We start from the raw sequence: 111,664 nt of genomic DNA on the forward strand, positions 1-111,664 counted from the left end.
GGCTGGTGCTGCCGCCCAGGACACTGCACCTGCGCCGACGCATCGAGCAAGCCGCCATGGAAGCCGCCGTACCCCTGGCCGCAGCCTACGAGCAGCAATCGGCGCCCGGCATCGCCAGCCTGGTGCGCGCCGGCCTGGCGGCGACCATCAGCAACTGGCCGCCGCTGAGCGTACTGCTCGAACCCACGGCGGCGCGGCGCATCGTCGAACCGCGCATCAGCCGCACCATCGCCTTGGCGCACTCCCAGCACAAACCCCTGTCGTTCGCTGCCGGTTGCCTGCGCGACCTGGTGCGCAGCGTGCTGATCGACCTGGTCAGCAGCGGCCGCTGGCGGGGCGAACTGATCGGCAAGGATGCCGAGCCGCTGGAGTCGGGGCTCGGCGCTCAGCTGGCGGTCTGAGCGCGCGCCTGCCCGCCAGTTGCAGCCGACAGGCGCAGGCGCTGCTGGGTACGCTGCGGGTTCAAGGTGGCCAGGCCCACCAGCCCGGCCACCACCAGCACCGCGCCGCACACCAGGAAGCCCTGGGCATACCCCGCCGGGTGTTCGCTACCCGCACCTTGTACCAGCAAACCGGTCACCACCGGCGCTGCCAACCCGGCCAGCGAGGCGATGCCGTTGCCCATGGCGAGGATGCCGCCGCGCTGGGCCGCCGGTGTGAACTCGGCGAGCATCGCCGGGCCCACGGAATACATCACCAGCGCCAGGCCACCACTCAATGTCAGCGCGGCGACCCTTGCGGCCGTGCTCAAGCCAGGCAGCATCAGCGAAGCCGACAACAGCCCGCCCAGTATCAGGCACACCGAAACGAACACGCCGCGAGCCACCCGTGACGGCACGCCGCGACGCATCAGGCGCTGGGAGAACCAGGCCAGCAGCAGGCTCAGCGGCGTGGTCACGACCACGAACATGATGAATATGCGCCCGGTCTGCAGCGGGTCGATACCCAGGCCCACCTGCAGGTAACTGGGCACCCAGGTCAGGGTGAGGGCCAGCGACCAGTTGGCGGCGAAGTGGCACAGGTAGTTGCCCATCACGCTGGGGTCACCCAGCAGCCTGCGATAGGGGATAGCCGGTTCGTCGGCCTTGAGCTGGCTGGCACGCAGGCGCTCGAGGGTGCCCTCCTGGCCCAGCCGCCACCACAGCAGGCACCAGACCAGACCGATCAGCGCAAGGATGATGAAATTGGTGCGCCAGCCGTAATGCAGGCTGACCCAGGGGATCATCGCCCCCGCCACCAGAAGGCCCATGGCACTGCCGGCATGCAGCAGGGCCACCGGCAGGTTGCGCCGGTCGTTGGGGAACCACTTGTACAGTGCATGGGTGGCGACCGGCGATGCCGGCCCCTCCCCGATGCCCAGCAGCACCCGGCAGGCGACAATGGCCCACAGTGAGGTGGCGAACAACATCGGCAGCTGGATCAGCGCCCAGAACAGGCCCATGCCCAGCAGCAAGGTGCGGGTGGGGCGCCGGTTGGCCATGAAGCCACCGACCACGGCGGAGATCGCGAAAAACCAATGCAAGGCGCCGCCGATCAAGCCGAACTCGGTGGCCGTCAGGCCCAGTTCGGCGCTCATCGGCACCGCCACCAGGCCGATCACCACCTTGTCGAGAAAGTTGACCAGCATCAGCAGGGCCAGCAACGCGGCCACCAGCCAGGCGGTACGGGGGTTGGGCAGGGAAGAATCCGCAGTCATGGCGAGTACTCTTGTTATTGTTGTGAGGTGTTGCAAAAAGGCCGCCGCAAGGGCGGCCCGTCGTTCAGGCAGGCATCAGCACGCCTTTGGCGATGGTGTTGCGCTGAATCTCACTGGTGCCGGTCAGGATACGCATCATCCGCGTGGCGCGGAAAATCCACTCCACCGGGTGGCCCTGCATCAGCCCGGCGCCGCCGTGCACCTGCACCGCCTTGTCGGCGATGCGGAAGGCTGCCTCGGAGACGAACAGCTTGCACATCGGCGCCTGGGTGCGGATATCGCCCCCGGCGTCGTTCACCTGGGCCGTGGCGTAGACCATGCTGCGCGCAGCGTGCAGCTCGGTGGCCATGTCGGCGATCATGTGGTTGACCGCCTGGAACATGGCGATTGGCTGGCCGAACTGCTTGCGGCTGCGTGCATGCTCGATAGACAGCTCCAGGGCCAGGCCGGCCATCCCTAGCAGGGTGGGGCAATGCAGCAAGCGGTTGAGGGTAATGCGTCCCATGGCCAGTTTGAACCCCTGCCCCTCCTCCCCGATCAGGTTGGCCGCCGGCACGCGCACCTGATCGAGCACGATGTCGCCATGGGCACCGCCACCGGACATCACCGAGTAATCGCTGTCAATTCGCACACCCAGGGCATTGAGGTCGACGAAGAAGGCCGAAATACCCTGTGCGCCCTTGCCCGGCCCGGTCACCGCCAGCAGCACTGCCAGGTCGGCGTAGGTGGCACCAGAGATGTAACGCTTGGTGCCGCTGAGCACATAGTGGTCGCCGTCGCGGCGGGCCTGGGTAGTAATGGCGGTGGCATCGGAGCCGGCCTCGGCTTCGGTCAGGGCAAAGCACACGGCCTTTTCAGCGCGGCACACCGGCTTGAGGAAGGTCTCGACCTGGTAGGGGCTGGCCACCTTGAACAGGTGGCCGACCCGCGGCGGCCCCGACAGCTCGCCCAACACGTGTGCGGCGAGCATGGAGCCTGTCAGCACCGTGGCCTCCTTGACCGCGCACAGGTCGGCCACGTTCAGGCCGGCCCCACCCATGCTTTCGGGCAGCATGATGGTGTACAGGCCCTGCTCGCTGGAAAGTTTCCACACTTGCCGCAGCACCGGCTGGGGGTGCGGGCGCGCCCAGTCCAGCTGTGCCTGCTGCTCTAGCGGGCGTACCTGATCGCGGACGAAACCCTCGATCGCTTCGATGATCTGCGCAGCCTTTGCACTGGGTTGATACATGGTGATGCTCCCTGGTCAGATACGACGTTCGCTGTGTTGCCAGTAGGTGTCCCGGACCAGGCGGCGCACCACCTTGCCATTGGGGTTTTTCGGCAGTTCGCTGACAAAGTCGACGCCGCGCGGCTTCTTGAAACCGGCCAGCGCACGGCCGCAGCGCTCGATCAGCTCGGCGGCCTCCAGTTGCGCCCCGGGCTTGAGCACGACCACCGCGCGCACCGCTTCGCCCCACTGCGCGTCGGGCACGCCGACCACCGCCACCTCGAACACTTCGGGGAAGCCGTAGATCACCTGCTCCACTTCGCTGGGGTACACGTTGAAACCGCCGGAGATGATCATTTCCTTCTTGCGATCGACGATGAACACATACCCCTGGGCATCCACCGTCGCCAGGTCGCCGGTAAGGTAATAACCGTCGCGCATCACTTCGGCGGTGAGCGCCGGGGCGCGCCAGTAGCCCTGCATCACGTCCGGGCCCTTGACCACGATCTCGCCGACTTCACCCGGAGCCACATCCTCGAACGCCTCGTTGACCACCCGCAGGTCGGTCTCGAAGTAGCACCGCCCGCAGGAGGCCAGGCGTTGATAATCGCCGTCTTCCACCAAGTGGTCCTGCTCGGTCAGGACGGTGACCAGCGAACAGGTTTCACCGGCGCCGTAACCTTGCGCGAGAATCGGCCCGAACAGTTCGATGGCCTTTTTCACCAGGGCCGGTGCCATCGGCGCGGCGCCGTACATGACCAGCTTCAGGCTCGACAGGTCGAAGCGTTCGACGCCGGGGTAATTGACCAGGCGGTTGATCATCGCCGGCACCAGGAACAGCCGCGTCACCCGTTCGCGCTGAATGGTCTCCAGCAACAGGCGGTCGTCATAGCGGTCGAGCAGCAGGTTGCAGGCGCCCACCGCCAGCAGCGGCATGATCTGCATACCGCTGGCATGGGTGATGGGCCCCACGTGGGCCATGACGTCGCCCGGCCCGGAGCGCCGTGTAGGGCTGGCAATGCTCTTGCGCACCAGCGCCTTGCGGTTGCCGAACGACAGCATCGCAGCCTTGAGCACCCCAGAGCTGCCGGAGGTGTAATGCAGCACGGCCAGCGCATCGTCGGCCGGGTCCAGGCCCAGCGGTGCCTCACTGCCGCGCTCAAGCAACGCGGCATAACCCAGGTCACCCCCCTCGCCTTCCAGCACGATCAGCTGGCGCAGCAGCGGCAACTCTCTACGCCGCGCTGCCAGCGCCTGGGCAAAATTGGCATCGGTGATCAGTGCAACGCTGCAGGAGTCTTCCAGCACCCGCACCACTTCATCCACTGACAGCCGCGCATTGATCGGCACCTTGACCATTGCCGCCTTGTACAGCGCCACTTCCGCTTCGACCAGCTCCACGCGGTTGGCGGCGAGAATGGCCACATGCTCGCCGACACCCACGCCCAGCGTACCCAGCGCTGAGGCCAAGCGGTTGCTACGGCGCTCCAGCTGGGCGTATGTGACGCGTGTCTGGCTGTCCGCCACGGCGATGTGGTCCGGCCAGTAGCGGGCACTTCGGGTAATCATCGTTCCAAGGTTCACGTTGTTGTTCTCGTCGACAGGAAGACATCGACGATGCTAATCAGCTGTGCGCGTGCAGATGAAATACAAGATTCAGATGTGGGCCATAACTTTATTGGCTGGCGTAAGGCCCAGACATGCAGGGGCTGGCGATCGGTTGGGGTATGGAAGTCATCATGAAACAAAATAACTGTACAAGATTTTTGACTTGTACAGGTTTCAGCTTAGGCTTCAGGTATACCTGTACAACCACTCCAGGCTGTACAGGCGTGCCAGGAGCCGCCCATGTCAGCCTTTCTGCCGCAGTTCGCCGAGCGCTTTGCCCGCCTTGACGGGAAAAGTCTGGATGGTTTGCAAGCCCTGTACAGCGAAGATGTGTGCTTTCGCGACCCCTTGCACCAGATCGAAGGGCTTCAGGCGCTAAGGGCATACTTTGCCCAGCTTTACGCCAACGCACAGGATATCCACTACACCTTCCTCGATGCGGACGAAGTGGCGCCCGGGCGAGGCTACCTGCGCTGGGTCCTGCAGTTCCGCCACCCGCGCCTTGCCGGGGGCCGCACCGTCAGCCTGCAAGGCTGCAGCTACCTGCAATGGCGTGAGCGTGTATTCCTGCATCAGGACTATTTCGACGCCGGCGCCCTGCTCTACGAGCACATACCGGTGATGGGCAGCGCCATCCGCTGGCTCAAGGGTCGCCTGGCATGAGCCGCTGCTGGCTGACCGGCGCGAGCAGTGGCATCGGCGCTGCTTTGGCGCAATGCCTACTCGAACAGGGTCACCAACTGGCACTGGGCGGGCGCGACGCCGAACGCCTGGCGCCGTTGACCGAGCGCTTCCCCGAGCAGACGCTGCTGGCTGTCGGCGACCTTGACGACCCGGACCAGGTGGCCGCTATCGCGGCGCACATCGGGCAGGCATGGGGCGCACTGGATATGGTCGTGCTCAACGCTGGCACGTGCGAGTACCTGGAACCGGGCCACTTCGACCCGGCCTTGGTCGAACGGGTAATGCGCACCAACGTCCTCGCCCTCAGCCATTGCCTCGCGGCCGCCTTGCCCTTGCTGCGCGCTGGTCGGCAACCACAGCTGGTGGTGATGGGCAGCTCGGTCAGCTGGCTGGCCTTGCCTCGCGCCGGCGCTTATGGCGCGTCCAAGGCTGCCGTGCGCTATCTGGTGGAATCCCTGCGGATCGACCTGGCCCACGAAGGCATCGCCACCACGTTGGTCAGCCCCGGCTTCGTCGACACGCCCCTGACCCGCCGCAACGACTTCCCCATGCCGCAACTGTGGACGGCGCCGCGCGCCGCCAGGTACATCGCACGGCGCCTGCCCCGGCGCCCCCTGGAAATCAACTTTCCCGGCCTTTTCACTTTTGCCTTGCGCCTGCTTGGGGCTTTGCCGGCGCGCCTGCGCCTGGCCCTGGGGCAGCGCCTGGCCCGCCACGAACAGGACTGACTGACCATGCGTATCGCCATCATCGGCAGCGGCATCGCCGGCCTGACCTGCGCCTACCTGCTGTCGCGCAAGCACGCGGTGACGGTGTTCGAAGCCGAGCAGCGGGTTGGCGGCCACACCCACACGGTGGATGTGTCGTGGGGTGGGCAGCAGTATGCCGTCGACACCGGTTTCATCGTTTTCAACGACTGGACCTACCCCAACTTCATCCGCCTGCTGGGCCAACTCGGGGTGGCTTCGCGGCCCACAGAGATGAGTTTTTCGGTGCATGAGCCGCGCAGCGGCCTGGAATACAACGGCCACAGCCTGAATACCTTGTTCGCCCAACGCAGCAACCTGATGTCGCCGGGGTTCTGGGGCATGCTGCGCGACATCCTGCGCTTCAACCGGCAGGCGCCGGCAGACCTTGACGCCCGCCGCATCGACCCTGGCACCACGCTCGGCGCCTATCTCGAAACCCATGGCTACCGGCAACGCTTCATCGAACATTACATCGTGCCGATGGGCTCGGCGATCTGGTCGATGTCCTGCGCCGACATGCTCGCCTTCCCGCTGCGTTTCTTCGTCACGTTCTGCCGCAACCATGGTTTGCTGTCGGTGGATGAGCGCCCGCAGTGGCGGGTTATCGAGGGCGGTTCGCGCAGTTATGTCGGGCCGCTTTGCCAGCCGTTCGCCAGCAGCATTCGCCTTGGCTGCAAGGTACAGCGGGTTAGCCGCGACGAAGCGGGGGTGGCACTGTTCAGCGCCGCTGGCAGCGAACGTTTCGACAAGGTCGTGTTCGCCTGCCACAGCGACCAGGCCCTGAGCCTGCTCGAGGCCCCCAGCGCCGAGGAGCAAGCAGTACTGGGCGCGATCCGCTATGCCGAGAACGACGTCGTGCTGCATACAGACACGCGTCTGCTGCCGCGCCGCCGACAGGCCTGGGCCAGTTGGAACTACCGCCTTGGCGGCAACGCCCAGGCCCCGGCTGCCGTCACCTACAACATGAACATCCTGCAGGGCCTGCAGGCCCCGGCGACCTTCTGCGTCAGCCTGAACCAGACCGCGCTGGTAGACCCGGCACAGATTCTCGCCCGTTTTCGCTACGCCCACCCGCAGTACAGCGTGGCCGCCGCCGAGGCGCAATCGCGGCAGCCCCGCCTGCAGGGGCAGGCGCACAGTTATTTCTGTGGCGCCTACTGGGGCAACGGCTTTCACGAAGACGGCGTGGTCAGCGCCCTGCAGGTGGCCAGCCACTTCGGGGAGCAGCTGTGAACAGCGCCCTGTGCCTGGGCTGGGTCAGCCATCGGCGCCTGACGCCGCGGCCCCACACGTTTCGCTACCGGGTGGGCATGTTCGAGCTGGACCTGGACGAGCAAAGTCATTGGCTGGGCCTGTCACCCTGGCTGCGGCGCTGGCGCCTGGCGCCGCTGAGCTGGCGCGAGACCGACTACCTGCCGAGCCTGACCGGCCAAGGCATGCCACTGGCCCAGGCCGCACGCGTGCTGGTCGGCAGGGCCACTGGCCATATCCCCAGCGGGCCGGTGCGCCTGCTGTCGCAGCTGCGTTGCTGGGGCCTGTCGTTCAACCCGGTGAGCTTCTACTTCTGCCATGACGCCGATGGGCAGTTGGCGGCGATCCTGCTGGAGGTGCGCAACACACCGTGGCGCGAACGCTTTCACTATGTGCTGCCGGTGCACGGCGACCTGACGAGTTCGTTCCACATGGCCAAGGCCTTTCACGTCTCGCCGTTCATGCCGGTGGCGATGGACTATCGCCTGCGATTCCACCTCGATCCGGCACACCTGCGCATCCACATGCAGAACTGGCAGGCCGGCCACAAGGTCTTCGAAGCCGACCTGGCCCTGCGCCGTGCACCGCTCGATCGGCGCGCCGTACAGGGTTACGTCCTGGCCTTCCCGTGGATGAGCCTGCGCACGGTCTCGGCCATCTACTGGCAGGCCCTGCGCCTGCTGCTCAAACGTACCCCCATCCATGAACATGCCAAGCACACGGGCGACCTGGCGCTTGGCCAACCCTGCGAGGAACCTGACCATGTCCGACCCGACCCTGAGCGTTAGCAAGTCCGCAGGCCTGGGGCCCTGGCTCGGCGGGCTCGCGCGCGGCGCCGTGCTGGCCCTGTTGGGCAAGCTGCGCCATGGCCACTTGCGCCTGCTCAGCCACGGCCAGCAATGGAGCTTCGGTGATGCCGACAGCCCCTTGCAGGCCGAGCTGGAGGTGCTCGATGACGCCGCCTGGGGGCTGATTGCCGGCAACGGCTCGATCGGCGCTGGCGAGGCCTACATTCATGGTTACTGGCGCAGCCCGGACCTGGCGCTGGTGACGCGCCTGTTCGTCGCCAACCTGGAGGTCCTCGATGCCCTTGAAGGCGGCTTGGCGCGCCTTGGGCGCCCGGCCCTGCGCCTGCTGCACCGGCTCAACCGCAACAGCCGGCGCGGCGCGCGGCGCAATATCCTGGCCCACTACGACCTGGGCAATGCCCTGTTCGAGCAGCTGCTCGATCGCACCATGATGTATTCCGCCGCGCAGTTCGAGCACCCTGCACAATCCCTGGAGCAGGCGCAGCTGAACAAGCTGCAGCGCGTCTGCGAAAAGCTCGAGCTTGGTCCGGACGACCACCTGCTGGAAATCGGCTGTGGCTGGGGCAGCCTGGCCATCCACGCAGCCACCCAGCACGGTTGCCGGGTCACGACTACCACGCTGTCCGAGGCGCAATACACCTATACCCGGCGGCGGGTGCAGGACTTGGGGCTGGAACGGCGCGTGACAGTGCTGCGCGACGACTATCGCGACCTGCGCGGCAGCTACGACAAGCTGGTGTCCATCGAGATGATCGAGGCCGTGGGCCACCGCTACCTGCCCGCCTACTTCCGCCAATGCGCCGCCTTGCTCAAGCCCGACGGGCTGATGCTGCTGCAGGCGATCACCATTCGTGACCAGCGCTACGCTCAGGCCCGCCGCTCGGTGGACTTCATCCAGCGGTATATCTTCCCTGGCGGCGCGCTGCCTTCGCTGAGCGTGATGCTCGATACCGCCAGCCGGCAGACGTCGCTGAACCTGGTGCACCTCGAGGACTTCGGCGTGGACTACGCGCGCACACTGGGGCACTGGCGCGATAACCTGCGCCAGGCCCGCCCAGCCCTGGCTGACCTGGGTTATGACGATGCGTTCCAGCGGCTATGGGAGTTCTACCTGTGTTACTGCCAGGGCGGCTTCGAGGAGCGTGCCATTGGTGTGGCCCAGTTGCTGTGGGCTGCCCCCCAGGCCCGTCGCGCGCCGTTGCCGGCAGCGTGATCAGCCGGGGCCGCTGGCAGCTGGTCAACGCCTTGTGGTTGCAGGCCGGCTGGTGGTTGTGCGTGCTCGGGGCACAGCACCCATTGCTGTTGTGGCTGGTGCCGCTCGGCATCTTCGTGCACCTGCGCCTGTGCCCCGCCCCTTGGGCCGAGGCCAAGGCGTTGTGCCGGGCCACACTGGCCGGCTGCATGCTGGACAGCCTGCTGGGTGCGTTCGGGGTGTTCACCTACACAGCCTGGCCACTGCCGCTGTGGCTGGCACTGCTGTGGCTGGTGCTGGCCAGCGGCCTGCGTCACAGCCTGGCCTGGGCTGGCCGTCGGTTCTGGTCAGGGGCATTACTGGGCGGGATTGGCGGCCCACTGGCCTACCTGGCCGGCGCGCGGCTGGCCGATGTCGCCCTCCCCCTAGGGCCGCTGGTCACCGCCCTGCTACTGGCCCCGGTCTGGGCCCTCGCCTTCCCGTTGCTGCTGCGACTTGCCGCGCGGCCGTGAGCGGCGGCAGCGTTCGGAGCAGTAACGCACCTGCTCCCAACACCGCGCCCAGCGTTTTCGCCACGTGAACGGGCGGCCACAGCCCACGCACAACTTGCTCGGCAACAGCTGTTTTTTCACGGTGCGAGGGTGCTCAATCGCATGCTGCACCCGCTGGCAGGCGGCGGAAGAACAGCGTTATCTGGCCGACCTCCACGCCCAGCTTGCGCATGCTGGTGCGGTTGATCCGGGTGTCGTCATCCATCAGGTACATCCAGTCGTCCATGTCCACCTGCCAGTGCCGCCCGTCGACCGGGAGGTCCAGCTGGTAGCGCCAGCGCAGCGTGTTGCCCGCCATCTCGCCACGGGCTTCACCGATCACGTCGCCGGCAGTGCCACGCCAGTGCCCGGGCCGCTCCGGTGTCAACGTCCAGACCCGGCGCTGGCGTTCACCGTCGCTGTAGACGAAGCGCTCGTCGAGGATCAGCCGCTCGCCCTCGCGGTGGCTGGCAATGCACACGTGAAAACGCTTTGCCACCTCGCCGGAACGCTTCTGGAACATGCCCCAGGCCTGCACCGGCCGCGAGAAAAAGGCCGCCAGATCAAGCTTTGGTTGCTGGCTGGCGTAGTCCTCGACACTGACGTTGCCGCAGCTGCCCAGCAGCAGGCAGGTCAACAGCAGCACCATCTTGTTCTTCATAGTCAGGCTCCTGGGTCTGCGGCCTGGCCGAGCAGGCGCAGGCGTAGTTGAGGGTCGCGGGCGCGCGGGTCAAGCCAGATAGCGAAAAACGCCTTGCAGAAAACCGGGTCGCGCACCTCCCCCGTGAGCTTTCCATCCACGTAGAAACGGCAACCTGCACGGGGCAGGTACAAGCCGACGATGCGCATGCCGGGGTGCACATCCGGGAACGCCGCTTGCAGTGCCCTGGCCCCGTTGGCAAGTTGCGTTGGCGTCACGCTGCCGTCGTTCAGGCGGCGCATCTCTTTGACGCTGGCCTGTACAAGGTTGTCCCGTGACAATGCGCGGTGGTACAGCAACTCCAGGGCAAATGGCCGCCCCCAGTCCTGCCCATGACCGTCAGTCCACAGCCGCGCGGTGTAAACCCGAAAGCCGAACCAGGTGAAGTCGCCACGGCCCAGCACCTGGGCCGAAGGCAGCGCAGCGCGCCAGTCGCCTGCGAGCAGCGGTGCGGCAGCCAACAGCGCAAACAGGCCGGCCCAGCGGAGCATGCGCGGCATGGGATCCACCCTTCATTGAGAATACTTGTACAAGAATAGACGTTTGTAGAGTTATTCTCGGGCAACTGCACATTATCAAGCAGCGAGGGCGCGCCCGCTCCCACAGGGGTACGCGGAGCGCCCAGCATTAGTTCTCTGCGCGACAGCGCAGCCCAATGGGCTCGGCAATCTCCTACAAGGCTGCTGCGGCCACTGCATAAGCGGGTTTATCCCCTGCCCGCTCAAACCCAGGCAGGGTCTGAAAAGTGTTGGTCGATGGTGGCCAGGCCCAAATCTGACCCTGCGACCTTGGCGCTGCGCCCGTCAGATCAAGCCTTCGGCCTCAAGGGTCTTGTGCACCGCCGGACGGCTGGCGACGCGTTTCTGAAACGCTGCCACCGCTGGCCCCACCAAGACCCGGTTGCACGCAAGCTGCCCGCCGTCGCTGATCCAACAGCGGCGAACAGCTGGAACTCCGCAACGGTGAAAGGGTCGACCTGTACATCCAGGCTGGCAAATGACGGGAACAACCCATGGTCTCCTTCGACTTGCAACGGATGCTGTTGGGCGAACTTCCTCTGACCTTCCTCCTCGAAGTTGCCTGTCGTGTTCTTGCCGCCTTCCTCGCGGTTTTTCTCTTTTTGAAATCCAGCGGCCGTCGGGGCATCAAGCAACTGTCGCGCTTTGAACTCGTGGTCATTCTGACGCTGGGTTCTGCTGCAGGGGATGTAACCTTTTACGAAGATGTGCCGCTGTTGCCGGTGGCGTTGGTGTTCCTCACGCTGCTACTGCTGTATCGGGGCACTGTCTACCTCATGACACGCAGCAAGGCGTGCGAAGCGTGGATCGACGGTTTGCCGATCACGGTGGTCAAGGATGGCATGTACGAAATCCATTCCCTGCGCAACATGAACATCTCGTCGAACGAGTTGTTCATGGAGCTACGCCAGCGAGGCGTCGAGCATCTGGGCCAGGTTCGCCTTGGCCTGCTGGAAACAGATGGCGACCTGAGCCTGTACTTCTACGATGGCCAGGACACCCGAGCGGGGCTGTCAGTGCTTCCGGCCGAGCATCGGCCTGAATACGTCAAACTACCCGCTGCCGGGGTGTATTGCTGCGTAAGCTGTGGCTACCCGGTCTACCTCGATGCAGAGGGTTCTGTCGCGTGTACCCGGTGCGGGCATGACGTGTGGTCTCCGGCGCTGGAAACGCTGCGCGGCCGGTAGCAGGTGCTTCATCTGCTTTGCAGCTGGGCGGCGATATCTGTCGCCAGTTCGATAAAGGCCCGAGCGGCTGATGTCTGGTAGGCCCCCTTGCGCTGCATCAACACCGCAGTACGCTGCAGCCGCTGCGGGCCGAGCTCGAGGGCAAACAGGCCTTCGTGCGCACGTGCGATGGTGGCAGGCAACAACGTCGAGAGCGTCGTCCTGCGGACCACTTCGATGACAGCACCAATCACATTGGCCTCCATGCGCACACGTGGGGTAATGCCGTGCTGGCGGCAGTAGCGGTCGATCTGCTCGCGGGTGGCAAACTCCGCACTGAGCAGGATCAGCGATTCGCCGCTCAGGGCATCGGGGTCGATAGCATGCTGCCCCGCCAGCGGGTGGTTGCCCCCGACCACCAGGGCGAGTGCTTCTACCAGCAGCGGCAGGGTGTCGATGTCCTCCGCGTGCCCGTCATCGAACGCGATGCCCACATCAAGCTCGTCGGCCAGCAGCTGCGCCTGCATCTGTTCCTGGGCGATTTCCCGCAGGTTCAGCGTGATATTCGGATATCGGCTGTAGAACGCCTCGACCACCGGCCCGACCAGGTAGGTGGTGAACGTTGGGGTTATCGCAACCCTGAGTGAACCCCGGCTCAGATCGCCCACGTCATGGATCGCCCGCTTGCCTTCTTCCAGCTCCTGCGAGGCCCGGCGCGCATAGCGCAAATAGACTTCCCCGGCGTCCGTCAGGCGCGTGGTACGCCCCGATCGGTCAAATAGCTGCGCCCCGAGGCTTTCCTCCAGTTGCCGGACCTGCTGCGACAGGGCGGGTTGGGAGACGTGCAGCGCTGCAGCCGCCTTGGTGAAGCTGTGGTGTTGCGCCACCGCGAGGAAGTACTTGATGTGTCGAGCAAGCATGCCACTAACCATAAGATTATCCGATGAGCAGCATCATAATTGAGACTTTTACCTTATGTAAGCAGCGCCGTAACCTCTGCTCCATCGCATCGCGACCCAGAGGAATCACCATGAAAGACATCATCGACGGTTTTCTGAAGTTTCAACGCAACGCCTTTCCGGAACGCGCCAACCTGTTCAAGGGCCTGGCCAACCAGCAAAGCCCACGGGCGCTGTTCATCTCCTGCTCCGACAGCCGGCTGGTGCCGGAACTGGTCACGCAGCGCGAGCCGGGCGACCTGTTCGTCATTCGCAACGCCGGCAACATCGTGCCGCCCTACGGCCCTGAGCCAGGGGGCGTATCAGCCTCGGTCGAGTACGCCGTCGCTGCCCTGCAGGTCTCCGACATCGTGATCTGTGGGCACTCCGATTGCGGCGCCATGACCGCCATTGCCACCTGCAAGTGCCTGGATCACATGCCCGCAGTAGCCGGCTGGTTGCGCTACGCCGACTCGGCTCGGGTAGTGAATGAAGCACGTGAGCACAAGGACCATCACAGCCGTGTCGACGCCATGGTCCGCGAGAACGTGATCGCCCAGCTGGTCAACCTGCGCACCCACCCCTCGGTACGTTTGGCCCTTGAAGAGGGCCGCATCGCCCTGCATGGCTGGGTCTATGACATCGAGAGCGGCCGTATGGATGCGTTCGACATCAACACCGGCAAGTTCGCCCCGCTGGTGGATAACCCCGGTGCACGCGCCGCCCCCTATCAACTGAAGCAATCTGCCTGAACCCGTTTTTTACCCTAGGAGACAACACCATGATCCAGTCGCAAACCAGCCAACATTCGCGCCTTGCCCTGACCGAAGTCATTCTCTTGGCCAAAGCCCGCAAAGACCTGTCGTTCGCCCAGATCACCGAGGGCACCGGCCTCTCCGAAGCGTTCGTCACCGCAGCGCTGCTGGGCCAGCACCCACTGCCCAAGCCTGCCGCCAGCGTGGTGGGCGAAACACTCGGCCTGGATGCGGATGCCGTGGCACTGCTGCAGACCGTGCCGATGCGCGGCAGCATCGAGAACGGCGTGCCGACCGACCCGACCGTTTACCGTTTCTACGAGATGCTGCAAGTGTACGGCACCACGCTGAAGGCGCTGGTCCACGAGAAGTTCGGTGACGGCATCATCAGTGCCATCAACTTCAAGCTGGATATCAAGAAAGTCGAAGATCCGGAAGGCGGATCTCGCGCGGTGATTACCCTGGATGGCAAGTACCTGCCGACCAAGCCGTTCTAACGCCTCAAGTGTCCCGGCGTCTGCATACGGCGCCGGGCCATCAAGCGCCACTGTATCCCTGTCGATGCGAAAAGTGCCTGGCAGGACGAACACGTGAACAGGAATTTGAAAATGAAAGCTTTGTTGTTGGTAGTGCTCAGTAGCCTGTGCGCTGCGGCATCAGGCGCAGAACCGCTGCCCAGCGATGACGTGCAGGTGGAACAGTACAGCTACTCGCAAGCCCTGGATATCGCAAGAGTCATATCGATCAGCCAATTGCCCGAGGTTTGCGAGGTAGTGCCCGCACGCATGACCTACGAAGACTCCAATGGCCGCAGGCATATTCTCGAGTACCGGGCCATGGGCAATGGTTGCTCCAACGGTTGATCGTCAACAGGACTCAAGCTGAGGAGCACATGTAATGGATCTGATCTTTCGCAATGTCCGCATCACCGACGGACAGCCAACCATGGATGTCGCCATAGACAAGGGCAAGATCGCCTGCATTTCCCCAGCCATCACCCTGCCTGCGAAGCAGGAAGTCCAGGGTAACGGAAATGTACTGATGCCGGCCTTCGTCGAAGGGCACCTGCATCTGGAAAAAGCCCATGTCATGCAGCGCAAGGCCAATCGCTCCGGCACCCTGAAGGAAGCGATAGCGGTCACGGCCGAACTCAAGCCCACGCTGACCCAGGAAGATATTTTCGAGCGCTCGACTCAAGTACTGCGGTCACTCGTGCAGGCCGGCACCACCCATGTACGCGCGCACGCCGAATTTGACCCGACGCAAGGCTTTACCGGGTTTGACGTTGTGCTGGAGCTGCGTAAAAAGTTTCGTGAAGTGATTGATATACAGGTCGTGGCCTTTCCCCAGGAAGGGATACTGAAGCTACCGGGCATGCAGCAGATGATGGTCACGGCCATGGAAAAAGGCGCCGATGTCGTCGGCGGCATCCCCTACAACGACAGTTCGCCGCACGAGCACATCGACCATGTGTTCAACCTTGCCAGGCAGTTCGGCAAGGATATTGATTTTCACCAGGATTTTGCCGATTCCGCAGATAACATGAGTATTGAATATCTCGCACGCAAAACCCTCAAGGAAGGCTACCAGGGCCGCGTCTGTGTAGGTCACCTGACCAGCCTGGGCGCCGTGGCACCGGAACGGCGGGCCGACATTATCAGCCTGATCCGCGATGCGGGAATCAGCGTGATGTGCTTGCCGGCCACCGACTTGCACCTCGGCGCCCGGGGCGACAGCCATAACGTGCGCCGCTCGCTTGCGCCGGTGCGTGCGTTGCGTGACGGCGGCGTGAATGTGTGCCTGGCCACGAACAATATACGCAACGCGTTCACCCCGTACGGCACAGGCGACTTGCTGAATATTGCCCAATTGGCGCTACCTGCCTGCCACCTGGGTGGAGCAGATGACCAGGCCACGGTACTCCCCATGCTCACGACCAACCCGGCAAAAGCCCTTGGGCTGAAGAACTATGGGCTGGCACCGGGCAATGACGCAGACCTGATACTCGTGGATACCCGGTCCGTCGCCGATGTCATCCTTGACCTGCCCGCCCGGCTGATGGTGCTCAAGCGGGGGAAAATAGTCGCAAGCTCGACTTGGCACCGTTCGATAGCTTTTTGATGGACGCATAAGAGATCCTGACATCGGAGGCAAGGCCTGTAGCAACCCTACTACCATACAGACGACAACCTCTGAGTGCCCGAGATGCCTGGATAACACGCATTCGGGTGCCCCCGATGGCAAATCGAGCATCGAAACAGGCCGCTTTCAGCGCCAACCGACGGGTATCACCTCAAAGCTTGAAACGCACGTGGATACAGCTTTTGCCTTCATGCCGGTCCACGGTTACCGCTGCACTGCCATACCCCGAATAACTCTTCACCAGGCGCATGCCAAGGCCCGTGCCTGTCGGTTTCGGGTAGGTAGCTGGGAACCCCTCACCTTCGTCCATGACGGTCAGCAGCGCGTGATCGCCCGCGTGCTCTACGAGGACCTCGACGGTGCCCTTGCCATATTTCAACGCATTGGTGATGAGTTCGGAAATCACCAGGCCCAGCGGAGCGATCCTCTCCGGGGGCAGGATAAAGTTGTCTGCTTGCAGCACGATCTTGCGCTCGGCCAGCGCTTTGCCCAGGTCAACCAGCAAGGCATGCAGATAGTCCGAGGCCAGCACCTGCTGTTCTTCGGCATTCTGGTACAGCCGCTCATGAACGCTGGCGATGGTAACCACGCGCCCTGCTGCCGTTTCCAGTTGCAGCCTCACCGCTTCATCGGTAGTCAGGTTGGCTTGCAGCAACAGCAGCGTGTTCACCAGGTGAAGGCTGTTCTTGACCCGATGGTGGATTTCCTCCAGGTAAAGCTCGCTTCTGCTTTGCCGGCTGTTCTGCACCTCGATCAACGACAGCAGTTCAGCCTCGTAACGGTGGCGCTCGGTGATGTCCCGCGACACCGCAATGAGTTTTTCGATCTCGCCATCCGCGCCCACAATCGGCGCCACCGTCACATCCCACCATTTCGGCTCATCTGGTGCAGTCGGACCGTACGCCTCGAACCGTGCGGTATCGCCGGTTGCCACTTTGGCCAGGGCTTCCGACACCAACGGCCTTGACGCCTCAGGCCAGAGATCGGGCCAACGCTGGCCTTGCACGTCTGCCGTTGAGGCCAGGTGCAGGAACGTCAGGCCGGCCTCGTTCATGAACTCGATCTCGCCACTGGCCGAGAGAATCTTCACACAGTCGGGACTTGCGTTGAGTATGGTCTCCGAATAGGGGTCGGGCCGCGGCGCCTCGACGCCAGCCGTTATGCGTTCGACCGCCATGGAGATGACATTGGATATGCCTTCCAGGAATACCAGGTCGCTCTCGACGAAGTCGTCGCCATTGCTGCTGTCCGCCTCAAGTACGCCAAAGGGACTGAGTGCGCCGCGGATCGGAACGTTGATGGCGCGCTCGATCCCGTATTTCTTCAACAGCTCAGGAGTGCGAAAGCGGTCTTCCATGCCCAGATGGTTGGACAGTACCGGCCGGTAAGTGGCCAGTGCATATCCCGCCGGGCTGGCCACGTCCCAGCCGACCGTGGCACGCCCTATGTCGGATTGGTCCCAGCCCACGCCGTGCGACAACACAAATGCTTCGCCGTCCGGCAGCGGCTGCAGCACCTTCGCGAAACGAGTCTTCATGCCTTCGGCCACCACCACGCACGCTTGGGTCAGCAACGCGTCGAGGTCCGCAGCCTTGAGGGACATCACGGCGAAGTCGACCACCAGTTCATGTTGGCGGTGGAGCCGCTCATGCGACCGTTTCAAAGCCGCGCGGATCGTTTCGTCCGGTGGAAGCTGCTGCATAGTCTTTTCGTCCAGATATTCATTGGCACCCGTTGTGCCCTTGACGCGCCAATCAAAGCGCTTCGCTTCTCGCCCAGCAACGATAGCTGTTTTCAAGGCTCACGCGTATACCGCCACTCATCGGGCAGGGGCAACGATGAAATATGCGCGTGCCCTAACGCTTATGAGAAGCGGGTAATCCTATGCGCGGCCACATCCTGATAGTAGAAGACGACGATCTGCTCAGAGACCTCACTGCCGAGAGCCTCACGTCACTGTACGCCCAGCAGGTCACAGTCTGCGCAAATGCAGACGAGGCGTTATGTTTGTTGTCAGAGGGCCTGCATGCCGCACTGGTTTTTACCGATATCCACATGCCTGGCGCGCTGGACGGTCTGGATCTGGCACGGGAGATCTGGACAAGATGGCCGGAAGTGCCCGTGATATTGACCTCGGGCCACACCGTTGTGCCAGTGAATGCGCTCCCGGCAAATGCAGCGTTCCTGCCCAAGCCATGGACCATTGCAGACCTTGCACAGCTGATCAGCAAATTGCTCCCTGATCGAGACCGCTTGGGTTGATCCAGGCCTATTCATCTTTTGGGTTGCTCGACTTGTAACGCGCAAGAATCGGCTGCACCGTCAACCCATGCACAAGGATGCTGAGCGCCACGGCGGACAACACCAGGTTGGTAACCTGGGGCGCCGCTGCGGGTAGCAGCCCATGGTTGATCGCGTAGAACAAGTAGTAGAAGCTGCCTATTCCGCGAATCCCGAACCACCCCAGCAGCCCGCGCTGCGCCAGGCTTGCACCCGTGCGCCATGGCACCAGCATGACGGCTGCCGGGCGAATGATCAAAAACAGCGCCCCGGCGACGATCAACGCCCGCCAGTCCCAGTGCTCCAGCAATACCACGCCTAGCAGGGTAACCAGGAACACTTCCATCGCCCGCTCGACCAGGCTGCCGAAGGCAAGCATGTCCCCCAGCATGATCCCTGCAGCAATTTGCGAATCTTCCAGTGCCTGCACGTCACCCTTGACGGCATGCTCGGGTGCGACGTGCTGATGGCCAACCACGGGCTGAACCAGATGCTCTGCCGGTTCGTTTGGCGTTGCAGACGAATGCACTTCTGCTTGCCGTAGCCCCAGGCCCGCTGCAAAAACCGCCAGGAATCCATACCCGTGGATGATCTCCGACACCACATAGGCCAGGGCAATAAGGGCGAGCGCCAGGTAATCGTTTGGCGAAACCGTACTGTCTTCATGCTGGATTCGCAGGTACAAGGTCAGTTTGCCCAAGCCCCGGCCCATCCAGTATCCGCATGCGATGCCAGCCACGACAGCCCAGGCGACATCCTTGATCAGCCAGCCGCCCAGCCATTGCGCAGGGTCTGTTGCCTGCATCAGTAGCAGGCCGAGGATGACAAACGGGAATGCCACCCCATCGTTGAGCCCCGCTTCCCCCGAAAGGCTGAACCGGACAGGGTCGTAATCCTGGGCATCAGCGACTTGCACAAGTGTCGCAAGTACCGGATCGGTGGGGGCGAGAATGGCGCCGACCAGCACCGACATGCCCCAGCCGAGGTGCAGGCCGAAATGGGCGACCAGGCTGACCCCGACGATACAGATGACCATGACCGGGCCAGCCAGGAAAAACGCTGTCCACCATCTGCGGCTGCGCAATGGCAGGCGCAGTTTGAGCCCGCTTACGAATAGCGAGAACAACACTGCCACTTCCGTCAGGTGCTCCATCCAGCCGCTGGCCTGGGCGATGTCCAGGTGCAGAAGGCTCACGCCGGACGGGCCCAGGCCGATGCCCAGGGCCAGACAGACGACAGACGTCGTGACGGGTATCCAGCGCAGGTACGAAGAAGACAGCGCGAGCAGGAGCAGTACCGCACCGAGCATGGCGAACCATACGATGAACGTCATCTGGGCGACCGTCCTGGGGGGAGTATTTGTATGTTTGTTCGACGCTCTCTGGGGGGTGGCGTTCCGTCGGGAATGGGGGTAACGAGGATTGCATCAGCGCTGACAGGCGCGACAAATGCTGCGGCAAGCCCCTATAAGCCCTGACGCGCCCCCAACGCATCCAGCACCCGCCTCTCACCTCAATTCATAAGGGCTGCCCATCAAAGTAGTACCGCGCTCCCGAAGCCCTTCCATGGCAGTAATCCGGGCAATCTCCACACCCTGACGCACAATCACCACCTCGGTCCCATAAATAACCTGTTCAAGAATGAACTCGAGGCTGGTTTGTGCTTCCGGCATTTCGTACTTGACCTGTTGCATGGCATTTCCTTTTGAAGCCCGGTCGACGCGGCCACGTGCATTGCATAGCTGGCCGTGCCCTGACCTGTCGTGGTTTCGGGAGTGACGTTTATTGTCTATGCCATCTCGCAAAAAGTGCTTTCGAATCGTTCGGGATTGCGCCTAGAATTCAGCAATATTTTTCGAGAAACACCGAATATGCAAAAAAATAACCTGGATGACATGGACCGCAGGATTCTTCAGGTGCTGAGCCGCGATGGCCGTGCCAGCCTGCAGGAAATCGGCAAGCAGGTCGGCCTGTCGTCAAGCCCGTGCTGGCAACGCATAAAACGAATGGAAGAAGCCGGCATCATCCAGGGCTACCAGGCACGTATCGACATGGCCGGGCTCGGCTATGGCGAGGGCTTGATCGTGATGGTGACCCTGGACCAGCACGGTGACGAAGTGCTGCACAAGTTCGAGAAGGCGCTAGCGGAAATACCCGAGGTGATCGAGGCGTACCTGGTGTCGGGTGAATACGATTACTTCCTGCGCCTGGCAGTACGCGATACGCGTGACTACGAGCGCCTGCTGCGAGAGAAGCTCTACAAGATCCCGGGCTTGCGCCATTCGGTATCGTGCTTTGTCCTGCGCCAGCTCAAGGCGGCCAGCGTGCCGGTGTGAAGAAGCAGGCTGCCGAAGAGGACGACTGGCGCCCGCGGCTCAAATCGCCAATATGGCCTGGGACTGGTCAATTGAGGGTATCGATCCCTGGTCAGACCGGGTTGCCAGCCACTGGCGCATACGCTCGGTATCGAAAATCTGCCCCTCTTCCATCATCACCAGGATGAGCGCTTGAGACATTCGGTAACATCCGCACCGGGAACAGCGCCGCTCTTCCCAACCACTGGGGCATTCGACAGTTTCAGCCTGTCCCGCGCAAATCAGACAACTCATGCAGCCCCCTTTATTCTTTTCGGTGGAGGGTGGGTGGGAAGTGACCGGCAGGGTATGCCTGTCGCAGCACATACAGCTATTTCCGTGCCAACTCCTGATTGGTTTTCGCGAGCACGCCGAAATCGGCATGGAACGGTTGCGGCGCGCTGCCCTCCGACAATAATGCAGGGCGCGTCGCGCACTGCCCATTCACATCCAGAGGACAGCCTTGCATGAAAAAGATCCTGATGGTGCTCACGTCTCACGATCAACTGGGTAATACCGGCAAGAAAACCGGCTTCTGGCTGGAAGAATTCGCCGCCCCCTATTACGTGTTCATCGACGCCAACGCCGATGTCACACTCGCGTCCCCCAAAGGCGGCCAGCCGCCACTGGACCCTAAAAGCGATGAAGCCGATGCCCAGACCGATGCTACCCGGCGCTTCGCCAGCGATACCGAAGGGCAGATGGCCCTGGCCGACACCGTACCACTGGGGGAAATAGACCCGTACGACTTCGATGCCGTGTTCTATCCAGGAGGTCATGGGCCATTGTGGGACCTGGCAGAGGACAACGACTCCAAAGCCTTGCTGGAGGCGTTCTATGCCTCCAACAAGCCGATCGCCGCGGTATGCCACGCGCCGGGCGTGTTCAAGCACGTCAAGGCGCCGGACGGCCACCCGGTGGTCAAAGGCAAGCGGGTAACCGGCTTTGCCAACAGTGAAGAAGACGCTGTCGGGCTGACCGACGTGGTGCCCTTCCTGGTGGAAGACATGCTCAAGGACCATGGTGGTGAATATTCCAAGGCCGCAGACTGGGCGAGTCATGTGGTCGAGGATGGCCACCTGATCACCGGCCAGAACCCTGCCTCCTCTGAAGCGGTAGCTCAGGCGCTGCTGAAGCGCTTGTCGCAGGAAACAGGCGCCTGACCCATTTGCCCGGCGTGCCCATGGGCTGATAACAGCCATGTCGGCCGGCCCCTTCGCCGCATGCGAAGAGGCCGGCAGCTCAGTCGCTGTCGAGTCACGGGGTAAAACCCAACCCCGAGGAAAGGTCGCTACCTTCACGCACGCCGCCCGCGCCAACCGCCTGGCTCGGTGGCTTGTCGGTGGCCTGATGAAGCGATTGCTCGACCGACGCCTTCACCTCGCCGCCCTTGGCCTTGAGTGTGTCCGTCAAGCGGTCACTGGTGCTGCCCATGAGCTGGTCTTCCTTTCGGGTGCCGGGTAGGGCCGCGCCCAGCGCCGCTCCCAGGGCAATGCCCAGCGCCGCCAACACCAGCGGCTGCTCTTCAAGCAAGTGTTCGAACTGGCCTTTCAGCGCAGTCGCCTGGTCCCCGACCTTGTGCGCGGAACTGCGCAGTGTATCGGCAGACTCACCCATCGACTCACGGGCGCCATGGCCAAGCTCACTGGCCCGGTCGCGCGCGTCATGCGCCTTCATGCGCACCTTCTGGCCGGCATCGTGCACCGCCTCCCCAGCATGGGCGAAGGCGTCTTTGACCGAGTCGACCGCCTCCCCCAGCTTTTCCCCAAGACCTGGCCCGTGATGGGCCGGCCCTGGGTTGAAAGGCCGGTTCTGATTGAGCCCCAGCCAAGCCAGGCCCAACACCGTGAGGGTCGCCGGGACCGGATTGTTCTTGAGGGTCAGGCCCAGGTTGTGACAGAACTCGCCGCCGTTGCCCTTGGCATAGGCCAGCACCTTGTCGACCAGCTGGCCGGGGCTCAAGCGCTGCTCCAGCGCGTCAACCAGGTCACTGATGTGCTCGCGCTTGGCGTTGATTTCCTGTTCGAGCAGGTCAGGGTCCTTGTGCGCTTCGTGTTCGAAGGAGGTGGTCATGGCAGTTTCCTCTTCAGCGTTTCCTTGTCCTGTTGCATGGCGTGCAAGGCACGATCAGGAGCAAGGTGGGTGGGCTGGAACTGTTTCTTGCCCGCCTGCAGCATGATGAAACCGATCACCACCGTGACGGCCCCCACGATCAGGGCAGCCAGCCAGGGCTGCAACACCAGCGCCAGGGCATACACGGCGGCCAGCAGCAGGATGACAAAACCCGCCAGCACCACGATCGCGCCAGCCGCCACTGCCGCTGTACCGGCTTTCAGCGCGTTCAGGTTTTGCTGCAGTTCGGCCTTGGCCAGGGCCAGTTCCTTGGTGAAAAGGTCGGGCACCTCACGCATCAACTGGCGCACCAAGCCACCCACACCCACTGGGTCTTCTTCCGGTGTATGCAGCCCTGGGGTGGTATGAAAGGGATCTTTGTTCATCATTCGCCTCCTTTGAGCGGGTCACGCTCGAACGGGCTGCCGCTGACGGGCGTGCCGGCACCCGGCCCTATCGGGTCGACGGGGGTAAAGGGCTCGCGAGTAGATACATCGCTCGCCCGATCCGGCGTGGGTGGCAGAGGATGCCGAGACTCGCTGGTGGCACCCGCAGCCGCTACGCCGGCGCCCTGGGCGTGGTCGGCACTGGCGCGCAAGAAGCGCGAGACGGCAAAGCCGATCGCCACGCTTGTGGCCAGGAACACCGCCGGGTTATCCCGCGCCAGCCTGACCCCACGCTGAAGCAGGCTTTCGGCGCTCTCATGGCGAACTTGCTCGGCAAAACTGCCCATGCAGTCTGCCGCCTGGGCCAGGTACTGCGAAAGGCCGAGACTGTCGTGGCCTTCCAGCGCTTGCGCGGCCGAGCGGGCGCCTTCCTTCAGCGAATCAAGCTGGTCGGCGGCATTGTCGCGGTAGTGCTCGTATTGCTCGCTGCCCTTTTGCCGGGCTTCGCCAAGCAGTGCGCCGGCTTCATCGGTGATGGCGTGCAGGTGGTCCTGAGTGCTGTCGGGGGGAGAGGTAGAGCTTTGATCGGTGTTTTCCATGGTTGCGTCCTCAAAGCAGCTGACGGGCGAATGCAGAGGCATTCATTCGGGGGACGCGGCCCAGTCGACGGTAGTTCACTCCCGTGGATCTATGACAGTTGCCCGGCGCGCCAATCACCCCGTAACCGCATAGCCTTCGCGCAACCAGTTGTTGCACAGCCTTCAGCGGCGAGGGTAATCAGCGCCAGCGATGGCCTTGAGGTACCAGCGGTCAGCCAGCCGACGCAGGTCACGCCATTCGCGCCAGTCCACAAGGCCCAGGCGGTCCATCTCGTCAGCCTGGCGCAACAGCTCTTCGTGGTAGGTGCTGGGGCAGGCACAGCGCAGGGCACGGTCATCAAGCGTGCAGAACCAACGGTTGATGGCCTCGAGCCTGTGCTGTTCGGGGGTGAGCTGTTCAGTGAACGCATTCATGCCAGGCTGCCTGTGCTCGTTTTTCAAATCGAGCGAAACGCCTGGCGAATGGTTCACTCCGCCCGCCCGAGCGGCGCAGTGCTCCCACGCAAGCCAGCGTGGCGCCTGGCAGGTGTTCATGGTTGGCCTATTCTGACCAGCAACGCCGCACAAACCGTGGCAGGTAACAACCCACTAGCTTGCTAGCCGCCCTGGAACATGGGCACTATCGCCCATTCTGTCATGGACGCTGCTGAGCTCTGGAACCCGCATGAACTTGCCTTCGCGTAACAATGTACATGTTGCTGGCAGCGGCAATGCAACCCTTGTGTTTTCCCACGGTTTTGGCTGCGACCAATCCATGTGGCAGTTTTTGCTGCCTCACTTCCAGGGCCGGTTCCGGCTGGTCACCTATGACCTGGTCGGCGCCGGGCAATCGGACCTGGCGGCCTATGACCGCGAGCAATATGACTCGCTGTGTCGCTACGCCGAAGACCTGAACGAAATCATCACGGCATTTGCCGAGGGCCCGGTAATACTGGTCGGGCACTCAGTCAGCGCAATGATTGGCGCCTTGGCAGACCGCCAGCAGCCAGGGCGCATCGCAGCGCATGTCATGGTCGGCCCGTCGCCCTGTTACATCGACGCGGACGACTACACCGGCGGGTTCAAGGAAGCCGACATCCACGCCCTGCTCGACACCCTCGACAGCAACTACCTGGGCTGGTCGAGCGCCATGGCTCCGGTAATCATGGGCGCCCCGGGGCAGCCTGCGCTGAGCGAGGAACTGACCAACAGCTTCTGTCGCACCGACCCGGATATCGCCAGGCAATTTGCCCGGCTCACCTTCCTGTCGGACAACCGCCAGGACATCCACGGCCTGCCCAGCGGCGGGCGGCCTTTGCCGAGCAGACCGTAGCAATTGCCAGCCACGACCTGAAAAACCCGCTGACCGCGATCAAGATGGCCGCGCAGCTGCTTGCACAGAGCGAACAGCGGGACAGGGAGCGGCGCCTGCTTGGCAGCATCGGCCACTCCTGCGCACGCGCCGAGGGCATGATCGCCGATTTGCTCGACTTCGCCTCGGTAAGGCTCGGCCAGGGCATCACCATCCGCAGCCGCCCCGCCGACCTGAAAAACACGGTGGAGCAGACAATCAGCGAATTGCGCTTGGCCTTTGCCCACGCCCGCATCCGTCACCTTTCCCGCGGGTACGGCCAGATAGACATCGACCCGGACCGGCTGCAGCAGATGATCGGCAACCTGGTGGCAAACAGTGTTGCCTACGGCGACATGACTCACCCGGTCACCATCACCACCGACCTGGCAGGTGACGCGGCAGTGATTGCCGTGCACAACCACGGCACATGCATACCCGAGGCCCTGATCCCGAGCCTGTTCGAACCGATGACCCGCGCCACCGACCAGGACGCCACGGTGCGCTCGGTCGGGCTAGGGTTGTTCATCGTCAGGGAACTGGCCGAAGCCCACGGCGGCGAAATCACCCTCAGCTCGAATACGGTGTCCGGGACCACCTTCAGCATTCGCCTGCCGGCTGGCCGGGCAAGCTGAAGGCTGCGAACCTGGCTGCAGCAACCGGTTACCTGCTTCAGGTGCAGTTCACCTCAACGTTTTCCTGCCTGTTGGCTAACCTGCATATAACAACCGCCCTAGCAGGAGTTGAACGCATGAGAGCACTGACTTACCACGGCGCACAGGACGTCAGGGTCGACACCGTGCCGGACCCGAGCATCAAGGCCGATGACGATGTCATCCTGCGCGTTACCGCCACGGCCATCTGCGGCTCGGACCTGCACCTGTACCACGGCAGGATCCCGCAAACCGAGCCAGGCGACATTTTTGGCCACGAGTTCATGGGCATCGTCGAGGAAAGAGGGCCCGCGGTGACCAACCTGCAGGTCGGGGACCGCGTGGTGATCCCGTTCGTGATCGCCTGCGGCAGTTGCTTCTTCTGCCAGCATGACCTGTTTGCCGCTTGTGAAACCACCAACACCGATCGCGGCGCCATCCCCAGCAAGAAGGTCGTCCCCCCGGGGGCAGCATTGTTCGGCTACAGCCACTTGTACGGCGGCGTACCGGGCGGTCAGGCCGATTACGTGCGGGTGCCCAAGGCCAATTTCGGGCCATTCAAGGTGCCGACCGCCCTGCCCGATGACAAGGTGCTGTTCCTCTCCGACATCCTGCCTACCGCCTGGCAGGCGGTAACCAACGCCCAGGTCGGCAAGGGCTCCACCCTGGCCATCTATGGCGCCGGTCCGGTAGGGCTGCTGAGCGCCGCCTGCGCGCGTATGCTCGGCGCCCAGACCATCTTCATGATCGATAACAACGAATACCGGCTGGCCTTCGCCCGGGATGCCTACGGGGTGATCCCCATCAACTTCCTGGAAGACGACGACCCGGCCGACAGCATCATCCGCCTCACCCCCGGGATGCGCGGGGTGGACGCGGTGATTGATGCGGTAGGTTTCGAAGCCAAGGGCAGCACGGCAGAGAGCGTGCTGACCAGCCTGAAGATCGAGGGCAGCAACGGCAAGGCCCTGCGCCAGAGCCTGGTCGCGGTGCGCCGCGGCGGCGTGGTCAGCGTGCCGGGCGTGTATGCCGGCTACATTCATGGCTTCATGTTTGGCGACGCGTTCGACAAGGGCCTGACATTCAAGATGGGCCAGACACACGTGCAGAAGTACCTGCCCGAGCTGCTCGAGCATATCGAGGCCGGGCGTTTGCAACCGGAGCTGATCGTCACCCATCGCCTGGCGCTGGAGGAAGCCGCCATGGGCTACAAGATGTTCGACCAGAAGAAAGATAATTGCCGCAAGGTGATCCTGGTGCCCGGGGCAACTGCGGGCACATTTGCGGGCTGAGCCTGCACCGGGGCGCGGCCATGCGCAAGCGCCCAGGCCTCATTGGGCGTGCCGTGGCAAGCTGTTGAGGCTGCCGATCAAGGCATCAAGCGTGAACGGCTTGGTCAATACGGCAGCCCCCTGCCCCGGCCAATTCTCATGTGCCGGCTGCGGCTGTGCATAGCCGGTCATGAACAACACCGGCAACCCTGGCCGGGCAATACGCCCGGCTTCGGCCATCTTGCGGCCATCAACGCCGCCGGGCAGGCCGATATCGGTTATCAGCAGGTCGATTCGGGTGTCCGAGCGCAGCAGTTGCAGGCCGGCGAGGCTGTCGGCCGCTTCGATGACCACGTACCCAAGCCCACTGAGGACTTCGCTGACATACATACGTACCGAGCCCTCGTCATCCACCACCAGCACCGTTTCACCCGGCGAGGCTGGGTAGGCGCACGCCGACGCCTGCGGCTCGGGCACTGCCTGGGCGGCACCGCCATGGCCTGGCAGCTGCAGGTACACGCGCGTGCCGTGCCCTGGGGTAGACTCGATCCGTACCTGCCCGCCGGACTGCTTGGCAAAGCCGTATACCATCGACAACCCGAGCCCCGTGCCAGCCCCCACCGGTTTGGTGGTGAAGAACGGTTCGAAGGCTTTGGCCAAGGTTGCCGGGTCCATGCCGGAGCCCTCATCGGCCACGCAAATGGTCAGGTAATCACCTGGGAGGACATCAGGATCGGTGCCGGTTTCGACATGCTGGTCGCATGTCTGTATGCAGATCCGACCCGCCTCACCGACGGCGTCACGCGCATTGATGCACAGGTTGAGCAAGGCGTTTTCCAGTTGTGCCGGGTCGACCAGACAGGTACTCAGGGTGGCTGACAGGTTCACATCAAGCACCACCGCTGGCCCAACGGTACGCCGTATCAGCTCTTCCATGCCGGTGATCAACCCATGCACATCGGTTTGCACCGGGATCAACGTCTGCCGCCTGGCAAATGCCAGCAGCCGATGGGTCAATGCCGCCGCTTTGCGGGTGGCGCCGTAGGCGACCGTCAGGTAACGCTCGACGTCCTCGGCACGGCCCTGCCTGAGCCGCGCACGGATCAGGTCGAGGCTGCCGGCGATACCTGCCAGCAGGTTGTTGAAATCATGTGCGATGCCACCGGTCAGCTGGCCGACCGCTTCCATTTTCTGCGCTTGGCGCAGTGCAGCCTGGGCCTCTTCACGCTCGGCCACGGCTTCGCAGATACGCGCTTCCAGCGTGCGGTTGAGTTCCAGTAGCTGGGCTTCTGCCAGCTTGCGGGCGGTGACGTCGATGGACGAGCCGATCAGCCCGATCACCTCGCCACCGTCGCTGAGCAGTGGCGCCTTGACCGATAGCCAGTGGGTCACCGAGCCATCGGGCATGTCTACCCGCTCCTCGACCTGCACCGACGTGCCCCCAGCCATCACCTGCTGGTCGGTAGCCATCACCTGCCGGGCCTGCTGCTTGTCCTCCAGGAACTCCAGGTCAGTCTTGCCCAGGTAGTATTCCGGTGGCTTGCCGATCAGCTGCGTCGCGCCATGGTTGGCCACCAGCATTCGCCCCTGCCGGTCCTTGGCGTATACCACCCCGGGCACCGCCGCCGTGAAGCTACGCAACATCGCCGATACCCGGTCACGCTCGGCCTCAGCCTCCCGGCGCGAGCCGATGTCCATCAGCACACCAGGGAAGCGCACGGCCCTGCCCTGCTCATCCAGCTCGGCCCGGCCGTTGGCCTCTACCCAGTGGTAGCAGCCATCGTCCTGGCGCACCCGGTATTCACAGCGAAAAGCTCCCCCACGCGCCATGGCGGCCTCGATGGCGCTGGCCACCTGCTGGCGGTCATCCGGATGAATGGAGCCGAATGCTTCTGCCAGCGGCATGCCGGCCAGGCACCTTTCTACCGGCAAACCGAATGAACGGGAAAAACGCTCGTCGGCTGTCACGCGATCGTTGGGGATGTCCCACACCCAGGTGCCAATGATCGCACCCGCGTCCAGCGCCAGCTGCAGCCGCTCTGCTGTTTGCGCAGCGCACGCCTGGCCACTGGCGGTGCCGTCAGGGGTATCGCGTTCCATGGGTTGACCTCGAGCATCGGAAAAAGGCGCGGCCCGCGCAACCGGGCCCTCAGCCTACACGATACATGATGCGGGGCAGGCAAATGGTGGGAAAGCTACTTGCGCAGCGCCTCGGGATCGACCAGCTTGCGCACCCTGCCGCCGCCCCGGTCCCGAAGCGAAGATGCGGGGGCAACGGCAGCAGTGGATTCTCTGCGCTCGATGAACAACAGTCATGACTTGTCGCCGTTACCAACGGCAAACTTCTTCATGTCCACGGGCGGTGCGACAAACTCCGGCCCTTGGCCTGATGGCCGCCACCTTACATTGGAAATGCCATAACGCTCAGCCATGGGCCGGCTGACTTTCTTGATCTTGTGCTGACCAAAGCGAGGGATGATCCCCACCCCGGCGTCACAACTCGCCCAGTGCCATGCCTCGGTGTTGTCCATGCGCTCCATGCGAATGATGAATGTCCTGAATTCTCCGTGAAGCTCGTATTCGATCACATACAGTTGCTGCCCTGCCATTGGATTCTCCTCCATCAAACCCTGGCTAATTGAGCCGGCAGAACGAGAAAAGATTCCATTTATTTTGACCCCTCAGTCACTGCTGCACCCGCCGCGCGCAGGCAAGCGAACCGGCGCCAGCCATCACTGGCGCGGAACCTTGCCGGCAGGCCCCCACTCAACCTCTTGCAACCGTGATTTTTCCCAGCCGCGAGAGGTTACCCATGAACGCTATCGAATTGCTGATTCAGGACCATCACCTGGTTAAAAAGCTGTTGGAGGAACTGTCCTCCACCACTGAACGCGCCGTGAAAAAGCGCGCCGAACTGCTGGAGCGGATCAAGCAGGAAGTCTCCATCCATACCCGGCTTGAAGAGGACATCCTCTACCCCGCCATCAAACAGGCCGGGGGCAAGGAAGAGGCGAAGATGTATTACGAGGCCAAGGAAGAGCACCGTACCGTCGACTCGCTGGTGCTGCCTGACCTGGAAGGCACTGAAACCGGCACCGTGGAGTTCGCCGGCCGGGTCAAGGTGATGAAGGAGCTGCTGGAACACCATATCGAGGAAGAAGAAAGCGAACTGTTCCCGACCGCTCGCAAGTTGTTGGGCAAGCAGGAACTCGAAGACATGGGCCAGGCCATGGAAGCACAGAAGAAGCTGCTCAAGGGCGAGCAGCGCGCTGCCTGATACCTGCCCGGTCCTTTACCCGGGCATGTTGCGTTGCAGCATGCCCGGCGTGCAGAAATCCGATCGAACTACCTCTCCCCGGCCCGGCCCAACCCGTGTAGGCGCAGTTTTAGCCGCAAACACGGGCCCATCCGCAAGTCACTGTGTCGCGGCCTGCCCGCCCCTACCGTCACCGCTAATTCCCGCAGGAGGAGGCAACCCCTCATGAGTGATCGTCTCATCGCAATGTTCACCGACAACACCCTGTTCGGTATCTCCATTCTCAACCTGTTGCTGGCCCTGACCGTTTCCGTCGTGACCTTTTTGGTGGCCCGTGCAGCCATCAGCTTCGTGCAGCGGCGGGTCAGGCGCTGGTCCGAACACGACGGTGTGTTAAGCCAGGTGTTGGCCAAAGTGCTCGCCGGCACCAGCAACTTCCTGCTGTTTCTGGCCTCGCTATTGGTGGGGTTGAGCATGCTCGACCTGCCCGAGCGCTGGCTGACGCGGGTGGGTAGCCTGTGGTTCGTGGTCGCGGCCCTGCAGATCGGGCTGTGGGCCAACCGCGCCATCGGCCTGGGCCTGAGCCGGTATTTTGCGCGCCATGGCGGCGACGGCCTGAACCAGGGCAGCGCACTGGCCACCCTGTCCGCCTGGGGCGCGAGGGTTCTGCTGTGGTCGGTGGTGGTGCTGGCCATGCTGTCCAACCTGGGCGTCAACATCACCGCCTTCGTCGCCAGCCTCGGGGTAGGTGGTATCGCCGTTGCACTGGCGGTGCAGAACATCCTTGGCGACCTGTTCGCTTCGCTGTCGATCGCCGTCGACAAACCGTTCGAGGTGGGCGACTTCATCGTCATCGGGCCGTTGGCCGGCACCGTGGAGCACGTCGGCCTGAAGACCACGCGCATCCGCAGCCTGGGCGGCGAGCAGATCGTCATGGCCAACGCCAGCATGATCGGCAGCACCATCCAGAACTACAAACGCCTGCATGAACGGCGCATCGTGTTCGAGTTCGGCCTGTCCTACGACACCCCCACCGAAGCGGTGAAGAAAGCCCCCGGCATAGTCGAGGAGGCGATCAAGGCCCAGGACCAGGTACGCTTCGACCGCGCCCATTTGCGCGGTTTTGGCAAAGAAGCGCTGGAGTTCGAATGTGTGTATATCGTCAAGGACCCTGGCTACAACCTGTACATGGACATCCAGCAGGCCATCAACTTCCGGCTGCTTGAGCGGTTTGGCAAAGTCGGCGCCAAGTTTGCGGTGCCGGTGCGGGCGATCAAGGTTACCGCCCTGCCGCAGGACACCGGGCTGCATGCGCAGGGGCGCGACGGGCTGGGGTTGCGGGGGGCTTGAATAGCGTGGGGCTGGCAGGTGCTCGCTGCATATCTTGCGGCAAGCACCTATAACCCCTGATGCAACTCGCCAGATCACCTCCCTTACCGACGCCGGGCACCCAGCTCGATCCACACCGGCGCATGATCACTGGCCTTCACCTCATTGCGCACCCAAGCATCGACCCCGGCCCGCTTCAGATACGGTGCAAGGTCGGGGTTGAGCAGCAGGTGATCGATACGCAACCCGGCGTTGCGCGCCCAGTGGTTACGGAAATAATCCCAAAAGGTGTAAACACGCTCGTCCGGGTGCAGATGCCGAAGGGCATCGACCCAGCCCTGCTCCAGCAGCTGTTCGAAACACCCACGCGACTCTGGCTGCAAAAGCGCGTCCTTCAACCAGGAACGTGGGTTGTAGATGTCCATGTCGGTGGGCACCACGTTGAAATCGCCTGCCAGCAGCGTCGGGTGACCGTTACCGTACAACCCCCGCGCATGCTCGATAAGGGCGTGAAACCAGCGCAGCTTGTAATCGAACTTCGGCCCAGGCTGCGGGTTGCCGTTGGGCAGGTAAAGGCAGGCCACCAGCACCCCGTGAACCGCGGCCTCCAGGTAGCGGCTCTGGCTATCATCTTCCATGCCTGGCAGGCCGCGCCGGACCTCCAGGGGTTCGCTGTCACGCGCCAGGATGGCCACACCGTTCCACGAAGGCTGGCCGTGATACAAACAACCGTAACCGGCCGCCTCCAGTGCCTGCTGCGGAAACTGCGGGTCCGCGGCCTTTAGCTCCTGCAAGCAAGCGATATCAGGCTTCTCCCGCTCCAGCCAGGCCAGCAGGGCAGGCAGCCGGCTGCGGATACCATTGATGTTGAAAGTGGCAATCTTCAGCGCTTTCATGCGTCCGGGTCGCTTACGTGCGCCTGCACGGCATCTTCGACTGCGCCCAAATGCGCCTCGTCGGCCAGCGCCTTTAGCGCCAGCCAGTCGTCCCACTCGATGGCACCATCGTCACGCAGGGCTTCTGCGGTGCGGAGCAGCTCATGGTGGTAGGCATCCGGTGATTCGCGCCGGTAGCTGATGTCGTCGTACTGGGCATACCAGGCTTCAAGCTCAGGGATGCTGCGTTCAATACTCATGACCAAGGCCTCACTGTACCCTTTCATGTGAGAGGCCCATCATCGGCTGACGTTCAACTGCAACGCCTCGGTAGCGATTCATCTGCGACCAGTGCATCCAATTTGCCTGCTGGCGGGTATTGGTAGTGGGCGGCCTGTGCTCGCCCAGCCAAATGACCTTTCAGGAGCATTGCCCATGAACGCCAGAACCCGCGCCTGCCTGCTAGCCTGCAGCCTCGCCATGGCAGCGCCAGCCGCCCTCGCCCAAGCCACGTTGCCCGATGCCGTCAAGGTGCCCGATGGCCATCGCGTCATGCTGGAAACCATCGGCGTCGGCGAAATCACCTATGAGTGCCGTGACAAGGCCAGCACCCCCGGCCAGACCGAATGGGCATTCGTCGGCCCCAAAGCGGTGCTGAACGACCGGGCTGGCAAAGCGCTGGGCGAATACTTCGGCCCACCCGCCACCTGGCAAGCCAAGGATGGCTCGAAAGTCACCGGCACCCAGTTGGCGGTAGCCCCGGCCGGCACCAGTGCCCTGCCCTATCAGCTGGTCAAGGCCAACCCGACCGAAGGCCAGGGTGCCATGCAAGGTGTCAGCTATATCCAGCGCCTGGCCACTCAAGGTGGCGTGGCCCCGGCCAGTGGTTGCACCGCGCAGGACAAGGGCACACGGCAACAAGTCAAGTACCAGGCCGACTATGTGTTCTGGACGGCGAAATGAAGGCCGCTTGAGCAGACACCTGGCAATCGATCATCTACGCTCGTTGGCAAGCCCCCGGCCGGATGGCCGGGGTACCTGGCATGACTCAAGGAAGCCGCACTCGTTGAACTCGCCTGCAGTCCCTTTCGACTTCCAACGCTGCCTGCAGGCCTGTGCGCAGGGCGATCGCCCCGCCTTGCAGGCGCCTTATGATCACGAAGGCGCACGTCTGCTGGGCGTTGCCCGGCGCATCGTGCAGGATGACGCCACGGCCGAAGACATCGTCCACGATGCGTTCATCCGTATCTGGACCCGCGCCGCCAGTTTCGACCCGGCCCGCGGCTCGGCGCGGGGCTGGATCTACAGCATCACCCGCCATCTGGCGCTGAATTCGATCCGTGCTAGCCGCAGGGAAACCGAGTTTGACGACGTCGAGGTTGATGCTGCGCTGGCAATGCGCGGTGGGCTGGATGGGATGGACCTCTGGTCAGGCTCGGCAAAGATCTACCGCTGCCTCGAGCAATTACAGCCCGCGCCGCAGCGCTGCATCCTGCATGCCTATGTGGATGGCTGCAGCCACGCCGAGATCGCCAGCCTGCTGGGCGCGCCGCTGGGCACCGTCAAGGCGTGGATCAAGCGCAGCCTCAAGGCGTTGCGGGAGTGCCTGGAATGAAGCCCGATGCTATCGAAGCACTGCACGCCCTTGCCGGGGAGTATGTGCTGGGAACCTTGCCACCCGAGCTACATGCCGCCATAGCCGAGCGCCTGAGCGCAGACCCCGCCTTGCGCGCCGCCGTGGATGCCTGGGAAGCCCGCCTGCTGCCGCTGACCGAGCTGGCCACCGCGCGGCCGCCGAGTGCGCGCCTGTGGGGCCGTATCCAGCGCAGTCTCGATGAGCTGCCTGCACCCGCCAGGGCATCGCAGCTCGGCTGGTGGCAACGTCTTGGCCTGTGGCAAGGCCTAAGCGCCGCCGGCTTGGCTGCAAGCCTGCTACTGGCGTTTACCTTGCTGACCACCCCGGCCCCCACAACCCGTTACCTGGTGGTACTGGTGGCGCCAAGCAGCCAGGCCCCTGGCTGGGTCGTGCAGGCCAGCGACAGCCGGGTGATCGAGCTGATCCCGCTGGGGCGCGATGCGGTCCCAGAGGGCATGGCCTTACAGTTCTGGACCAAGGGTGAACAGTGGCAGGCGCCTGTTTCTCTGGGCCTGGTCAAACCGGGCGAGCCCTACCGCGTGCCGCTGCAGAGCCTGCCCCCGCTGGAGGCCAACCAGCTGTTCGAGCTGACCCTGGAGAAGGCTGGCGGCTCGCCTTCAGGCCTGCCTACCGGCCCGGTGAAGTTCATTGGTCGCGCAGTAAAAGTGATATGACCCAGTGGCTCCCTGGCTAGCTCTGCGCTTCACGGTAGCCAGGTTCAGTGGACCGTATATCCAGACTCTGAAAGCGCATCGGTCAGCAACATGCGCACGGTCGGTTCATCATCCACCAGCAGGATGGTTTCTGCATGCTGGGTAACGGGAGCGGCCAGAGTCATCGGGTCAAGCTCACCACCAGGCGCGTTACCCGCCTACCTGGGGAGTAGATCAGCACGGTGCAGCCCAGGCCAACTTCGGGCTCCATGCGCACCTGGCAGCTACCAACGCAGCAAGCGTGGCCCCAGCAGCGCCCCCAGCACGGTGGGCAGCGCCATCCCCAACACGTACCACACACCCCAGAACGGTACCTCCATCTCAGGGCAATGCAGGCAGTACGCCAATGTGGCAACAGCACCGGCCAACAGCCCCCCCGCTGCGCCGGCCCGGCGCAACTGGGTCGGCGCCAGGCCGCGCAAGGCCCAGAACACCGCCGCCAGCGCCGGAATGCCAAGCAAGCCAATGTTCAATGCACAGGTACGCCAGGTACGTCCCAGCATCAACTCGGCACGCGATTCGACCGGCGCACCGACCAACGCCATCGCCCCGCCCAGCCATACCAGCACGATGGGCAGGGCCAATACCACCCAGGCCGCGCCGCCGTTCACCCCCGGGCGCGCCAGGCGACTACACAGCCACAATGCCGCCGCCGCCAGGCTTGCCGGCAGCGCCAGCCTGGCCCAGAACAGCGGTAGCCGCGCCACGTCGGCAAGGTCCGCGCGCACGCCGTACACCGCCATCATCAACAGCAGCGCGCCCAGGCCGCCGGCAATCAGCGCCAGGGCAAAGCGCCGGGCCAGGGCATGCCGCGGTCCAGGCACCTCGCCCTTGGCCAGCAGGCCGATCAAATCAATGGTCTTCATTGTCTGGTTTGCCTCGTATCATTTTCGCCAACGCCTTGAGCCCACGGTGGATGCCAACCTTGACCGCCGAGCTGGACAACCCGGTCAGCCTGGCCGTCTGCTCGACACTGAGGCCTTCGAGCTTGACGTGCTGGATCGGCAGCCGCTGGCGGTCGGGCAGGCTTCGCAGCAGCAACCCCAGGTCACGGCTGGCCTCCTGTGGCTGGTCGTCCTCGCTGGCGAACAGGGCCTGCTCTTCGTCCAGCGGTTCGTGCAGTGCTTCGTGGCGGGCAAAGGCGCGCCAGTGATCGGCCAGCTTGTAGCGCGCGATGGCCTGCACCCACGCGGTCAGCGGCTGCCCGGGCAGGTAGGTATGGCGGGCATTGTGCACCGCAAGCAATACCTCTTGCAGCAGGTCTTCGACCTCATGCGGGCGCCCGGCCAGGCGCCGGCGTAAAAAGGCCCGCAAATGTACCGCCAGCGCACTCAGGAACGCCCGGTACGCCTGCTCGTCACCCTGCATGCCATGCAACAGCAATTGCTGCAGCTGCGCCTCGCGTGCGTTCAAGTGTGCCTGAGGGGTAGTTCGCGGCATGAGCGGTCCTGGTTACACCCCGTAGGAAAAATGCGACCGGTGGTGTGCTTCACAACGTTAGGAGAGCCCTTGGCAAACCTCAAAAAATATTTTTTGCCTGCTGTAACCCGAACCGCACGGATGACGAACTGATGGATGAGCCGAGGGGAACCGCCACCGGCCTTGCCACTTCTGGAGATCCACCATGAACAACTTCGCCCTTGCCGCTGCTGCCGTTGCCCTCGCCACCCTGGCCGGCACCGCCGTGGCAGCCGACACCAAGGCGCCTGCTGGCGCCGCCATGGAAAAATGCTACGGCGTGGCCATGGCCGGGAAAAACGACTGCAAGGCGGGTGCTGGCACCTCTTGCGCCGGCAGTGCCAAGCAGGACTATGACGGCATGCACTGGAAAAACGTGCCCGCTGGTACCTGTACCTCGATCAAGACGCCCAACGGCATGGGCTCGCTGACCCCGATCAAGTCCTGAGCGAAGGCCGCCGACCATGAACGCATTGCACACGCTGGGTGCCGGGCTGAGCCTCAAGGCCGAGCACTATGCACAGGCACTGGGCTGTGACACCGAGCACCTGTGGTTCGAGGTGCACCCGGAAAACTACATGGTCGGCGGCCCACGGCTCGCCTGGCTGGAGCGTATCGGCGCCGGCCACCCGCTATCACTGCACGGGGTCTCGCTGTCCCTTGCAGCCGCTGCGCCCCCCGACCCACTGCACCTGCAGCGCCTGGCAGCGCTGGTGCAACGCCTGCAACCGGCACTGGTGTCGGAACACCTGGCCTGGTCAACCTGGCGCGGCCACTATCACCCCGACCTGCTGCCGTTTCCGCGCAGCAGCGAGGCCCTGCGGCGTATCACCGACAATATCCAGCGTACCCAGGATGCACTCGGCCGGCCTATCGCGGTCGAGAACCCCAGCCATTACCTGAGCCTGGAGGGCCACGACTACGCCGAAGTCGAGTTCCTTGCCGAACTGGTGCAGCACACCGGCTGTGGCTTGTTGCTGGACGTCAACAACGTGCATGTCAGCGCCCACAACCTGGGTTTCTCTGCCGAAGCCTATCTTGACCGCTTCCCTGCCGAGGCCATTGTCGAGATCCACCTGGCCGGGTACAGCCACGACGCCGACTCGGCATTACTGATCGACTCTCACGACGCCCCTGTCAGCGAAGCGGTCTGGGCCCTGTTCCAACGCCTGGTCGGGCGCATCGGCCCACGGCCGACACTGATCGAACGTGACGACCACCTGCCCGGGTTCGATAGCCTGCTGGCTGAACGCGATGTGGCCCAGGCCATTCTCAGCCTGTCACGGAGGCCGGCATGAACCGCACATTGGCGCATTTTCAGGACACCTTCATCCAGGCCCTGTACCACGGCAGCGCAACCGGCGTTGCCGCGCAACCCGGCTTCGCGGTGTACCGCAACACCGTGTTCAAGGGCTGTGTTGACGCCCTCTGCGACAACTTCCCCAGCGTCGAACGGCTGGTCGGTCGCGACTGGCTGGCCGACGTGGCTGGCCGCTACGCCCGCCAGTACCCGCCGCCTGATGCGCGGCTGATTGCCTACGGCGAAACCTTTGCCGACTACCTGGCCCCCTTCGCCTGCGCCAACGGGCTGACCTACCTGGCCGACGTCGCCCGGCTGGACTGGCTGTGGTTGCAAGCATTCTGCGCCGAGCAGGCACCCGCCCTGGACGTGGCCGAACTCGCCGGGATGACCGCCAGCGACCTTGCCCGCTGTACCTTGCAGCCGCGGCGCAGCGCACGCTGGCAGTGGTTCGCAGAGCATCCGGTGTACACCCTCTGGCACCATAACCGGCTGGCGCAGCCGTTGCCGGAGCACATCGCCTGGCATGGCGAAGGCGTGTTGCTGGTGGGCGACGTCGAGGGTGTTGGCTGGCAGGCGTTGACCGAGGGCGCCTGCGCGTTTCTGGATGCCTGTGCCAACGGGCATGACCTGGACCGGGCCTCGGCCCTGGCACTGCAGGCCGAACCCGGCCTGGACTTCAATGCGTTGCTGGGTAGCCTGCTTGGGGCCCAGGCACTCGCCCCACTGTCCCTGCCCCGTTGAAGGAGGCTGCCATGCACATTTCCCCCACCACAACCGCCAGCCCCGGCCTGCGTCAGCACTGGAACCGGCTTGCCGAATGGCTGCAAGGCTTGTTGGGCGACTCGGTACTGTGCCTGATCGCGCGGCTGGGGATTGCCTCGGTGTTCTTCCTGTCCGGGCGGACCAAGGTCGAGGGCGTGCTTACCATCACCCCGAGCACCTATGAGCTGTTTCAAAGTGAATACGCCTTGCCGCTGATTCCTTCACACCTTGCCGCGCACCTGGCCACTTATGCCGAGCACCTGTTCCCGCTGCTGCTGGTGCTGGGGTTGTTCACCCGCCTCTCGGCTCTGGCGCTGCTGGGCATGACCACGGTGATCGAGGTGTTTGTCTACCCGGATGCCTGGCCGACACACCTGACCTGGGCAGGGCTGTTGCTGCTGCTGGTGGCCAAGGGCGCCGGCCGCCTCTCACTCGATCGTTGGTTGGGTATCCGCTGAAACGCAGCGTGGCCGCTGGGTTTTCAGCCGCTAAATACCGGGCCGAAGGTCGTTAAAGCGTCTCGTCAGAAAAGCCGCAATGTTTTGCACTTCACCGGGCTTTGCGCAGGTCACAACTGAACACAGAACTTCCTGTGTTGACTTGAGGTAAGCGATCATGGCTAACAACCAAGACAAAGGCGCAAATCAAGGCGGCACCGCCAATACCGATGTCGGCAAGGCAGGCCAGCAAGGCGGCCATGGCGCCGGTGGCGACATGACTCAAAATCAGAAAGGCGGCCAGCAAGGCGGGCAGATGCCCGACGACAAGATGAACAAGGACTGGGATAAATCCAAGGAAGCCGGCCGCCAAGGTGGACAAGCGGGCGAAAGCCACGGCAACAAGGACCAGGCATCTGATGCCGGGCGGATGGGTGGCCAGCGCGGGCAGGACGCCGGGCAAAAAAAAGACGGTGAGCGTTGATCAAGCGTGCCTGATGCCCTGGCGGCAATAGCTGCCGCCGTGCTGTAGGCCCCGGTCGATGAGCCGGGGCCATCTTCAACTGACTTACCCAACATGAACAGTACTAAAAAGCCTGTGAAATCTATTCATTACCCTTCAATGACTACCCCCGCCTAAACTACGTCTCATCATAAACACTCAAGAGACTACTGAGCGAAAGTCCCAGGGATGGAAGCTGGGAAGCGCTGGCTGAATGATCACACTATCAAATTACGCCAGCACCTCAGGCATCAGGACACCCGTTCACCATGAATAACGAACCTCGGTTTACCCTCAAGCGTATTGTTTTCGACGAACATTATCACCCCGCCGAAAATACTCGCTTCACTACCAATTTTGCCAACTTGGCCAGGGGCGCCAATCGCCAGGAAAACCTGCGCAACACCCTGAAGATGATCGATAATCGCTTCAATACCCTGGCTCATTGGGACAATCCAGAAGGTGATCGCTACTCTGTCGAACTTGAAATAATCTCGGTCGAAATGAACCTTGCCGCCCAACAGTGCAGCACTGCTCTGCCCCTGATAGAGATATTGAAAGCCGACATTTTCGACCGTGCAACCAACACGCGTATCGGGGGGATGGTCGGGAACAATTTCTCTTCTTACGTGCGCGATTACGACTTCAGTGTGCGCCTGCTGGAGCACAATAAAAACCGCACACATTTCAGCACCCCCGATGATTTTGGCGATTTGCATGGCAAGCTGTTCAAGTGCTTCGTCAATTCCGACACCTACAAGCAGCACTTCGACAAGCCACCCGTTATCTGCCTGAGCGTATCGAGCAGCAAGACCTATCACCGCACCGAGAACCAGCACCCGGTGCTCGGCTTTGAATACCTGCAGGATGCCTACTCCCTGACGGACGACTACTTCAACAAGATGGGTTTGAAAGTTCGCTATTTCATGCCGCCGAACAGTGCCGCGCCGCTGGCTTTCTATTTCTCCGGCGACCTGCTGGCTGATTACACCAACCTGGAGCTGATCAGCACCATCAGCACCATGGATACGTTCCAGAAAATTTACCGACCTGAAATCTACAACGCCAATTCGGCAGCCGGAAAGTGCTACCAGCCCAGCCTGCAGCACCAGGACTACTCACTCACGCGCATTGTCTATGACCGCGCAGAGCGTAGCCGCCTGGCTATCGAGCAGGGCAAATATGCCGAAGAGCAATTTGTCAAACCCTATCAAGCCACGCTAGAGCAGTGGTCTGCTCGCCACGCGCATTGATCACACTCTAAAACATCAGGTCATCTGTCATGAACACACTGCTACCCACCTCCACTGCCGGCAGCTTGCCGAAACCGTCCTGGCTTGCACAACCTGAAACACTGTGGTCACCCTGGAAATTGCAAGACCAACAACTCCGTGAAGGCAAACAGGATGCCTTGCGCCTGGCATTGCACGATCAGCAGCACGCTGGCATCGATATCGTCAGTGACGGTGAGCAAACCCGCCAGCATTTTGTAACCACGTTTATCGAGCATCTCAGCGGTGTCGATTTCGAGCAACGTGAAACCGTTAGAATTCGTGATCGCTATGATGCCAGCGTACCGACGGTCGTGGGCGCTGTCGCCCGGCAAAAGCCGGTGTTTGTCGAGGATGCCAAGTTCCTGCGCCAGCAAACCTCGCAACCCATAAAATGGGCGCTGCCAGGTCCCATGACCATGATCGATACGCTGTATGACGCCCACTATAAAAGCCGAGAAAAACTGGCTTGGGAATTTGCCAGGATCCTCAACCAAGAAGCCAGGGAACTCGAAGCCGCCGGCGTTGATATCATCCAGTTCGATGAACCCGCATTCAATGTGTTCTTCGACGAGGTGAATGACTGGGGCGTCGCTACTCTGGAGCGCGCCATTGAAGGCCTGAAATGCGAAACGGCGGTGCACATCTGCTATGGCTATGGCATCAAAGCCAATACAGACTGGAAAAAGACCCTGGGGTCGGAATGGCGACAATACGAAGAAGCCTTCCCCAAACTGCAACAGTCCAGCATCGATATCATTTCCCTGGAGTGCCACAACTCGCATGTCCCAATGGACCTGCTTGAGCTGATCCGCGGCAAGAAAGTCATGGTCGGGGCCATCGATGTAGCTACCCATACCATTGAAACACCAGAGGAAGTGGCCAACACCCTGCGCAAGGCACTTCAGTTCGTGGACGCCGACAAGCTCTTCCCTTGCACCAACTGCGGCATGGCGCCGTTACCTCGCCAGGTAGCCCGCGGCAAACTCCACGCGTTAAGTGCAGGCGCGGAAATTGTCCGCAAAGAGCTCTTGAGCTCGCGCTGAGCCCTGCAGGCTTTCTGAATTTTGCGCATGACAGTTGTTCCTACACTGCCAGCACCGCCCGATACAGCCGCTCGTGCTGGCACCATGCATGATCTCGGTTCACCTGTGGGTTGAGGACCGATCGTTTGAATCCTGCCCTCCTCCTGTCGAAGATTGTCTGTTCTACTGTGCAACTACCGCGCGACAGGTGAAATCATGATTCACGGTAAAACCCTCGAAAACTGGCAACACAGCCACCCGATCATCACCGACCTGGTCGCCCTGAAAGAGACCAGCTGGTTCAACCCCGCCATCGCCAGCGCGTCAGCAGCCCTGGGCGATGTAGGCCTGACAGCTACAGACGTGCAAACGGCCAGCAAGCGGTTGCAGCGGTTTGCACCCTACCTCGCCACGGTTTTCCCCGAAACTGCGGCTGCCGGTGGGATCATCGAGTCGCACATCACCCCTCTGCCGCAACTGCGTCAACGGCTCATCGACCAACATTCACTGCAAAACGTTGGCAGCCTATGGCTCAAGGCAGACAGCGACTTGCCGGTCTCCGGCTCGATCAAGGCCCGGGGCGGTATCCATGAGGTGCTCAAGCATGCCGAGGACCTGGCCCTGGCGGCCGGCCTGATCACAGCGGCGGACAACTACGCCAAACTGGCCAGTGACCAGGCCCGCGCGTTCTTCGGCCAGCACAAGATTGCCGTGGGTTCGACCGGCAACCTGGGCTTGTCGATAGGGATCATGAGCGCGAAACTGGGTTTCCAGGTAAGCGTGCACATGTCGTCCGACGCCCGGCAATGGAAAAAGGACAATCTGCGCGCCAGCGGCGTGACGGTGGTGGAACACGCCTCCGACTACAGCGTTGCGGTCGAGCAGGGTCGCGAACAGGCGGCAGCCGACCCCAGCTGCTATTTCGTTGACGACGAAAATTCCCCACAACTGTTTCTGGGCTACGCCGTTGCGGCTGAACGGCTGGCCAACCAGCTCGAGCAAGCTGGCATCAAGGTGGACGCAGACCATCCCCTTTTCGTTTATCTGCCCTGCGGTGTCGGCGGCGGCCCTGGCGGCGTCGCGTTCGGCTTGAAGCTGGTATTCGGTGATGCGGTGCACTGCATCTTTGCCGAGCCCACGCACTCCCCTTGCATGCTGTTGGGTGTGTACACCGGCCTGCACGACCAAACCAGCGTGCAGGACTTCGGCATCGACAACATCACCGCTGCCGACGGCCTGGCTGTCGGGCGCCCGTCCGGGTTCGTCGGCAAAGCCATGCAGCGGCTGATCGATGGTTACTACACCGTCACCGACGAGGCACTGTACAGCCTGATGGTGGTTGCCTTCGAGCAGGACAAGGTCAAGCTGGAACCCTCCGCGTTAGCCGGCGTACCCGGTATGGCGCGGGTGCTGCAAGCTCAGGCGTACCTGGCGCGCCAGGGCTTTAGCCCTGCTCAGCTGCAGCATGCCACCCACCTGGTCTGGGGCACGGGTGGCAGCATGGTCCCGCAGGATGAGTTCGACGCCTACCTGGCGAAAGGGCGCAGCCTGCTGGCAAACGTATAACTGCCATCGGTGGACTGTGAACAAGGATGGGTCGATGTACAAAAACGGCGCGATGAACCTCAATGGTTCGCACCTGGGCAGCCTGCATGTTTTTCTGGTGGCTGCGCGGCACCTGAGTTTCTCGCACGCGGCGGATGAAGGCTAATGGGGCTGCAACGCAGCCCATCGCCGCGGTTCGTCGCCACGACAAGCCAGCTCCCACCCCAGACCGCATCGAATTCAAGCCATGCGCCGTACTGGTGGGAGCCTGGCTTGCCGGCGATGGGCCGCAAAGCGGACCTAATTTCCTAACTGACTGGCATTCGGCGTAACGCTGCCCTTGCAATGGCAGCGTGTAGCCCGCCAACTATGTAATTCTCACTTATTGTGGCTTAAATCGTAAAAACGAACGTAAGCCACAATATATTGGATTTAAAAAATTGCTCTAGCCCAGCAACTGGCTCAACACCGCACGCAATTTCCCCGGTTTCACCGGCTTGTTCAGCAATGGCGCGCCGAGCTTCTGCAGGGCCCGCCGACACTGGTCGCTGCGGTCGGCAGTGATGATCACGGCAGGAATGGCAGCGGCAAAATGCTGCCGTAAATGCCTGACCACCGCGCATCCGACCACCCCGTGATCGAGGTGAAAATCCGCCAGGATCAGTTCCGGTGCCCTCCCCTGCAAGGCCTGCAGCGCGCCTGCCTGGTCCGTCGCGGTGACCACCTCGCAGCCCCACTGCTCCAGCAGCGCGCCCATGCTTTCAAGGATGCTCACTTCATTGTCCAGCACCAACAGGCGGCGGCCCGGTAGCGGGTCGCCAGCGCTGGGTTGCGGTACAGCCTGCTGAACGGCCTGCGGCATCTGTGCGCCAAGCGGCACGTCGATGCTGAACACCGAACCCCGCCCCGGCCACGAGCGTACCTCGATGCGATAGCCGAGAATCCTGGCGATGCGCTCAACGATGGCCAGCCCCAGGCCCACGCCTTTGCGATCGGCGGCGCGACCGACGTCCAGCTGGTTGAACTCGAGGAAAATGGCCTGCAGCCGGTCCTGCGCAATGCCCCGGCCGCTGTCCCACACCTCCAGCCGCAAATGCTCGCCACGGCGCCGGGCACCCAGCAGGATACGGCCCTCGTCGGTGTAACGGCAGGCGTTGCTGAGGAAGTTGCGCAGGATACGGGTCAGCAACCGCAGGTCGGTGCTGATCGCATAGCCACCCACCCGCGCGCGCAGTTTCAACCCTGCAGCATCGGCCACCGAACGGAACTCCGAAACCAGCGGCGCAAACAATTCGTCGAGGCGGTACAACGCCACGTCAGGCTTCACCGCTGCCTGGTCCAGCCGGGAGATATCCAGCAAGTCGGTCAGCAAGTCTTCGGCGCCCTCCAGGGCCTGATGGGTACGCTCGACAAGGACGTGCTCCGCCTCAGGCAATGGCCGTTCACGCAGGGTCGAGATAAGCAGGCGGGCGGCATTGAGCGGCTGCAGCAGGTCGTGGCTGGCAGCGGCCAGGTACTTGTCCTTGCTGCGGTTGGCGGTTTCAGCGGCATCGCGGGCGTCGCGCAAGGCGCGGGCGATCTGTTTGCGCTCGGCGATCTGCTGCTGCAGGTTGCGGTTGGCCTCCAGCAGCTCGTCGGTGCGTGCCGCAACCCGCTGCTCCAGTTGGTCGTTGAGCTGCTGCAGGTGCTGCTGGGCCAGCTTGCGCTCGGTGATGTCGGCGACAAACCCCTCCACCAACCCTTCCTGGCCAGGTTTCAGCAGCAGGTTCATCAGCACATCGAGATGGCTGCCATCTTTGCGCCGCAAGCGGGTTTCGTAACCGTGCAGGCTGCGGTCGCGGGCAAGGATGGCAGTGATCGCCTGCAGCTCTTCGGCACCGCCGTCAAACAGGTTGCTGGCCAGGTCCGTGAGGGAAAACAGCACGGCTTGCGGGTCGTCGTAGCCCAGCATGCGCGCCAGCGCGGGGTTGGCGGCACGCATGCCGTCTTGCAGGCTGGCCTGGAAAATCCCGTGCACGGCGTTTTCGAACAGCCATTTATAGCGGTTGCGCTCGGCCTCCAGCTCGTCGAGGCGCGCGGCCAGCTCCGGGTAATGGCTTTTGCGCGCCGAGTGGTCGCCCAGCCCCAGCAGCCCGGCCAGCGCCCGTTGCTGGTCGTCAGAGGGCCTCGCCATAGACCACCTCGACATCTCGCTGGCTCGACGTGCGGGGGTTGGTGAGAATGCACGGGTCATCCATCGCATGCTGCGACAGGAACGGGATATCGCAGGTGCGTACCCCGTGCAGGCCCAGGGTTTCCTGGAAGCCGATGGCGTGCTTCAGTGCGATCAGGTGCTCCACCAGGCGCCCGCAGATCTGCCGGTGGTTGAGACCGCGGCAGTCGATGCCGAACACTTCGGCAATCACCTTGAAACGCTCCGGCGCCGAGCTGTAGTTGAACGCCACCACGTGCTCCACCAGTACCGCGTTGCACAGGCCATGGGGCAAGTCGAGAAAACCGCCCAGGCTGTGCGACATCGCGTGCACCGCGCCCAGAATCGCGTTGGAGAACGCAAGCCCTGCCTGCATGCTGCCCAGCATGATTTTCTCGCGCAGGCCGATATCAGTCGGGTTGGCGATCATCTCCACCAGATTGCCGTTGATAAGCCGCATGGCTTCCAGCGCATGGGGGTCGGTCAGCGGGCCATGGCCGGTGGAAACGAAGGCCTCGATGGCATGCACCAGCGCATCGATGCCGGTGCAGGCCGACAGGAACGGGTCCATGCTGAGGGTGGTTTGCGGGTCGATCAGCGACACATCCGGCACCACCGCCTTGCTGACGATGGAGAACTTCATGCGTTCCTGCTGGTTGGAGATGATCACGAATTGCGACACGTCCGCCGAGGTGCCTGCAGTGGTCGGGATCAGGATCAGCGGCGGGCTGGGCACGCGGATCATGTCGACGCCTTCGAATTCGAGGATGCTGCGCCCGTGGGCGACCACGATTCCAATGGCTTTGCCGCAGTCCATCGGGCTGCCGCCGCCCACGGCAACGATCACATCGCAGTGGTTCTGCCGATAGATTTCGGCGCCGAGCATGACTTCTTCGACCCGTGGGTTGGGCGATACGGCGCTGTACAGGCAGTAGTCGATGCCCTGGGCCTGCAGGCTGGCTTCCACGTCGGCTACCCAGCCGGCGGCGATCACTCCGGGGTCGGTGACCACCAGTACCTTGCGCGCGCCGAAGGTCTTGGCGTAATTGGCGACGTTGTGCCGGCAGCCGGCACCAAAGATGATTTCAGGCGAAACGAACTTGCGAAGCGGGCTGAAGCTCTGGCTCATCGGAAAGCCTGTTTTTATTGTTCTGGAAGGTAACCGCCAGCGTAAAGCATCCCGCCGCGAAAGCAACCAGACCGCTGAAGATCCGGCCACCGCAGTGATGGCCGGACAGACCATCAACGATTGGCGAAATACATCGTAACTTCGAAGCCAATGCGCAGGTCGGTAAAGGCGGGTTTAGTCCACATGGGGCAGTCCTCTTCTTGTGCCGGGCGATTCCGGTAGTGGCATTAATGCATGGAGGGCGGCGGGGGCGAATGCTACTTTGGAACGAGTTTGCGGGGGGCGTTGGTATCAACATGACCGGCCTCTTCGCGGGTAAACCCGCTCCTCCAAGGGATACCCGTTCCCTGTAAGAGCGGGCTTACCCGCGAAGAAGGCGACGCGGTTTAGAAGAAGCCCAACGGATTGATGTCGTAGCTCACCAGCAGGTTCTTGGTCTGCTGGTAGTGATCGAGCATCATCTTGTGCGTCTCACGCCCCACGCCGGACTTCTTGTAGCCACCAAACGCGGCATGTGCCGGGTACAGGTGATAACAGTTGGTCCACACCCGCCCTGCCTGGATCGCCCGGCCCATACGGTAGGCGCGGTTGATGTCGCGGGTCCACAGGCCGGCGCCCAGGCCGAATTCGCTGTCGTTGGCGATGGCCAGTGCTTCGGCTTCGTCCTTGAAAGTGGTCACGCCCACCACCGGGCCGAAGATCTCTTCCTGGAACACCCGCATCTTGTTGTGGCCCTTGAGCAGGGTCGGCTGGATGTAGTAACCGCTGGCCAGGTCGCCTTGCAGGCGTTCGGCGGCGCCACCGGTGAGCAGCTGCGCGCCCTCCTCCCGGGCAATCTCCAGGTACGAAAGAATCTTGTCGTATTGCTGCTCCGACGCCTGTGCCCCGACCATGGTCTCGGTATCCAGCGGGTTGCCGCGGGTGATCCTGGTAATCTTCTTCATCACCTCGGCCATGAACGGCTCGTAGATCGACTCCTGGATCAGCGCCCGCGACGGGCAGGTGCATACCTCGCCCTGGTTGAAGAACGCCAGCACCAGCCCTTCGGCGGCCTTCTCGATGAACGCGGGTTCGGCCTGCATGATGTCTTCGAAAAAGATGTTCGGCGACTTGCCGCCCAGCTCCACGGTAGACGGGATGATGTTTTGCGCCGCGCATTTCATGATGTGCGAGCCCACCGGGGTGGAACCGGTGAAGGCGATCTTGGCGATGCGCTTGCTGGTGGCCAGGGCCTCGCCGGCTTCACGGCCAAAGCCCTGGACAATATTCAATACGCCCGCCGGCAGCAGGTCGGCGATCAGTTCGGCAAAGATCGTGATCGACAATGGCGTCTGTTCCGCCGGCTTGAGCACCACGCAGTTGCCGGCGGCCAGCGCCGGCGCGAGTTTCCAGGCGGCCATCAGCAGCGGGAAGTTCCACGGGATGATCTGCCCGACCACGCCCAGTGGTTCGTGGATGTGATAGGCCACGGTGCCTTCGTTGATCTCGGCGGCGCCGCCCTCCTGGGCACGAATGCAACCGGCAAAATAACGGAAGTGGTCCGCCGCCAGCGGCACGTCGGCATTCAGGGTTTCGCGCACCGCCTTGCCGTTGTCCCAGGTTTCGCTGACCGCCAGCACTTCCAGGTTCTGCTCGATCCGGTCGGCAATTTTCAGCAGCATCAGGGCACGGTCCTGCACCGAGGTCTTGCCCCAGGCAGCGGCGGCAGCGTGCGCGGCGTCCAGCGCCCGGTCGATGTCCTGGGCGGTGGAGCGCGGGAACTCGGCAATCGGCTGGCCATTGACCGGCGAGCTGTTGGTGAAGTACTGGCCAGCCACCGGCGCGACGAACTCGCCATTGATGAAATTGCCATAGCGTGGCTTGAAGGACACGACGGCGCCTGGGGTTCCGGGTTGTGCGTAGATCATGCTGAGCCTCTGCGGGTCGATGCCTGTCCGGCGACAGGCGATGCAGCGATAGTAGAAAGCCCCGCCTGCCAGACGAATGCATCGTTGGCAGCGGGGCTCTCGTCATTTGGTAGTAGGGTTCAGGCTTTACGGCGTGGTGCTTGCCGTTTGCTGCAGTTGCTTGGGCAGCTTGAAGGTCCAGAGCATGCCGCCCTGGTTGAAGTCCTTGACCCGTTTGGCCACTTCACCCCCCCACAGCGGCACCGCGCCGCCCCAGCCGGACACCACCGAGACATACTGCTCGCCGTCCATTTCCCAGGTCACCGGCGAGCCGAGCACGCCGGAGCCGGTCTGGAACTCCCAGACCTTCTCGCCGGTTTTGGCATTGAACGCCTGCAGGAAGCCTTCCGGCGTGCCGGTGAACACCAGGTTGCCCTTGGTGGTCAGCACCCCGCCCCACAGCGGCGCGTAGTTCTTGTGGCGCCACACTTCCTTGCCGCTGATCGGGTCGATGGCGCGCAGCACGCCGATATAGTCTTCGTTGAGCGGCTTGATGGTGAAGCCGGCGCCGAGGAACGCCGCACCCTTCTTGTAGGCGATGCCCTCGTTCCAGATGTCCATGCCCCACTCGTTGGACGGCACGTAGAACAGCCCGGTGTCCTTGTTGTAGGCCATCGGCATCCAGTTCTTGGCGCCGAGGAACGCCGGGGCGACGAACACCGAGCTGCCCTTGGCCTCGCTGCCGGGGGCGCCAGGGCGGCTGGCGTCGTTGTAGATCGGCCGGCCGTCCTTGTCCAGGCCGGTGGCCCAGGTGATCTTGTCGACAAAGGGGAAGCCGCGGATGAATTTGCCGTTGGTGCGGTCCAGCACGTAGAAGAAGCCGTTGCGGTCGGCCGTGGCGGCGGCCTTGACCTCTTTGCCGGCGTCCTTGTAATTGAACGAGATCAGCTCGTTGACGCCATCGAAGTCCCAGCCGTCATGCGGCGTGCTCTGGAAGTGCCACTTGATGGTGCCATCGTCCGGGTTCAGCGCCAGGCGCGACGAGGAATACAGGTTGTCGCCAGGGCGCAGGTGCGAATTCCACGGCGCCGGGTTGCCGGTGCCGAACAGGATCAGGTTGGTTTCCGGGTCGTAGTAGCCGCCCAGCCATGGCGCGGCGCCACCGGTCTTCCACAGGTCGCCGGGCCAGGTCTTGCCGGCCTCGCCCCCGGAGATACCGTTCTCGATCGCCTTGCCGTCCTTGTACACGTAGCCCATGTGCCCTTCGACCGTAGGGCGCATCCACAGCAGCTCGCCGTTTTCCGGGTTGTAGGCCTGGATCTTGCCCACCACGCCAAACTCGCCGCCAGCGACGCCGGTGATCAGCTTGCCGTTGACGATCATTGGCGCGGCGCTGATGGAATAGCCTTCCTTGTGGTCGGCGACTTTCTTGCTCCATACCACCTTGCCAGTGTCCTTGTTCAGCGCTACCAGCTTGGCGTCCAGGGTGCCGAAGAACACCAGGTCGCCGTACAGTGCCACGCCCCGGTTGATCACGTCGCAGCACGGGCGGATGTCATCGGGCAGGCGCGCATCGTACTGCCACAGCTTTTTGCCGGTACGGGCGTCCACGGCAAATACCCGCGAATAGGAGCCGGTCAGGTACATCACCCCGTCCTTGATCAGCGGCTGCGCCTGCTGGCCGCGCTGCTTCTCGCCGCCGAAGGAAAACGCCCAGACCGGCCGCAGCTCCTTGACGTTTGTGGCGTTGAGCAGGTCCAGCGGGCTGTAGCGCTGGCCCTGCACGCCCAGGCCGTTGGTCACGATCTGCTGCGGGTTCTCAGGGTCCTGGAGGATCTCTTCGTTGCTGACAGCGGCGTGGGCCGCGCCGGCAAGCAGCATGGCGCTGAGCACCAGGCTCACGGCGAACACAGGACGGCGTGGGGATCGGGTCATGACGGCTACCTTTGGTTTTTTGTTGTGTCCGGGAAAATTTCCCGGTGTGCCGAGAATTCTTGGTTGCGACCTGCTCACCGACAATTGCCCGCAGTGCGGAGTTTTCTAGTTCGTTGGTAGCAGCTACCCTGCGCGGTCCTCTGTAGGAGCGGCCTTGCGTCGCGATGCGGCGCGCAGCGGCCCCGGCAATCTTGCATGATGCGCAAATTTTGGGGCTGCTGCGCAGCCCATCGCGACGCAAGGCCCCTCCTACAGGGGACCGCGTCAGGGTTTGGTATCGACGCGCTGGAGTTGTTGGCGCTCGTAGCGGGGATAAAGGTGGCTGACACTGCGAATCAGCTCATAACGCGTAAGGCTGATGCCGGCAAAGCGCTCGGGGATGGGGCTGCGGATCACCTCGGCCATGTCATCGCCACGCGCCGCGCCGTCGCGCATCAGCCCATCCAGCCAGCCCAGGTAATCACGCATCTGCACAAACGGCCGCGCATCGCTGGCCACCGGACCGTGCCCGGGCACAAGCTGCTTCCAGGGCAGGGCTTGCAAGGTGTCCAGGTCCTTCAGCCACACATCCAGCCCCGGGCTGTTAGGGGTGGTCAGCGCCCGTTCATAGAACACCAGGTCACCGGCGAACAGCACGCCAGTCTTCTCATCGAGAATTGCCAGGTCGGCACCGGTATGCCCACCCAGCGCCAGCAACCGCAGCCGATGCCCGCCCACTTCATGGACGCCAGGTTCCAGCACCCGGGTCGGCAGCATCACCTCGGTGCCCCGCATCCAGTCGCCCACCAGGCGGTACATGTTTTCGGCCATGACCTCGCCCTGCTGGCGCAACAGGTCGCCAGTGCCGGCCAGGGCGCCAATGGGTACATCGGCGAAGGCCTGGTTGCCCAGCACATGGTCGGGGTGATGATGGGTCAGCAACACTTCCAGCACCGGCTTGTCGGTGGTGGCAGCGATAGCCTGGCGCAAGGCTTCGCCATAGCGCTTCGACGGCCCGCTGTCGATCACCACCACACCGCTGTCGGTGACGATGAACGCGGTGTTGACGATATTGCCGCCATTGGCCTTGGCAAAGTTGTCGGTGCTGCCTTCCAGCAGCCAGGTGCCCTGGGCGATCTGCCGGGGTATGAGGCGGTAATCCAGGTCCGCATGGGCCGGCAGCCCCAGGCACAACAGCAACAGCAGGATCCAACGCATGACGGCGCCTCCGGGCAGGGGGTTAACTCAGGCAACGCGCTCAGGGCACCGCCGCTTCGAACTGGTTGCCGCTGTTGTCTTGCAATAACAGGCGGGTCGGCCCAGTGCCCTGGATATCGAAACCCAGGTTGGGGTTTTCGCTGACTGCCGGGTACAGTTCCAAGCTGGCCATGCGTTGGCCGTCCGCGTTTTGCAACTCGGCATGGTTGAGAAAGAATTCGGGAATACCGCTGACCAGGCCGTTGTCCATCGGGTGGGCCACCTGCAGGCGCAGGCGGCTGCTGTCGCCACGCGGGTAGCGCCCGCCCAGTACCTCGCCGAGGTGCTCCTCCCAGCCAGGCTGGGTGCGGACCACGCTGGGTGCGGTACAGCCACCGCCGGCGGCATCGATCAAGGTCGAGCCGACATGCCACAAGCCGTCACGTGTCAGCACCGCAGCGCGCAGCGGCGTGGCCTGTTCGATGCGGATGCGGATCGACAACCACGGCAGCACGCGCTCGCCGGGCTGGAAATCGACAATCCGCGGTAGCGGGTTGAGCTCGGCCCAGGCGAGGATGCGCACAACCTCGCCGGTAAACGCCCGGGCGTCGATTTCCAGCGGTACCTGGCGCGCGTCCTCGGCAAAGGGCGGCGCCAGCAGCTTGACCCGGTCATCGAAGACGAATGCCGCCTGGCCGAGCAGCTGCTTGTGGTAGAAGTCCCACATGACCGAGGGTACCGGGTCCGGCTTGGCACTCGGTTCGCCGGCCACGACTGCCCAAGGCATCCAGCAGGCCAGCAGTAACGTTACTCGCCAGTTCATCGGCCACTCCTTGATGAAACCGTTATCCATTGAGCCGGCATGGTTAATGTGGGAGCGGGCATGCCCGCGAATCAGGCAGCGCGGTGGATGGCACGGGCTGCGCCCGTGTTCGCGGGCGCGCCCGCTCCCACAAAGGTGCTGCAAGCACTATTGATACATTTCCGGAGTCTGGTAGCGCAGGCCGTAGTTGGCATAGATGGCTTTCATCCGCCCATCCCGGATCAGCGCCTCTAGCGCCTCCTCCACGGCATACGCCAGCTGCCGGTTGCTTTCATGCACCGCCATGCCAATTTCCCAGGCCTGCTTGCCAAGCTTCGGGTAGGCGTTTTCCGCCAGAACCAGTTGGGGGTCGGCCGCCTGGTGCAACTGCCAGTCCACCTCCCCGCGCATCGCCATCACCGCGTCTACCTGGCCGGCCTGCATCGCGGCAAACGCCTGCTGCACAGTGGGGTAATGATGCGTCCTGGCGCTGAGCATGCCGTCGAACACCGAGGTCAGGTAAAACGATGGCACGCTGTCCACTTCCACCCCGATGGGGTGCTGCTGGAATACCGCGACGCTGGCCACCGAGGCCAGCCGACGGCGGTCGTAGGCGACCTGCCAGCGTTCTTCCTGATAGGGGCCGAACATCACCACTTGGGCGTTTTCCAGTTCGCCCAGTTCGTTGCGCTTCTGCGCATAGGCATGGTCGTAGGGCACCCGCATCATCAGGTCGGCCAACTGCTGCTGGCGCAGCGGGCTGCCGCGCCAGATATAGTCGCGCAAATCGTCGTCGAGCTTTTCTCCGGGCGGTGCCCAGATCAACTGCAGGCGCACGCCCAGGGCCGTGGCCAGGGCCTGTGCCAACTCTACATCGACGCCGCGCGGCTGGCCGTGGTCGTCGAAACTGTAAGGGGCGAAATCCTTGTACACCGCCACTTTCAGCTCGCCGGCGGCGATGATCGCGTCGTAGTTGCGCACCTGCGCCTGGGCCGCCGCGCAACACAGCAGCAGGCCACCCAACAGCACTGCCAGCAGACGCATGGCCGTCACTCCTCGACGTGCACGCTGTCCAGGTAGGTGCGCACCGCCCACAGGGCCTCCTGGCTCAGATAGTCAGCCATCTTCGGCATGTACACCCGGCCGTCACGCACCGCGCCATGGCGTACCCGCTCGACGAACCACTCATCGCCGGCGTCGCCCACATCGAGCAGGCGCAAATCCGGGGCAATGCCGCCAGACTTGGCTTCCAGGCCATGGCAGGCCGCGCAGTTCTGGTTGTAGGCCGAGGCGCCGATTTCCACGGCCTTGTCGTGCTCGGGCGAGGCACGGTACGGGTTGACCGCCGCCCAGCCGTCGCCGTCCAGGCTCACCCCGGCGTCCTTGATCGGGGTCAGGCCGTTGGTCTCCACTGCCTGCGGCACCACGTTGCCATGGGCCCACGCGGTACCGCTCAGCACGGCGCCAAGCAGCAGCCCGGCAGCCAGCAAGACATTGCGTTCTGTTGTCATTGTTATGCCCTCACCATTGCACGCAAAGCCTCAACCACAGAGGCTGTGCCGCCATCTTAGAAACAGCCCGCAGGCAGCCGAATGCTGCTTTGGTGGCCGGGCCTTCCTCCCTTGGTAGTAGGGCTTGCGGCGAAGGGCCAATTGAGGTGGCGTTCGGGAACTCTTCCCGACAAGCGCGGGAAATTTTCCGTATCCGGCCACGGCCGCGCCGCCGCACCCTGTGCAGGCCAAAACTCCACAGGGAACTGCAACCATGACAATAACAACGCTACCCGCCCTTTCCCCTCTGGCCCTGAGCGTGCGGGCCCTGCTGCTGGCCGGTAGCCTGGCCCTGGGCAACCTCGCCGTGGCCGCCACTGCACCTGCCGCACCTGCCAGCAAGAACGTGACCTGGGAAGACATCGCCAATGATCACCTGACCACCCAGGACGTGCTGCAGTACGGCATGGGCACCAACGCCCAACGCTGGAGCCCGCTGGCCCAGGTCAACGACCGGAACGTATTCAAGCTGACCCCGGCCTGGTCCTATTCCTTCGGCGACGAAAAGCAGCGCGGCCAGGAATCGCAGGCCATTGTCAGCGACGGCGTGGTCTACGTCACCGGCTCGTACTCGCGGGTGTTCGCCCTCGATGCCAAAACCGGTAAACGCCTTTGGACCTACAATCACCGCCTGCCCGACAACATTCGCCCGTGCTGCGACGTGGTCAACCGTGGGGCCGCCATCTACGGCGACAAGATCTACTTCGGCACCCTCGACGCGCGGCTCATCGCCCTCGACAAACGTACCGGCAAGGTGGTGTGGAACAAGAAGTTCGGCGACCACAGCGCCGGCTACACCATGACCGGCGCCCCGGTGCTGATCAAGGACAAGACCAGCGGCAAAGTGCTGCTGATTCATGGCAGTTCCGGCGATGAATTCGGCGTGGTCGGCCAGCTGTTCGCCCGCGACCCGGACACCGGTGACGAGGTGTGGATGCGGCCCTTCGTCGAGGGCCACATGGGCCGCTTGAACGGCAAGGACAGCACCCCCACCGGCGACATCAAGGCGCCCTCCTGGCCGGACGACCCCACCACCGAAACCGGCAAGGTCGAAGCCTGGAGCCACGGCGGCGGTGCCCCTTGGCAGAGCGCCAGTTTCGACCCCGAGAGCAACACGATCATCGTCGGCGCCGGCAACCCCGGCCCCTGGAACACCTGGGCGCGCACCGCCAAGGACGGCAACCCGCACGACTTCGACAGCCTGTACACCTCCGGCCAGGTCGGGGTGGACCCAAGCACCGGTGAAGTGAAGTGGTTCTACCAGCACACGCCCAACGATGCCTGGGACTTCTCCGGCAACAACGAACTGGTGCTGTTCGACTACAAGGACAAGGACGGCAAGGTAGTCAAGGCCACCGGCCACGCCGACCGTAACGGGTTCTTCTACGTGGTGGACCGCAACAACGGCAAACTGCAGAACGCCTTCCCCTTCGTCGACAACATCACCTGGGCCAGCCATATCGACCTGAAGACCGGGCGCCCGGTGGAAAACCCCGGCCAGCGCCCGGCCAAACCGCTACCGGGTGAAACCAAGGGCAAGCCGGTGGAAGTGTCGCCACCGTTCCTGGGTGGCAAGAACTGGAACCCCATGGCCTACAGCCAGGACACCGGCCTGTTCTACATCCCCGGCAACCAGTGGAAAGAGGAATACTGGACTGAGGAAGTGAACTACAAGAAAGGCTCGGCCTACCTGGGCATGGGCTTTCGCATCAAGCGCATGTACGACGACCACGTCGGCACCCTGCGCGCCATGGACCCGAGCACCGGCAAGCTGGTATGGGAGCACAAGGAGCACCTGCCGCTGTGGGCCGGCGTGCTGGCGACCAAGGGCAACCTGGTGTTCACCGGCACCGGCGACGGCTTCTTCAAGGCCTTCGATGCCAAGACGGGCAAGGAGCTGTGGAAGTTCCAGACCGGCAGCGGCATCGTCTCGCCGCCGATCACCTGGGAGCAGGATGGCGAGCAGTACATCGGCGTCACCGTAGGCTATGGCGGCGCGGTGCCGTTGTGGGGCGGCGACATGGCCGAACTGACCAAACCGGTGGCCCAGGGTGGCTCGTTCTGGGTGTTCAAGATCCCGAGCTGGGATACCAAAACCGCACAACGTTGACCGCCTGCGGGGAGTGGCTGGCCGCTCCCCGCACCTGCCTTCATTCGCCAAGAGCCTTCTGCCATGAACTACCTGCCCTTTGCCCTGCTGCTGGTACTCGCCCCTGCCGTTGCCGTCACCAGTGACGACGCTGGCGATGACACCCCACTGACCATCAATGGCTGCGTCATCGCCGAAGCCAGCCAGTGCCCGGGCGCCAACCTGCGCGGCGCCAACCTGGCCAACCAGGACCTGCGCAAGATGAACCTGGCCGGTGCCGACCTGCGCGATGCCGACCTGCGCCACGCCAGGCTGGACCTGGCCAATCTGGAAAAGGCCCGCTTGCAGGGCGCCAACCTGACCCGTGCCAGCCTGCAGCAGAGCAACCTGCGCCTGGCCGACCTGAGCAATAGCAGGCTGGTGGCCATTCAGGGCTGGGGCTTGTTCGCCCAGGGTGCACAGTTTGCCAAGGCCGACCTCAGCGCTGCCTATCTGCAGTTTGCCAGGCTGTCAGGGGCAAAGATGCAGCAGGTCAACCTGCAGGCGGCGGACCTGGAAATGGCCTGGTTGAGCAAGGCTGACCTGCAAGGTGCCAACCTTGGGGATGCCAACCTGCAGGAGGCCAAGTTTGGCCAGAGCAACCTGGGGAATGCCGATTTGCGTGGGGCGCGGCAGCATTATGGGAATTTTCAGGAGGCCGATATGGAGGGGTGCAGGGGGTGTCCTGACAGTTGGGATGATTGAACGGGTGGTCGTCCTGGCATTTTCTGCGCCTGTGCGATCGAGCGCCGCGCGGGGCTCCATTCACCCCGCCACCCTCACCACCCCCAGATCAATGCCCAAATGCACCAGCTCGGCGTGCGACCCGACCTGCAACTTGCTTTTGAGTAAAGTCAGATGATTGGACACCGTCTTGGCACTGATACACAACTGCTCGGCGATTACCCGCACCGGTGTCCCCTTGGCCAGCATCACAAAAATCTCCAGCTCACGCTGAGTCATGCGCTGCAGCCGCGGGTCGCTTTGCCCATGCTGTGAAGCGCAGGCCAGTTGCGTAGCCAACGGCTGCTCAATGTACGCATGCCCCGCCAGCACCCGCTGCACCGCCTCGATCAACACCTCGGGCGCCGAGTTCTTGGTCAGGTAGCCCGAGGCCCCCGCCTCCAGCGCCTGGCGCACCAACGGCAATTCGTCATGCATGCTGAAAAACAGCACGCGCAGCTGCGGCAGGCGCTGGCGCAGGCGGCGGGTAGTTTCCAGGCCGCTGATGCCCGGCAGGCCGAAGTCCATGATCACCAGGTTGGGCACCTGCTCGTGTACCCGCGCCAGCGCCTCCTCGCCACTGGCAGCCTCACGCACCTGCATCGCTGGCAACACGGCGCGCAGCAGGCTGGCATAACCCTGGCGAACCACGGCATGGTCATCGACCAGGACAATATTCATCGAACCTCCTCGGGAATAGTCAGGGCCAGCGCCCAGCCGCTACCGGGGCGGCTGAGGATTCGCAGCTCCCCGCCCAGGCTGCGGGCACGCTCGGCCATCGAATGCAGGCCTACCCCAGGTCGCTGGGGCTGGCGCGCACCGCAGCCATTGTCGCGAACAAACAGGCGCAAGCCATTGCCGCAGCGTTGCAGGCGTATCCGCACCTGGCTGGCGCCCGCATGCCGGGCAACGTTGGTCAACGCCTCCTGCAGCAGCCGATACAGATGCGTCCTGCTCGAATCGGGCAGCAGCGGCAGTTGCTCGCCGATCCGCAAGCGGCAATCGATGCCCTGGCTGGCCCGCCAACGGTTCACCAGCAAGCTGAAGGCTTCGGCCAGGGGCAGGTGTTGCAAGGCCACCGGATACAGGTCGTGTACCAGTGCGCGAAAGCCCTGTTGCAGGCGTTCGCAATTGAGTTCCAGGGCCAGCGCGGTCTGCTGCACTACCGTGGGCTGTTCGGCCGACAGGCGCAGCAGGCAGCCCTGGGCGCGAATACCCGCCAGGTATTGCCCCAGGTCATCGTGCAGGGCCTGCGCCAGCTGGGTGCGTTCCTGCTCCTGCACGGCCAGCAACGCCTGGGTCAATTGGGTGTTGTCGGCCCGGGCCTGCGCCAATGAGACCGTCATGTGGTTGAAGTGCTCAGCCAGTTGCCGAGCCTCGGGCAGGCCCGCCTCGCGTAATCGCGCAGTCAATTGCCCACCCGACACCTGGCGCAAGGCCTGCAACAGCTCATCCAGCAGCCCCAGGCCCCGCCGCACCGCCCAGCGGATGCTCACCAGGCTCAACAACAAAGCCACGCCACACAGGCCCAGCAGTTGCAACAGGGCTTCCCAGACCTCGTCGATCTCATCCCGCGCGTCGACGGCAATCAACACCCGGCGCCCGTCCTTCAGGTTCAGCAGCCGAGTGCTGTGGTGGCGCTCGCCAATCAGCTGGCGGCCCAGCCAGGCATCCAGCCCCGCCTCCTGCGGCAGCCGCGCCGTTTGGTTCGCCGCCAGCCAGTGCACCCGCACATGGCGCAGGCTTTGGGTCAACCGTGGCTGCAGGCTTGCCGGGTCACGTTCGGCGGTGTCACCCAGGTAGGCCACTACGGCTTCGGCGGACTGCAACTCACGTTCGACATCCGCCACCGCCTGGTGCAGCAGCACCCCGGCACAGGCCAGCGTCAGCAGGGCGAAGCACAGGGTGACACAAAGGTTGATCCGCCACAGGGCCGTCAGGTTGATCAGGCGCATGGGCAGGGTCTCCTCAGGGGCGCTGGGACCATCGTAAAACCGGGGCATGCGTGGCGAATTACTACCTTGGTACCGGCCGAGCGGTACTTTCTGCATATTTCCCGCTCCCGGCGGGCTTCCTATGCTGGCGCCATCTGCCGTGGAGTGTGTCATGCACCAGCCTGCCCGCCTTGCCCTGACCTGCCTGCTGACCTTGGTCGCGACACTGTCTGTCGACCTGGCGCCCGCGGTTGCGGGCCAGGCTGCAGCCGCGTTGCAAGTTGGCATCGGCTACCTTGGCTACCGCCCCGACCCAGGCCCGTTGCTGTCCAATATCATCCCCGAGCCCGCCGATGCCGGGCTGCAGGGTGCCGAGCTGGCGATCGTCGACAGCAACAGCACCGGGCGCTTTCTGCAGCAAGCGTTCCACCTGACCCGCGCCAATGTCGACACCCCCGCCGCGCTGCTGCAGGCCGCCAAGGCCCAGCATGACCAGGGCCTGCGATTGTTCGTGGTGAACGCCCCTGCCGCCAGCCTGCGCGCGCTGTCTGCGGCCCTGCCCGACAGCCTGCTGTTCAACGCCGGCAGCCCCGACGACAGCCTGCGCAGCAACCAGTGCCTGGGCAATGTACTGCACAGCTTGCCGGGCCGGGCCATGCTGGCTGATGCGCTGGTGCAGTTGCTGGTAGTGCGCAAATGGCAGCGGGCGCTGCTGGTGGTCGGGCAGACCGAGGACGACCAGGCCTACGCCGCCGCCCTGCGCCGCGCGGCAAAACGCTTTGGCGTGCAGCTGGTGGCGGAAAAAACCTGGACCTTCGACAACGACCAGCGCCGCAGCGCCCAGGCCGACATGCCGCTGTTCACCCAGACCGCCGAATACGACGTGGTGCTGGTGGCCGACGAGCGCGGCGACTTCGGCGAGTACCTGCCCTACCAGACCTGGTACCCGCGCCCCGTGGCCGGCACCCAGGGCCTGACACCTACCGGCTGGCACAAGACCGTGGAGACCTTTGGCGCGGCGCAGCTGCAAAAACGTTTCGAAGCCCAGGCCGGGCGCTGGATGAACGACCGCGATTTCGCCGCCTGGATGGCCGTGCGCAGCATCGCCAGCGCTGTCAGCAAACTGCGCCAGGCCGAGCCACGCGCACTGCAGCAACTGCTGCTCAGCGAACAGTTGCCGCTGGACGGATTCAAGGGCCGCAAGCTCAGCTACCGGCCGTGGAACGGTGAGCTGCGCCAACCGATCCCGCTGGTGCAGCCGCGCGCCCTGGTCAGTACCTCGCCGCAGGAGGGCTTCCTGCACCCGTTCAACGAGATGGACAGCCTGGGCTACGACAAACCCGAAGTGACCTGCAGCTACCCCTGACCCGATAACCACAACAACAAGGAATTCGCCATGCGCCGCTCCCTCTTCCACCGGGCCCTGCTGTACCCCAGCCTGCTGTCGGGCGCCCTGGCACTGACCAGCGGACATGCCATGGCTGCAACCGCCTGGGTCTCCAACGAGAAGGACAACAGCCTCAGCCTGATTGATCTGCAAACCATGGAGGTCACCGAGACCCTGCCGGTCGGCCAGCGCCCGCGCGGCCTGCTGCTGTCCCACGACAACAAGCTGCTGTACATCTGCGCCAGCGACTCGGACCGGGTGCAGGTGATGGACGTGGCCACCCGCAAGATCATCAAGGAACTGCCCTCCGGCAAGGACCCCGAGCAATTCGCCCTGCACCCCAACGACCGGTGGCTGTACGTGTCCAACGAGGACGACGCACTGGTAACGGTGATCGACACCGTGACCGACAAGGTGCTGGGGCAGATCGACGTCGGCATCGAACCCGAAGGCATGGCGGTGAGCCCGGATGGCAAGTGGGCGGTCAACACCAGCGAAACCACCAACATGCTGCACTGGATCGACACCAGCACCCAGGCCCTGGCCGAGAGCACCCTGGTCGATCAGCGGCCGCGTTTTGTCGAGTTCAACCAGGACGGGTCGCGACTGTGGGCTTCGGCGGAAATCGGCGGCACGGTGACCATCCTCGACGTGGCCACGCGCCAGGTGCTGAAAACCCTGAACTTCCAGATCAAGGGTGTGCACCCGGACAAAGTGCAGCCGGTGGGCATCAAGCTCAGTGGCGATGGCAAGTACGCCTTCGTTGCCCTGGGCCCGGCCAACCATGTGGCGGTGATCGATGCCAGCACCTACGAGGTAATGGACTACCTGCTGGTCGGCCGACGAGTCTGGCAGCTGGCGTTTACCCCCGACCAAAGTCAGTTGCTGGCCACCAACGGGGTCAGCGGCGATGTTTCGGTAATCGATACCAAAAGCCTCAAGGTGCTCAAGTCGGTGAAGGTCGGGCGCTACCCCTGGGGCGTGGTGGTCACGCCATGAACGCCCTTGAGGTCAGTGACGTGAGCTTCGCCTACGGCCCGCGCGAGGCGCTCAGACAGGTCGGGTTCAGCCTGGCGCCCGGGCGATTTGCCGCGTTGCTGGGCCCGAACGGCGCGGGCAAGTCGACTTTGATCGCCCTGCTGACACGCCTCTACGACCTGCAACAAGGCGACATCCGCGTGGGTGGCTGCTCACTGCGCGACCAGCCACGCGCGGCCTTGCGCCAGCTGGGGGTGGTGTTTCAGCAAAGCACCCTGGACCTGGACCTCAGCGTCGAGCAGAACCTGCGCTACCACGCGGCGCTGCACGGCCTGTCGCGGCGTCAGAGCAGCCTGCGGGTGGACGCCGAACTGGCCCGCCAGGGCCTGGGTGAACGCCGCCGGGACCGCGTTCGCGAGCTGAACATCGGCCATCGGCGCCGGGTGGAAATCGCCCGTGCGCTGCTGCATGAACCGCGCTTGCTGTTGCTGGACGAAGCCAGCGTCGGCCTTGACCCGGCCAGCCGGCTGGCGCTCAACCAGCACCTGCGGCAGCTGTGCCGGGAACACGACCTCAGCGTGTTGTGGACCACCCACTTGCTGGACGAAGTACAACCGCACGATGACTTGCTGATCCTGCATCAGGGGCGCCTGGTGGCCAGCGGCACGGCCGATAGCCTGAGCCTGGCGCACGGTGGCGACCTCGATGACGCCTTTGCTTGCTTGACCAGCACGCCCTCAGGAGCCCATGCCCGATGAACGCTTACTGGCAATGTTTCAATGGCATCCTGCAACGCGAATGCCTGCGGTTCGTGCTACAGCGCACGCGCTTGCTCAGCGCCCTGGTGCGCCCGCTGCTGTGGCTGCTGGTGTTTGCCGCCGGCTTTCGCGCGGCGCTGGGCATAGCAATCATCGAGCCCTATGACAGCTACATCCCCTACGAGGTGTACATCATTCCCGGGCTGGCCTGCATGATCCTGCTGTTCAACGGCATGCAGGGCTCGTTGTCGATGGTATATGACCGGGAAATGGGCAGCATGCGGGTGCTGCTGACCAGCCCGCTGCCACGGCCGTTCCTGCTGGCCAGCAAGCTGCTGGCAACCTCGCTGATTTCGCTGCTGCAGGTGTATGCCTTTCTCGCCATCGCCTGGTTGTACGGCGTGCAGCCACCGGCTGGCGGGTTGCTGCTGGCGCTGCCGGCGTTGTTGCTGGTGGCCCTGATGCTCAGCGCCCTGGGGTTGTTGCTGTCGAACGCGATCCGCCAATTGGAGAACTTTGCCGGGGTGATGAATTTCGTGATCTTCCCGCTGTTTTTCCTGTCTTCGGCGTTGTACCCGTTGTGGAAGATGCGCGAGGCCAGCCAGTGGCTGTACTGGCTGTGTGCGCTCAACCCCTTTACCCATGCCGTGGAGCTGGTGCGTTTTGCCCTGTATCAGCGGCTGAACCTGCTGGCGCTGGTGGTGTGCCTGGGGTTGACCGTGTTGTTCAGCTTGCTGGCGGTAGTTACCTTCAACCCCCAGCATGCGGCGCTGCGCAAGCCGCGCTGACAGGGGCTGAGGGCTATCGATTGGAGAGGGGGGTGTTCAGCTGCTTACCGCCTCCCGAAACCGGCGGATGCTGGCAACGGCCAGCAGCAACCCGACCACCGCCACGCTCCCCCCCACCAGGCCGATATGCGCCACGCCCGTCTGGCTGCTGACGATACTGCCCAACAACGCTCCACCGCCGATGCCGATGTTGTAGATGCCCGAGAACAGCGCCATGGCCACGTCTGTGGCGTCGGACGCCAGCTTCAGGGTCTTGGCCTGCAACGCCAGGCTGAAGCTCAGGATCGCCACACCCCAGAACATGCTCAGCGCAGCGAACAGATAGAAGTTGCCCGACATTGGCCACAGCAACAGCAGGCACGCGGCGAGCACGCCGATCGAGCCGACCAGGAAACCCTGGGGGAAGCGGTCGCTGTAGCGGCTGAACAGCACCGATCCGAACACCCCGGCACCGCCAAACAGCAGCAGCAACAACGTGGTGCGCTCGCCACTGATCTGCGCCACGTGCAGGGCGAACGGCTCGATATAGCTGTAGGCGGTGAACTGCGCGGTGATCACCAGGGTTACCAGCACATAGGTAATGACCAGCGCCGGGCGCTTGAACAGGATCGGCAGGCTGCGCAGCGAGCCCGAATTCTGGCTGGGCAACAGCGGCAGCGATTTCATCAGGCACAGCATGGTGACCAGCGCCACCCCGGCAATGCTCAGGAAGGTGATGCGCCAGCCCAGGGCCTCGCCCACCACACGGCCCAGCGGAATGCCCAGAACCATGGCCAGTGTGGTGCCGGTGGCCAGCAGGCCCAACGCCTTGGCCTGCTGGCCCGGTGGCGCCACACGCACCGCCAGCGAGGCGGTGATGGCCCAGAACACCGCGTGCGCCAGGGCAATGCCGATACGGCTGACCAGCAGCATGGCAAAGCTTTGCGATAGCCACGACAGCAGGTGGCTGACAATGAATACCAGGAACACGAAAAGCAGCAGGCGGCGCCGTTCGATATTGCGGGTCAGCAGCATCATCGGCAGCGAGGCCAGCGCCACCACCCACGCGTAGATGGTCAGCATCAGGCCCACCTGGGCGGTGCTCATGTCGAAGCTACGGCCGATGTCGCTGAGCAACGCCACCGGGACGAATTCGGTGGTGTTGAAGATGAAGGCAGCCAAGGCCAGCGCGATCACGCTCAGCCAGCTGCCGCTGCCCGCCGTCGGCGGCAGGTGGGTGGGTATGGGTCCGTTCATGGTGGAAACCGCTTCTCCGCACAAGGCGACAGGTCGCACGCCGACCACCCGCTTGCAGGGGTGACGACGTACGCTTTGTTATGGATAGGAATGGCCGGCATGGTACGCGTCAAGCCGGGGCCTCACAACCGCAAGGCAGGCAGAAGGAGTACCATGAGCGCTTTGTGTGAAACGCGTTTGCAACAAGGAGCCCGATCCACTCATGGACAAGCAGCACCCCCAGCAGCAGTGGCAGCAGGCGGTCATCGCCTATGCCCAGGCCGTCAACGACTACGTCGCGCAGGGCCGCGCGCAAGGCTGGGACAACCTCGAGGCGCCGCAGCCGCCGGCCACCGGGCACCTGCTGGATGCCTGGCAGGCGGCCCTGCAGGCAGCCAACCGCCCTGGCGTCGACGCGCAACAGCGCCAGGCCTTCCGCCAGGCCTGGCCCCCTGCGCACCACCCCCTGGTGCCGTTGCTCGATGAACACGGCCAAGGCATCGGCAACGTCCTGCTGCTGGAGGACGGCAGCCTGCTGGCCCGCATCGGCATGCCGCATGAGAAAGGCCAGGTGGTGCGAATCGACCAGCACGGGGTGACCCCGGTGATCGGCACAGACCACTTCGGCCGTTGCCCCGCTCGGCGCTATTTCGCTTTGGCCAATGCCGAGGGCGTGCGTGTGACCGATGGCTGGGGCGGTCCGCAGGTCCAGCGCCTGGCCTGGCCCACGGGGCTGGAGGGCTTGCCGCCCGGTTACCCGTTCGAGCCGTTCGATTTGCCCCCCACGCCAACAGCGCTGATCCCCTTCCCCGATGGCCAGCGGGTGCTGCTGGTGAGTGCCGAGGGTATCTTCGTGCTGGCCGGCCAGGGTGCGACCCGCCTGCTGCCACACCAGGCGCGGGTACTCGATGAACTGGCCGAAGGCACCGAACCGGAAGACATCAGCCTGGGGCTGAGCATGGAGCATGCGGCAATCTCGGTGGATGGCCGACTGATCGTGACCGGTGAGCAAGGCAGCCGGCACCTGGTGTTCAATGACCGGCTCGAACCACTGGCCGCAATCGGTCCTTGCAGCGAGTACCCGCACTTTGCGCTGTTCAACCGTGCGGGCGACCAGGTCATCCTCAATGCCTGCCACTTCTACAGCGGCGCCACGCTGGCGGTGAGAGTGGCCGATCTGCCGGGGCTGGATACCGACTACTACAGCCAGGACCCACGTACCCCGTTGATCCAGGAAGGTGCACGGGTGTACGCCGGGGTCGCGCGCGACGGCGAGTATATCGTCGGCGATGCCTATGGCTACCTGCGGGCATTTGGCGAAGATGGCAATGAGCATTGGCAGCATTACCTGGGTTCGACCATCAGTGCGATGGATGTCAGCGCCGACGGGCGTACGCTGGTGGCGGCGAGCCATGCGGGGATTGTTTCGGTAATTGCGCTGGACAGCGGGCGGCCGGCTTGGCAGATCGGCACCGGGGCGCATGGCGAGGTGCGGCGGTGGTTGTTCTGGAAGGGGTGGGACCGGGCGATGGCCTGGTGATTGATAGCGCCCGCATCTTTGTCGCCTGGCCTCTTCGCCGGGGATCCTACAGGGAGCGCTTCGGGGCGGACAGGTGCTTGCCGCAAGCGGTGCAGTGCCTGTCAGCCCCGATGCAATTTGTCAAAGTCGTAGCGCCCCCAGGACCCACGCATCCCCCAACCTTTTCAGACCAAGGCCAACACCGCCATGGCCTTCTCCAGCGCCATGCGCGCACGCTGCTCACCGCTGATACCCTGCTCCAGCAACTGCCGCGTAGGGATTTCCAGGCTCAGCGGCACGCTGGCCGGCAATGCCCGCAGCAGGCCGACCAGGTCGGCATCGCCCTCGCCCGGGAAGCGCCGCTCGTTGCGGGCCTGGCGCAGGATCTCGTCCATGTCGGCCGGTACCGGACCGGCGACGTCGCACAGCTGAGCATAGCGCATGCGCTGCGGCGCCAGCTGCAGCAGGTCGTCCAGCGACGAGCGAGAACGGTTGACGTGGAAGGCATCCACCAGCACGCAGCCATTGGCTCGGTCGGCGTTGGTCACTACCCGCATGGCCTGGCGCAAGTCAGGCACGTCGGTCCAGGGCATGAACTCCAGGTGCGGATGAATACCATAACCCGCCGCCAGGTCGCACAACACGGCAAAGCGTTCAGTCAAACGTGCTTCGTCCGGGTCGTTGCCCGCCACCAGCAATTCGCTGCCACCCAGCTCGGCACCCACCGCCAGGATCGGCTCGAAATCGGCTACACAGGTTTCCGGCTTCAGGCGCAGGATCTCCAGGTCGAGCACCTTGATGCCGGTGTCGCGCAGGCGCGCCTGGGTCTTCCGGCGCAGGTCGGCATCGGCGACCAGCGGGAAGTGCTGCTCCTGTTCGGTGGCCGGCACCAGGCGTAGGCCGACATGGCTGTAACCGGCGCGGGCCGCCGCCTCGATCATGTCAGGCGGGGAAAGCTCAAGCACCGTCAAGGCGGCCAGGGAGAAAATTCGATCAGTCATTATCGTCACCAGAAAACAGGGAGGTCGGGTCAGGCAATGTGTTCAGGCGCGCAGGCCCGACCGCTTTGCGCGGCCTGGCGAATTGCTTCGATCAGCGCCAGCGTGCGGCCGCCATCGGCGGCATCGATCAGCGGTGCCTGTTCACCACGGGCCACGCGCACGAAGTGTTGCAACTGCAAGGTCAAGGCTTCGCCCGCAGGGACGCGCTCCTCACTTTGCAACAACGGCGTGTGCCAACCCGCGCCAGCTTCGGCGTAGTGCCAGCGCTTGAGCTGGGGAATGCTCAGAGAACCCTCGGTGCCGGCCAGCAGGTAGCAAGGTTGGCCGTCCTGGCGTGGGTATATCGGGCTCTCCCCCGAATCCAGCTCCCAACTCCAGGGCGCGGCCACCGCGTCGGAGCCGGTCAGGCTGCCCAGCGCACCATTGGCAAACTGCAGCAGCACGGCGGCGCTGTCTTCATTGGCAAAACCGCGTACATCGTTGCGGGTGAACGCCTGCACCTGTACCACCTCGCCGCACAGGTGGCGCAGCAGGTCGAGGTCATGGATCAGGTTGGTCAGCAAAAAACCCGCCCCCGGTTCGCGGCGCCAAGGGGTTTCAAAGTAGCTGTCGGGTTTTTGCAGCTGCCACAGCGCGGTGACGTTGATCAGCCGGCCCAGTTTGCCGTCGGTGATCACCTGGTGCGCCTTGGCGATCAGCGGGTTATGGCGGCGGTGGTGGCCCACCAGCACCGGCACAGCCCGGCGACGCGACGCCTCTACCAAGGCTCGGATTTCATCCAGATGCACACCCACAGGCTTTTCCACCAGCACCGGTACGCCGGCTTCGACGCAATCCAGCGCGGTGGCGACATGCAGGTTGTTCGGGTTGGCGACGATCACCGCCTCGGGGCGCACGCGCTCCAGCATCTGGCGGTGGTCGGCAAAACAGGGCACGCCGCATTCGGCGGCGAAGGCCTCGGCCTGCGGGCCCGGATCGGCCACCGCACAGAGCTGGGCCTGCGGCACATTGAGCAAGTGCCGGTAATGCTGGCGGCCCATGATGCCGGCGCCGATCAAGGCAATACGAAGGGGTGCGTTCAACAGCCTGTCCTCTTGTCTTTGTTGTCGAGAAATTTATGAAACGCTGTTCCACAATTCACATTTGACAATTTAGAACCAAGTTCAGCTTTTCAGAAGAAGCCGTAGAGCAGATTGTGCGGTAATCGACCGGAAATGCGTTATCAGGCAAACAGCTCACTGGCCAGGCTGGCCGCCGAAAGCTCTTGCGCGGCTGCCAGCAACAGCGGCGCCAGCTCTGCCAGGCGGCCTGGCGCCAGGCGCGCACTGGGCCCGGCGATGCTCAGCACGCCGATGACCTCGTCACTTTGCGGGCGGCGTACCACGGCGGCCAAGGCCGAGGTGCCGATGGCCGAGGTCTGTTCGACCCAGGCATAGCCACGTTCGCGGGCGCCCTGCAGGTAGGCAAGCAGATCATCGGTGGAGCGCGGCGCATTCGGGCCGAACTGCGCAGGGTCGGCAATGCCCTGGCGCAGCACCATCTGCACGGCCTGTTCATCGTCCAGGCTGGCCAGCCAGGCATGCCCCGAAGCGGTATAGAACAGCGGGGCGTCGCGGCCCATGTCCGGGTCGTAACGCAGCCCGGAACGGGCGCCCTGGGACTTGGCGATCCAGGTCTGGCGAGCGCCATCGATCACGCCAAGCCGCACCAGTTCGCCGCTGTCCTGGGCCAGGCGGTCGAGAATTGGCTGGATGATGTCGGCACCACTGCTGGCCAGGTAACGGAAGCCCTGGGCCACCAGCTTGGCCGACAACTGGTAGCGGCTGTTGTCACGGTTCTGGCGCACATAACCCAGCCGTATCAGCTCGGCAAGCATGCGGTGTGCAGCGCTTTTGGGGATATCCAGGCGCTCGGCCAGGGTTTGCAGCGGCAACCCTTGCGGTTCGCCGGTAAGGCTTTCTACAAGACTGAAGGCGCGTTCGATCTGACTGCCAGCCATGACACAGGTCCCTGAAGTTTTTTTGGATTCTAGAAGATGATTCCACATCACAGATAGCCCTGCAGCCCAGACCCCGTTAAATGTCCGGTGATCGCCCATTACTCACCCGGTTCCAGCAACCTGACCTTGAAAGTCAGCTGGCCCCGCATAGAGAATATGGAATCACGTTCCAATAATAAAAGAGGGATTACGCAATGCCTTCCACCCCCGTCGAAACCGAATGCGATGTACTGGTCATAGGCTCAGGTGCCGCCGGGCTGGCAGCGGCCGTAACGGCAGCCTGGCATGGGCAGAAGGTGATCGTGGTGGAGAAGGAGCCGGTATTCGGCGGCGCCACCGCGTGGTCCGGCGGCTGGGCCTGGGTGCCGCGCAACCCGCTGGCGCGCAGGGCCGGCATCGAGGAAGACATCGAGCAGCCACGGACTTACCTGCGCAATGAATTGGGCGCCGGTTACAACGCAGAGCGCGTCGATGCCTTCCTTGAAGCCTGCCCGCACATGGTGGCGTTTTTCGAAAAGCACACGGCGCTGCAGTTTGCCGACGGCAATGGCATCCCGGATATGCATGGCGACACGCCTGGCGCGGCCCAGGGCGGGCACCAGGTGATCGCGGCGCCCTATGACGCCCGTGAAGTCGGTGAGTTGCTGCCGCGCCTGCGCAGGACGATGCGCGAAACCTCGTTCATGGGCATGCCGATCATGGCCGGTGCCGACCTGGCGGCGTTCCTCAACATGACCCGCTCACCCAAGGCCCTGCTGCACGTGTGCAAACGCTTCGCTTGCCATCTTTACCACCTGGCCCGATACCGCCGGGCGATGCACCTGGTCAACGGCGTGGCGCTGGTGGCGCGCCTGGCCAAGTCGGCACAGGACCTGGGGGTGCAGCTGCGGGAGTCGGCGCCGGCCAGACACCTGCTGGTCGAGGACGGCCAGGTACGCGGCGCGTGGGTGACCACAGCGCACGGCGAGCAGCTGATCCGCGCCAAGGCCGTGGTACTGGCGGCAGGCGGTTTCCCCAACGACAACGCCCGGCGCCAGCAGTTGTTCCCGCGCGATGCCAGCGGCCATGACAACCTGGCCCTGCCGCCCAAGGGCTGCTCAGGCGATGGCTTGCGCCTGGGCGAGTCGGCCGGTGGCGTGGTGGCTACCGACCTGAAATCGGCGGTGGCCTGGGCGCCGGTATCGCAGGTGCCGTACCGCGATGGCAGCGTCGGCCACTTTCCGCACATCATCGAACGCGGCAAACCAGGCATCATCGGGGTGCTGGCCAACGGCAAGCGTTTCGTCAACGAAGCGCATGGTTACTACGACTATGTCTCGGCGATGGTCGCGGCGGTGCCGCAGGGGGAGGAAGTGTGCTCCTGGCTGATCTGCGACCACCGCTTTCTGCGCCGCTACGGTCTGGGCCATGCCCGCCCGGCGCCACTGCCGGTGTGGCCGCACGTACGCAGCGGCTACCTCAAGCAAGGCGCCACGCTCGAAGCCTTGGCTGAAGCTTGTGGTATCGATGCTGCCGGGTTGCGCGTTACGGTCAACAACTTCAACGGCCATGCCCGCAACGGGCAGGACCCGGCGTTTGGCCGTGGTTCCACGCCGTTCAACCGCAAGCAGGGCGACCCCGGCCACAAGGGCCCTAACCCTTGCGTTGCGCCCATCGAGCATGGGCCATTCTATGCGGTGAAGGTGAAGCCTGGCTGCTTTGGTACCTTTGCCGGGCTGCGCACCGATGGCAGTGCCCGGGTGCTGGACCAGGCGGATCAGCCGATTCCGGGCCTGTATGCGGCCGGTACCGACATGGCCAGCGTGTTTGGCGGGTGGTATCCGTCGGGGGGGATCAACCTGGGGCCGGCGCTTACCTTTGGCTATGTAGCCGGGCGGCATATTGCCGGGGTGCAGGGCCATGAGTGAGGCTGGTTTGCCGGGCCGGTGAGGTCCAGCGCCGCCCGCGCGGCGCTGCGCAGCCCCAAGGCTGATCCTTGAGCCGCTTTACAGCTGGCGATACACCCGCGCCGTATCGTCCTCGAAATGCTTCAGCTCATCCTGCCGCGCTGGCAACCTGCTGCACGCTGTGGCGCCGGTAGGCCAGTGGCCCCTTCCAGCCACCCGTGGAAGCGGTGTCTGGTGAGGTGGTCGGGCATGTCCTCGACCAGTTCGGCGCGGCAGCGCATCACTTGGCGGGTGTAGCGCAGGCGCTGCCACATGTCGAACGGGCGAAACGGGATCTGCCACAGCGGGTAGCGCGCGGCCAGTTGCCGGGCAGCGGCGCAACCGACTGCGCCAGCGCCGATGACCACCACGTCGTAGTGGTCGCCGTCGAGGGATTGCAAGGGAAGACGGGTCATGAACGGATCCCGGGTTCTTGTGTTTGTTCTGGGGGATCTTCAGCGCCTGCTTCGCGGGCAAGCCCACCATAGAAAAGCCACCGCCCTCCCCTCTAGAACATCCCGGACAACTTGCATAAGCCCTCGGCACACCTCGCCAGCGCATCCCATGACTCGTCCCAGCCGTTATATGGAGCCCCGCAACCCCGGTGCCATAGTGCCGCCGCGCTGACGCGTGAATAACAACAAGAGGCAAGTCAAATGACCACTTCCAAACGCTCTGTAGAAGATGCCCCGCTTAATGCCTTCCACCGCAAGCTCACCGTCTACTCCGCCGGCGGCCCGTTCCTCGACGGCTATGTGCTGAGCATTATCGGCGTGGCCATGCTGCAGATCACCAACGCCTTGCAACTGTCGGCCTTCTGGGAGGGCCTGATCGCCGCCTCGGCGCTGATCGGGGTTTTCCTGGGTGGTTTTCTCGGTGGCTGGTTCACCGACAAGTACGGGCGCAAAGTGCTCTACCTGGTCGACCTGATCGCCATTGTCGGCTTTTCGGTAGCGCAGTTCTGGGTCGAGTCGGCCTGGGCGTTGTTCGCCTGGCGCCTGCTGATCGGTATCGCCGTCGGTGCCGACTACCCCATCGCCACCTCGCTGCTGGCTGAATTTTTGCCACGCAAGCAGCGCGGGCCGTTGCTTGCGGCCATGGTGCTGATGTGGTTCGCGGGTGCTGCCGTGGCCTACATGGTGGGCGAACTGCTGCTGCGCGTGGGTGGCGAGGACGGCTGGCGCTATGTACTGGCCAGTGCCCTGATCCCCGGTGCGTTGTTCCTGGTGGCGCGCAGCGGCACCCCCGAGTCGCCCCGCTGGCTGTTGAGCAAAGGCCGCACTGCCGAGGCCGATGCCGTGATCAAGAGAGTCTACGGCCCGGACTATGGCGTGGCCGACCTGCCGGAGCAGGTCAGCGACAAGCCGGTGTCGGTGTGGTCGCTGTTCCACTCCGGCTATGGCAAGCGCATGGCGTTCGTGACTTTGTTCTGGACCTGCGCCATCGTCCCGCTGTTCGCGATCTACTCGTTTGCCCCCAAGGTCTTGCAGGCGCTGCAACTGACCGGGGACTGGGCGGCCTACGGCTCGATCGTCATCACTTTGCTGTTCACCCTGGGCTGCTTGCTGGCGACCCGGCTGATCAACCGCCTGGGCCGGCGCAAGATGCTGATCCACAGTTTCCTCTGGTCGGGCATGTCGCTGGTGATGCTGGGCGCGTTCCCGGACGCCTCGCCTACTACCGTGCTGGTGCTGTTCGGCGCCTATGCGGTGCTGATCGGGGGTGCCCAGGTGCTCGAATACGTATACCCCAACGAACTGTTCCCCACCGAGATCCGTGCCTCGGCCGTTGGCCTGGCCACCTCGCTGTCGCGCATCGGCGCCGCCGTGGGGACCTACCTGGTGCCGATCTCCCTTGCCAGTTATGGGGTCGCCAACACCATGTTCGCCGCCGCGCTGATTTCGCTGTTCGGCGCACTGATCTCATGGTGGCTGGCTCCCGAGACCAGCAAGCTCGACCTGCAGCAGGCCGCCGCCCTGGGTGCTGGCAGCGGTACTCGGTCATCCACCACCAACCCCGTCGCTCGTAAAGCCTGAAGGAGCCATTTCATGAGCCAAGTCCTTACCGTTGTCCGCAATGCAGCCGCCACCACCTTGGGTGCACCGGCCCCTGCCCGCCTGCCCATCGGCGAACCCGTTGCCCAGGCGGCCACCGCCCAGGACCAGACCGACGAAGCTGTCGGCGCCAGCATCGGCGTGTGGGAAAGCAGCCCGGGAGTGTTCCGCCGACACCTGAAAAACCGTGAGTTCAGCCATATCATCAGCGGCTGCTGCACCTTCACCCCCGACGGTGGCGAGCCGGTGGAACTGCGCGCCGGGGACGCCGTGCTGTTCCCGGAAAACTGCGAGGGTGTGTGGGACATTCGCGAAACCCTGCGCAAGACCTACGTGCTGTTCTGAGGAGGCAGTCGAATGATCGAACGCATCAACCCCGGCCCGCGCGCCAGCCAGATGGTGCTGGTGGGCAACCGTATCGAAACCTCGGGCATCGTCGCCCTGCAACCGGGTGACATCGCCGCGCAGACCCGCTGCGTGCTGGCCCAGCTGGAGCAGTGGCTGACGCAGATCGGCGCGGGCAAGGGCAACCTGACCCGGGTGCAGATCTGGCTGGCCGACATGAGCGAGTTTGCGGCGATGAACGCGGTGTATGACGCCTGGGTCGGTGACCAGCCACCTGTCAGAGCCTGCGTCGGCGCCGCCTTGGCGGCGCCGGAGTACCGCATCGAGATCCAGGCCTTCGGCCAGCGCTGAATCTCCTGCGCAATCAAGCTATCGCGGGATCCTGCAGGAGCAGCCTGTGCTGCGAAGAGGGCAGTCGGCAACCGACCTGCTTCGGCAGTATCGCCTTCTTCGCAGCACAAGGCTGCTGCTGCAGAGACCGTGCAGGGTTTCAAGTCGACGCCATCCAGGTGCTTACAACTCCGGGTCCAGCCCCACCTTGTCGCCATGCCAGTCAAACCGCTCCACTTCATGGCGCCGCTTGCGGAAGCTGTAAGGCGTCTCGCCATACTGCTTGCGGAACCACAAGATGAAGTGCGAAGCATCGGAAAACCCGCACGCCAGGGCAATGGTGGTGATGTTCTGGCTGGTATTCACCAGCAACCGCCGGGCATGGTCCAGGCGCAGCTTGCGCCAGTAGTTGGCAGGCGGCTCCTGGGTGTTGGCGACGAACTCGCGGTGCAACTGCCGGGGGTGTGTGCCCACTGCTTCGGCCACGGCCTTGAGCGTCATCGACGCATCGAGGTTGGCGCGCATGAAGCTGATCGCCCGCTGCACGCGGTCGTTCTGGTACACACTGTCACCGGCCGGCTTGCCCTCCTGCTCGTCGGCGCGCTCATCCACCAGCAGGTACTCAAGGCCCTTCTGCGCCCGCACCGCGCCGCAATGCCTGCGGATCAGGTTGGCCGCCAGGTCGATGGCGGTGCCGCCCGGGCAGGTGATGATGCCGCGGTCGTCCACATAGCTCTTGTCGATCACCGCCGTGGCCAGCGGGAAGCGCTCCCTGAACTCGTCACGCAAGGTGAAGTGCAACGCGCAGCGGCGGCCATCGAGCAGCCCGGCCTTGCCCAGCACGAACGAGCCCGAACACAGGGCAATGATCGGGATATTGGCCGCATGCACCTCGCGCAGCGCATCCAGCAACCATGCCGGCGGGTTACGTGTTTCTTCCAGCAGGCCGCCAGCCAGCACGATGTAGTCGTACTGGGCGAACAGGTTCAGCGGCTTGGTCGGTGAAATCGGCATGCCGCAGCTGGCGGTGATCGGCTGGTCGTCAAGGGTCATCCAGTCCCACTGGCAGAACACCTGCTGGCTGCGGAACGACTTGTCGGCGGCAAAGCGCAGCGAATCCACCAGCCCGGCCACCGGCACCAGGGTGAAGTGGTTCATCAGCACGAAGCCCACGCGCAATTCGGGCTTGACCTGGGCGGCGATGACGGCCGCTGGCGCCGGTTGTGTGCGCTGTTCCATTTGTAGTTCAGCAACCATGGACGTAAGCCTCATGACATCCGCAATAGCGCCATTCTAAAGCGCGCCCTGCGTCCGTCATATCATATGCATCCCCACAAATAGGAAATCCATGACAAAAGGCGGCGTCGTTCTATCAATTGTCATGACTGTAATATCGGCCCTGCCAGCCCGCTGAGCATCATGTAGACACAAGACAAACATGCTCAGAGGCACCCTCATGTACCGTGGATTCTGGTATGCCCAGGCGCTTGACCTGGACAACGACCTGGCCCCTGCCCTGCAGGACTCGATTCAAGCCGACGTGTGCATTGTCGGCGGTGGTTTCCTTGGCCTGTGGTCGGCCATCCGCCTGAAACAGGCTCACCCGGAAAAAACCGTCGTCATCGTCGAGCGCGACCGCTGCGGCTCGGGTGCCAGCGGGCGTAACGGTGGCGTGGCCACCAACTGGTGGGGCAAGTACCTGTCGGTACGCACCATCTGCGGAGACGTGGAGGCCCGGCGCATCTGCGAGACCGCCGAGTCGGCCATCGACGAGATCGGCAGCTTCTGCCAGGAACACGGCATCGACGCCCAGTACCGCAAGGACGGCTGGCTGTGGACCGCCACCAACCAGCGGCAGATGAACTCCTGGCGGGTGCTCACCGACGGCCTGCAGAAGCTCGACGTCAACCCGTTTCAGGAGCTGGACCGCCAGACCATCCGCGGCCGTGTAGGCTCGCCGCTGGTGCTGGGCGGCATCTTCGACCGCAACGCCGCCACCGTGCAGCCAGCCATGCTGGCGCGCGGCCTGCGCCGCGTGGCGCTGAAACTGGGCGTGCAGATTTTCGAGAAATCGCCGTTTACCCACTTGCAGCGTGGCAAAAACCCGGTGGTGCACACCGCCAAAGGCCAGGTGAAGGCCAACCACGTGGTGCTGGCGCTGAATGCCTGGGGCGCGCAGTTCCCCGAGCTGCGCCGGATGATCGCGATCATGTCCAGCGACATGGTCGCCACCGCACCGGTCAAGGCCAAGCTCGATGCCATCGGCTTCAGCGGCGGTGAATGCATGACCGACTCGCGCACTGTGCTCAACTACTGGCGCAACACCCCGGACGGCCGCGTGGTATTCGGCAAGCCGCTGGGCCAGTTCGCCTATGCCGGGCGCATCGGCAACCTGTATGAAAAACCCTCACCCGCTGCCGACCAGGTGGCCGCCGAACTGCGCCGCTTGTACCCGCAGCTCGCAGAGGTGCCAGTGGTCAGCAGCTGGACCGGCCCGATCGACCGCGCCATGAAAGGCCTGCCCAACTTCGGCTACCTCGACCAACACCAGACGGTCAGCTATGGCATCGGCTTCTCCGGCAATGGCGTGGCCACCACGGTATTCGCCAGCCGCATCATCAAGTCGCTGGCCACCCACGCCAAAGACGAGTGGGCCAACTGCGGCCTGGTCGACCAAAAGATGAAGCTGCTGCCACCCGAGCCGTTCCGCTTCTTTGGCGCGCATCTGGTCCGCGATGCCCTGGTGCGCAAGGAGTCGCTGGAAGACCACGACCAGGACGCCGGTTTCATCACCCGCCAGCTGGTCGGCATGGCCCCGGCCGGTTACGTCCCGGCGCAGAAGAAATAAGGACACCACCGTGAGCGAACATATCGTCTTCCTCGACGACGAAGGCCTGGCGCCTTCCACCCGCCTGAAGCGCCCTGACTGCGAGCACAGCTGGCAGCAGTTCGCCTACACCCACCCCGACCAGGTGCTGGAACACCTGCAGAACGCCAGCGTGGCGCTGACCTGCAGCGTGCCGCTGCGCGAAGAGCACCTGCGCCAGCTGCCCAGGCTGAAGATGATCTCGCTGGCCCTGACCGGCCGCGACATCGTCGATGTCGACTACTGCGAGGCCCACGGCATCGAAGTGTCGAGCGTACCAGGCTATGCGGCCAATACCGTGGCCGAGCACAGCCTGGCGATGATCCTCGAACTGTTCCGCCGCCCGGCCGCGTTCACCCGCCTGATGCGCCAGGTGCACGACGGTGAAAAACCGTACCAGAACATCTATTTCAACCACCGAATCCGCGATGTGCGAGGCAAGCAGCTGGCAATCATCGGCAGCGGCCCGATTGCCCTGCGCCTGGCGCACCTGGCGCGGGCCTTTGGCATGCAGGTGCTGTTCGAAGACCGCGGCGGCCAGCGCCAGGGTCCCGACTGCCGGCCTTTGGCCGAACTGCTGAAAAGCTGTGATGTGCTGTCGATCAACTGCCCGCTGACAGCAGAAACCCACAACCTGATCGATGCGCCGCAACTGGCGCTGATGAAACCCGACGCCCTCGTGATCAACACCGGCCGTGGTGGTGTGGTCAACGAAGCGGCGCTGATCCAGGCACTGCAGCAAGACCGCCTGGGTGGCGTGGCACTGGACGTGGTCGAAGTCGAGCCGCTGCACCCAAGCAACCCGCTGTTCCAGCTGATCGAGCGCGACGACTTCCTGCTCAACCCGCATATCGCCTGGAGCAGCGAAGACGCCATGCAGCAGCTGATGGACAGCGCCGTGGACAACATCAGCGACTTCGTCGCCCGCCAGCTTTCTGCCAAAAGGATCCGCAGCGCATGACCCTCGTTACCAAAAGCAGCTACGTCGACGGCACTTTCGTTGCGCTCGGCAGCAGCGCCGACATCCTGGAAAACCGCAACCCGTCCAACCCGGGTGAAGTGGTCGAACGCTTCGAGCGCGCCGACCAGCGGCTGACCGAACAGGCCATCGCTGCTGCGCGTCGGGCGCAGCCGGCCTGGGCACACAGCAACCCGCAGCAGCGCGCCGATGCGCTGGATTTTATCGGCACCGAGATTCTTGCCCGCCGTGAAGAGCTCGCCGTGCTGCTGGCCCGCGAAGAAGGCAAGATCGTTCGCGAAGCCCTGGGCGAAGTGGACCGCGCCGGGCGCTCGTTCAAGTTCTACGCCCAGGAAGCCTTGCGCGCTGAAGGTGAGAAGTACCAGTCGGTGCGCCAGGACGTCGGCATCGATGTGTTCACCCAGCCGCTGGGCGTGGTCGGCATCATCGCCCCCTGGAACTTCCCCATTGCCATCCCGGCGTGGAAGATCGCCCCGGCCCTGTGCTTTGGCAACTGCGTGGTGTTCAAACCCGCCGAACTGGTGCCCTCCTCGGCCTGGGCCCTGGCCGAAATCATCGCCCGGGCCGGTTTGCCGGCTGGGGTGTTCAACATGCTGATCGGCCCAGGGCGCAGCGTGGGTGACACGATCATTCGTTCACCACTGGTCGATGGCATCAGCTTTACCGGTTCCGAGCACACCGGCCGGCAGATCGCTCGCCTGGCCGCCGAAGGGATGAAAAAGGTGCAGCTGGAGATGGGCGGCAAGAACCCGCTGGTGGTGCTCGACGATGCCGACCTGGAGCAGGCAGTGGACGTGGCGCTGAACGGCTCGTTCTACAGCACCGGCCAACGCTGCACCGCCAGCTCGCGGGTGATCGTGACCGAAGGCATTCACGATGCCTTTGTCGCGCGCCTGGCCGAACGTACCCGGGCGCTGAAGGTGGGGGATGCACTGCAGGCCAGCACAGATATCGGGCCGGTGGTCGACAGCCGGCAGCTGGAGCAAAACCTGTCGTATGTGGCTGCGGGCCTTGAACAGGGTGCGAAGCGGGTGTGTGGCGGCGAGCGTATCGACAACCAGGCGGGGGCATATTTCTTTACCCCGGCACTGTTCACCGAGGTCACCCCGGACATGCGCATCTACCGCGAGGAAATCTTCGGGCCGGTGCTGAGTGTGCTCAAGGTGGGTGACTATGAGGCAGCGCTCGCTGCGGCTGAAGACACAGCGTTTGGTTTGTCCGCCGGTATTGTCACCACGTCGCTGCGCCATGCCGAGCACTTCAAGCGCAACAGTTCGGCGGGGATGGTGATGGTGAACTTGCCTACGGCCGGGGTGGATTATCACGTACCGTTTGGCGGCAATGGTGCATCTAGCCTGGGATCGCGTGAGCAAGGTACGCATGCGCGGCAGTTCTTCACCCGGGTCAAGACCACTTATCAGTTGGCCTGATCGGGGCCGGGGGCCGCTTGGCGACCCATCGCGACACAAGGCCGCTCCTACAGAGGGCTGTCGCAGTCAAAGCAGCATCGGCAATCTCCAGCACGGCCCAGGGAACTACCTGCACTCCTGCACCCTCTTATTCACTGAGTGGTTTATTTCCTTGGGCTTCACGCTACTGGAGAACACGACATGCGCCACCTACTCCTCGCCCCTGCGCTGCTGCTCCTGCTGCCTGCCGGTGCCGCCCTGGCCCGCGTCGATGCGGGCGACGTCGCCACCTCGGCCGGTGTTTCCGCCTCGTTGTACTCGACCTTCAAGGACGACAAACGGATCATCCCGGCCCGTGACGAGCTCTCTGCCTTTGTTGCCAGTGGCGGGGCTATCCGTGGCGCCTATGTGGAGTCTGCGCTGGAACAGGCCCGCAAGGACCATCCGGGGTTGCAGGCCAACGATGAAGAGCTGGCCCGCGCAATCCTCTCGCAGGATGACCGCATAGCCGACCATTGAGTAAACCTGCACCGGCCCTTTCGCGGGCAGGCCCGCCCCCACAGCCCTCAGGCCGACGCGGTCCCTGTGGGAGCGGGTTTACCCGCGAAGAGGTCGGCCCAGGCAAACATCACCCCCAACCATCCATGCGCATGGTAGCCCTCACCAGGCGCTGCTCTTCCTGTTCGATCTCGCGCAAGCTGTCGCGGATCCCGTTGATATGCTCGCGCGCCGCCCGCTGCGCCTGTTCGGGCAACTGCTCCATCACCGCGTGATACAGCCGCGCATGCTGCCGGTCGATCTGGCGCTTCTGCGCCGGCCGGCAGTACAGGTTATTGACCGAGGCAAACACCGTGCTCAAGGTCAGGTCGCTGAGCGATTGCAAGGTATGCACCAGCACCGGGTTGTGCGACGCCTCGCTGATTGCCCGATGGAACGCATGGTCGCGGCGGGCATGCTCGCGGGGATCGAGCGCGTCTGCGCAAGCATGCGCCGCCAACATTTCCTCGTAGCGCCTGCGGATCAGCAAACGGTCGACTTCGGTGGCGCGCAGCGCCGCCAGCCGGGCCGATTCGGCCTCCAGCAACGCGCGCACTTCCAGCAGGTCGAACAACGTGCGCGGCTGCGAGTTGAACAGGTGCATCAACGGCGCCGCGCCCGCGTGGCCGGCCAGGTCGGCGACAAACGAGCCGCGCCCGTGCTCGGTATCGATGATGCCTCGCCCACGCAAGATGCGCAGGCCCTCGCGCAACGCCGAGCGCGAACAACCCAGCTTCTCCACCAGCCGCCGCTCCGACGGCAGTGCCTGGCCGACCTTGAGCACGCCTTCCACGACCAGCCGCTCGACTCGTTCGGCGACTTGATCGGCGACTTTGGTCTTGCCTTCAGTACCCACTGCACTCCCTCACACTGGTAGGACCACTTGCACCACTGTTTCCAATCTAGCCCGGTAAACCCATCAATTACCAGCACCATGCCGAAGAACTGGTAGGACCACTGGTTCTGCCTCTCGACCAATGCCGCCGGCGCACGCAGGCTGCCAGGGTGACCGCTTTGCCAACAACAACAAAAACCGTTGCCGAGTGAGCCGATGAATATCCTGTACGACGAACGTGTCGATGGCGCGCTACCCGCCGTGGACCAGACGGCGCTGCTGCACGCGTTGCGCGATGCGCTGCCGGACCTTGAAATCCTGTACCGCCAGGAAGACCTCAAACCCTACGAATGCGACGGCCTGTCAGCGTACCGCACGGTGCCGCTGCTGGTGGTGCTGCCCGAGCGCCTGGAACAGGTGCAGGCCTTGCTCAGGCTCTGCCACCAGCGTGGCGTGCCGGTGGTCGCGCGCGGTGCCGGCACTGGCCTGTCGGGCGGCGCGCTGCCGCTGGCCAAGGGCATCCTGCTGGTGATGGCGCGCTTCAAGCGCATCCTCGAAGTCAACCCGCAGGGCCGTTTTGCCCGCGTGCAGCCCGGCGTGCGCAACCTGGCGATTTCCCAGGCTGCAGCCCCCCACGGCCTGTACTACGCGCCCGACCCGTCCTCGCAAATTGCCTGTTCCATCGGCGGCAACGTTGCCGAAAACGCCGGTGGCGTGCACTGCCTGAAGTACGGCCTGACCGTGCACAACCTGCTCAAGGTCGACATCCTCACCATCGAGGGCGAGCGCCTGACCCTGGGCAGCGATGCCCTGGATAGCCCCGGCTTCGACCTGCTGGCACTGTTCACCGGTTCCGAAGGCATGCTAGGGATCATTACCGAAGTCACCGTCAGGCTGCTGCCCAAACCCCAGGTGGCACGGGTGCTGCTGGCCAGTTTCGACAGCGTCGAGGATGCCGGCCGGGCGGTCGCCGAAATCATCGCCGCCGGCATCATCCCTGGCGGCCTGGAGATGATGGACAACCTGGCGATCCGCGCCGCCGAAGACTTCATCCACGCCGGCTACCCGGTGCACGCAGCAGCCATCCTGCTGTGCGAGCTGGACGGCGTGGAGGCCGATGTGCACGACGATTGCGCACGGGTCGCCGAGTTGCTGGCGCAAGCCGGCGCCAGCGACGTGCGCCTGGCCTGCGACGAAGCCGAGCGCATGCGCTTCTGGGCCGGGCGCAAGAACGCCTTCCCGGCGGTGGGGCGCATGTCCCCGGACTACTACTGCATGGACGGCACCATCCCGCGCCGCGAACTGCCCAGGGTGCTCAAGGGCATCAGCGACCTGTCCACGCATTACGGCCTGCGCGTGGCCAACGTGTTCCATGCCGGCGACGGCAACATGCACCCGCTGATCCTGTTCGACGCCAACCTGCCAGGCGAACTGGAGCGCGCCGAAGCCCTCGGCGGCAAAATCCTCGAACTGTGCGTGGCGGTGGGCGGCAGCATCACCGGCGAGCACGGCGTGGGGCGCGAGAAGATCAACCAGATGTGTGCGCAGTTCAACAGCGATGAAATCACCCTGTTCCACGCAGTCAAGGCCGCTTTCGACCCGCAGGGCCTGCTGAACCCGGGCAAGAACATCCCTACCCTGCACCGCTGCGCCGAATTCGGTGCGATGCACGTCCACCATGGGCAACTGCCCTTCCCCGACCTGGAGCGCTTCTGAATGAGCATGGACCGCGACATCAGCCAGGCCCTGCTGGAGCAGGTCAATCAGGCACTGCACCAGGGTACCCCGCTTCGCATACAGGGCGGCAACAGCAAAGCGATGCTCGGCAACCCGCTGGCCGGCGAACTGCTCGATACCCGCAGCCACCGCGGCATCGTCAGCTACGACCCGACCGAGCTGGTGCTCACCGCCCGCGCCGGCACGCCGCTGCGCGAGATCGAGGCGGCCCTGCACGAGGCCGGGCAGATGCTGCCGTGCGAGCCACCGCACCTGGGCCACGAGGCTACCCTGGGAGGCATGGTCGCGGCCGGGTTGTCCGGCCCTCGTCGGCCCTGGGCGGGGTCTGTGCGCGACTATGTACTGGGCACGCGGGTGATCACCGGCCACGGCAAGCTGCTGCGTTTTGGTGGCGAAGTGATGAAGAACGTCGCCGGCTACGACGTTTCGCGGCTGATGGCAGGCAGCTTCGGCTGCCTCGGGCTGCTGACCGAAGTGTCGCTGAAGGTGCTGCCTCGCCCACGTCAATGCCTGAGCCTGCGCCTGCCCATGGGCCGCCACCAGGCGCTGGCCGAGCTGGCCGAATGGGGCCAGCAGCCGTTGCCGATCAGCGCGGCCTGCCATGACGGCGACGCGCTGTACTTGCGCCTGGAAGGCGGCGAAGGTTCGGTGCAGTCGGCAGCGCGGCGCCTGGGCGGCGCGGTACTGGACGGCGGTTTCTGGCGTGACTTGCGCGAACAGCGCCTCGCCTTTTTCGATGACCCTGCCCCGCTCTGGCGTTTGTCGGTGCCAGTGGCCACCGGCGATCTGGACCTGCCGGGCCAGCAACTGCTCGACTGGGCGGGTGCGCAGCGCTGGCTCAAGTCCACGGCAGCGCCCGGGGACATCCGCCATGACATTGACAAGGTGGGCGGCCATGCCACGCTCTACACACCCGGCCCAGCCAGCAGCCCGCCGCTGCCCGATGCGCTGATGCGCTACCACCGCGCCCTCAAGCAGCAGCTCGACCCCCAGGGGGTGTTCAACCCTGGCCGCCTGTACCCGGACCTGTGAGGCCAGACCATGCAAACCAACCTGAGCGAAACGTCCCGACGCCTGGCCCGCGCCGACGAAGCCGAGAGCATCCTGCGCGCCTGCGTGCACTGTGGCTTCTGCACCGCCACCTGCCCTACCTACCAGTTGCTGGGCGATGAACTGGACGGCCCGCGTGGGCGCATCTACCTGATCAAGCAGGTGCTCGAAGGCGAGCCGGTCACTGCCAGCACCCAATTGCACCTGGACCGCTGCCTGACCTGTCGCAACTGCGAAACCACCTGCCCTTCCGGGGTGAAGTACCACGACCTGCTGGACATCGGCCGCGCAGTGGTCGAGCAACAGGTACCCCGCCCATTCACTCAACGCCTGTTGCGTGAGGCCCTGCGCGCGGTGGTGCCGCGCCCGGCGCTGTTCAAGGCCCTGACCCGCAGCGGCCAGGTTCTGCGTCCACTGCTGCCGGCGGCGCTCAAGGGCAAGCTGCCGAGCCGAGTCAGCGCGCCCGGCATACGCCCCGCGCCACGCCATGCGCGGCAGGTGCTGATGCTGGAAGGCTGCGTGCAGCCGGCGCTGTCGCCCAACACCAACGCCGCCGCTGCACGCCTGCTCGACCGCCTGGGCATCAGCGTGGTGCCGATCCAACAGGCCGGCTGCTGCGGCGCCGTGGACTACCACCTCAACGCTCAGGAGCAAGGCCTGCAACGGGCCCGGCGCAACATCGACGCCTGGTGGCCGGCGATCGAAGCCGGTGCCGAGGCTATCGTGCAAACCGCCAGCGGCTGCGGCGCGTTCGTGCGCGACTACGGGCATCTGTTGCAGCAGGACCCGCGTTACGCCGCCAAAGCCGCACGCGTCAGCGCCCTGTCACGCGATCTGGTAGAAGTATTGCGCGATGAGCCAGTCGAGCAATTGAGCCTGTGCGCCGAGCAGCGCCTGGCCTTTCACTGCCCGTGTACCCTGCAGCACGCCCTGAAGCTGGGGGGTGTAGTGGAGGCGCTGTTGACGCGCCTGGGCTTTACTCTGACCGAGGTGCCGGACGGGCACCTGTGCTGCGGCTCGGCTGGCACCTATTCGCTGACCCAGCCGGACCTGTCACAGCAGCTGCGCGACAACCGCCTGAATGCCCTGGAAAGCGGTAAACCGCATGTCATTGCCACTGCCAACATTGGCTGCCAGGCCCATCTGGACGGGGCTGGACGCACGCCGGTGCGGCACTGGATCGAAATTGTCGAAGCAGCCCTGAACCCGGAGAACCCCCATGCATAGCAAGTTCGTGATCGGCCAGGCCGAAGTCGCCCGCGTGCTCACCGCCGCCCGCGCCGAGGCCCGGGCCCGGCAATGGAACGTGACGATCGCCGTGGTCGACGACGGCGGCCACCCGCTGGCCCTGGAGCGTATGGACGGCTGCGCGCCGGCCAGCGCCTACATCGCGGTGGAAAAAGCCCGCACCTCTGCGCTAGGGCGCAAAGAGACGCGGGATTACGAGGAAATGGTCAATGGCGGGCGTACCGCGTTCGTCACTGCACCGTTGCTGACCAGCCTCGAAGGCGGCGTGCCGCTGCGGGTGGATGGCCAGGTGGTGGGAGCGATTGGCGTGTCCGGGGTCAAGTCCGAGCAAGATGCCCAGGTGGCCAAGGCCGGGGCGGCTGCCTTGTAAACCCCGTACCGGCCTCTTCGCGGGTTCATCCCCGAAGAGGCCGGTACGGGCAAACGGTTTGCACAAGGTTGTTCGGGGCTAAGCCGATCATTGCCAGTTCATATTCAACCCACCGATTTCAACGGCACCCGCCCGCCCACGGTTTTCTGTTAGGGCCATAGCGTGGTGCTTGCTGCTGGCCAGGGACGACAAGCATCATATGCGTACTGCCCGTTGCCATGGATACGCCAATGACTGTTGTACCTTTCCCCCTCACGGAGCCGGGCCGCTGCAAACGCCTGAAGGCGGCCAGCAGCCGCGACCATGACAGCGTCGACCAACTGGTGATGGCGGCACGGCCTTTCGACGACCGCGCGCGCTACGGCCGCTTCCTGCAGGTGCAGCATCGCTTTCACGGCAGCCTGTTGGCGTTGTACCAGGACGAGCAACTCAACCAGCAGTTGCCGGGGCTGATGCAGCTGTCGCGCTTCAGTGCGGTCGAGGATGACCTGCGCGATCTGGGCCTGCCGTTGCCGGCAGCGCCCGCAACGATTTGTGCCAGTGCGGCCCAGGCGCTGGGTTGGTTGTATTGCAGCGAGGGCTCGAACCTGGGCGCGGCGTTTCTGTTCAGGCATACCCAGCGTTTGGGCCTGGATGAGCACCACGGCGCCCGCCACCTGGCAGCGCACCCGGATGGCCGGGCGCTGCACTGGCGCGAGTTCGTTGCCAGGCTGGATGGGCTGCTGCTGGATGAGCAGGAAGAGGCCGAAGTGCTGGTGGGTGCCATCGCCGCGTTTGACAGCTACAGGGCGCATCTGCGTGAGGTGTTTGCGTAGCGATGTAAACCGCCAATTCTCTACAAGTTGTTGCTGCAGCGAACTTTTTCCCGATTGCCGGTCTATCTGTGAGGCACAGAAAGGTAGCGCAACGCGACACAGGGTTCGCTGCGCACCTGCTGGCCAAATGGCTCAATTGGTATCAGAGGTGGGCTTCGCTCATGAAAATACATGTCGCTAGGTTGATGCTGCTCGGCCTGTTCTCGTTCGCGGCGATGGGCACTGCATCGGCAACACAAATGAAGGCGCCCGTCGCGGTGGCCCCGGCCGTACAGTCACCGGTGCAGCCTGCTGCCAACCCCTGGTCACGGGTAGCCAGTGTGGCTGCTGCGCAGCCAGACACACTGCTGGCCCATGATGACGACCGCTGGCATGACCGCCGCGGCGACTGGCGCCGCGAGCAGTGGCGGCGCGAGCAGGCCCGGCGGGATTGGGAGCGCCGGCGCGACTGGGAACGGCGCCGTGACTGGGAGCGCCGGCATGAGCGGGCCCTGCACCAGCGGCACCATGACGAGCACCGGTATTATCGCCGTTGATCCGGTGTTTTATGCAGGTTGAGGCCGTTTTGCGGAGCCTCGTTGGCAGGTGAGGGTCCTACAGGGATCGCATCAGGGCTGACAGCCCTGATGCCATCAGCCATTCGCTCCGACAGCGGTCTCCCCCGCCTCAGCCTCCAGCTTCAAACGGTCAGCCTTGCAAATGTACTTGGGCTTGCGCGGCGCCAGTTTGGCACTGGCCTTCTTGGCATGCGCTTTCAACAGCTGGTTGATCTTCTTGCGACGGTTCATGGTTCAGGGTGCCTGTCAATACGGTTTCGCTGACACATCATACCTGCGCCGCCCACGTTCGTTGACGCTATTTTCACACTCGACAGATTAGCGTCACGCCCTTTCCGGCCGCGGGCATGTCCGCTGGCCGCCAAGGTACGACGAGGCATACGTGTCACACACTACATCCCCCTCCGCGCCCAAGCGCGTGGACTGGGCCGGCCTGGGCTGGCTATTGCTGTTCTTCTGGTACTTCTCCGGCGTTACCCAGGCGTTGCTGCTGTTCAGTGGTACCACCGGGTTTGCCGGGTTTCGCGATGCGTTCTTCCTCAGCAGCCTGTGGCTGGCGCCGGTACTGTTGCTGCCGCGCTTCACCCGCGCCACTGCGGCAGTCATCGGCCTGGTGCTGTGGGCCGCTTCGCTGGTGGGCCTGAGCTACTTCGGCATCTACCGCCAGGAGTTCTCGCAAAGCGTCATCTTCGTGATGTTCGAATCCAACACCGCCGAAGCCGGGGAGTACTTCAGCCAGTATTTCAGCGTCGGCCTGGGCCTGGCGCTGCTGCTGTACACCCTGGTAGCCGTGCTGCTGTGGAAGCGCGTGCGCCCGGTCAGCCTGCCGCTGCGCAGCCGCCTGCCGGTGGTGCTGCTGTTGCTGGTGGCCAACCTGGTGTACCCGTTCTACAAGCAGATGGTCACCCAGGAACGCAGCTTCGCCGATGCCGCCGAAAAGGTGCAGCAGCGCATGGAACCTGCCGTGCCCTGGCAACTGCTGGTCGGCTACCGGCAGTACCGCCAGCAACTGGACAACATGCAGGAGCTGCTGGCGCAGAACGCCGCGCTGCCTCCCCTGCAGAACCTGCGCGACAGCAGCGGCACGGCGCCCCGCACCCTGGTGCTGGTGCTGGGCGAGTCCACCACCCGCGAACACATGCACCTGTACGGCTACAACCGCGACACCACGCCCAACCTCGACGCACTGGCCGCCGGCGACAAGGGCCTGACGGTGTTCCGCGATGTCGTTTCGCCGCGCCCGTATACCATCGAAGTGATGCAGCAGATCCTCACCTTCGGTGACCAGCAGGACCCGGACCGCTTCCTCACCGACCCGTCGCTGATCAACCTGATGAAACAGGCAGGCTACAAGACCTTCTGGATCACCAACCAGCAGACCATGACCAAGCGCAATACCATGCTTACCACCTTCTCGCAGCAGACGGACGTGCCGGTGTACCTGAACAACCAGCGCAACCAGAATGCCAGCCAGTATGACGACGTGGTGCTGGCGCCGTTCGAGAAGGCACTGCAGGACCCTGCGCCGAACAAGTTCATCATCGTCCACCTGCTGGGCACGCACATGGACTACCGCTTCCGCTACCCCAAGGACTACGCGCACTTCACCGACAGCCAGGGCGTGCCAGGCAAACTGACGGCCGACCAGGTGGAAACCTACAACTTCTACGACAACGCCGTGCGCTACAACGACTACGTGGTGTCGAGCCTGATCAAGCGCTACTCGGCTGGCAGCCCCAACGGCTTCCTGATGTACCTGTCCGACCATGGTGAAGACGTGTACAGCTCCGGCGACCACGACCGCCTGGGGCGCAACGAAGGCGCCCCGACCCGGCCGATGTACACCATTCCGTTCCTGCTGTGGACATCGCCAAGCTGGCAGGCCGCACACCCTCGCGACCTGCAGGCAATGGCCAACCGCCCCTACAGCAGCTCGCACCTGATCCATACCCTGTCCGACCTGGCTGGCTTGAGCTACGACCGCTACCAGCCCGCCAGGAGCCTGGTAAGCCCACAGTTCGTGGCAGCGCCGCGCTGGATCGGCGACCCGTACCGCAAGGACGGCTTGCGTGAATTCGACCAACTGCCGCTGGACAAGCCCAAGCGGGTGCAGGAGACCGTCAGCAACGGGCGTTGACCCGCGACCTGCAGGAGCAGCCTTGAGTTGCTCCTGCAGCGATTTGATGGGTGATTTCCATCAGATAAATTAAATTTAAATTGATTTTAAACTTGTCCTGCACCACGCTCTGCTCAAACCTTGAGACGCAGAGCCCAAGCCATGTCCACCGCCCCTCGAGAACCCCGCAAGGATGGCGCTGCAACCCGCACCCGCATCCTTGAAGCTGCCGGCGAATTGTTCGCCGCGCTTGGCCACGCTGAAGCCAGCAACAAGGCGGTCGCGGCCAAGGCCGATGTCGACCTCGCTTCGATCAACTACCACTTCGGCAGCCGCAATGGCCTGTACCTGGCCGTGCTCGACGAGGCCCGAAAGCGCTTCCTCGACCTCAGCGACCTGCAGCGCATCATCCAGGGGTCGCAGCCGGCTGCGGAAAAACTGCGGGTGCTGGTGGAGCTGGTGGTGCACAAGGCCACTTCGGCGCGGGACAACTGGCACCTGCGCGTGCTGGCTGCAGAAATCCTGGCCCCCAGCCCTCATGGCCAGGCGCACCTGCAGGCCGCGGCCCCCCTGCGCCTGTCGCTGCTCAAGGGGCTGTTCAGCGAGGTCAGCGGCATCCCCGTCGACGACCCCGCCCTGACCCGCTGCATCCTCTGTGTCACGGCACCCTGGGCAATGTTGCTGATCGGCCCGCGAGGCGGCTCCGGGGCGCTGCACGAAATCCTGCAAATGCCCAGCGCATCCGTTGCGAGCCAGTTGTACCGCTTTGCCCTGGCAGGCCTGCAGGACGCCGGTCTGCAACATGCCCAGGCCCATGCCACGCTCCGTTGAGGTCCGCCCCGTGCAACCGATATCCACTGATACTTCCCCCGCCGCCACGCATGCGCAAACCTCCATCCCGCTGCTGCTGGCAGCCCTGATGCTGGTGATGTTCCTGGCCGCCCTTGACCAGACCATTGTTTCCACCGCCCTGCCGACCATCGTCAGCGACCTGGGCGGGCTGCGCTGGCTGTCGTGGGTGGTCACAGCCTACCTGCTGGCCTCGACGGTGGTGGTGCCGCTGTATGGCAAGTTCGGCGACCAGTTCGGTCGCAAGCGTGTACTGCAAGTTGCCATCATCCTGTTCTTGCTGGGCTCGGCACTGTGTGGCTTGGCGCAGGACATGGCCCAGCTGATCACCTTCCGTGCACTGCAAGGGCTGGGCGGGGGTGGCTTGATGGTGGTGGCGATGGCCGCCATCGGCGATGTCATACCGCCTGCCGAACGCGGTCGCTATCAAGGACTGTTCGGCGGTGTGTTCGGTTTGGCCACTGTGGTGGGCCCGTTGGTCGGTGGGTTTCTGGTCGAGCACCTGTCGTGGCACTGGATCTTCTACATCAACCTGCCCCTTGGCCTGCTGGCATTGCTGGTGATCGGCGGCGTATTTCGCCCGCATGTGGCCCTGGTGCGGCATACGGTGGACTACATCGGCGCGTTCTTCCTTACCGTGGCGCTGGGAGCCCTGGTGCTGATTACCAGCCTGGGCGGCAGCCTGCTGGCGTGGCAATCGCTGGATATGCTGTGCCTGTCGCTGTTCGCGCTGCTCGGCCTAGTCGGGTTCGTGGTCGAACAACGCCGCGCCGCCGAGCCGATCATGCCGCTGCACCTGTTCCGCCACCGCACCTTCGTGCTGGCCGGGCTGATCGGCTTTATCGTCGGGGTATCGCTGTTCGGCGCAGTCACCTTCCTGCCGCTGTACATGCAAGTGGTGAAAAATGCCACGCCCACCAGCGCCGGGCTGCAGATGCTGCCGCTGATGGGTGGCCTGCTGGTGGTGTCGGCGATTACCGGTCGGCTGATCAGCCGCTGGGGCCGCTACCGGGTGTTCCCGATCCTCGGCACCCTGCTGCAAGTGGTTGCCCTGGGCCTGCTCAGCCGGCTGCAGCTGGACACCCCGACGGCGCTGATGAACCTGTACATGGGCCTGCTGGGCGCCGGCCTGGGCATGGTCATGCAGGTCCTGATCCTGGCGGTGCAGAACAGCGTCGAGCCCCGCCACATGGGCGTTGCCACCTCTGGGGCCACGTTGTTCCGCTCGATTGGCGGTGCCATCGGTGTCTCGGTGTTCGGCGCGCTGTTCTCGCATGCCTTGCTGGGCGGCCTGGGGAGTGAGTTCGCCGCCAGCGCCGGGGGCGCCGCGAGCCTCTCGCCCGCCGCCGTGCATGCCCTGCCTGCAGCCTTGCAACAGACATATTTGCAGGCGTTTTCAAGCGCCATGCATGGGGTGTTCCTGTTGGCCGGGATGATCACCAGCGTGGCCTTCGTGCTGTCCTGGCTGCTGCGCGAAGTGCCACTGCGCAAGGCCAGCCAAGGCTGACTTGCTCCAGGCGTTCAGCCAAGGGCCACCGGCCTCGGTTCGCTATTTGCGCTTGTGTGGCCCGCTATCCACTACAACCGGACTATCCTGTTAAACGGGCTTTCCGCCCAATGGAGGTGTGCCATGCGCACGTTCACGTGGAGTTACCTGCTGGTGCTGTCGTGCTTGGCATCTGTCGCCCAGGCGCAGTCGGTGGTGCCGCTCAAAGGCCAGAGCAGCCAGCAGACGCAACTGGATATCAACGATTGCAATACCGTCGCCACCAACGCTGCGAACAGTACGGCGGCGTCTGGCGGTGCCCATGTCGGTGGCCGGGTGCGAGGCGCGACCGCAGGTGCGGTCGCGGGTGCAGCGGGCGCGCAGGTGCGCGGTAATCAGCATGAAGAACTGTATGACCGGGCCAGCGATGATGCCAAGCAGCAGTACCGGCAGAACCGCGCCGGGGAAGTGGCCACCGCCGGCGCCGCAGTGGGTGGCATGCGCCAGCGCCAGGAGCGTCGTCAAGACCGTCGCGGCCAGGACGAAGCGAAGACCCAGGCCCATGCCAGTGCCTACAGTGGCTGCCTGCAAGGACGCGGTTATCAGGTCAACCCCTGAGCCGTCGGCACGCCATGGCGCAGCCTGCATGGCGTGCCGCTTTCAGAACTTTGCCAGTTCTTCCCGGCAGAACTCGACGAACAACTGGGCCGGCTTGGTCAGTTGCACGCGCTTCAAGCGCGCTGCTGCCAGCCCCGACAACGCCACCGGCTCGGCAATGTCGAGCACCGCCAGGCGCTGGCCATCGTAGGTGTACTCGGAATGCGGGCGGGTCACCAGCAGCGAAAAACCAAAGCCCTGCCCGACCATGCCACGCACCATCTCGATGGACGGCGAACTGAAGACAATGTTCGGCGTCAGCCCCATTTCGTTGAACAGGCTGACGAAGTAGGTGCGGCTGGGGGCCACATCCAGCAGGATCATCGGCTCGGGGCACAGGTCGCGCAACGATACCTGGGCCTGGCCGGCAAAACGGTGGTGCTCAGGCAGCAGCACGTAGGGTTTCTGCGGCGGCATCAACGGCTCGGCCTCGATGGTGCCGTCCAGGTCATGATCGTAGAGAAACGCCAGGTCGAAGGTGCCGGCGGTCAGGCCCTGGATCAGCTCCTGCTGCTCGCCATCGCGCAGGCGGATATCCACCCCCGGATAGCGCTGTCGAAAGCCGGCGATCAGGCGCGGCAGGTACAGCGGTGCCACGGTTTCGAAACAGCCGATGTCGATGTGCCCGGCCACGGTGTCGTTGTCGGCCAGGGCGTTCTGCTCGAATTCGTGGGCCATCTGCAGCAGCGACCTGGTCTTGGCATAGAAGCGCTTGCCGCTGGGGGTCAGCGACACGCCCTGGGCGTGGTGGCGAATGAACAGTTGCACGCCGAAGCTTTCTTCCAGGCTCTTGATGGCCGTGGAGATCGACGGTTGGGCGATGTACAGCTGGCGTGAAGCCTCGGCAACACTGCCGGCTTCCACGGTGGTGACGAAATACTTGAGTTGTCGCAGGGTGTAGGCAGCCACGGGTACCTCTTTGACGCCGACCTGGGCGCGCGGGGATCGTGCCTGACACTTTACCCCTTGGCAGCTGGCCAGTGGGTGCCGGCGGAGGAAGGATTTAACTGGGACTTGAACAGTATTTTTGTAGCCAGGGCTTCACCGTTTGCGGCCCAGTGCCACTGGTCAAATGCCCCCGACCGTCTTTACTGGTACTTATCGCTCCCAGACATACGGTGTGCGCTTATGAAGATCGTGGTCACCAGCATTCTTGTCGAGGACCAGGCAAAGGCCCTGGCGTTCTACCACTACGTACTGGGTTTCGAGCCCAAGCATGACATCCCCATGGGCCGGCACCGCTGGCTGACCCTGACCTCGCCCAACGACCCCAATGGCGTCGAGCTGCTGCTGGAGCCCGATGCGCACCCTGCGGCCAAGGCGTACAAGGCTGCGCTCAAGCAGGACGGCATCCCCGTTACCTCGTTCGGCGTGCGTGATATCCAGGCTGAACACACCCGGCTGTGCGCAGCAGGCGTGCACTTCACCCAGCCCCCCACCCCCATGGGCCCAGTCACTGTCGCGGTATTCGACGACACCTGTGGCAACCTGATCCAGATCGCCCAGAAGCACTAGCGGCTTGCCCCTCACGCGCAAAAACAAGGAAAACAGATGCGCCACGAATTCAGCGAAGTGCTCAACGACCTGGTCGACTATTTCCTGCTCGGCGACATCCAGCTGCTCGAGCGTTTCAAGCGCGACCGGCAACTGCCCGACGACCTGGCCTATGCATTTACCCATGACGACAGCGGCGACCAGGCGGTGCGCGAGGGTGTGGTGCTGCCCCTGGCCGGGGTCGACAACCTGCCCTACCGCATCCTGTTCACCCTCGATGGCCATACGCCGGCCTTGCGTGAAGCTGGCAGCCGGCTAAAGCACCGGCGCAATGGCTATGTGCTGCGGGTCGAGCACGGAGCGCTGATGCTGTACACCTGGCGCATCCTGCAGCACTTCACGCCGAAGACCTTGGGTGACCTGCTGGCGCGCTATCAGGTGCCGGGGCGGCCGATGATCGAGCTGGACAATGGCTGGTATGACGTAGAGGTGCTGGCCGGTGCGCTGGTGCGGGACGGGGTGTACGAGCCGGCGTTCGAATTCGTGTTGAACAAGCGCTGGAACCGGGGTGAAGCTGCGGGGGTGGATACCGGGTATGCGTTCGGGCTGCGTGGGTATTTTGATTGACGGATGCCTGTAGTGGCCGTTTCGCGGGCAAGTCCGCTTCTGCATCGGGTAGGAGATCCTGTGGTCTTTGGCTAGCTGCGTCAGGGCTAACAGGTGCTTGCCACGGTATTTTCAGCGCCTGTGAGATGGAGCGCCGCGCGGGCGGCGCTCGATCTCACAGGCGCTGCATATCTTGTGGCAAGCACCTCTCAGCCCTGATGCGTTCCCTGTGTAGGCGACCGATACCACCTGTATCCACCTCAAGTAATATCCCGGTCCTTGGTTTCCGGCAGGAACAAGATGCCCAGCACCGCCGTCATCACCGCGATCACGATCGGGTACCACAAGCCGTAATAGATATCCCCGGTGGCTGCCACCATGGCAAACGCCACGGTCGGCAGGAAGCCGCCGAACCAGCCGTTGCCGATGTGATAAGGCAGTGACATCGAGGTATAGCGGATGCGCGCCGGGAACAGCTCCACCAACCACGCGGCTATCGGCCCGTAGACCATGGTCACGTAGATCACCAGGATGGTCAGCAGCAACAGCACCATCGGGTAATGGATCTTCGCCGGGTCGGCTTTTTCCGGGTAGCCTGCTTCTCTCAAAGCGCCGCCCAGGGTCGCGGTAAAGGCGTCGTTCTGCGCCTTGAAGTCCGCCGCCGCCAGGCTGCGGCCATCAAAACTCTGCAGTACCCGCTCGCCAATGCGAATCTGGGTCACACTGCCCGGCTCGGCTGCCTGGTTGGTGTAGGGAATGGCACGCTTGGCCAGCAGGCTCTTGGCGATGTCGCACGAGCTGGTGAATTTGGCCTTGCCCACCGGGTCGAACTGGAACGCGCACTGGCCCGGATCAGCCACTACCACCACCGGGTTCTGCTCCTGGGCGACGAACACGTCCGGGTTGCCATACTCGGTCAGCGCCTTGAAGATCGGGAAGTAGGTCAGCGCGGCGATGATGCAGCCGGCCATGATGATCTTCTTGCGGCCAATCCGGTCGGACAAGCTGCCGAAGAAGATAAAGAACGGCGTGCCGATCAGCAGCGAACCGGCAATCAGCAGGTTGGCCGTCTGCGGTTCGATCTTGAGCGTCTGCAACAGGAAGAACAACGCGTAGAACTGGCCGGTGTACCACACCACGGCCTGGCCAGCAGTGCCGCCAAGCAGCGACATGATCACCACCTTGAGGTTGTCCCAGCGGGCGAACGACTCCGTCAGCGGCGCTTTGCACGCGTTACCCTCGGCCTTCATCTTCAGGAACACCGGCGACTCGTTGAGCTGCATGCGGATATACACCGAAATCGCCAGCAGCAGGATCGACAGCAGGAACGGCACCCGCCAGCCCCAGTCCTCGAACACTTCGGTGCCCATGGCCGTGCGGCAGGCCATGATCACCAGCAGTGAAAGGAACAGCCCCAAGGTCGCAGTGGTCTGGATCCAGGCCGTGAAAAAGCCGCGCCGGCCCTTGGGCGCGTGTTCGGCGACATAGGTGGCGGCGCCGCCATACTCGCCACCCAGGGCCAGGCCCTGCAGCAGGCGCAGGCTGATCAGGATGATCGGCGCCGCCACCCCGATCGAGGCGTAGCTGGGCAGCAGGCCCACCAGCGCGGTGGACAAGCCCATGATGATGATGGTGATGAGGAAGGTGTGCTTGCGCCCGACCATGTCGCCCAGCCGCCCGAACACGATGGCCCCGAACGGTCGCACGGCAAAGCCGGCAGCAAACGCCAGCAAGGCGAAGATGAACGAGGTGGTTTCATTGACGCCGGCGAAGAAGTGCTTGGCGATGATGGCGGCCAGTGAGCCGTACAGATAGAAGTCGTACCACTCGAACACCGTGCCCAGGGACGAGGCGAAGATGACCTTGCGCTCCTCCTTGGTGATACCGCGTTGGGGCGCGCTACTGCCCGTGGATGCGCTGTCGAGAACCGCCATGGGTTGCCTCCGTCGTGTCATCATGCAGGCCGGAGTACCTCATACCCATTTCACCGTCGCACCCAGGCCCCAGGGCTTGCTTTGGTTGCGCGAAGCACGACGAGGCGGGCCGCCTCGGATCGCGGCAAGGTAACTGAAGCATAATCGGCTTTGGCGGGATATCCACTGGCCATGAGCGATAGCCATGCCGCCGCTCGTACAGACGCAATCAGCGCAAAAACTGCACGACCTGGGCCAGCACCGTCTCGGCTTGCTCGCGGTGCGGCACATGCCCGCACCCGGGCAGCCGCCGCATCACTCCCGGCCCGCCAGTCAATGCCAGCAAGCGCTCGGGATGCGCCTGCGAGCCAAACTCGTCGTTATCGCCATGCAGGCTCAACAACGGGCAGCGCACCTGCGGCAACACGGCATTCAGGCTCCACCCGGCAAAATCCTCGCCCAGCCAGTTGTCCACCCAGGCGCGCAACACCCACTCGGCCTTGCCGCCGTGGTAGCGCTCAAGCCGTTGCATCTGCCCGGGCTGGGCAAACTGCAAGGCGGCTGCACGTATGCCTGCAAGGGTGCGTGCTTCGACAAAAGCCTGCGCCGACTCGGTGATCAGCCCCACGCACTGGCCGGTAAACGCCGCCGCGCAGGCAACCGCCATACCACCCCCCACGCTGTGGCCAAAGGCAATGAAGTCGCCAATGGCCAAATATTCGCGCAGCGCCGCGAACCCCTGCTGGGCCTCGTCCTCGATAAAGCCCAGCCGCAGCCTGCCCGGGTGAGTGTCGGAGCGGCCAAAGCCCAGGCGGTCGTAGGCGATCACCCGGCGCCCGGTGGCATGTGCCAGCTGGGCTGGAAAATCGCGCCACAGCGCCACGCAACCGAGCGAGTCATGCAACAGGACAATGGGCACCACCGGTGCCTGCGGCGGCAGCCATTCCCGGGCGAACAGCTTGCCCTCGGCGGTATCGACCCAGTGCTCGGCGCGGTGCAGGTTGCTCATGTTGCCTTGGCGGCGGGTATGGGCCCCTTCAGCTCGACCTGATTGCCATCCGGGTCGTAGCAGTACAGCGACAACCCCTCGCCTTCGGCGCCGTAGCGCTGCTCGGCAGGCTCCACCTTCACCCCCGCTGCCTCCAGGTATGCCGTCAACGCCGGCTCATCGAACGGCTCGATGCGCAGGCAGAAATGATGCAGGTTGCGCCCCTCGGCCCCAGGTGCCGCACCGCCAGGCTGGCCCAGCGGGCCGTCCAGGGTCACCAGGTCGATCATCGCGGTGCCCGTGGCCAGGTGGACCATGCCCAGGTCGTCGCGCACGCGGCTGACCGTGCAGCCGAGCAGCTCGGTGTAGAAGGCAACGCTGCGTTGCAGGTCACTGACCCGCAACACGAGGTGATCGATGTGCTTGACGGCGAACGGTCGCATGCCGGGCTCCTTGTGGCGGTTGTAATCATGCATCCGCCACCATAGCCCAGGTCCACGCAGCGTGACCACAAACAGCTACTCGTTGACCAACCGTTGCAGCACTCCCCCTTCGTGGCGGGTCAGGATACGCAGCAGTTGATCGACCAGCGCCCGGTCCGGTGCATCGAGGTGAAAGTGGTGCCCGCCCGGGTGCCAGGATATCTTCGCCTGGCCGGGCAAGGCCGCCTGGCGCCGGGTAAAGGCCTCGCCGGTAAAGGCCCCCTGGCGGCCGAACAGCAAGTACAGCGGGCAGCTGATCTGGCCAAGCAGGTCACAGGCTTCGCGCTCGGTCAGCGGCATGGGCTCGGGCAGTACCAGGCGCGGGTCATGCCGCCAGCAATAACCATCGCCCAGCTGCAGCAGGTCGCGCCGGGCCAGCAGGCGCGCGGCGCCTTCCGACAGCTCGGTGTCCAGGCGCTCACGACGCTGCGCCAGGGCCGTGTCGAGGTCGTCGAAGCGGCCGCTGCCCGGCTCGGCAAAGCCCTCCAGCTGGCTGCGCTGCACCATCCGTTTGAGCCGGTAGGCGCGGGCAATGTGCTGCACACGATCATCCTCGGCCACCGTGAACGGCGCGCCCATGCCATCCAGGAAGGTCATGCTGGCGATGCCGCTGGTCATCGCCGCCAGCAGCGACGCCACCCCGGTGCCCATGCCGTGGGCCAGCACATGAAATTGCCGCAGCCCCAGGCTGTCGGTCACCGCCAGCATGTCTTCGGCATGCTCCCACAGGTAGTAGCCACTGTCGTGGCGGCGGTGGTCCGAACGACCGTGGCCGACCAGGTCCGGGGCGACCACGAAACAGTGTTCCAGCAGCGGTGCCAGCCGGTCGAACGAGGCGGCATTGTCCAGCCAGCCATGCAGGGCCAGGACCGGTATGCCGTCCTCCGGGCCCCAACAGCGCACGGCGATTTCAATGCCGTTGTTGTCCAGCAAGTGGTCCCTGGGTGTCGATGATGAGCGCATGGCTGGCTTCCTGTCTAAGACCTGGCAGACGGTGACAACCAACCTTCGCGCGATGTCTGCGGCGGCGTTGATGCCTGCCCGACGCTGGCATAGGCGAGACCGACACATCGTGGGCTAACTAACTACCGCCGCTTCACGCCTTGCCTGGCATGCAATGGCCCCTCACCCTGACAGGAGCCACACCATGACAGCCGCAACGCCCTACCACCTGCGCCAGATCGAACGCACATTGCCTTACTGGTCGCGGCACACGCCAAGCCCGCAGGTCAGCGCAATGCTGAACACCCTTCGCGCGGATTACCAACAAGCCAACGGCGAACCTTACCCCTGGTATGAGACCGCAACAGAAGCCCAACGTCAGGCGCTGCGCAGCGCTATCGCACAACGTGACAACAGCCGCAAAAGCTTGCACAAGACGCTCAAGGCGCTGAAAAGCATCCCTGACTTCTGCAAGCCATTGCTGGAACAACGGCTGGGCATCGCAGTACCGGTCGATAAGGCCGTGTATTTCTTCCAGCCGTTCAAACGCAGGCCGTTCCTCCCTACAGAGAGCGAGCCCGGGTTTGCCGCACCAGCCGAGCAGACACGCTACGCGTACGACCCCGATGGCAAGCCTCGCAAGGTGTCGTTGCTGGAAGCGGCCATGCACAACTTCACCGCTGATGATGAAGCGGGCCCCTACAGCCTGCTCCTTCACAGTAAAACCAGCACCAATCCGCTGACAGGCTGGACACCCGCCACCTTCATTCAAGCATGCCGTGAGCTGGACTTGGGCAAGCGATACCAGGACCATCTGGCCTCTATCCATGACGGCAGCCAGAAGGCCGAAATCGAGCAACAGCACATTCAGGCAAGCCGTGACGAACTGATGGTTCAGGCACAAATCGCGGTATTGCGTGGCAAGCTGAGCAGCGATGGTCTGCAGGCAGTGAACCGCCTGTGCGTGGCCGATACCATAATTGCCGAGGGTCAAGTACCAGTGAGATGCTGGCGGCTGGACCTGTTCCAGGTGCCTTTGCACGAGGTGCTGGTGATCGGCAGCACCGAGTCCTCGCGCATCGTCTACATCCCCGGCGCGCACGACAGCCCCGTCGCCGAGTACCCTTCCACCGGGGAGGCCGCCAAGGCGCTGACACGGCGAATGCAGGATCGGCGGCTACTGCAGACGATCATCCGTTTCGCACCTCAGTCGCTGCAAGGGCAACTGGCCAAGCGCCTGCACGAAAGCCTTTTCGATGAGCTGCTTCCCCCCAACCTGCCAGCCACGCTTCCCAAACCGTCTGCGCGCGTGCTGTACAAGGCCACCGAACTGCCACCTGCGCCCTGGGCCTATTTGTACCTCACTCATGCAAACAGGCTCAAAGCCGACGCCGCAACGCTCGTGGTACCCACTGCCCTGGTGGATGCCAACGCCCGCCTGGAACAGTTCGAGCATTGGCTGTCGGCAGGGCTGGATCTGGCCAATGTGGCGGCACTGTTCATACCAGGGCTCAATACCGTGATGCTGGCCGTTGGCGCCGCGCAGCTGATGCACAGCGTGTTTGCAGGTATCGAGGCATGGGAGGCCGATGACAAGGTGCAGGCCGCGGCGCAGCTCGAGTCGGTGCTGCTGAACCTCGCACTCATAGCGGCCACCGGTGCAGGCGCTGGACTGCTTGCACAGTCCCGTTTCGTCGACTCGCTGGTGCGCATCGAACATGAAGGCAGTGAACGCTTGTGGCAGCCAGCCCTGGATGCCTATGCCAGCGACGTACAACTGCCTGACACATTGGAGGCCAATGAGCAGGGCCAGTACGTTCACCAGCAGCGTCACTTCATCCGTCTGAATGGCAAATTGTTCGAGCAGGTACAGGACGCTTCAGGGCAATGGCGAATCAGCCACCCGACAGACCTCGAGGCCTATCGCCCAACCGTGCGGCATGTGGCTCAGGGTGCCTGGCGCACTATCGGTGAGCACCCTCTGGATTGGGATCGGGCGGAGCTGCTTCGGCGTATCGGCCCCAACGCAGAAGCCCTGAGTGACCTCGAACTGGATAAGGCGCTACGTTGCACTGGTTTCGATGAAGCGCAGCTGCGTCATGCCCATATCAATGAAGACGGCGTGCCACCGCTGTTGGTCGACGCCATCGAGCGGCTAGTCATCGACCAGGAGGCGGGTAATCTGATCACCCGCATACGCCACGGATTATCAGTGCCAACAAACAAACAGTATGCGCTGAACAGCCTGGTCGAACTCCAGGGATGGCCCGCCGACCATGTGCTGAAAGTGTTCGATGGGCCGGAACCCTGGGGTAAATCGGTAACCTACGGCAAAGCCAGTCAGGCCTCGACCGTGGTGATAGAGGTGACCCGAAGCGACCTCGAGCTCGGCAGGCTGAGCCAGACCGTGCTGCAACAGATGGACGATCAGGCCGCCGGCACGCTACTGCGCGGCAACTATCTGCCATTCTCCCGCGCCGGTGCCCTTGATGCGCAACTCGCCGAACACCTCGAGGCAAGGCGTGGTGCTTTGTTCCAGGCACTGTATCAAAGCAGGCAGCCCGCGCTGCAGGAAGCTGCACAGGCATTGCACCGTCAGTTTTCCAGCCTGCCGAACCAGATGTTGAACGCTATCGTCAGCCGGGCAAGCGCAGCAGAACGGACGCGTATGCTGGGTGGCCGCGTGCCGTTACGTATCGCCGAAGAAGCACGCAGGCACCAGGCCCACCTGCGCCTGGACCGCGCCATGCTGGGCATGTACCGCGAAGGCCTGGCCAATGCCGACAGCGAGCGCTTGACTGCAGCGCTGCAGGCAGAGAACCCTGGCGCCAGCCCAATGTCATTGCTGGAAGCTGCACTCGCCGACCGTTCCCATGCCGGGCGACTGATTGGCCAGCAACCGGTACGCCCGGGCTATCGTTCGCCCTTGCGCCTTGCCGATGGCCGCTTGGGGTATCCCCTTAGCGGGCGGGGCAACTGGCGCGAATGGATCAGACGTGGCGGCAGGAGCAGCGAAGAGCGCCGCCTGCAAGAATTCTATCCCGCGCTGACCGGCGAACAGCGCCGCGCGTTGCTCGGCGAGTTACGCCAGCGTGGCAATGTCAGCGAACAACTTGGCCAGCTGCAACGCCAACGGCAAAGCCAGGAGCAGAACCTTCAGGAGTGGGCTGCAGCAGCCCACGGCGTGGAGCGTGAGAACCGCGAAGCCTTCGGCACGGTCATGCGCCATGCATCCCGGCGCGAAGGCGGCAACATGCTGATACTGGGCGGCCTTGCACTGCAAGACCTGCCCCAGCCGGTGGCAACGTTCGACCACATCCACACCCTGGTTATCGAGGACCTTGGGTTACGTTCACTCCCCTCCGGCTTTTTCGCGGCATTTCCACGATTGGAAAGCCTGCATGTGGCAGGCAACCCCAACCTGCCGGGCGATGCAGTGTTCACCGCGTTGCTGGGCGCGCCACGGTTACGGCGGCTGCTGGTGACCGGCAGCCCGCTGGGCGAACTGGGCGCGACCGCACATCAGGCACTGGGCAGGCTGACGCTGCTGAGCTCACTTTCCTTCAGGGGCACCCAACTGGCGATCACCGACGCCGACTTGCAGGTATTGACGCGCCTGCCCCTTCAAGAACTGAACCTCAGCGACAACAACATTACATTGGACGCTACAATGTCGGCCCGTTTCGACCAGATGCAGCATCTGCTCGGGCTGGACCTTTCCTACAACCCGCTCACGATTCCCCCGCGGCTGAGCAACCTGCATCGTCTGCGCACCCTCACGCTGACCGAGTGCAACCTGAGTGCCTGGCCCGCTGACCTCACTGCACTCATGAACCGTGACGACTACGCCTTGCGCGCCCTTGAACTCAGCAACAACAATATCCATGACCTGCCTGAGCTGCCCCAGATCCTCGACAGCGCCTACACCCAAAACCTGCTGACCCACCTGGATCACGAATGGGGTTTCCACTTCAACGACCTGGTACCTGAAACAGCGCACCCGTTGCAAACCAGCGGTGTAGCGGTGCTGGAGCACAGTGCTTTCGCTGCGCCCGACGATGCTGTGAACTGGCTTGCCGGTGCATCCGCGGCGCAACAGGCATTGTGGGATGGCCTGTTCGAAAACGGTGCCAACCCGTCGCTACGTGAGGTGATCGCACGTGTCGGGATCTCTGCCCAAGCCCAGCACAACCCGCAAGTGCTGACAGCTCAGGTATGGCAGCTGCTGCAAGCGGCCGGCGAGGATCACGCGCTACTCGAACGCTTGAACGAGCGTGCCGGGGACTTTCCTGCCACCTGTGGCGACGCCGGCGCTGACGGGTTCAGCGCCTTGCAGGTCGAGGTGCTGGTCCACGAGGAAATTCAGCAAACAGAGATCCAGGGGCCACGCCTGTTCCAGTTCTATCGCCAGCTATTCCGTCGCGATCAAGTCAATGCCCTGGCAGCACGTATCTACCTTGCGCGCCTGGAGCAGGCCAACGCAATTTCCCAGTGGGAAAGCGCACCTGTGGCAACAAGGCCAGCAGTTCGTCCCGAGTTCATTCCGGACCCGCTGGACGACTTCACCCATGATCAACTGCAGCAGGGCGGCCTGGACGACATCGAGATCCGCCTGGCGTTGCGCCAGGCACTCGCGCAACGCCTCGAGTTTCCAGAGCCCAGCCAGGACATGCTGTACTTCACGCACGCACAAATCTCCGACGCCACAGTCGACAATGTCGAAGCGGCAGTGGAAGCGCTGGACGACGACGCAGCCGCACGCCGAACCTGGATAGGCGCGCAGCCAGGCTGGCGACGCTTCATCAGGCAGCGCTTCAGCCAACGCTTCGCCTCGCTGGATGAGCCGTGGTACCGGGGCATGGACTATCTGCAGTACTGCCTCGATCCTGAAAGCGAAGCGGTAACGACGTTGGATGAGCCGGTACTCGCGGTGCTCAACAGCGTGCTCCCCGAGGCCATGCCGGACGAAACCGGCAGCCTGCCACGCGTGGACCTTGACAGCCGTCGATACAAGGCTGCGCTCGACAAGCTGGTCGACGGCCGCCAGGCGGAGGAAGACGCTCTGTACCAGCGCCTGACGGCCCAGCAGGACCCTAACGACCGGGACTGAGCCTCACTGGCCGCGCAAGTCTTCGAAGAAGGCCTGCCGGCCATCCACCTGGCTCGACGCACGAGGTGCGGCGGCCGCCTCGCCGTTGCCAGCCTCGACGTGCCAGTAGCACTGCCTGACCGCCCGCGTCACCGCCACATAGGCCAGGCGCTGCACCTCGTCCTTCTGCGCCGTGTCGAACGGCTGCGCATCTCCAGGCTTGCCCAGCCCGGCCTGGCGGTACACCTGGTTCTTGTAGGGCGAGCTGGTCAGGTACTGGCAGTCGCCCAGCATGAACACCGCATCGGCCTGCAACCCCTTGGCGCTGTGGTAAGTCAGTTGACGCAGTCGGCGCTGTTCGACCGGCAATGCCGCCTCGGCATTCAACACTCCTTGCAGGTGATCGTTCATCAGCGCCCTGTCGCTGCCCTTGCGGTACAGCATCATCACTGTCTCGCCACGCTGGTAATGCTCCAGCAGTGTTTCACCCAGGGCGGCCTCGTCACGGTCGAACACCTTCACCGGCGAGCCTGGCAGTTCTGCCGCCGGGCCACTGGCCCGGGCTTTCTTGCCGGTGATCGCCGGCGTGCCCTTGACCAGGTGCTCGGCCGCATCAATCACTTGCTGCTGGCAACGGTAGTTCTCGACCATCATCACCCGCGTGTTGGCCGGTGACGGGAACGCCTTGGTGAACTCCATGAAGTACTTGGGCGAACTGCCGCGCCAGCCATAGATCGACTGCCAGTCGTCGCCCACGCACAGCAGCGACGAATGCTGGGCATGTCGACCGGTGTGCATCGCCGGGCCACGCCGACGGATTTCGGCGAGGCTGGCGCGCAGCCAGCTGACGATCTGCGGCGAGACGTCCTGAAACTCGTCGATCATCAGGTGCGCGAGCGGGCGCAGCAACGGGTCGGGAAGCAGGTGCAGGTTTTCCGGGTTGTTCTCGCCGAACAGGGCGAACATGCGGTTGTAGCTCATCACCGGCGGCGACTGGTCCAGCAGGTGCCCTTCCAGCGCTTTCCAGTACAAGGCCAGGGCTTCGAAGAACAGCGCATCGCTGTCGCCGGACGGAAAGCTCATTGCCGCCACGGCTGTGTTCACGTCCAGGCCGAGGTTTTCGATGAAGTTGGCCGCGCCGACAAATGCATCGAGCAGTGGCGCAGGGGCCAGCTCGCCCTTGACCTTGTACTCGAAGCCAGGGCCTGCCACGGCATCGCCAGCCAGGGAAGCTGCCAGGCGCCGGGCCATGGCGTAGTTGTCGAGCCAGATCAGCGGCCGGTCGCAGAACGCCTGCAGCAAGGTGCGCTTGACGGCCCATTCGGCGCGCACCGCAAGCTTGGCGCCAGGGCGCTGGTACTGCGCGCTCTGCGCCGGGTCGAAGCCCAGCACCACCAGGGGCCCGTCCCCGGCCAGCCGGCCATGCACATGGAAGCGGCTGCCACGGATCTCGACCGTTTCGCGGCTGGGCTCGATGCCCTTGATCGGCCAGGCGCCAGCGGCAAACCACAGGTCTTCGATGACGTCGCACAGTTCTTCGTCGCGCTGGGCAGCCAACTGGGTCACCTGCGCGCGCTTCTGCACGTCGGGGTTGTTGGGGTCCAGCGGCTTGAGCTGCAATGCCTCGCCGCGCAACAGGCCGACCAGCTCGGCGAAGCGCGGGCTTTCGCCCAGCAGGCTGCTGTAGCACTGGTTGAGCTGCTGGCGCTGGGCATCGTTCAGGCGCAGGTCGAACGGGTTGCTGTCGGCCTCGGCTTCGCGTCCGGCAGGCATCTCGTTGCCCAGCGTCTCGAACGCCCGCACCTGGCCAAAGCCAGGCAGGCTGCGCACCAGCGGCAGGATGCGCGAATGGAAGGTGCGCACCAGCTCGCGGGCCTGTACCGGCTGTACGTTGATCTGCCACAGGGCGAACACCTGCAACAGGCGCTTGATGAAGTCCTTGCGCGACTCGCGGGTGAAGGTGACCACGGTCATCGCATCCAGCTCGTAGCCCAGGTAATGGCGTAACAGCAGGATGCGCAATACCAGCGAAGTCGACTTGCCGGCCCCGGCGCCGGCCACCACGCAGGTGGACGGCGTGTCGCTGAAAATCAGCTTCCATTGCGCCGCACTGGGTTGCGCCTCGGCCGGCAGGCGCTGGGCGACATCAGCCTTGAAGCGCTTCTTCAGTTCGGCAGTCAACGGCAGGCGCCAGTCGTCGAAGAGGTTGTCGTCCTGGCCGGGTACCGCGGCGACATCGGGGCGGGTATCGCGGATCACCAGCACCTGGCGCCCGGCTTCATAACCCTCCAGGCGCCCGCGCTCGAAGCCTTCGTGCACGCCATCGGCGTGGCCACTGCGCTGACCGGTGGCATGGCCCAGGAACCAGGAGTCGCGGTGCTGCGCCTGCAGGCGGGTCAGTCCACGTCCCAACAAGCGCGCGGCCAGGCGGCGAAGCCAGGGCAATTGGGCGGGAGGGGCAAGGTCGGCGGGAGCCAGGGGTTGCTCGTGGGCCACGGTCACTCCGTTGAAAAAACAAAATCAGCGGGCATGTTCGCCGCATCGGTCAAAAATCGCCAGCGAATGCTTGCAGATCAGTGGATTAGGCGATGAAGCGGATAAAACGCGCGGCAAAAACAATCGATAGATCTGATCATTTTCAGCCGATATTTACGCTTATTTTCGATGTTTATTTCACGCATCATGGCGTCATTCCACTGATTCAAGGAGCACGACCATGCTGCAACTGCGACCGTTCGAAAGCCTCGGCCACGCCAACCACGGCTGGCTCGATGCCCACCACCATTTCTCGTTTGCCGAGTACTACGACCCGGCGCGCATGCACTGGGGCAACCTGCGGGTGTGGAACGACGACCTGATTGCCGCCGGCAGCGGTTTCCCGCCGCACCCGCACCGCGACATGGAAATCATCACCTATGTGCGTGAAGGCGCGATCACTCACCAGGACAGCCTGGGCAACAAAGGCCGTACCGAAGCCGGTGACGTGCAGGTAATGAGCGCCGGTAGCGGCATCGTGCACAGCGAGTACAACCTGGAAGACATCGACACCCGCATTTTCCAGATCTGGATCGTGCCGGAGCGCACCGGTGATGCACCGATCTGGGGTAGCCGGCCGTTCCCCAAAGGCGAGCGAGGCGAAGGCTTCGTCACCCTGGCCAGCGGCCGTGCCGGTGACGAGGACAGCCTGCAGATTCGCACCGATGCGCGCCTGGTGGCCGCCACCTTGCGTGCCGGTGAAACCGCCGAGTATCGCTTCGATGCTGCACGCCGGGGTTACCTGGTGCCAGCCAAGGGGCTGGTGGAAATAAACGGGCTGCGGGCCAAGGCACGCGATGGTGTGGCGATCGAGCAGGAGCAGGTACTGCGGGTAACCGCCATCGAGGATAGCGAGATAGTGCTGGTGGATGTGGCTTGAGGTCTGCTCCACGCACTCGATGCAGGCGCGGGTTTGCCCGCGCATGCTGTGCCGCCCGTAACGGTCTGCTCACGGGTGAACGCGCTCCTACAGGGCCTGAGTTGTACCTGAAATGAACGTATCAGCCTCTAGGTTGCGAGGTGATCGCCGCGCAACCAGTCGATAAACCGCGCAAACAACTCCGACTGCGAGTTGATCTCCAGCTTCAGGTACAGGTTCTTGCGGTGCATGCGCACCGTCTCCGGCGAGATACCCAGTTGCAGCGCCGTGGACTTCACCGAGTGCCCGCGCAAGATCATGTGCGCCACCTCGCGCTCGCGGTCGGTCAGCACCTGGCAGCCGAAGCTGTCGAACGCGGCCTGCAGGGTGCCGCGCTCGACCGATGGGTTGCCGGCTGCCAGGTTATGCCGGGCATAGCGCCCCAGCAGCTCGCGTACCATCGGCTCAACCGCTCGCAGCAGGTCGATCTGCGCTGCACCGAGGGGTGTGCCGCTGCACCCCTGGAACAGGCTCAGCGATAATTTGCGCCCGGCACTGACGTCGACAATGTAGTAACTGTCTTCGCTGCAGCCGGTGCCCAGGTAATAGGCCTTGTAGTAGTCGCTGTCGAAAAAGTTGTCGGGGGCGATTTCCTGCAGGTGGTAGAAACCCTCGGCCAGGCCGCTTTGCACCGCCAGGCAGAACGGGTCGAGCAGGTAACCGGCGCTGAAGTAGCGCTCCAGCACGGCGGCGCGGTGCAGTTCGGGGATGCCTTGCTGGTACAGCAACTGCGGCGCCCGCCCCTGGCATTCCAGGCTGATCATCATCGACTCGACCTGCACCAGCTGGCCGATGGCCGCAGCCACATGCGCCAGCGCATCGGGCGTTTCGCTGTGTGCCAGCGCGCGCTGCAATGCCGCATGCCATTGCTGCAGCGCGCCCAGGGTGAGGGTAAGCGGGGTGTCGGGGGTGGCCTGGGTCATGCCCGGCAGTCTAGCCTGCCAGGCACGCCCGCGCACAGCCCTGTGCGCCAGGTTCATCGGCCCTTGTACAGGCCAAGCGCGGTGAGTTCGCGCGCGGTTTCGATGATGCACTGGCGCAGGGTGTCGACGATCTCGTCCACCTGCGCATGGGTGATGATCAACGGCGGCGACATCACGTTCAGGTGCATGATCGGGCGCACCAGCAGTCCTCTGGCCTGGGCCTTGCTGTGAATGCGTTCGCCGATGTTCACATCATCGGCGAACAGCGCCTTGCTGGCCTTGTCGGCGACGAATTCGACGCAGGCCATCAGCTTCATGCAGCGCACATCGCCCACCAGCGGCAGCTCGCGCAGGCTCTGCAGGCGTTGTTCGAGGTATCCGCCAACATCCTTGACGTGATCGAGCAATTGCTCGCGCTCGATGATCTCGATGTTTTTCAGCGCCGCCGTGCAGCACACCGGGTGGCCACTGTAGGTGAAACCATGGGTGAAGCAGCGACCCTTGCCCGGTTCGGCGATCACCTGCCAGATCCGCGCAGAGAAAATGCACGCGCCCAGCGGCAGGTAAGCGGAGGTCAGGCCCTTGGCGGTGGTGATGATGTCGGGGGTGACGCCGAACAGTTCCTCGCTGGCGAAAAACGTGCCCAGGCGCCCGAACGAGGTCACCACCTCGTCGGCGACAAACAGGATGTCGTAGGTCTGGCACAGCTGCCACATGCGCAGGAAGTAGCCCTGGGGCGGAATGATCACCCCGCCCGAGCCCATGATCGGTTCGGCGAAGAACGCTGCCACGTTATCGGCGCCCAGCGACAGGATCTTGTCCTCGAACTCGGCCACCAGAAAGTCGAGAAACTCGGCCTCGTCCATGTCGTGCGGGGCGCGGTACGGGTTGGGGTTGGAGACGTGGTGGATCAGGTCGTGATGATAGTCGAATTCCGCCACCCGGTCGGCGGCCTTGTTGCCGATCGACATGGTCAGGGTGGTGGAGCCGTGGTAGGCGTTGTAGCGGGCGATGATGTGCTTTTTGTGCGGTTTGCCGCGGCAGTTCTGGTAGTACTGGATCAGCCGGTAGGCGGTGTCGACCGCGGTCGAGCCGCCGGTGGTGAGGAACACATGGTCAAGGTCACCGGGGGCCAGCTGGGCAAGTTTCTGGCACAGCTCGATGGCGACGTCGTTGGCCATGTCCGAGAACGGGTTGGCATAGGCCAGCTGACGCACCTGGTCGGCGATGGCCAGGGCCATTTCCTCGCGACCCAGGCCGATGTTGGTGCACCACATGCCGCCCACGGCATCAAGGAAGCGGTTGCCGTGGGCGTCGCGGATGTAGGCGCCCTCGCCAGCAACGATGTTCAGCGCGCCTTGTTCGCGGTGCTCGTCGAACACGTGGTAGCCGTGCATGTAGTGGGCCTTGTCGGCTTCCACCAGCGGGTCGTGGGCAATGTTCAATGCTTTGCTTGGGGTGGCCATGGGCAGCTCCTTGGCGGGAATCGTTGGGCAGTGTTCAGAAACCGGTCTTGACCGTGCTCCAGACCCGGGTGATGGCACGCATGTCCTTGGGGCTCTGGGTTTTCTGTGTGAACAGCCGCTCGCGAGTGGGTGCGTCGGGGTAGATGGCCGGGTCCTGGCGGATCTCGTCACGCACCAGCGCGGTGGCGGCGGCGTTGCTGTTGGCGTAGTGGATGTAGTCGGTGACCTTGGCCATGGTCTGCGGTTGCAGCAGGAATTCGATGAAACGGTGGGCGTTGGCCGCGTGGGGTGCATCCTTGGGGATGTACAGGTTGTCGAACCAGATCAGCGAGCCTTCCTGGGGGATGAAGAACGACAGCTTGATATCCTTCTTCGCTTCCACGGCGCGGGCCTGGGCGGTGGCATAGTCGCCGGACCAGGTCAGCGCCAGGCAGACGTCGCCATTGGGCAGGCTGGTGAGGTAGTTGACCGAGTCGAACTTGCGAATGTATGGGCGGATGCCCAGCAGCAGCTTTTCGGCTGCCTTGAGGTCTGCCGGCGAGGCGCTGCGCGGATCCTTGCCGAGGTATTGCAGGGCCAGCGGGATGACTTCGGTGGGCGCATCCATCAAGGTGACGCCGCAGTCGGCAAAGCGTGAAACGATCTTGGGATCGAACAGCATGGCCAGCGAGCCGATGGGGGCATCGGGCATGCGTGCGGTGATCTTGTCGACGTTGTAGGTCACCCCCGAACTGCCCCAGGTGTAGGGCGCCGAGTATTTCAGGCCAGGGTCGTAGCCTTGCAGGTTGCTTATCACCTGCTCATCCAGGTTGTGCCAGCTGGGCAGTTGCTGCTTGTCCAGTGCCTGGAATACGCCAGCGCTGATCAGCGGTGGCACCAGCGAGGCGTTGAGCATGACCAGATCATAGCCGGAGCGGCCGGTAAGCAGTTTGGTCTGCACCGTTTCGTAGCCGTCGAAGGTGTCGTAGATAACCTTGATGCCGGTGGCCTTCTCGAAGTCGGCCAGGGTGGTTTCGCCGATGTAGTCGGTCCAGTTGTACAGCCGCAGCGTATTACCGTTGTCCACCTCTGCCGCCTGGGCCAGGCTGGCGCCAGACACCAGCAGCAGACCGCCAATCACCTTCAGTACCTTGCGCATGGCAACTCCATCGTGTGAGTGCTCCGGATCGAGCCGATGGATGCACTATCGAGGGATTTGCCCCAGCGGGACATACCCCGAATGTGTGGGTGGTCGTTTTTCTGGCAGGTGAATTTTGGGTCAAGGCCACTGGCCCTATCGCCGGCAAGCCAGCTCCCACAGGACTGCATAGAGGCTTGAGGTCTATGCAGTCCCTGTGGGAGCTGGCTTGCCGGCGATAGGGCCAGTGCAGGAAATCACCCCAGTGGGTAAAGCGCCTCGTCGAACTGCGCCAGCCGCGGAAACACCAGCGGCTGGTCGTCCGACAGCTGCTCCAGACGCTGCCGGTACTGCTGCAAAAAGCCCTGCCGCGCTTGCTCGCTGATGTACGGCACATGCCAGGCCACGAACGGCGGCAGCACATCGAAGCCGACATAGGCCAGCGTGCCGCGCAATATCGGCCGCAGCATGTCTTCCAACGGCCCGTGGATCGCCCCTTCGCCAAACATGTGCTCACGGCCGCCCAGGGTCACGCTCACCAGCGCCTTCTTGCCCGCCAGGCCGCCCTGGTCGTAGAAGCGCTTGCCGCCGTAACACACCCCCGACACCAGCACCCGGTCGATCCAGCCCTTGAGCATGGCCGGTGCCGAGAACCAGAAAATCGGGAAATTCAGCACCAGCAGATCCGCCCACAACAGCTTGTCCAGCTCCTGCTGGATATCCGCGGCAATGGCGCCGCGCTTCACGCCCTGGCGCTGCTCCAGCGCATACACCAGGTATTCGGGGTTCTCGCGCTGGGTAAAGTCATCAGCGCTGGCCACCGGGTTCCAGCCCATGGCGTACAGGTCGCTGACCTGCACCTGATGGCCCTGGGCGCGGAAGGTATCCACGGCCTGGTCACGCAGGGCAGCGGTGAACGATTGCGGCTCAGGGTGAGCGTGGACGATCAGTACATTCACAAATATTCTCCTTACACGAAACAGGGTGTCTTGCAGCTGCGGTTCAGCACTGCACCGCCTTGACCTCGACAAACTCCGCCAGGCCTTCCTCGCCCCACTCACGGCCGTTGCCCGATTGCTTGTAGCCACCGAACGGCGCCTGGTAGTTGAACCCGCCACCGTTGATGAAGCACTGCCCGGCCCGGATCTGCCGGGCCAGAGCCAGGCCGTGCTCGCGGCTGCCGGCCCACACGGCGCTGGACAAGCCGAACGGCGAGTCATTGGCCAAGGCCAGCGCCTGGCGCTCGTCGGCATAGGGAATGAGGCACAGCACCGGGCCGAAGATTTCCTCCTGGGCGATGCGCATACGGTTGTCGACATCGGCGAACAACGTCGGTGCCACGTAGAACCCGCGCTCGAACCCGGCGCTGGCACCACCGCACAGCAAGCGTGCGCCCTCCTCCTGGCCCAGGCGGATATAGTCGAGCACCGTGCGCCGCTGGCCGGCGGAGCACATCGGCCCGAGGAAGCTGGCCGGGTCACGCGGGTCGCCCATCAGCAGCGCGCGAGTCTCGGCCTCGGCGATTTCCAGCGCTTCTGCATAGCGGCTGACCGGCAGCAGCATGCGCGTCAGGGCGGTGCAGGTCTGCCCCGAGTTGATCATCACGTCCTGCACCCCATGGCGCACCGCAGCGTGCAGGTCCGCATCGGCGGTAATCAGAAACGGCGACTTGCCGCCCAGCTCCAGGCACACCCGTTTAACCGACGGCGCGGCCGCCTGGGCCACCCGCACCCCGGCGCCGGTGGACCCGGTGAACGACACCATGTCCACCTGCGGGTGCCGGGCCAGCGCCTCGCCGACCTTGGCCCCCGGGCCGCTGACCAGGTTGAACACCCCGGCCGGCAGGCCGATGGCCTCGACCATCTCGGCCAGCACAAACGCATGCAGCGGTGTCTCCTGGCTGGGCTTGACCACCACCGTGCAACCGGCAGCCAAGGCCGGCGCCAGCTTGCCGATCAGCTGGTGCAGCGGGTAGTTCCACGGGTTGATGAACGCGCACACGCCAACCGCCTCGCGGTACACCAGCGAGTTGCCGACTTCGCGCACTTCATCCATCAGCCCGGCCAGCTCGGCGTATTGTTCCAGGCCGGCGATCGGCCCCTCCACCTGCACCGCCTGGCACCACTGCACCGGCATGCCCAGTTCGTCGGTGATGACCGCAGCCATTTCCGCCGCGCGGCTTTTCAGCTGCGCGACCAGCGCTCGGATGTAACCGGCACGCACACCGGAAGGCGTGCGCGACCAGCCATCAAAAGCCCGCCGCGCTGCCGCCACTGCCCGCTCGACATCCGCCTCGGTGCCCAACGGTACCCGGCCGATGGCTTGTTCAGTGGCCGGGTCGATCACCTCGGCCATGCCCTGCCCGGCCGGTATTTGCCAGGCGCCATCGATGTACAGCCGCGCGTAGTCACGCATGGGCCTGCTCCTGCATCAGTTCGCGGGCACAGCGGGCGATGCGCTGGCAGGCGTCGGTCAGGGCCTCGGTGCCCAGTACCAGGCCCAGGCGTATATGCCCGGCGGCGCTCGGGCCGAAGGCCTCGCCAGCGAGTACCGACACCCCCTGGCTGCCCAGCAGGCGGTCGGCGAAGGCCTGCGCGCTGAGCCCGGTTTCGCGGATATCGACCATCACGAACATGCCGCCATCGGGTTTCAGGGCTTTGATTCCCGGGCAGCCAGCCAACTGCTCGCAGACCAGATCACGGCGCTGCCGATAGGCCTCGCGCATGGCGTCCAGCTCAGGCAGTTGCTGTTCCAGCGCCACCACGGCGGCGTCCTGGATAAAGTCCGGCGAGCCGTACAGCATGCACAGGGCGAGGTTTTCCAGGTGCGTGGCCAGTTCGGCAGAACCCACCACCCAGCCCACCCGCCAGCCGGTCATGGCATGC

The 111,664-nt window shown here is 64.0% G+C and carries 110 protein-coding genes and 1 pseudogene (2 of these 111 only partly in view); 60 read left to right on the forward strand and 51 right to left on the reverse strand.

Translation table 11 applies throughout. From position 1 onward, the window contains the following. Window positions 1-401 carry the 3' end of a LysR family transcriptional regulator gene (locus AC5O5R_RS16220; RefSeq protein ID WP_172221411.1) on the forward strand. 562 nt of this gene lie to the left of the window's left edge, so 401 of the gene's 963 nt are visible here — the last part of the coding sequence; its start codon lies off the left edge, out of view; it ends in the stop codon at window positions 399-401. Here the strand turns inward: AC5O5R_RS16220 and AC5O5R_RS16225 are convergent. The 3 genes from AC5O5R_RS16225 to AC5O5R_RS16235 form a co-directional block, all read right to left on the reverse strand. Continuing rightward, window positions 386-1,696 (reverse strand): MFS transporter, encoded by a 1,311-nt coding sequence (locus tag AC5O5R_RS16225; protein ID WP_172221414.1) that lies wholly within the window; start codon window positions 1,694-1,696, stop codon window positions 386-388. The two genes, AC5O5R_RS16220 and AC5O5R_RS16225, sit on opposite strands and share 16 nt — an antisense overlap. Window positions 1,697-1,760: 64 nt before the next feature. Next, the gene (locus AC5O5R_RS16230) at window positions 1,761-2,924 is read right to left on the reverse strand and encodes an acyl-CoA dehydrogenase family protein (RefSeq protein WP_172221417.1); all 1,164 of its coding nucleotides are present in this window, start codon (window positions 2,922-2,924) and stop codon (window positions 1,761-1,763) included. Between the two features lie 15 nt (window positions 2,925-2,939). After that, window positions 2,940-4,487 carry an AMP-binding protein gene (locus AC5O5R_RS16235; protein WP_172221419.1) on the reverse strand — a complete coding sequence of 516 codons (1,548 nt, stop codon included), beginning with the start codon at window positions 4,485-4,487 and terminating at the stop codon, window positions 2,940-2,942. Window positions 4,488-4,751: 264 nt separating this feature from the next. On the opposite strand from AC5O5R_RS16235, the gene AC5O5R_RS16240 reads away from it, so the two are divergent. The 6 genes from AC5O5R_RS16240 to AC5O5R_RS16265 are packed head-to-tail and all read left to right on the forward strand — an operon-like array spanning window position 4,752 to window position 9,708. Further along, window positions 4,752-5,174 (forward strand): nuclear transport factor 2 family protein, encoded by a 423-nt coding sequence (locus AC5O5R_RS16240; RefSeq protein ID WP_172221422.1) that lies wholly within the window; start codon window positions 4,752-4,754, stop codon window positions 5,172-5,174. Further along, window positions 5,171-5,923 (forward strand): SDR family NAD(P)-dependent oxidoreductase, encoded by a 753-nt coding sequence (locus tag AC5O5R_RS16245; RefSeq protein ID WP_172221425.1) that lies wholly within the window; start codon window positions 5,171-5,173, stop codon window positions 5,921-5,923. Before AC5O5R_RS16240 ends, AC5O5R_RS16245 begins: the two co-directional genes overlap by 4 nt. A 6-nt stretch (window positions 5,924-5,929) precedes the next feature. After that, a complete protein-coding gene (locus AC5O5R_RS16250; RefSeq protein ID WP_172221428.1) occupies window positions 5,930-7,177 on the forward strand; it encodes an NAD(P)/FAD-dependent oxidoreductase in 1,248 nt (415 codons plus the stop codon). After that, window positions 7,174-7,983 carry a DUF1365 domain-containing protein gene (locus AC5O5R_RS16255; protein ID WP_172221431.1) on the forward strand — a complete coding sequence of 270 codons (810 nt, stop codon included), beginning with the start codon at window positions 7,174-7,176 and terminating at the stop codon, window positions 7,981-7,983. The genes AC5O5R_RS16250 and AC5O5R_RS16255 overlap by 4 nt, the downstream gene beginning before the upstream one ends. Continuing rightward, a complete protein-coding gene (locus AC5O5R_RS16260) occupies window positions 7,958-9,217 on the forward strand; it encodes an SAM-dependent methyltransferase (protein WP_172221434.1) in 1,260 nt (419 codons plus the stop codon). Before AC5O5R_RS16255 ends, AC5O5R_RS16260 begins: the two co-directional genes overlap by 26 nt. After that, window positions 9,217-9,708, forward strand: coding sequence for a DUF2878 domain-containing protein (locus tag AC5O5R_RS16265; protein ID WP_372242418.1), 492 nt, complete (start codon window positions 9,217-9,219; stop codon window positions 9,706-9,708). Before AC5O5R_RS16260 ends, AC5O5R_RS16265 begins: the two co-directional genes overlap by 1 nt. Here AC5O5R_RS16265 and AC5O5R_RS16270 read toward each other — a convergent pair. Genes AC5O5R_RS16270 through AC5O5R_RS16280 form a run of 3 tightly spaced genes read right to left on the reverse strand, consistent with a single transcriptional unit; the run spans window position 9,646 to window position 10,926 of the window. Further along, a complete protein-coding gene (locus AC5O5R_RS16270; protein WP_172221440.1) occupies window positions 9,646-9,828 on the reverse strand; it encodes a DUF2256 domain-containing protein in 183 nt (60 codons plus the stop codon). The genes AC5O5R_RS16265 and AC5O5R_RS16270 overlap by 63 nt on opposite strands. Window positions 9,829-9,841: 13 nt before the next feature. After that, entirely contained in the window at window positions 9,842-10,387 is a 546-nt protein-coding gene (locus AC5O5R_RS16275) for a DUF3833 domain-containing protein (RefSeq protein WP_494514535.1), read from the reverse strand. A 2-nt stretch (window positions 10,388-10,389) separates the two neighbouring features. Then, on the reverse strand, window positions 10,390-10,926 hold the full coding sequence (locus tag AC5O5R_RS16280; RefSeq protein WP_372242417.1) for a chalcone isomerase family protein: 537 nt from the start codon (window positions 10,924-10,926) through the stop codon (window positions 10,390-10,392). Window positions 10,927-11,438: 512 nt separating this feature from the next. Here AC5O5R_RS16280 and AC5O5R_RS16285 point away from each other — a divergent pair. After that, window positions 11,439-12,131: a DUF421 domain-containing protein gene (locus AC5O5R_RS16285; RefSeq protein ID WP_494511174.1), complete on the forward strand. Its 693-nt coding sequence runs from the start codon at window positions 11,439-11,441 to the stop codon at window positions 12,129-12,131. Window positions 12,132-12,139: 8 nt separating this feature from the next. Here the strand turns inward: AC5O5R_RS16285 and cynR are convergent, their stop codons facing one another. Beyond that, the gene (gene cynR, locus AC5O5R_RS16290) at window positions 12,140-13,030 is read right to left on the reverse strand and encodes a transcriptional regulator CynR (RefSeq protein ID WP_172232901.1); all 891 of its coding nucleotides are present in this window, start codon (window positions 13,028-13,030) and stop codon (window positions 12,140-12,142) included. Window positions 13,031-13,140: 110 nt separating this feature from the next. Here cynR and AC5O5R_RS16295 point away from each other — a divergent pair, with 110 nt between their 5' ends. The 4 genes from AC5O5R_RS16295 (at window position 13,141) to AC5O5R_RS16310 (ending at window position 15,924) form a co-directional block, all read left to right on the forward strand. After that, window positions 13,141-13,800 carry a carbonic anhydrase gene (locus tag AC5O5R_RS16295; protein ID WP_172232904.1) on the forward strand — a complete coding sequence of 220 codons (660 nt, stop codon included), beginning with the start codon at window positions 13,141-13,143 and terminating at the stop codon, window positions 13,798-13,800. A gap of 29 nt (window positions 13,801-13,829) precedes the next feature. Next, on the forward strand, window positions 13,830-14,300 hold the full coding sequence (cynS, locus tag AC5O5R_RS16300; protein WP_172285642.1) for a cyanase: 471 nt from the start codon (window positions 13,830-13,832) through the stop codon (window positions 14,298-14,300). Between the two features lie 111 nt (window positions 14,301-14,411). Next, window positions 14,412-14,666 (forward strand): DUF2790 domain-containing protein, encoded by a 255-nt coding sequence (locus AC5O5R_RS16305; protein ID WP_172231383.1) that lies wholly within the window; start codon window positions 14,412-14,414, stop codon window positions 14,664-14,666. Window positions 14,667-14,700: 34 nt separating this feature from the next. Then, window positions 14,701-15,924, forward strand: coding sequence for an amidohydrolase family protein (locus tag AC5O5R_RS16310; protein WP_172231386.1), 1,224 nt, complete (start codon window positions 14,701-14,703; stop codon window positions 15,922-15,924). A 172-nt stretch (window positions 15,925-16,096) separates the two neighbouring features. Here AC5O5R_RS16310 and AC5O5R_RS16315 read toward each other — a convergent pair whose 3' ends face one another. Further along, window positions 16,097-17,647, reverse strand: a complete 1,551-nt coding sequence (locus AC5O5R_RS16315; protein ID WP_172231395.1) for a sensor histidine kinase — start codon at window positions 17,645-17,647, stop codon at window positions 16,097-16,099. A 182-nt stretch (window positions 17,648-17,829) separates the two neighbouring features. On the opposite strand from AC5O5R_RS16315, the gene AC5O5R_RS16320 reads away from it, so the two are divergent. Continuing rightward, a complete protein-coding gene (locus AC5O5R_RS16320) occupies window positions 17,830-18,207 on the forward strand; it encodes a response regulator (RefSeq protein ID WP_172231389.1) in 378 nt (125 codons plus the stop codon). A 7-nt stretch (window positions 18,208-18,214) separates the two neighbouring features. Here the strand turns inward: AC5O5R_RS16320 and AC5O5R_RS16325 are convergent, their stop codons facing one another. Both AC5O5R_RS16325 and AC5O5R_RS16330 read right to left on the reverse strand, forming a co-directional pair. After that, the gene (locus tag AC5O5R_RS16325) at window positions 18,215-19,558 is read right to left on the reverse strand and encodes a cation:proton antiporter (RefSeq protein ID WP_172285645.1); all 1,344 of its coding nucleotides are present in this window, start codon (window positions 19,556-19,558) and stop codon (window positions 18,215-18,217) included. 174 nt (window positions 19,559-19,732) lie between these two features. Continuing rightward, on the reverse strand, window positions 19,733-19,918 hold the full coding sequence (locus AC5O5R_RS16330; protein ID WP_172222015.1) for a hypothetical protein: 186 nt from the start codon (window positions 19,916-19,918) through the stop codon (window positions 19,733-19,735). 177 nt (window positions 19,919-20,095) lie between these two features. Between AC5O5R_RS16330 and AC5O5R_RS16335 the strand changes: the two genes are divergently transcribed. Beyond that, on the forward strand, window positions 20,096-20,560 hold the full coding sequence (locus AC5O5R_RS16335) for an Lrp/AsnC family transcriptional regulator (protein ID WP_172222012.1): 465 nt from the start codon (window positions 20,096-20,098) through the stop codon (window positions 20,558-20,560). Window positions 20,561-21,045: 485 nt separating this feature from the next. After that, the gene (locus tag AC5O5R_RS16340; RefSeq protein ID WP_172222009.1) at window positions 21,046-21,741 is read left to right on the forward strand and encodes a type 1 glutamine amidotransferase domain-containing protein; all 696 of its coding nucleotides are present in this window, start codon (window positions 21,046-21,048) and stop codon (window positions 21,739-21,741) included. A gap of 94 nt (window positions 21,742-21,835) precedes the next feature. Here AC5O5R_RS16340 and AC5O5R_RS16345 read toward each other — a convergent pair whose 3' ends face one another. The 4 genes from AC5O5R_RS16345 to AC5O5R_RS16360 all read right to left on the reverse strand — a co-directional run bounded on the left by AC5O5R_RS16345 (window position 21,836) and on the right by AC5O5R_RS16360 (window position 24,089). Next, a complete protein-coding gene (locus AC5O5R_RS16345) occupies window positions 21,836-22,651 on the reverse strand; it encodes a DUF3618 domain-containing protein (protein WP_172222006.1) in 816 nt (271 codons plus the stop codon). After that, on the reverse strand, window positions 22,648-23,076 hold the full coding sequence (locus tag AC5O5R_RS16350) for a phage holin family protein (RefSeq protein ID WP_172222003.1): 429 nt from the start codon (window positions 23,074-23,076) through the stop codon (window positions 22,648-22,650). The genes AC5O5R_RS16345 and AC5O5R_RS16350 overlap by 4 nt, the downstream gene beginning before the upstream one ends. After that, window positions 23,076-23,675, reverse strand: coding sequence for a hypothetical protein (locus AC5O5R_RS16355; protein ID WP_172222000.1), 600 nt, complete (start codon window positions 23,673-23,675; stop codon window positions 23,076-23,078). Before AC5O5R_RS16355 ends, AC5O5R_RS16350 begins: the two co-directional genes overlap by 1 nt. A 162-nt stretch (window positions 23,676-23,837) precedes the next feature. Beyond that, entirely contained in the window at window positions 23,838-24,089 is a 252-nt protein-coding gene (locus AC5O5R_RS16360) for a hypothetical protein (RefSeq protein ID WP_172221997.1), read from the reverse strand. 250 nt (window positions 24,090-24,339) lie between these two features. Between AC5O5R_RS16360 and AC5O5R_RS16365 the strand changes: the two are divergent. From AC5O5R_RS16365 to AC5O5R_RS16375, 3 genes and pseudogenes are all read left to right on the forward strand, one after another. Beyond that, window positions 24,340-24,951 (forward strand): annotated as a pseudogene (locus AC5O5R_RS16365) (alpha/beta fold hydrolase); the annotation flags it as partial. A gap of 80 nt (window positions 24,952-25,031) precedes the next feature. Next, on the forward strand, window positions 25,032-25,640 hold the full coding sequence (locus tag AC5O5R_RS16370; RefSeq protein ID WP_256678439.1) for a sensor histidine kinase: 609 nt from the start codon (window positions 25,032-25,034) through the stop codon (window positions 25,638-25,640). A gap of 116 nt (window positions 25,641-25,756) precedes the next feature. Continuing rightward, the gene (locus tag AC5O5R_RS16375; RefSeq protein ID WP_172221991.1) at window positions 25,757-26,950 is read left to right on the forward strand and encodes a zinc-dependent alcohol dehydrogenase; all 1,194 of its coding nucleotides are present in this window, start codon (window positions 25,757-25,759) and stop codon (window positions 26,948-26,950) included. Window positions 26,951-26,989: 39 nt separating this feature from the next. On the opposite strand, the gene AC5O5R_RS16380 is transcribed toward AC5O5R_RS16375, so the two are convergent. Beyond that, window positions 26,990-29,029 (reverse strand): hybrid sensor histidine kinase/response regulator, encoded by a 2,040-nt coding sequence (locus AC5O5R_RS16380; RefSeq protein ID WP_172221988.1) that lies wholly within the window; start codon window positions 29,027-29,029, stop codon window positions 26,990-26,992. Between the two features lie 212 nt (window positions 29,030-29,241). After that, on the reverse strand, window positions 29,242-29,538 hold the full coding sequence (locus tag AC5O5R_RS16385) for a DUF6555 family protein (RefSeq protein ID WP_172221985.1): 297 nt from the start codon (window positions 29,536-29,538) through the stop codon (window positions 29,242-29,244). A 203-nt stretch (window positions 29,539-29,741) separates the two neighbouring features. Here AC5O5R_RS16385 and AC5O5R_RS16390 point away from each other — a divergent pair, with 203 nt between their 5' ends. Both AC5O5R_RS16390 and AC5O5R_RS16395 read left to right on the forward strand, forming a co-directional pair. Continuing rightward, window positions 29,742-30,206, forward strand: a complete 465-nt coding sequence (locus AC5O5R_RS16390; RefSeq protein ID WP_172221982.1) for a PA2171 family ribosome-binding persister protein — start codon at window positions 29,742-29,744, stop codon at window positions 30,204-30,206. 204 nt (window positions 30,207-30,410) lie between these two features. Continuing rightward, window positions 30,411-31,535, forward strand: a complete 1,125-nt coding sequence (locus tag AC5O5R_RS16395; RefSeq protein WP_172221979.1) for a mechanosensitive ion channel family protein — start codon at window positions 30,411-30,413, stop codon at window positions 31,533-31,535. Window positions 31,536-31,618: 83 nt separating this feature from the next. Here AC5O5R_RS16395 and xth read toward each other — a convergent pair whose 3' ends face one another. Further along, complete coding sequence (gene xth / locus AC5O5R_RS16400) at window positions 31,619-32,410, reverse strand: exodeoxyribonuclease III (RefSeq protein ID WP_172221976.1); 792 nt, start codon at window positions 32,408-32,410, stop codon at window positions 31,619-31,621. After that, window positions 32,407-32,649 (reverse strand): hypothetical protein, encoded by a 243-nt coding sequence (locus AC5O5R_RS16405; protein ID WP_172221973.1) that lies wholly within the window; start codon window positions 32,647-32,649, stop codon window positions 32,407-32,409. Before AC5O5R_RS16405 ends, xth begins: the two co-directional genes overlap by 4 nt. A 175-nt stretch (window positions 32,650-32,824) precedes the next feature. Between AC5O5R_RS16405 and AC5O5R_RS16410 the strand changes: the two genes are divergently transcribed. The 3 genes from AC5O5R_RS16410 (at window position 32,825) to AC5O5R_RS16420 (ending at window position 34,699) form a co-directional block, all read left to right on the forward strand. After that, window positions 32,825-33,352 (forward strand): DUF3455 domain-containing protein, encoded by a 528-nt coding sequence (locus tag AC5O5R_RS16410; protein ID WP_172221970.1) that lies wholly within the window; start codon window positions 32,825-32,827, stop codon window positions 33,350-33,352. Window positions 33,353-33,455: 103 nt separating this feature from the next. Continuing rightward, window positions 33,456-34,004, forward strand: coding sequence for a sigma-70 family RNA polymerase sigma factor (locus AC5O5R_RS16415; protein ID WP_494514536.1), 549 nt, complete (start codon window positions 33,456-33,458; stop codon window positions 34,002-34,004). Next, window positions 34,001-34,699 (forward strand): anti-sigma factor, encoded by a 699-nt coding sequence (locus AC5O5R_RS16420; protein WP_172221964.1) that lies wholly within the window; start codon window positions 34,001-34,003, stop codon window positions 34,697-34,699. Before AC5O5R_RS16415 ends, AC5O5R_RS16420 begins: the two co-directional genes overlap by 4 nt. Window positions 34,700-34,962: 263 nt before the next feature. On the opposite strand, the gene AC5O5R_RS16425 is transcribed toward AC5O5R_RS16420, so the two are convergent. Further along, window positions 34,963-35,604: a DUF1109 domain-containing protein gene (locus tag AC5O5R_RS16425; protein WP_172221961.1), complete on the reverse strand. Its 642-nt coding sequence runs from the start codon at window positions 35,602-35,604 to the stop codon at window positions 34,963-34,965. Next, window positions 35,591-36,178 (reverse strand): sigma-70 family RNA polymerase sigma factor, encoded by a 588-nt coding sequence (locus tag AC5O5R_RS16430; protein ID WP_172221958.1) that lies wholly within the window; start codon window positions 36,176-36,178, stop codon window positions 35,591-35,593. The genes AC5O5R_RS16425 and AC5O5R_RS16430 overlap by 14 nt, the downstream gene beginning before the upstream one ends. Window positions 36,179-36,362: 184 nt before the next feature. Here AC5O5R_RS16430 and AC5O5R_RS16435 point away from each other — a divergent pair, with 184 nt between their 5' ends. The 8 genes from AC5O5R_RS16435 to dsdA all read left to right on the forward strand — a co-directional run bounded on the left by AC5O5R_RS16435 (window position 36,363) and on the right by dsdA (window position 43,062). Further along, a complete protein-coding gene (locus tag AC5O5R_RS16435) occupies window positions 36,363-36,644 on the forward strand; it encodes a BufA1 family periplasmic bufferin-type metallophore (protein WP_172221955.1) in 282 nt (93 codons plus the stop codon). A 16-nt stretch (window positions 36,645-36,660) separates the two neighbouring features. Next, window positions 36,661-37,494 (forward strand): MNIO family bufferin maturase, encoded by an 834-nt coding sequence (gene bufB / locus AC5O5R_RS16440; protein WP_172221952.1) that lies wholly within the window; start codon window positions 36,661-36,663, stop codon window positions 37,492-37,494. Beyond that, window positions 37,491-38,240 (forward strand): HvfC/BufC N-terminal domain-containing protein, encoded by a 750-nt coding sequence (locus tag AC5O5R_RS16445; protein ID WP_172221949.1) that lies wholly within the window; start codon window positions 37,491-37,493, stop codon window positions 38,238-38,240. The genes bufB and AC5O5R_RS16445 overlap by 4 nt, the downstream gene beginning before the upstream one ends. 11 nt (window positions 38,241-38,251) lie before the next feature. Further along, on the forward strand, window positions 38,252-38,719 hold the full coding sequence (locus tag AC5O5R_RS16450; protein ID WP_172221946.1) for a DoxX family protein: 468 nt from the start codon (window positions 38,252-38,254) through the stop codon (window positions 38,717-38,719). Window positions 38,720-38,876: 157 nt separating this feature from the next. Further along, window positions 38,877-39,182, forward strand: coding sequence for a hypothetical protein (locus AC5O5R_RS16455; RefSeq protein ID WP_172221943.1), 306 nt, complete (start codon window positions 38,877-38,879; stop codon window positions 39,180-39,182). 287 nt (window positions 39,183-39,469) lie between these two features. Beyond that, window positions 39,470-40,453 carry a DUF1852 domain-containing protein gene (locus AC5O5R_RS16460; protein ID WP_172221940.1) on the forward strand — a complete coding sequence of 328 codons (984 nt, stop codon included), beginning with the start codon at window positions 39,470-39,472 and terminating at the stop codon, window positions 40,451-40,453. Window positions 40,454-40,482: 29 nt separating this feature from the next. Then, window positions 40,483-41,517, forward strand: coding sequence for a methionine synthase (locus AC5O5R_RS16465; RefSeq protein ID WP_172221937.1), 1,035 nt, complete (start codon window positions 40,483-40,485; stop codon window positions 41,515-41,517). 195 nt (window positions 41,518-41,712) lie between these two features. Then, window positions 41,713-43,062 (forward strand): D-serine ammonia-lyase, encoded by a 1,350-nt coding sequence (gene dsdA / locus AC5O5R_RS16470; protein WP_172221934.1) that lies wholly within the window; start codon window positions 41,713-41,715, stop codon window positions 43,060-43,062. A gap of 424 nt (window positions 43,063-43,486) precedes the next feature. On the opposite strand, the gene AC5O5R_RS16475 is transcribed toward dsdA, so the two are convergent. The 9 genes from AC5O5R_RS16475 to pedF form a co-directional block, all read right to left on the reverse strand. Next, complete coding sequence (locus AC5O5R_RS16475; protein ID WP_494514537.1) at window positions 43,487-45,214, reverse strand: PAS domain-containing hybrid sensor histidine kinase/response regulator; 1,728 nt, start codon at window positions 45,212-45,214, stop codon at window positions 43,487-43,489. Further along, window positions 45,198-46,361, reverse strand: a complete 1,164-nt coding sequence (gene ercA, locus AC5O5R_RS16480; RefSeq protein ID WP_172286163.1) for an alcohol dehydrogenase-like regulatory protein ErcA — start codon at window positions 46,359-46,361, stop codon at window positions 45,198-45,200. Before ercA ends, AC5O5R_RS16475 begins: the two co-directional genes overlap by 17 nt. A 113-nt stretch (window positions 46,362-46,474) precedes the next feature. Next, entirely contained in the window at window positions 46,475-46,546 is a 72-nt protein-coding gene (gene pqqA, locus AC5O5R_RS16485) for a pyrroloquinoline quinone precursor peptide PqqA (RefSeq protein ID WP_003253598.1), read from the reverse strand. A gap of 201 nt (window positions 46,547-46,747) precedes the next feature. After that, window positions 46,748-48,268: an acetaldehyde dehydrogenase ExaC gene (gene exaC / locus AC5O5R_RS16490; RefSeq protein ID WP_172228138.1), complete on the reverse strand. Its 1,521-nt coding sequence runs from the start codon at window positions 48,266-48,268 to the stop codon at window positions 46,748-46,750. 126 nt (window positions 48,269-48,394) lie between these two features. After that, window positions 48,395-50,182, reverse strand: a complete 1,788-nt coding sequence (pedH, locus tag AC5O5R_RS16495; protein ID WP_172228140.1) for a PQQ-dependent alcohol dehydrogenase PedH — start codon at window positions 50,180-50,182, stop codon at window positions 48,395-48,397. A gap of 264 nt (window positions 50,183-50,446) precedes the next feature. Then, a complete protein-coding gene (locus AC5O5R_RS16500; protein ID WP_494514538.1) occupies window positions 50,447-51,379 on the reverse strand; it encodes a quinoprotein relay system zinc metallohydrolase 1 in 933 nt (310 codons plus the stop codon). Window positions 51,380-51,419: 40 nt separating this feature from the next. After that, window positions 51,420-52,181: a quinoprotein dehydrogenase-associated SoxYZ-like carrier gene (locus AC5O5R_RS16505; protein WP_172228144.1), complete on the reverse strand. Its 762-nt coding sequence runs from the start codon at window positions 52,179-52,181 to the stop codon at window positions 51,420-51,422. A 147-nt stretch (window positions 52,182-52,328) separates the two neighbouring features. Beyond that, window positions 52,329-53,204 (reverse strand): substrate-binding periplasmic protein, encoded by an 876-nt coding sequence (locus tag AC5O5R_RS16510; protein ID WP_172228146.1) that lies wholly within the window; start codon window positions 53,202-53,204, stop codon window positions 52,329-52,331. Window positions 53,205-53,209: 5 nt separating this feature from the next. Then, the gene (pedF, locus tag AC5O5R_RS16515) at window positions 53,210-53,671 is read right to left on the reverse strand and encodes a cytochrome c-550 PedF (RefSeq protein WP_172228148.1); all 462 of its coding nucleotides are present in this window, start codon (window positions 53,669-53,671) and stop codon (window positions 53,210-53,212) included. Between the two features lie 253 nt (window positions 53,672-53,924). On the opposite strand from pedF, the gene exaA reads away from it, so the two are divergent. Both exaA and AC5O5R_RS16525 read left to right on the forward strand, forming a co-directional pair. Continuing rightward, window positions 53,925-55,820 (forward strand): quinoprotein ethanol dehydrogenase, encoded by a 1,896-nt coding sequence (exaA, locus tag AC5O5R_RS16520; protein ID WP_172228150.1) that lies wholly within the window; start codon window positions 53,925-53,927, stop codon window positions 55,818-55,820. Window positions 55,821-55,883: 63 nt separating this feature from the next. Next, window positions 55,884-56,543, forward strand: a complete 660-nt coding sequence (locus AC5O5R_RS16525; protein WP_172228152.1) for a pentapeptide repeat-containing protein — start codon at window positions 55,884-55,886, stop codon at window positions 56,541-56,543. A 60-nt stretch (window positions 56,544-56,603) separates the two neighbouring features. Here AC5O5R_RS16525 and AC5O5R_RS16530 read toward each other — a convergent pair whose 3' ends face one another. After that, the gene (locus tag AC5O5R_RS16530; protein WP_172228687.1) at window positions 56,604-57,242 is read right to left on the reverse strand and encodes a response regulator; all 639 of its coding nucleotides are present in this window, start codon (window positions 57,240-57,242) and stop codon (window positions 56,604-56,606) included. Further along, window positions 57,239-58,516 (reverse strand): sensor histidine kinase, encoded by a 1,278-nt coding sequence (locus AC5O5R_RS16535; protein WP_172228689.1) that lies wholly within the window; start codon window positions 58,514-58,516, stop codon window positions 57,239-57,241. The genes AC5O5R_RS16530 and AC5O5R_RS16535 overlap by 4 nt, the downstream gene beginning before the upstream one ends. Before the next feature lie 151 nt (window positions 58,517-58,667). Between AC5O5R_RS16535 and AC5O5R_RS16540 the strand changes: the two genes are divergently transcribed. The 4 genes from AC5O5R_RS16540 to AC5O5R_RS16555 are packed head-to-tail and all read left to right on the forward strand — an operon-like array spanning window position 58,668 to window position 62,406. Continuing rightward, the gene (locus AC5O5R_RS16540) at window positions 58,668-59,861 is read left to right on the forward strand and encodes an ABC transporter substrate-binding protein (RefSeq protein WP_172228691.1); all 1,194 of its coding nucleotides are present in this window, start codon (window positions 58,668-58,670) and stop codon (window positions 59,859-59,861) included. 30 nt (window positions 59,862-59,891) lie between these two features. After that, entirely contained in the window at window positions 59,892-60,881 is a 990-nt protein-coding gene (locus AC5O5R_RS16545; RefSeq protein WP_172228693.1) for a YVTN family beta-propeller repeat protein, read from the forward strand. Further along, window positions 60,878-61,618: an ABC transporter ATP-binding protein gene (locus AC5O5R_RS16550; RefSeq protein ID WP_172228695.1), complete on the forward strand. Its 741-nt coding sequence runs from the start codon at window positions 60,878-60,880 to the stop codon at window positions 61,616-61,618. The genes AC5O5R_RS16545 and AC5O5R_RS16550 overlap by 4 nt, the downstream gene beginning before the upstream one ends. Further along, complete coding sequence (locus AC5O5R_RS16555) at window positions 61,615-62,406, forward strand: ABC transporter permease (protein WP_172228697.1); 792 nt, start codon at window positions 61,615-61,617, stop codon at window positions 62,404-62,406. The genes AC5O5R_RS16550 and AC5O5R_RS16555 overlap by 4 nt, the downstream gene beginning before the upstream one ends. A 36-nt stretch (window positions 62,407-62,442) precedes the next feature. Here AC5O5R_RS16555 and AC5O5R_RS16560 read toward each other — a convergent pair whose 3' ends face one another. Next, the gene (locus AC5O5R_RS16560; protein WP_172228699.1) at window positions 62,443-63,642 is read right to left on the reverse strand and encodes a sugar transporter; all 1,200 of its coding nucleotides are present in this window, start codon (window positions 63,640-63,642) and stop codon (window positions 62,443-62,445) included. A gap of 202 nt (window positions 63,643-63,844) precedes the next feature. On the opposite strand from AC5O5R_RS16560, the gene AC5O5R_RS16565 reads away from it, so the two are divergent. After that, window positions 63,845-65,161 (forward strand): WD40 repeat domain-containing protein, encoded by a 1,317-nt coding sequence (locus AC5O5R_RS16565; protein ID WP_172228701.1) that lies wholly within the window; start codon window positions 63,845-63,847, stop codon window positions 65,159-65,161. 164 nt (window positions 65,162-65,325) lie between these two features. On the opposite strand, the gene AC5O5R_RS16570 is transcribed toward AC5O5R_RS16565, so the two are convergent. From AC5O5R_RS16570 to AC5O5R_RS16580, 3 genes are all read right to left on the reverse strand, one after another. Continuing rightward, window positions 65,326-66,141: a sugar phosphate isomerase/epimerase family protein gene (locus AC5O5R_RS16570; protein WP_494511195.1), complete on the reverse strand. Its 816-nt coding sequence runs from the start codon at window positions 66,139-66,141 to the stop codon at window positions 65,326-65,328. A 29-nt stretch (window positions 66,142-66,170) separates the two neighbouring features. After that, entirely contained in the window at window positions 66,171-67,223 is a 1,053-nt protein-coding gene (locus AC5O5R_RS16575; protein ID WP_172228426.1) for a Gfo/Idh/MocA family protein, read from the reverse strand. 140 nt (window positions 67,224-67,363) lie between these two features. Continuing rightward, window positions 67,364-68,140: an IclR family transcriptional regulator gene (locus AC5O5R_RS16580; protein ID WP_172228428.1), complete on the reverse strand. Its 777-nt coding sequence runs from the start codon at window positions 68,138-68,140 to the stop codon at window positions 67,364-67,366. Between the two features lie 194 nt (window positions 68,141-68,334). On the opposite strand from AC5O5R_RS16580, the gene AC5O5R_RS16585 reads away from it, so the two are divergent. Continuing rightward, window positions 68,335-70,047 (forward strand): FAD-dependent oxidoreductase, encoded by a 1,713-nt coding sequence (locus tag AC5O5R_RS16585; protein WP_172228430.1) that lies wholly within the window; start codon window positions 68,335-68,337, stop codon window positions 70,045-70,047. Between the two features lie 122 nt (window positions 70,048-70,169). Here the strand turns inward: AC5O5R_RS16585 and AC5O5R_RS16590 are convergent, their stop codons facing one another. Then, window positions 70,170-70,481: a hypothetical protein gene (locus AC5O5R_RS16590; RefSeq protein WP_172228424.1), complete on the reverse strand. Its 312-nt coding sequence runs from the start codon at window positions 70,479-70,481 to the stop codon at window positions 70,170-70,172. Window positions 70,482-70,721: 240 nt separating this feature from the next. Between AC5O5R_RS16590 and AC5O5R_RS16595 the strand changes: the two genes are divergently transcribed. Genes AC5O5R_RS16595 through AC5O5R_RS16605 form a run of 3 tightly spaced genes read left to right on the forward strand, consistent with a single transcriptional unit; the run spans window position 70,722 to window position 72,815 of the window. Beyond that, the gene (locus tag AC5O5R_RS16595; protein ID WP_172228432.1) at window positions 70,722-72,101 is read left to right on the forward strand and encodes an MFS transporter; all 1,380 of its coding nucleotides are present in this window, start codon (window positions 70,722-70,724) and stop codon (window positions 72,099-72,101) included. A gap of 12 nt (window positions 72,102-72,113) precedes the next feature. After that, a complete protein-coding gene (locus AC5O5R_RS16600) occupies window positions 72,114-72,464 on the forward strand; it encodes a cupin domain-containing protein (RefSeq protein ID WP_172228434.1) in 351 nt (116 codons plus the stop codon). A 12-nt stretch (window positions 72,465-72,476) separates the two neighbouring features. Further along, window positions 72,477-72,815 carry a RidA family protein gene (locus AC5O5R_RS16605; protein ID WP_172228436.1) on the forward strand — a complete coding sequence of 113 codons (339 nt, stop codon included), beginning with the start codon at window positions 72,477-72,479 and terminating at the stop codon, window positions 72,813-72,815. Between the two features lie 162 nt (window positions 72,816-72,977). Here the strand turns inward: AC5O5R_RS16605 and AC5O5R_RS16610 are convergent, their stop codons facing one another. After that, complete coding sequence (locus tag AC5O5R_RS16610) at window positions 72,978-74,051, reverse strand: GlxA family transcriptional regulator (protein WP_172228438.1); 1,074 nt, start codon at window positions 74,049-74,051, stop codon at window positions 72,978-72,980. 199 nt (window positions 74,052-74,250) lie between these two features. Between AC5O5R_RS16610 and AC5O5R_RS16615 the strand changes: the two genes are divergently transcribed. From AC5O5R_RS16615 to AC5O5R_RS16630, 4 genes are all read left to right on the forward strand, one after another. Next, entirely contained in the window at window positions 74,251-75,642 is a 1,392-nt protein-coding gene (locus AC5O5R_RS16615) for an NAD(P)/FAD-dependent oxidoreductase (RefSeq protein ID WP_172228440.1), read from the forward strand. 10 nt (window positions 75,643-75,652) lie between these two features. After that, entirely contained in the window at window positions 75,653-76,621 is a 969-nt protein-coding gene (locus tag AC5O5R_RS16620; RefSeq protein ID WP_494514539.1) for an NAD(P)-dependent oxidoreductase, read from the forward strand. Continuing rightward, entirely contained in the window at window positions 76,618-78,069 is a 1,452-nt protein-coding gene (locus tag AC5O5R_RS16625) for an aldehyde dehydrogenase family protein (protein WP_172233049.1), read from the forward strand. Before AC5O5R_RS16620 ends, AC5O5R_RS16625 begins: the two co-directional genes overlap by 4 nt. A gap of 180 nt (window positions 78,070-78,249) precedes the next feature. Continuing rightward, on the forward strand, window positions 78,250-78,567 hold the full coding sequence (locus AC5O5R_RS16630) for a DUF2388 domain-containing protein (protein ID WP_016487609.1): 318 nt from the start codon (window positions 78,250-78,252) through the stop codon (window positions 78,565-78,567). A gap of 109 nt (window positions 78,568-78,676) precedes the next feature. Here the strand turns inward: AC5O5R_RS16630 and glcC are convergent, their stop codons facing one another. Then, window positions 78,677-79,441 (reverse strand): transcriptional regulator GlcC, encoded by a 765-nt coding sequence (gene glcC / locus AC5O5R_RS16635; RefSeq protein WP_172230162.1) that lies wholly within the window; start codon window positions 79,439-79,441, stop codon window positions 78,677-78,679. Window positions 79,442-79,636: 195 nt separating this feature from the next. Between glcC and glcD the strand changes: the two genes are divergently transcribed. The 6 genes from glcD to AC5O5R_RS16665 all read left to right on the forward strand — a co-directional run bounded on the left by glcD (window position 79,637) and on the right by AC5O5R_RS16665 (window position 85,176). After that, window positions 79,637-81,136, forward strand: coding sequence for a glycolate oxidase subunit GlcD (gene glcD / locus AC5O5R_RS16640; RefSeq protein ID WP_172230164.1), 1,500 nt, complete (start codon window positions 79,637-79,639; stop codon window positions 81,134-81,136). Then, window positions 81,137-82,189 (forward strand): glycolate oxidase subunit GlcE, encoded by a 1,053-nt coding sequence (glcE, locus tag AC5O5R_RS16645; protein WP_172230166.1) that lies wholly within the window; start codon window positions 81,137-81,139, stop codon window positions 82,187-82,189. Between the two features lie 9 nt (window positions 82,190-82,198). Further along, entirely contained in the window at window positions 82,199-83,434 is a 1,236-nt protein-coding gene (glcF, locus tag AC5O5R_RS16650; protein WP_172230168.1) for a glycolate oxidase subunit GlcF, read from the forward strand. Continuing rightward, entirely contained in the window at window positions 83,427-83,825 is a 399-nt protein-coding gene (locus AC5O5R_RS16655; protein WP_172230170.1) for a heme-binding protein, read from the forward strand. Before glcF ends, AC5O5R_RS16655 begins: the two co-directional genes overlap by 8 nt. A gap of 230 nt (window positions 83,826-84,055) precedes the next feature. Further along, on the forward strand, window positions 84,056-84,640 hold the full coding sequence (locus AC5O5R_RS16660; RefSeq protein WP_172230172.1) for a biliverdin-producing heme oxygenase: 585 nt from the start codon (window positions 84,056-84,058) through the stop codon (window positions 84,638-84,640). A 185-nt stretch (window positions 84,641-84,825) separates the two neighbouring features. Then, window positions 84,826-85,176: a hypothetical protein gene (locus AC5O5R_RS16665; protein WP_172230174.1), complete on the forward strand. Its 351-nt coding sequence runs from the start codon at window positions 84,826-84,828 to the stop codon at window positions 85,174-85,176. Window positions 85,177-85,272: 96 nt separating this feature from the next. On the opposite strand, the gene AC5O5R_RS16670 is transcribed toward AC5O5R_RS16665, so the two are convergent. Continuing rightward, window positions 85,273-85,428 (reverse strand): DUF2986 domain-containing protein, encoded by a 156-nt coding sequence (locus AC5O5R_RS16670; RefSeq protein ID WP_172231760.1) that lies wholly within the window; start codon window positions 85,426-85,428, stop codon window positions 85,273-85,275. 151 nt (window positions 85,429-85,579) lie between these two features. Here AC5O5R_RS16670 and AC5O5R_RS16675 point away from each other — a divergent pair, with 151 nt between their 5' ends. The 4 genes from AC5O5R_RS16675 (at window position 85,580) to AC5O5R_RS16690 (ending at window position 90,266) form a co-directional block, all read left to right on the forward strand. Further along, window positions 85,580-87,334, forward strand: coding sequence for a phosphoethanolamine transferase CptA (locus AC5O5R_RS16675; protein ID WP_172231763.1), 1,755 nt, complete (start codon window positions 85,580-85,582; stop codon window positions 87,332-87,334). Between the two features lie 141 nt (window positions 87,335-87,475). After that, complete coding sequence (locus AC5O5R_RS16680) at window positions 87,476-88,144, forward strand: TetR/AcrR family transcriptional regulator (RefSeq protein WP_172231766.1); 669 nt, start codon at window positions 87,476-87,478, stop codon at window positions 88,142-88,144. 10 nt (window positions 88,145-88,154) lie between these two features. Beyond that, window positions 88,155-89,669 carry an MDR family MFS transporter gene (locus AC5O5R_RS16685; RefSeq protein ID WP_172287431.1) on the forward strand — a complete coding sequence of 505 codons (1,515 nt, stop codon included), beginning with the start codon at window positions 88,155-88,157 and terminating at the stop codon, window positions 89,667-89,669. 123 nt (window positions 89,670-89,792) lie between these two features. Further along, complete coding sequence (locus tag AC5O5R_RS16690) at window positions 89,793-90,266, forward strand: YMGG-like glycine zipper-containing protein (RefSeq protein WP_172287430.1); 474 nt, start codon at window positions 89,793-89,795, stop codon at window positions 90,264-90,266. Window positions 90,267-90,308: 42 nt separating this feature from the next. Here AC5O5R_RS16690 and AC5O5R_RS16695 read toward each other — a convergent pair whose 3' ends face one another. Then, entirely contained in the window at window positions 90,309-91,214 is a 906-nt protein-coding gene (locus AC5O5R_RS16695; RefSeq protein WP_172287429.1) for a LysR family transcriptional regulator, read from the reverse strand. A 219-nt stretch (window positions 91,215-91,433) separates the two neighbouring features. Here AC5O5R_RS16695 and AC5O5R_RS16700 point away from each other — a divergent pair, with 219 nt between their 5' ends. Both AC5O5R_RS16700 and AC5O5R_RS16705 read left to right on the forward strand, forming a co-directional pair. Next, window positions 91,434-91,820: a VOC family protein gene (locus AC5O5R_RS16700; RefSeq protein WP_172233557.1), complete on the forward strand. Its 387-nt coding sequence runs from the start codon at window positions 91,434-91,436 to the stop codon at window positions 91,818-91,820. Window positions 91,821-91,856: 36 nt separating this feature from the next. Next, window positions 91,857-92,426 (forward strand): hypothetical protein, encoded by a 570-nt coding sequence (locus AC5O5R_RS16705; RefSeq protein WP_172287428.1) that lies wholly within the window; start codon window positions 91,857-91,859, stop codon window positions 92,424-92,426. Window positions 92,427-92,665: 239 nt separating this feature from the next. On the opposite strand, the gene AC5O5R_RS16710 is transcribed toward AC5O5R_RS16705, so the two are convergent. The 4 genes from AC5O5R_RS16710 to AC5O5R_RS16725 form a co-directional block, all read right to left on the reverse strand. Next, window positions 92,666-94,339 (reverse strand): MFS transporter, encoded by a 1,674-nt coding sequence (locus tag AC5O5R_RS16710; RefSeq protein ID WP_172218807.1) that lies wholly within the window; start codon window positions 94,337-94,339, stop codon window positions 92,666-92,668. Window positions 94,340-94,547: 208 nt separating this feature from the next. Further along, a complete protein-coding gene (locus AC5O5R_RS16715) occupies window positions 94,548-95,327 on the reverse strand; it encodes an alpha/beta fold hydrolase (protein WP_172218808.1) in 780 nt (259 codons plus the stop codon). Then, on the reverse strand, window positions 95,324-95,749 hold the full coding sequence (locus AC5O5R_RS16720) for a VOC family protein (RefSeq protein WP_172218809.1): 426 nt from the start codon (window positions 95,747-95,749) through the stop codon (window positions 95,324-95,326). Before AC5O5R_RS16720 ends, AC5O5R_RS16715 begins: the two co-directional genes overlap by 4 nt. Window positions 95,750-95,824: 75 nt before the next feature. Then, the gene (locus AC5O5R_RS16725) at window positions 95,825-96,751 is read right to left on the reverse strand and encodes an alpha/beta fold hydrolase (RefSeq protein WP_172218810.1); all 927 of its coding nucleotides are present in this window, start codon (window positions 96,749-96,751) and stop codon (window positions 95,825-95,827) included. A gap of 184 nt (window positions 96,752-96,935) precedes the next feature. Between AC5O5R_RS16725 and AC5O5R_RS16730 the strand changes: the two genes are divergently transcribed. Continuing rightward, on the forward strand, window positions 96,936-101,840 hold the full coding sequence (locus AC5O5R_RS16730) for an NEL-type E3 ubiquitin ligase domain-containing protein (RefSeq protein WP_172218811.1): 4,905 nt from the start codon (window positions 96,936-96,938) through the stop codon (window positions 101,838-101,840). Window positions 101,841-101,843: 3 nt separating this feature from the next. Here AC5O5R_RS16730 and AC5O5R_RS16735 read toward each other — a convergent pair whose 3' ends face one another. Next, entirely contained in the window at window positions 101,844-104,315 is a 2,472-nt protein-coding gene (locus AC5O5R_RS16735) for a UvrD-helicase domain-containing protein (RefSeq protein WP_172218813.1), read from the reverse strand. A 220-nt stretch (window positions 104,316-104,535) separates the two neighbouring features. On the opposite strand from AC5O5R_RS16735, the gene AC5O5R_RS16740 reads away from it, so the two are divergent. After that, window positions 104,536-105,234 carry a pirin family protein gene (locus AC5O5R_RS16740; protein WP_172218815.1) on the forward strand — a complete coding sequence of 233 codons (699 nt, stop codon included), beginning with the start codon at window positions 104,536-104,538 and terminating at the stop codon, window positions 105,232-105,234. 128 nt (window positions 105,235-105,362) lie between these two features. On the opposite strand, the gene AC5O5R_RS16745 is transcribed toward AC5O5R_RS16740, so the two are convergent. The 6 genes from AC5O5R_RS16745 to AC5O5R_RS16770 all read right to left on the reverse strand — a co-directional run. Then, window positions 105,363-106,196 (reverse strand): helix-turn-helix domain-containing protein, encoded by an 834-nt coding sequence (locus tag AC5O5R_RS16745; protein ID WP_256678408.1) that lies wholly within the window; start codon window positions 106,194-106,196, stop codon window positions 105,363-105,365. Between the two features lie 53 nt (window positions 106,197-106,249). Then, a complete protein-coding gene (locus tag AC5O5R_RS16750) occupies window positions 106,250-107,662 on the reverse strand; it encodes an aminotransferase (RefSeq protein WP_172218820.1) in 1,413 nt (470 codons plus the stop codon). Window positions 107,663-107,696: 34 nt separating this feature from the next. Further along, complete coding sequence (locus AC5O5R_RS16755; protein ID WP_172218822.1) at window positions 107,697-108,800, reverse strand: polyamine ABC transporter substrate-binding protein; 1,104 nt, start codon at window positions 108,798-108,800, stop codon at window positions 107,697-107,699. 236 nt (window positions 108,801-109,036) lie between these two features. After that, window positions 109,037-109,738 (reverse strand): NAD(P)H-dependent oxidoreductase, encoded by a 702-nt coding sequence (locus tag AC5O5R_RS16760; RefSeq protein ID WP_172218824.1) that lies wholly within the window; start codon window positions 109,736-109,738, stop codon window positions 109,037-109,039. 43 nt (window positions 109,739-109,781) lie between these two features. Further along, the gene (locus AC5O5R_RS16765; RefSeq protein ID WP_172218826.1) at window positions 109,782-111,194 is read right to left on the reverse strand and encodes an aldehyde dehydrogenase family protein; all 1,413 of its coding nucleotides are present in this window, start codon (window positions 111,192-111,194) and stop codon (window positions 109,782-109,784) included. Next, window positions 111,187-111,664: the 3' end of a pyridoxal phosphate-dependent aminotransferase gene (locus AC5O5R_RS16770; RefSeq protein ID WP_172218828.1), read on the reverse strand. 713 nt of this gene lie beyond the right edge of the window; the window shows 478 of its 1,191 coding nt (coding positions 714-1,191); its start codon lies off the right edge, out of view; it ends in the stop codon at window positions 111,187-111,189. Before AC5O5R_RS16770 ends, AC5O5R_RS16765 begins: the two co-directional genes overlap by 8 nt.

It is taken from the genome of Pseudomonas sp. 8_5_2 (genome assembly GCF_059295255.1).

Coding starts and splice junctions, on each gene's coding strand:
- cynR (WP_172232901.1), bottom strand. CDS start 13,030: ATGCTTGCTCGACACATCAAGTACTTCCTCGCGGTGGCGCAACACCAC.
- ercA (WP_172286163.1), bottom strand. CDS start 46,361: ATGAGCCAGAGCTTCAGCCCGCTTCGCAAGTTCGTTTCGCCTGAAATC.
- AC5O5R_RS16740 (WP_172218815.1), top strand. CDS start 104,536: ATGCTGCAACTGCGACCGTTCGAAAGCCTCGGCCACGCCAACCACGGC.
- AC5O5R_RS16500 (WP_494514538.1), bottom strand. CDS start 51,379: ATGCGTTGGATCCTGCTGTTGCTGTTGTGCCTGGGGCTGCCGGCCCAT.
- AC5O5R_RS16420 (WP_172221964.1), top strand. CDS start 34,001: ATGAAGCCCGATGCTATCGAAGCACTGCACGCCCTTGCCGGGGAGTAT.
- AC5O5R_RS16550 (WP_172228695.1), top strand. CDS start 60,878: ATGAACGCCCTTGAGGTCAGTGACGTGAGCTTCGCCTACGGCCCGCGC.
- AC5O5R_RS16475 (WP_494514537.1), bottom strand. CDS start 45,214: ATGGCGAGGCCCTCTGACGACCAGCAACGGGCGCTGGCCGGGCTGCTG.
- AC5O5R_RS16530 (WP_172228687.1), bottom strand. CDS start 57,242: ATGAATATTGTCCTGGTCGATGACCATGCCGTGGTTCGCCAGGGTTAT.
- pedF (WP_172228148.1), bottom strand. CDS start 53,671: ATGACAACAGAACGCAATGTCTTGCTGGCTGCCGGGCTGCTGCTTGGC.
- AC5O5R_RS16570 (WP_494511195.1), bottom strand. CDS start 66,141: ATGACTGATCGAATTTTCTCCCTGGCCGCCTTGACGGTGCTTGAGCTT.
- AC5O5R_RS16730 (WP_172218811.1), top strand. CDS start 96,936: ATGACAGCCGCAACGCCCTACCACCTGCGCCAGATCGAACGCACATTG.
- AC5O5R_RS16535 (WP_172228689.1), bottom strand. CDS start 58,516: ATGCGCCTGATCAACCTGACGGCCCTGTGGCGGATCAACCTTTGTGTC.
- AC5O5R_RS16390 (WP_172221982.1), top strand. CDS start 29,742: ATGAACGCTATCGAATTGCTGATTCAGGACCATCACCTGGTTAAAAAG.
- AC5O5R_RS16305 (WP_172231383.1), top strand. CDS start 14,412: ATGAAAGCTTTGTTGTTGGTAGTGCTCAGTAGCCTGTGCGCTGCGGCA.
- AC5O5R_RS16405 (WP_172221973.1), bottom strand. CDS start 32,649: ATGAGTATTGAACGCAGCATCCCTGAGCTTGAAGCCTGGTATGCCCAG.
- AC5O5R_RS16410 (WP_172221970.1), top strand. CDS start 32,825: ATGAACGCCAGAACCCGCGCCTGCCTGCTAGCCTGCAGCCTCGCCATG.
- AC5O5R_RS16595 (WP_172228432.1), top strand. CDS start 70,722: ATGACCACTTCCAAACGCTCTGTAGAAGATGCCCCGCTTAATGCCTTC.
- AC5O5R_RS16690 (WP_172287430.1), top strand. CDS start 89,793: ATGCGCACGTTCACGTGGAGTTACCTGCTGGTGCTGTCGTGCTTGGCA.
- AC5O5R_RS16430 (WP_172221958.1), bottom strand. CDS start 36,178: ATGCCGCGAACTACCCCTCAGGCACACTTGAACGCACGCGAGGCGCAG.
- glcF (WP_172230168.1), top strand. CDS start 82,199: ATGCAAACCAACCTGAGCGAAACGTCCCGACGCCTGGCCCGCGCCGAC.
- AC5O5R_RS16585 (WP_172228430.1), top strand. CDS start 68,335: ATGCCTTCCACCCCCGTCGAAACCGAATGCGATGTACTGGTCATAGGC.
- AC5O5R_RS16455 (WP_172221943.1), top strand. CDS start 38,877: ATGGCTAACAACCAAGACAAAGGCGCAAATCAAGGCGGCACCGCCAAT.
- AC5O5R_RS16320 (WP_172231389.1), top strand. CDS start 17,830: ATGCGCGGCCACATCCTGATAGTAGAAGACGACGATCTGCTCAGAGAC.
- AC5O5R_RS16380 (WP_172221988.1), bottom strand. CDS start 29,029: ATGGAACGCGATACCCCTGACGGCACCGCCAGTGGCCAGGCGTGCGCT.
- AC5O5R_RS16750 (WP_172218820.1), bottom strand. CDS start 107,662: ATGGCCACCCCAAGCAAAGCATTGAACATTGCCCACGACCCGCTGGTG.
- AC5O5R_RS16720 (WP_172218809.1), bottom strand. CDS start 95,749: ATGCGACCGTTCGCCGTCAAGCACATCGATCACCTCGTGTTGCGGGTC.
- AC5O5R_RS16615 (WP_172228440.1), top strand. CDS start 74,251: ATGTACCGTGGATTCTGGTATGCCCAGGCGCTTGACCTGGACAACGAC.
- pedH (WP_172228140.1), bottom strand. CDS start 50,182: ATGACCCGATCCCCACGCCGTCCTGTGTTCGCCGTGAGCCTGGTGCTC.
- AC5O5R_RS16505 (WP_172228144.1), bottom strand. CDS start 52,181: ATGAACTGGCGAGTAACGTTACTGCTGGCCTGCTGGATGCCTTGGGCA.
- AC5O5R_RS16625 (WP_172233049.1), top strand. CDS start 76,618: ATGACCCTCGTTACCAAAAGCAGCTACGTCGACGGCACTTTCGTTGCG.
- AC5O5R_RS16385 (WP_172221985.1), bottom strand. CDS start 29,538: ATGGCAGGGCAGCAACTGTATGTGATCGAATACGAGCTTCACGGAGAA.
- AC5O5R_RS16445 (WP_172221949.1), top strand. CDS start 37,491: ATGAACCGCACATTGGCGCATTTTCAGGACACCTTCATCCAGGCCCTG.
- AC5O5R_RS16355 (WP_172222000.1), bottom strand. CDS start 23,675: ATGGAAAACACCGATCAAAGCTCTACCTCTCCCCCCGACAGCACTCAG.
- AC5O5R_RS16315 (WP_172231395.1), bottom strand. CDS start 17,647: ATGCAGCAGCTTCCACCGGACGAAACGATCCGCGCGGCTTTGAAACGG.
- AC5O5R_RS16245 (WP_172221425.1), top strand. CDS start 5,171: ATGAGCCGCTGCTGGCTGACCGGCGCGAGCAGTGGCATCGGCGCTGCT.
- AC5O5R_RS16295 (WP_172232904.1), top strand. CDS start 13,141: ATGAAAGACATCATCGACGGTTTTCTGAAGTTTCAACGCAACGCCTTT.
- AC5O5R_RS16250 (WP_172221428.1), top strand. CDS start 5,930: ATGCGTATCGCCATCATCGGCAGCGGCATCGCCGGCCTGACCTGCGCC.
- AC5O5R_RS16280 (WP_372242417.1), bottom strand. CDS start 10,926: ATGCCGCGCATGCTCCGCTGGGCCGGCCTGTTTGCGCTGTTGGCTGCC.
- AC5O5R_RS16360 (WP_172221997.1), bottom strand. CDS start 24,089: ATGAATGCGTTCACTGAACAGCTCACCCCCGAACAGCACAGGCTCGAG.
- AC5O5R_RS16435 (WP_172221955.1), top strand. CDS start 36,363: ATGAACAACTTCGCCCTTGCCGCTGCTGCCGTTGCCCTCGCCACCCTG.
- AC5O5R_RS16590 (WP_172228424.1), bottom strand. CDS start 70,481: ATGACCCGTCTTCCCTTGCAATCCCTCGACGGCGACCACTACGACGTG.
- AC5O5R_RS16230 (WP_172221417.1), bottom strand. CDS start 2,924: ATGTATCAACCCAGTGCAAAGGCTGCGCAGATCATCGAAGCGATCGAG.
- AC5O5R_RS16700 (WP_172233557.1), top strand. CDS start 91,434: ATGAAGATCGTGGTCACCAGCATTCTTGTCGAGGACCAGGCAAAGGCC.
- AC5O5R_RS16260 (WP_172221434.1), top strand. CDS start 7,958: ATGTCCGACCCGACCCTGAGCGTTAGCAAGTCCGCAGGCCTGGGGCCC.
- AC5O5R_RS16350 (WP_172222003.1), bottom strand. CDS start 23,076: ATGAACAAAGATCCCTTTCATACCACCCCAGGGCTGCATACACCGGAA.
- AC5O5R_RS16335 (WP_172222012.1), top strand. CDS start 20,096: ATGCAAAAAAATAACCTGGATGACATGGACCGCAGGATTCTTCAGGTG.
- glcE (WP_172230166.1), top strand. CDS start 81,137: ATGAGCATGGACCGCGACATCAGCCAGGCCCTGCTGGAGCAGGTCAAT.
- AC5O5R_RS16310 (WP_172231386.1), top strand. CDS start 14,701: ATGGATCTGATCTTTCGCAATGTCCGCATCACCGACGGACAGCCAACC.
- AC5O5R_RS16600 (WP_172228434.1), top strand. CDS start 72,114: ATGAGCCAAGTCCTTACCGTTGTCCGCAATGCAGCCGCCACCACCTTG.
- AC5O5R_RS16605 (WP_172228436.1), top strand. CDS start 72,477: ATGATCGAACGCATCAACCCCGGCCCGCGCGCCAGCCAGATGGTGCTG.
- AC5O5R_RS16755 (WP_172218822.1), bottom strand. CDS start 108,800: ATGCGCAAGGTACTGAAGGTGATTGGCGGTCTGCTGCTGGTGTCTGGC.
- AC5O5R_RS16330 (WP_172222015.1), bottom strand. CDS start 19,918: ATGCAACAGGTCAAGTACGAAATGCCGGAAGCACAAACCAGCCTCGAG.
- AC5O5R_RS16225 (WP_172221414.1), bottom strand. CDS start 1,696: ATGACTGCGGATTCTTCCCTGCCCAACCCCCGTACCGCCTGGCTGGTG.
- AC5O5R_RS16630 (WP_016487609.1), top strand. CDS start 78,250: ATGCGCCACCTACTCCTCGCCCCTGCGCTGCTGCTCCTGCTGCCTGCC.
- AC5O5R_RS16555 (WP_172228697.1), top strand. CDS start 61,615: ATGAACGCTTACTGGCAATGTTTCAATGGCATCCTGCAACGCGAATGC.
- cynS (WP_172285642.1), top strand. CDS start 13,830: ATGATCCAGTCGCAAACCAGCCAACATTCGCGCCTTGCCCTGACCGAA.
- AC5O5R_RS16540 (WP_172228691.1), top strand. CDS start 58,668: ATGCACCAGCCTGCCCGCCTTGCCCTGACCTGCCTGCTGACCTTGGTC.
- AC5O5R_RS16745 (WP_256678408.1), bottom strand. CDS start 106,196: ATGACCCAGGCCACCCCCGACACCCCGCTTACCCTCACCCTGGGCGCG.
- AC5O5R_RS16705 (WP_172287428.1), top strand. CDS start 91,857: ATGCGCCACGAATTCAGCGAAGTGCTCAACGACCTGGTCGACTATTTC.
- bufB (WP_172221952.1), top strand. CDS start 36,661: ATGAACGCATTGCACACGCTGGGTGCCGGGCTGAGCCTCAAGGCCGAG.
- AC5O5R_RS16725 (WP_172218810.1), bottom strand. CDS start 96,751: ATGCGCTCATCATCGACACCCAGGGACCACTTGCTGGACAACAACGGC.
- AC5O5R_RS16665 (WP_172230174.1), top strand. CDS start 84,826: ATGCTGCTCGGCCTGTTCTCGTTCGCGGCGATGGGCACTGCATCGGCA.
- AC5O5R_RS16545 (WP_172228693.1), top strand. CDS start 59,892: ATGCGCCGCTCCCTCTTCCACCGGGCCCTGCTGTACCCCAGCCTGCTG.
- AC5O5R_RS16715 (WP_172218808.1), bottom strand. CDS start 95,327: ATGAGCAACCTGCACCGCGCCGAGCACTGGGTCGATACCGCCGAGGGC.
- AC5O5R_RS16580 (WP_172228428.1), bottom strand. CDS start 68,140: ATGGCTGGCAGTCAGATCGAACGCGCCTTCAGTCTTGTAGAAAGCCTT.
- AC5O5R_RS16710 (WP_172218807.1), bottom strand. CDS start 94,339: ATGGCGGTTCTCGACAGCGCATCCACGGGCAGTAGCGCGCCCCAACGC.
- glcD (WP_172230164.1), top strand. CDS start 79,637: ATGAATATCCTGTACGACGAACGTGTCGATGGCGCGCTACCCGCCGTG.
- AC5O5R_RS16240 (WP_172221422.1), top strand. CDS start 4,752: ATGTCAGCCTTTCTGCCGCAGTTCGCCGAGCGCTTTGCCCGCCTTGAC.
- AC5O5R_RS16465 (WP_172221937.1), top strand. CDS start 40,483: ATGAACACACTGCTACCCACCTCCACTGCCGGCAGCTTGCCGAAACCG.
- exaA (WP_172228150.1), top strand. CDS start 53,925: ATGACAATAACAACGCTACCCGCCCTTTCCCCTCTGGCCCTGAGCGTG.
- AC5O5R_RS16395 (WP_172221979.1), top strand. CDS start 30,411: ATGAGTGATCGTCTCATCGCAATGTTCACCGACAACACCCTGTTCGGT.
- dsdA (WP_172221934.1), top strand. CDS start 41,713: ATGATTCACGGTAAAACCCTCGAAAACTGGCAACACAGCCACCCGATC.
- AC5O5R_RS16460 (WP_172221940.1), top strand. CDS start 39,470: ATGAATAACGAACCTCGGTTTACCCTCAAGCGTATTGTTTTCGACGAA.
- AC5O5R_RS16285 (WP_494511174.1), top strand. CDS start 11,439: ATGGTCTCCTTCGACTTGCAACGGATGCTGTTGGGCGAACTTCCTCTG.
- AC5O5R_RS16525 (WP_172228152.1), top strand. CDS start 55,884: ATGAACTACCTGCCCTTTGCCCTGCTGCTGGTACTCGCCCCTGCCGTT.
- AC5O5R_RS16560 (WP_172228699.1), bottom strand. CDS start 63,642: ATGAACGGACCCATACCCACCCACCTGCCGCCGACGGCGGGCAGCGGC.
- AC5O5R_RS16340 (WP_172222009.1), top strand. CDS start 21,046: ATGAAAAAGATCCTGATGGTGCTCACGTCTCACGATCAACTGGGTAAT.
- AC5O5R_RS16345 (WP_172222006.1), bottom strand. CDS start 22,651: ATGACCACCTCCTTCGAACACGAAGCGCACAAGGACCCTGACCTGCTC.
- AC5O5R_RS16680 (WP_172231766.1), top strand. CDS start 87,476: ATGTCCACCGCCCCTCGAGAACCCCGCAAGGATGGCGCTGCAACCCGC.
- AC5O5R_RS16660 (WP_172230172.1), top strand. CDS start 84,056: ATGACTGTTGTACCTTTCCCCCTCACGGAGCCGGGCCGCTGCAAACGC.
- AC5O5R_RS16510 (WP_172228146.1), bottom strand. CDS start 53,204: ATGCGTCTGCTGGCAGTGCTGTTGGGTGGCCTGCTGCTGTGTTGCGCG.
- AC5O5R_RS16655 (WP_172230170.1), top strand. CDS start 83,427: ATGCATAGCAAGTTCGTGATCGGCCAGGCCGAAGTCGCCCGCGTGCTC.
- AC5O5R_RS16375 (WP_172221991.1), top strand. CDS start 25,757: ATGAGAGCACTGACTTACCACGGCGCACAGGACGTCAGGGTCGACACC.
- AC5O5R_RS16370 (WP_256678439.1), top strand. CDS start 25,032: ATGGCCGCGCAGCTGCTTGCACAGAGCGAACAGCGGGACAGGGAGCGG.
- AC5O5R_RS16610 (WP_172228438.1), bottom strand. CDS start 74,051: ATGGTTGCTGAACTACAAATGGAACAGCGCACACAACCGGCGCCAGCG.
- AC5O5R_RS16765 (WP_172218826.1), bottom strand. CDS start 111,194: ATGCGTGACTACGCGCGGCTGTACATCGATGGCGCCTGGCAAATACCG.
- exaC (WP_172228138.1), bottom strand. CDS start 48,268: ATGATCTACGCACAACCCGGAACCCCAGGCGCCGTCGTGTCCTTCAAG.
- AC5O5R_RS16425 (WP_172221961.1), bottom strand. CDS start 35,604: ATGAAGACCATTGATTTGATCGGCCTGCTGGCCAAGGGCGAGGTGCCT.
- AC5O5R_RS16275 (WP_494514535.1), bottom strand. CDS start 10,387: ATGAAGAACAAGATGGTGCTGCTGTTGACCTGCCTGCTGCTGGGCAGC.
- AC5O5R_RS16450 (WP_172221946.1), top strand. CDS start 38,252: ATGCACATTTCCCCCACCACAACCGCCAGCCCCGGCCTGCGTCAGCAC.
- AC5O5R_RS16325 (WP_172285645.1), bottom strand. CDS start 19,558: ATGACGTTCATCGTATGGTTCGCCATGCTCGGTGCGGTACTGCTCCTG.
- xth (WP_172221976.1), bottom strand. CDS start 32,410: ATGAAAGCGCTGAAGATTGCCACTTTCAACATCAATGGTATCCGCAGC.
- AC5O5R_RS16565 (WP_172228701.1), top strand. CDS start 63,845: ATGGACAAGCAGCACCCCCAGCAGCAGTGGCAGCAGGCGGTCATCGCC.
- AC5O5R_RS16670 (WP_172231760.1), bottom strand. CDS start 85,428: ATGAACCGTCGCAAGAAGATCAACCAGCTGTTGAAAGCGCATGCCAAG.